Annotated in this window: 85 protein-coding genes, 2 tRNA genes and 3 rRNA genes (1 of these 90 running past the window's edge); 41 read left to right on the top strand and 49 right to left on the bottom strand. The window is 65.5% G+C overall.

The window, feature by feature from the left end; genetic code table 11:
- Window positions 1-226 precede the first annotated feature (226 nt).
- Together clpS and clpA are read left to right on the top strand one after the other, a co-directional pair.
- Window positions 227-529 carry an ATP-dependent Clp protease adapter ClpS gene (gene clpS, locus EYF70_RS20655; RefSeq protein ID WP_130185626.1) on the top strand — a complete coding sequence of 101 codons (303 nt, stop codon included), beginning with the start codon at window positions 227-229 and terminating at the stop codon, window positions 527-529.
- The gene (gene clpA / locus EYF70_RS20650) at window positions 526-2,826 is read left to right on the top strand and encodes an ATP-dependent Clp protease ATP-binding subunit ClpA (RefSeq protein WP_131147090.1); all 2,301 of its coding nucleotides are present in this window, start codon (window positions 526-528) and stop codon (window positions 2,824-2,826) included. The genes clpS and clpA overlap by 4 nt, the downstream gene beginning before the upstream one ends.
- Before the next feature lie 80 nt (window positions 2,827-2,906).
- Here the strand turns inward: clpA and EYF70_RS20645 are convergent, their stop codons facing one another.
- From EYF70_RS20645 to prpR, 6 genes are all read right to left on the bottom strand, one after another.
- Window positions 2,907-3,632 (bottom strand): PEP-CTERM sorting domain-containing protein, encoded by a 726-nt coding sequence (locus EYF70_RS20645; RefSeq protein WP_229420479.1) that lies wholly within the window; start codon window positions 3,630-3,632, stop codon window positions 2,907-2,909.
- Window positions 3,633-3,774: 142 nt separating this feature from the next.
- Window positions 3,775-4,587, bottom strand: a complete 813-nt coding sequence (locus EYF70_RS20640) for an NF038132 family protein (protein WP_218943704.1) — start codon at window positions 4,585-4,587, stop codon at window positions 3,775-3,777.
- A gap of 148 nt (window positions 4,588-4,735) precedes the next feature.
- Window positions 4,736-5,485: a LytR/AlgR family response regulator transcription factor gene (locus EYF70_RS20635; protein WP_229420478.1), complete on the bottom strand. Its 750-nt coding sequence runs from the start codon at window positions 5,483-5,485 to the stop codon at window positions 4,736-4,738.
- A complete protein-coding gene (locus EYF70_RS20630; RefSeq protein WP_131147089.1) occupies window positions 5,482-6,510 on the bottom strand; it encodes a sensor histidine kinase in 1,029 nt (342 codons plus the stop codon). The genes EYF70_RS20635 and EYF70_RS20630 overlap by 4 nt, the downstream gene beginning before the upstream one ends.
- Window positions 6,511-6,523: 13 nt before the next feature.
- Window positions 6,524-7,381, bottom strand: coding sequence for an alpha/beta fold hydrolase (locus tag EYF70_RS20625; protein ID WP_131147088.1), 858 nt, complete (start codon window positions 7,379-7,381; stop codon window positions 6,524-6,526).
- Window positions 7,382-7,498: 117 nt separating this feature from the next.
- Window positions 7,499-9,112, bottom strand: a complete 1,614-nt coding sequence (prpR, locus tag EYF70_RS20620; RefSeq protein ID WP_131147087.1) for a propionate catabolism operon regulatory protein PrpR — start codon at window positions 9,110-9,112, stop codon at window positions 7,499-7,501.
- A 165-nt stretch (window positions 9,113-9,277) separates the two neighbouring features.
- On the opposite strand from prpR, the gene prpB reads away from it, so the two are divergent.
- From prpB to EYF70_RS20595, 5 genes are all read left to right on the top strand, one after another.
- On the top strand, window positions 9,278-10,165 hold the full coding sequence (gene prpB, locus EYF70_RS20615) for a methylisocitrate lyase (RefSeq protein ID WP_131147086.1): 888 nt from the start codon (window positions 9,278-9,280) through the stop codon (window positions 10,163-10,165).
- A gap of 11 nt (window positions 10,166-10,176) precedes the next feature.
- On the top strand, window positions 10,177-11,322 hold the full coding sequence (gene prpC / locus EYF70_RS20610; protein ID WP_131147085.1) for a bifunctional 2-methylcitrate synthase/citrate synthase: 1,146 nt from the start codon (window positions 10,177-10,179) through the stop codon (window positions 11,320-11,322).
- Window positions 11,323-11,451: 129 nt separating this feature from the next.
- On the top strand, window positions 11,452-14,064 hold the full coding sequence (gene acnD, locus EYF70_RS20605) for a Fe/S-dependent 2-methylisocitrate dehydratase AcnD (RefSeq protein ID WP_131149228.1): 2,613 nt from the start codon (window positions 11,452-11,454) through the stop codon (window positions 14,062-14,064).
- Complete coding sequence (gene prpF / locus EYF70_RS20600) at window positions 14,064-15,251, top strand: 2-methylaconitate cis-trans isomerase PrpF (RefSeq protein ID WP_131149227.1); 1,188 nt, start codon at window positions 14,064-14,066, stop codon at window positions 15,249-15,251. Before acnD ends, prpF begins: the two co-directional genes overlap by 1 nt.
- Before the next feature lie 169 nt (window positions 15,252-15,420).
- Entirely contained in the window at window positions 15,421-18,354 is a 2,934-nt protein-coding gene (locus EYF70_RS20595) for a bifunctional diguanylate cyclase/phosphodiesterase (protein ID WP_131147084.1), read from the top strand.
- An 8-nt stretch (window positions 18,355-18,362) separates the two neighbouring features.
- Here EYF70_RS20595 and EYF70_RS20590 read toward each other — a convergent pair whose 3' ends face one another.
- The gene (locus EYF70_RS20590; RefSeq protein WP_131147083.1) at window positions 18,363-19,127 is read right to left on the bottom strand and encodes an exodeoxyribonuclease III; all 765 of its coding nucleotides are present in this window, start codon (window positions 19,125-19,127) and stop codon (window positions 18,363-18,365) included.
- A gap of 403 nt (window positions 19,128-19,530) precedes the next feature.
- Between EYF70_RS20590 and EYF70_RS20585 the strand changes: the two genes are divergently transcribed.
- Both EYF70_RS20585 and EYF70_RS31265 read left to right on the top strand, forming a co-directional pair.
- Window positions 19,531-19,920, top strand: a complete 390-nt coding sequence (locus tag EYF70_RS20585; RefSeq protein ID WP_131147082.1) for a phiTE_015 family protein — start codon at window positions 19,531-19,533, stop codon at window positions 19,918-19,920.
- 7 nt (window positions 19,921-19,927) lie between these two features.
- The gene (locus tag EYF70_RS31265; protein ID WP_174800419.1) at window positions 19,928-20,482 is read left to right on the top strand and encodes a hypothetical protein; all 555 of its coding nucleotides are present in this window, start codon (window positions 19,928-19,930) and stop codon (window positions 20,480-20,482) included.
- 289 nt (window positions 20,483-20,771) lie between these two features.
- Here the strand turns inward: EYF70_RS31265 and EYF70_RS20575 are convergent, their stop codons facing one another.
- Entirely contained in the window at window positions 20,772-22,265 is a 1,494-nt protein-coding gene (locus tag EYF70_RS20575) for a leucyl aminopeptidase (protein WP_131147081.1), read from the bottom strand.
- A gap of 209 nt (window positions 22,266-22,474) precedes the next feature.
- Here EYF70_RS20575 and lptF point away from each other — a divergent pair, with 209 nt between their 5' ends.
- From lptF to EYF70_RS20555, 4 genes are read left to right on the top strand one after another with little or no spacing between them, the layout of a single operon-like run.
- A complete protein-coding gene (lptF, locus tag EYF70_RS20570) occupies window positions 22,475-23,593 on the top strand; it encodes an LPS export ABC transporter permease LptF (protein ID WP_131147080.1) in 1,119 nt (372 codons plus the stop codon).
- Window positions 23,590-24,753, top strand: coding sequence for an LPS export ABC transporter permease LptG (gene lptG, locus EYF70_RS20565; RefSeq protein ID WP_131147079.1), 1,164 nt, complete (start codon window positions 23,590-23,592; stop codon window positions 24,751-24,753). Before lptF ends, lptG begins: the two co-directional genes overlap by 4 nt.
- Window positions 24,750-25,127, top strand: coding sequence for a sirohydrochlorin chelatase (locus tag EYF70_RS20560; RefSeq protein WP_229420477.1), 378 nt, complete (start codon window positions 24,750-24,752; stop codon window positions 25,125-25,127). The genes lptG and EYF70_RS20560 overlap by 4 nt, the downstream gene beginning before the upstream one ends.
- On the top strand, window positions 25,114-25,872 hold the full coding sequence (locus EYF70_RS20555) for a carbon-nitrogen hydrolase family protein (protein ID WP_229420476.1): 759 nt from the start codon (window positions 25,114-25,116) through the stop codon (window positions 25,870-25,872). The genes EYF70_RS20560 and EYF70_RS20555 overlap by 14 nt, the downstream gene beginning before the upstream one ends.
- A gap of 3 nt (window positions 25,873-25,875) precedes the next feature.
- Here the strand turns inward: EYF70_RS20555 and EYF70_RS20550 are convergent, their stop codons facing one another.
- From EYF70_RS20550 to EYF70_RS20510, 9 genes are all read right to left on the bottom strand, one after another.
- On the bottom strand, window positions 25,876-26,628 hold the full coding sequence (locus EYF70_RS20550) for a hypothetical protein (RefSeq protein WP_131147078.1): 753 nt from the start codon (window positions 26,626-26,628) through the stop codon (window positions 25,876-25,878).
- Entirely contained in the window at window positions 26,628-27,389 is a 762-nt protein-coding gene (locus EYF70_RS20545; RefSeq protein ID WP_131147077.1) for a hypothetical protein, read from the bottom strand. The genes EYF70_RS20550 and EYF70_RS20545 overlap by 1 nt, the downstream gene beginning before the upstream one ends.
- Window positions 27,390-27,439: 50 nt before the next feature.
- On the bottom strand, window positions 27,440-27,928 hold the full coding sequence (locus tag EYF70_RS20540) for a DUF6328 family protein (RefSeq protein WP_131147076.1): 489 nt from the start codon (window positions 27,926-27,928) through the stop codon (window positions 27,440-27,442).
- 218 nt (window positions 27,929-28,146) lie between these two features.
- Entirely contained in the window at window positions 28,147-28,866 is a 720-nt protein-coding gene (gene cobA / locus EYF70_RS20535; RefSeq protein ID WP_131147075.1) for a uroporphyrinogen-III C-methyltransferase, read from the bottom strand.
- An 83-nt stretch (window positions 28,867-28,949) separates the two neighbouring features.
- Window positions 28,950-30,251 carry a sulfate adenylyltransferase subunit 1 gene (locus EYF70_RS20530; RefSeq protein WP_131147074.1) on the bottom strand — a complete coding sequence of 434 codons (1,302 nt, stop codon included), beginning with the start codon at window positions 30,249-30,251 and terminating at the stop codon, window positions 28,950-28,952.
- Window positions 30,251-31,192, bottom strand: a complete 942-nt coding sequence (gene cysD / locus EYF70_RS20525) for a sulfate adenylyltransferase subunit CysD (RefSeq protein ID WP_131147073.1) — start codon at window positions 31,190-31,192, stop codon at window positions 30,251-30,253. Before cysD ends, EYF70_RS20530 begins: the two co-directional genes overlap by 1 nt.
- 36 nt (window positions 31,193-31,228) lie before the next feature.
- Window positions 31,229-31,945: a phosphoadenylyl-sulfate reductase gene (locus EYF70_RS20520; protein ID WP_131147072.1), complete on the bottom strand. Its 717-nt coding sequence runs from the start codon at window positions 31,943-31,945 to the stop codon at window positions 31,229-31,231.
- 16 nt (window positions 31,946-31,961) lie between these two features.
- Complete coding sequence (locus EYF70_RS20515) at window positions 31,962-32,528, bottom strand: DUF934 domain-containing protein (protein ID WP_174800418.1); 567 nt, start codon at window positions 32,526-32,528, stop codon at window positions 31,962-31,964.
- The gene (locus tag EYF70_RS20510; protein WP_131147071.1) at window positions 32,521-34,212 is read right to left on the bottom strand and encodes a nitrite/sulfite reductase; all 1,692 of its coding nucleotides are present in this window, start codon (window positions 34,210-34,212) and stop codon (window positions 32,521-32,523) included. The genes EYF70_RS20515 and EYF70_RS20510 overlap by 8 nt, the downstream gene beginning before the upstream one ends.
- Before the next feature lie 192 nt (window positions 34,213-34,404).
- Here EYF70_RS20510 and EYF70_RS20505 point away from each other — a divergent pair, with 192 nt between their 5' ends.
- The 3 genes from EYF70_RS20505 (at window position 34,405) to EYF70_RS20495 (ending at window position 37,207) form a co-directional block, all read left to right on the top strand.
- Window positions 34,405-35,346 (top strand): CysB family HTH-type transcriptional regulator, encoded by a 942-nt coding sequence (locus EYF70_RS20505; RefSeq protein ID WP_131147070.1) that lies wholly within the window; start codon window positions 34,405-34,407, stop codon window positions 35,344-35,346.
- On the top strand, window positions 35,343-35,990 hold the full coding sequence (locus EYF70_RS20500) for a class I SAM-dependent methyltransferase (protein ID WP_131147069.1): 648 nt from the start codon (window positions 35,343-35,345) through the stop codon (window positions 35,988-35,990). Before EYF70_RS20505 ends, EYF70_RS20500 begins: the two co-directional genes overlap by 4 nt.
- A gap of 131 nt (window positions 35,991-36,121) precedes the next feature.
- Window positions 36,122-37,207 (top strand): porin, encoded by a 1,086-nt coding sequence (locus tag EYF70_RS20495; RefSeq protein WP_229420475.1) that lies wholly within the window; start codon window positions 36,122-36,124, stop codon window positions 37,205-37,207.
- A 78-nt stretch (window positions 37,208-37,285) separates the two neighbouring features.
- On the opposite strand, the gene EYF70_RS20490 is transcribed toward EYF70_RS20495, so the two are convergent.
- From EYF70_RS20490 to EYF70_RS20480, 3 genes are all read right to left on the bottom strand, one after another.
- Window positions 37,286-38,098 carry a sensor histidine kinase gene (locus tag EYF70_RS20490; protein ID WP_131147067.1) on the bottom strand — a complete coding sequence of 271 codons (813 nt, stop codon included), beginning with the start codon at window positions 38,096-38,098 and terminating at the stop codon, window positions 37,286-37,288.
- A gap of 93 nt (window positions 38,099-38,191) precedes the next feature.
- Window positions 38,192-38,953, bottom strand: a complete 762-nt coding sequence (locus tag EYF70_RS20485; RefSeq protein WP_131147066.1) for a LytR/AlgR family response regulator transcription factor — start codon at window positions 38,951-38,953, stop codon at window positions 38,192-38,194.
- 89 nt (window positions 38,954-39,042) lie between these two features.
- Window positions 39,043-40,452, bottom strand: a complete 1,410-nt coding sequence (locus tag EYF70_RS20480; RefSeq protein ID WP_131147065.1) for a sensor histidine kinase — start codon at window positions 40,450-40,452, stop codon at window positions 39,043-39,045.
- A 555-nt stretch (window positions 40,453-41,007) separates the two neighbouring features.
- Between EYF70_RS20480 and EYF70_RS20475 the strand changes: the two genes are divergently transcribed.
- The 7 genes from EYF70_RS20475 to EYF70_RS20445 all read left to right on the top strand — a co-directional run bounded on the left by EYF70_RS20475 (window position 41,008) and on the right by EYF70_RS20445 (window position 49,742).
- A 16S ribosomal RNA gene (locus EYF70_RS20475) occupies window positions 41,008-42,538 on the top strand.
- Window positions 42,539-42,645: 107 nt separating this feature from the next.
- Window positions 42,646-42,722: transfer RNA gene (locus EYF70_RS20470), tRNA-Ile, on the top strand.
- 24 nt (window positions 42,723-42,746) lie between these two features.
- Window positions 42,747-42,822: transfer RNA gene (locus EYF70_RS20465), tRNA-Ala, on the top strand.
- A gap of 221 nt (window positions 42,823-43,043) precedes the next feature.
- Window positions 43,044-45,917: ribosomal RNA gene (locus EYF70_RS20460) — 23S ribosomal RNA — on the top strand.
- A gap of 142 nt (window positions 45,918-46,059) precedes the next feature.
- Window positions 46,060-46,172 (top strand): 5S ribosomal RNA (rrf, locus tag EYF70_RS20455).
- Together the 16S, 23S and 5S rRNA genes with 2 tRNA genes alongside form the textbook arrangement of a ribosomal RNA operon.
- Window positions 46,173-47,029: 857 nt before the next feature.
- Window positions 47,030-49,462: a DUF8189 domain-containing protein gene (locus EYF70_RS31940; protein ID WP_131147064.1), complete on the top strand. Its 2,433-nt coding sequence runs from the start codon at window positions 47,030-47,032 to the stop codon at window positions 49,460-49,462.
- A 10-nt stretch (window positions 49,463-49,472) separates the two neighbouring features.
- Complete coding sequence (locus EYF70_RS20445) at window positions 49,473-49,742, top strand: hypothetical protein (RefSeq protein ID WP_165497533.1); 270 nt, start codon at window positions 49,473-49,475, stop codon at window positions 49,740-49,742.
- A 42-nt stretch (window positions 49,743-49,784) separates the two neighbouring features.
- Here the strand turns inward: EYF70_RS20445 and EYF70_RS20440 are convergent, their stop codons facing one another.
- A complete protein-coding gene (locus EYF70_RS20440; RefSeq protein WP_131147062.1) occupies window positions 49,785-52,790 on the bottom strand; it encodes a TonB-dependent receptor in 3,006 nt (1,001 codons plus the stop codon).
- A gap of 483 nt (window positions 52,791-53,273) precedes the next feature.
- Between EYF70_RS20440 and EYF70_RS20435 the strand changes: the two genes are divergently transcribed.
- The 4 genes from EYF70_RS20435 (at window position 53,274) to EYF70_RS20420 (ending at window position 58,869) form a co-directional block, all read left to right on the top strand.
- A complete protein-coding gene (locus EYF70_RS20435; RefSeq protein ID WP_131147061.1) occupies window positions 53,274-54,905 on the top strand; it encodes a hypothetical protein in 1,632 nt (543 codons plus the stop codon).
- A 124-nt stretch (window positions 54,906-55,029) separates the two neighbouring features.
- Window positions 55,030-55,533 (top strand): hypothetical protein, encoded by a 504-nt coding sequence (locus EYF70_RS20430; protein WP_229420474.1) that lies wholly within the window; start codon window positions 55,030-55,032, stop codon window positions 55,531-55,533.
- 439 nt (window positions 55,534-55,972) lie between these two features.
- On the top strand, window positions 55,973-57,421 hold the full coding sequence (locus tag EYF70_RS20425; RefSeq protein WP_131147060.1) for a DUF2868 domain-containing protein: 1,449 nt from the start codon (window positions 55,973-55,975) through the stop codon (window positions 57,419-57,421).
- Window positions 57,418-58,869 carry a DUF3482 domain-containing protein gene (locus tag EYF70_RS20420; RefSeq protein WP_131147059.1) on the top strand — a complete coding sequence of 484 codons (1,452 nt, stop codon included), beginning with the start codon at window positions 57,418-57,420 and terminating at the stop codon, window positions 58,867-58,869. The genes EYF70_RS20425 and EYF70_RS20420 overlap by 4 nt, the downstream gene beginning before the upstream one ends.
- A gap of 21 nt (window positions 58,870-58,890) precedes the next feature.
- On the opposite strand, the gene EYF70_RS20415 is transcribed toward EYF70_RS20420, so the two are convergent.
- The gene (locus EYF70_RS20415; RefSeq protein ID WP_131147058.1) at window positions 58,891-60,300 is read right to left on the bottom strand and encodes a hypothetical protein; all 1,410 of its coding nucleotides are present in this window, start codon (window positions 60,298-60,300) and stop codon (window positions 58,891-58,893) included.
- A 200-nt stretch (window positions 60,301-60,500) separates the two neighbouring features.
- On the opposite strand from EYF70_RS20415, the gene EYF70_RS20410 reads away from it, so the two are divergent.
- Window positions 60,501-61,454, top strand: a complete 954-nt coding sequence (locus EYF70_RS20410; protein WP_229420473.1) for an IS1595 family transposase — start codon at window positions 60,501-60,503, stop codon at window positions 61,452-61,454.
- A 136-nt stretch (window positions 61,455-61,590) separates the two neighbouring features.
- On the opposite strand, the gene EYF70_RS20405 is transcribed toward EYF70_RS20410, so the two are convergent.
- Window positions 61,591-62,862, bottom strand: a complete 1,272-nt coding sequence (locus EYF70_RS20405) for a nitronate monooxygenase (protein WP_131147057.1) — start codon at window positions 62,860-62,862, stop codon at window positions 61,591-61,593.
- A gap of 33 nt (window positions 62,863-62,895) precedes the next feature.
- Window positions 62,896-63,381 carry a YajQ family cyclic di-GMP-binding protein gene (locus tag EYF70_RS20400; RefSeq protein WP_131147056.1) on the bottom strand — a complete coding sequence of 162 codons (486 nt, stop codon included), beginning with the start codon at window positions 63,379-63,381 and terminating at the stop codon, window positions 62,896-62,898.
- A gap of 145 nt (window positions 63,382-63,526) precedes the next feature.
- Here EYF70_RS20400 and murB point away from each other — a divergent pair, with 145 nt between their 5' ends.
- The gene (gene murB / locus EYF70_RS20395; protein WP_131147055.1) at window positions 63,527-64,651 is read left to right on the top strand and encodes a UDP-N-acetylmuramate dehydrogenase; all 1,125 of its coding nucleotides are present in this window, start codon (window positions 63,527-63,529) and stop codon (window positions 64,649-64,651) included.
- Here the strand turns inward: murB and EYF70_RS20390 are convergent.
- From EYF70_RS20390 to EYF70_RS20325, 14 genes are all read right to left on the bottom strand, one after another.
- A complete protein-coding gene (locus EYF70_RS20390; RefSeq protein ID WP_131147054.1) occupies window positions 64,612-65,673 on the bottom strand; it encodes a diguanylate cyclase domain-containing protein in 1,062 nt (353 codons plus the stop codon). The genes murB and EYF70_RS20390 overlap by 40 nt on opposite strands.
- Before the next feature lie 62 nt (window positions 65,674-65,735).
- A complete protein-coding gene (cheB, locus tag EYF70_RS20385) occupies window positions 65,736-66,764 on the bottom strand; it encodes a chemotaxis-specific protein-glutamate methyltransferase CheB (protein ID WP_131147053.1) in 1,029 nt (342 codons plus the stop codon).
- Window positions 66,761-69,118 carry a hybrid sensor histidine kinase/response regulator gene (locus EYF70_RS20380; protein ID WP_131147052.1) on the bottom strand — a complete coding sequence of 786 codons (2,358 nt, stop codon included), beginning with the start codon at window positions 69,116-69,118 and terminating at the stop codon, window positions 66,761-66,763. Before EYF70_RS20380 ends, cheB begins: the two co-directional genes overlap by 4 nt.
- Complete coding sequence (locus EYF70_RS20375) at window positions 69,115-69,690, bottom strand: chemotaxis protein CheW (protein ID WP_131147051.1); 576 nt, start codon at window positions 69,688-69,690, stop codon at window positions 69,115-69,117. The genes EYF70_RS20380 and EYF70_RS20375 overlap by 4 nt, the downstream gene beginning before the upstream one ends.
- Window positions 69,691-69,703: 13 nt before the next feature.
- A complete protein-coding gene (locus EYF70_RS20370) occupies window positions 69,704-71,047 on the bottom strand; it encodes a CheR family methyltransferase (RefSeq protein ID WP_131147050.1) in 1,344 nt (447 codons plus the stop codon).
- Window positions 71,044-71,496, bottom strand: coding sequence for a chemotaxis protein CheW (locus EYF70_RS20365; RefSeq protein WP_131147049.1), 453 nt, complete (start codon window positions 71,494-71,496; stop codon window positions 71,044-71,046). Before EYF70_RS20365 ends, EYF70_RS20370 begins: the two co-directional genes overlap by 4 nt.
- Window positions 71,497-71,504: 8 nt before the next feature.
- Window positions 71,505-73,307, bottom strand: coding sequence for a HAMP domain-containing methyl-accepting chemotaxis protein (locus tag EYF70_RS20360; RefSeq protein WP_307722061.1), 1,803 nt, complete (start codon window positions 73,305-73,307; stop codon window positions 71,505-71,507).
- Between the two features lie 147 nt (window positions 73,308-73,454).
- Window positions 73,455-74,687: an argininosuccinate synthase gene (locus tag EYF70_RS20355; RefSeq protein ID WP_131147047.1), complete on the bottom strand. Its 1,233-nt coding sequence runs from the start codon at window positions 74,685-74,687 to the stop codon at window positions 73,455-73,457.
- 18 nt (window positions 74,688-74,705) lie between these two features.
- Window positions 74,706-75,101 (bottom strand): VOC family protein, encoded by a 396-nt coding sequence (locus EYF70_RS20350; protein ID WP_131147046.1) that lies wholly within the window; start codon window positions 75,099-75,101, stop codon window positions 74,706-74,708.
- A 32-nt stretch (window positions 75,102-75,133) separates the two neighbouring features.
- Window positions 75,134-76,057 carry an ornithine carbamoyltransferase gene (gene argF, locus EYF70_RS20345; RefSeq protein ID WP_131147045.1) on the bottom strand — a complete coding sequence of 308 codons (924 nt, stop codon included), beginning with the start codon at window positions 76,055-76,057 and terminating at the stop codon, window positions 75,134-75,136.
- Between the two features lie 123 nt (window positions 76,058-76,180).
- Complete coding sequence (locus EYF70_RS20340; protein ID WP_131147044.1) at window positions 76,181-79,000, bottom strand: ATP-binding protein; 2,820 nt, start codon at window positions 78,998-79,000, stop codon at window positions 76,181-76,183.
- Window positions 79,001-79,002: 2 nt separating this feature from the next.
- Window positions 79,003-79,899, bottom strand: a complete 897-nt coding sequence (gene rsgA, locus EYF70_RS20335) for a ribosome small subunit-dependent GTPase A (protein ID WP_131147043.1) — start codon at window positions 79,897-79,899, stop codon at window positions 79,003-79,005.
- Window positions 79,896-80,237, bottom strand: coding sequence for a 4a-hydroxytetrahydrobiopterin dehydratase (locus EYF70_RS20330; protein WP_131147042.1), 342 nt, complete (start codon window positions 80,235-80,237; stop codon window positions 79,896-79,898). The genes rsgA and EYF70_RS20330 overlap by 4 nt, the downstream gene beginning before the upstream one ends.
- On the bottom strand, window positions 80,234-81,502 hold the full coding sequence (locus EYF70_RS20325; protein WP_131147041.1) for a M48 family metallopeptidase: 1,269 nt from the start codon (window positions 81,500-81,502) through the stop codon (window positions 80,234-80,236). Before EYF70_RS20325 ends, EYF70_RS20330 begins: the two co-directional genes overlap by 4 nt.
- Window positions 81,503-81,549: 47 nt before the next feature.
- Here EYF70_RS20325 and orn point away from each other — a divergent pair, with 47 nt between their 5' ends.
- Together orn and EYF70_RS20315 are read left to right on the top strand one after the other, a co-directional pair.
- Complete coding sequence (gene orn, locus EYF70_RS20320; RefSeq protein WP_131147040.1) at window positions 81,550-82,146, top strand: oligoribonuclease; 597 nt, start codon at window positions 81,550-81,552, stop codon at window positions 82,144-82,146.
- A 260-nt stretch (window positions 82,147-82,406) separates the two neighbouring features.
- Window positions 82,407-83,678 (top strand): phenylacetate--CoA ligase family protein, encoded by a 1,272-nt coding sequence (locus EYF70_RS20315; RefSeq protein WP_131147039.1) that lies wholly within the window; start codon window positions 82,407-82,409, stop codon window positions 83,676-83,678.
- Window positions 83,679-83,821: 143 nt separating this feature from the next.
- Here the strand turns inward: EYF70_RS20315 and EYF70_RS20310 are convergent, their stop codons facing one another.
- Entirely contained in the window at window positions 83,822-84,517 is a 696-nt protein-coding gene (locus tag EYF70_RS20310) for a UPF0149 family protein (RefSeq protein ID WP_131147038.1), read from the bottom strand.
- An 80-nt stretch (window positions 84,518-84,597) separates the two neighbouring features.
- Between EYF70_RS20310 and EYF70_RS20305 the strand changes: the two genes are divergently transcribed.
- Together EYF70_RS20305 and EYF70_RS20300 are read left to right on the top strand one after the other, a co-directional pair.
- A complete protein-coding gene (locus EYF70_RS20305; protein WP_131147037.1) occupies window positions 84,598-85,587 on the top strand; it encodes a serine/threonine protein kinase in 990 nt (329 codons plus the stop codon).
- 115 nt (window positions 85,588-85,702) lie between these two features.
- The gene (locus tag EYF70_RS20300; protein WP_131147036.1) at window positions 85,703-87,916 is read left to right on the top strand and encodes a coiled-coil domain-containing protein; all 2,214 of its coding nucleotides are present in this window, start codon (window positions 85,703-85,705) and stop codon (window positions 87,914-87,916) included.
- A 387-nt stretch (window positions 87,917-88,303) separates the two neighbouring features.
- On the opposite strand, the gene EYF70_RS20295 is transcribed toward EYF70_RS20300, so the two are convergent.
- Window positions 88,304-88,678 carry a DUF8785 domain-containing protein gene (locus tag EYF70_RS20295; RefSeq protein WP_131147035.1) on the bottom strand — a complete coding sequence of 125 codons (375 nt, stop codon included), beginning with the start codon at window positions 88,676-88,678 and terminating at the stop codon, window positions 88,304-88,306.
- 32 nt (window positions 88,679-88,710) lie between these two features.
- Complete coding sequence (locus tag EYF70_RS20290) at window positions 88,711-89,754, bottom strand: DUF475 domain-containing protein (RefSeq protein ID WP_131147034.1); 1,044 nt, start codon at window positions 89,752-89,754, stop codon at window positions 88,711-88,713.
- Window positions 89,755-89,960: 206 nt separating this feature from the next.
- Here EYF70_RS20290 and EYF70_RS20285 point away from each other — a divergent pair, with 206 nt between their 5' ends.
- The 4 genes from EYF70_RS20285 to EYF70_RS20270 all read left to right on the top strand — a co-directional run bounded on the left by EYF70_RS20285 (window position 89,961) and on the right by EYF70_RS20270 (window position 96,964).
- On the top strand, window positions 89,961-90,383 hold the full coding sequence (locus EYF70_RS20285; RefSeq protein ID WP_131147033.1) for a divergent PAP2 family protein: 423 nt from the start codon (window positions 89,961-89,963) through the stop codon (window positions 90,381-90,383).
- Window positions 90,384-90,759: 376 nt separating this feature from the next.
- Window positions 90,760-91,905, top strand: coding sequence for an efflux RND transporter periplasmic adaptor subunit (locus EYF70_RS20280; protein WP_131147032.1), 1,146 nt, complete (start codon window positions 90,760-90,762; stop codon window positions 91,903-91,905).
- A gap of 21 nt (window positions 91,906-91,926) precedes the next feature.
- On the top strand, window positions 91,927-95,148 hold the full coding sequence (locus EYF70_RS20275; protein WP_131147031.1) for an efflux RND transporter permease subunit: 3,222 nt from the start codon (window positions 91,927-91,929) through the stop codon (window positions 95,146-95,148).
- A gap of 400 nt (window positions 95,149-95,548) precedes the next feature.
- Window positions 95,549-96,964 (top strand): OmpP1/FadL family transporter, encoded by a 1,416-nt coding sequence (locus EYF70_RS20270; RefSeq protein ID WP_131147030.1) that lies wholly within the window; start codon window positions 95,549-95,551, stop codon window positions 96,962-96,964.
- Between the two features lie 99 nt (window positions 96,965-97,063).
- On the opposite strand, the gene EYF70_RS20265 is transcribed toward EYF70_RS20270, so the two are convergent.
- The 4 genes from EYF70_RS20265 to EYF70_RS20250 all read right to left on the bottom strand — a co-directional run bounded on the left by EYF70_RS20265 (window position 97,064) and on the right by EYF70_RS20250 (window position 100,754).
- Window positions 97,064-97,426 carry a hypothetical protein gene (locus EYF70_RS20265; RefSeq protein WP_131147029.1) on the bottom strand — a complete coding sequence of 121 codons (363 nt, stop codon included), beginning with the start codon at window positions 97,424-97,426 and terminating at the stop codon, window positions 97,064-97,066.
- A gap of 105 nt (window positions 97,427-97,531) precedes the next feature.
- Window positions 97,532-98,470 (bottom strand): NAD(P)H-hydrate dehydratase, encoded by a 939-nt coding sequence (locus EYF70_RS20260; protein WP_131147028.1) that lies wholly within the window; start codon window positions 98,468-98,470, stop codon window positions 97,532-97,534.
- Window positions 98,471-98,484: 14 nt separating this feature from the next.
- A complete protein-coding gene (locus EYF70_RS20255; protein WP_307722060.1) occupies window positions 98,485-99,216 on the bottom strand; it encodes a histidine phosphatase family protein in 732 nt (243 codons plus the stop codon).
- Between the two features lie 131 nt (window positions 99,217-99,347).
- Window positions 99,348-100,754 carry an L-cystine transporter gene (locus EYF70_RS20250; protein WP_131147026.1) on the bottom strand — a complete coding sequence of 469 codons (1,407 nt, stop codon included), beginning with the start codon at window positions 100,752-100,754 and terminating at the stop codon, window positions 99,348-99,350.
- Between the two features lie 228 nt (window positions 100,755-100,982).
- Between EYF70_RS20250 and EYF70_RS20245 the strand changes: the two genes are divergently transcribed.
- Together EYF70_RS20245 and EYF70_RS20240 are read left to right on the top strand one after the other, a co-directional pair.
- Complete coding sequence (locus EYF70_RS20245; protein ID WP_131147025.1) at window positions 100,983-101,498, top strand: hypothetical protein; 516 nt, start codon at window positions 100,983-100,985, stop codon at window positions 101,496-101,498.
- 184 nt (window positions 101,499-101,682) lie between these two features.
- Window positions 101,683-107,865, top strand: coding sequence for a calcium-binding protein (locus EYF70_RS20240; RefSeq protein ID WP_131147024.1), 6,183 nt, complete (start codon window positions 101,683-101,685; stop codon window positions 107,863-107,865).
- A gap of 75 nt (window positions 107,866-107,940) precedes the next feature.
- On the opposite strand, the gene EYF70_RS20235 is transcribed toward EYF70_RS20240, so the two are convergent.
- Entirely contained in the window at window positions 107,941-108,471 is a 531-nt protein-coding gene (locus EYF70_RS20235) for a DUF6622 family protein (protein WP_131147023.1), read from the bottom strand.
- Between the two features lie 147 nt (window positions 108,472-108,618).
- Window positions 108,619-110,406, bottom strand: a complete 1,788-nt coding sequence (locus EYF70_RS20230; RefSeq protein ID WP_131147022.1) for an amidase — start codon at window positions 110,404-110,406, stop codon at window positions 108,619-108,621.
- Window positions 110,407-110,523: 117 nt separating this feature from the next.
- On the opposite strand from EYF70_RS20230, the gene EYF70_RS20225 reads away from it, so the two are divergent.
- Entirely contained in the window at window positions 110,524-110,988 is a 465-nt protein-coding gene (locus EYF70_RS20225; RefSeq protein ID WP_131147021.1) for a (2Fe-2S)-binding protein, read from the top strand.
- 11 nt (window positions 110,989-110,999) lie between these two features.
- A complete protein-coding gene (locus tag EYF70_RS20220; RefSeq protein ID WP_229420472.1) occupies window positions 111,000-113,255 on the top strand; it encodes a xanthine dehydrogenase family protein molybdopterin-binding subunit in 2,256 nt (751 codons plus the stop codon).
- Between the two features lie 26 nt (window positions 113,256-113,281).
- Here EYF70_RS20220 and EYF70_RS20215 read toward each other — a convergent pair whose 3' ends face one another.
- Together EYF70_RS20215 and EYF70_RS20210 are read right to left on the bottom strand one after the other, a co-directional pair.
- Complete coding sequence (locus EYF70_RS20215; RefSeq protein ID WP_131149221.1) at window positions 113,282-114,565, bottom strand: hybrid sensor histidine kinase/response regulator; 1,284 nt, start codon at window positions 114,563-114,565, stop codon at window positions 113,282-113,284.
- A 4-nt stretch (window positions 114,566-114,569) separates the two neighbouring features.
- On the bottom strand, window positions 114,570-115,343 hold the 3' portion of the coding sequence (locus tag EYF70_RS20210) for an ATPase domain-containing protein (RefSeq protein WP_131147019.1). Its footprint extends 696 nt past the window's final position; the window shows 774 of its 1,470 coding nt (coding positions 697-1,470); its start codon lies beyond the right edge, outside the window; it ends in the stop codon at window positions 114,570-114,572.

Raw genomic sequence — 115,343 nt, 5'->3', positions numbered from 1 at the left:
CTGCACCAGTCGATATGGCATTGTTGGCGGAACAATTTTCTATGTCAAGCGCTTTGTCGTGGCAATAGTAAGTTTTTTGCAACACGAGAAATGATGAAAGGACTTGATTTTGCGCCGGGGGGCGCCATCTGCGCGCAGTTGGGAAAGCGCGTAAGATTGAGGACAAATGGAAACGTCCAGTTAAACGGGCGTTGCATCGACCACGAAAGCATTAGAATATAAGCGTATGGCAACCAAGCATGACACCGAGACCGTCCTGGAGCGGCAGACGCTGAAGCCGCCCCCCATGTACCAGGTGGCGTTGTTGAACGACGACTACACTCCGATGGAATTTGTGGTCGCGATCATTCAGGAATATTTCAACAAGGATCGCGAAACGGCTACGCAAATTATGCTGAGTGTGCATCGCTACGGCAAAGGCGTGTGCGGTGTGTTCTCAAAAGATATTGCATCAACCAAGGTGGAGTTCGTTTTAACGCATGCGCGCAAGGCGGGGCACCCCCTGCAGTGCGTGATGGAGGAAGTATGATTGCGCAGGAATTGGAAGTAAGTTTGCACATGGCGTTTGTCGAGGCTCGGCAGGCACGGCATGAATTCATCACGGTTGAGCATCTGTTGCTGGCGCTGCTGGACAATCCTTCGGCAGCCGAAGTGTTGCGTGCCTGCGCGGTCAATATCGAAGACCTGCGCAAGACACTCACCAACTTCATCGGCGACAACACCCCCACCGTGCCTGGAACGGGCGAAGTGGACACGCAGCCAACGCTGGGCTTCCAGCGCGTGATCCAGCGCGCCATCATGCATGTGCAGTCGGCCTCGAACGGCAAGAAGGAAGTGACGGGCGCGAACGTGCTGGTGGCCATCTTCGGCGAAAAGGATTCCCATGCCGTGTACTACCTGCACCAGCAGGGCGTAACGCGCCTGGACGTCGTCAACTTCATTTCGCACGGTGTCCGCAAGGACCAGTCCGGCGAAGCGGCCAAGGCATCGGAAGGCGTCGAGGAAGGCGCGCAGGCCGAAGGCCAGGCCAAGGAAAGCCCGCTGGACCAGTTCACGCAAAACCTCAACAAGTCGGCCGCGGAAGGCAAGATCGATCCGCTGATCGGCCGCGAAGAGGAAGTCGACCGCGTGATCCAGATCCTGTGCCGCCGCCGCAAGAACAACCCGCTGCTGGTGGGCGAGGCCGGCGTGGGCAAGACCGCCATCGCCGAAGGCCTGGCGTACCGCATCACGCAGGGCGACGTGCCGGAAATCCTGTCGAATGCCGTGGTGTATTCGCTGGACATGGGCGCGCTGCTGGCCGGCACCAAGTACCGCGGCGACTTCGAGCAGCGCCTGAAGGCGGTGCTCAAGCAGCTGAAGGATAATCCGAACGGCATCCTGTTCATCGACGAGATCCACACGATCATCGGCGCCGGTTCCGCATCGGGCGGCACGCTGGACGCGTCGAACCTGCTGAAGCCGGCACTGGCCAACGGCCAGCTGAAGTGCGTCGGCGCGACCACGTTCACGGAATTCCGCGGCGTGTTCGAGAAAGACCATGCGCTGTCGCGCCGCTTCCAGAAAGTGGACGTCAACGAACCGACCGTCGAGCAGACCGTGCAGATCCTGCGTGGCCTGAAGTCGCGCTTCGAAGAGCACCACGGCGTGAAGTATTCGTCGTCGGCGCTGTCGACGGCGGCCGAGCTGGCGGCCCGCTTCATCAACGACCGCCACCTGCCGGACAAGGCCATCGACGTGATCGACGAAGCCGGTGCCGCCCAGCGCATCCTGCCGAAATCGAAGCAGAAGAAGACCATCGGCAAGACGGAGATCGAAGAGATCATCTCGAAGATCGCGCGCATTCCACCGCAAACCGTCAACCAGGACGACCGCAGCAAGCTGCAGACCATCGACCGCGACCTGCGCAACGTCGTGTTCGGCCAGGATCCGGCGATCGAAGCGCTGGCCTCGGCGATCAAGATGTCGCGTGCCGGCCTCGGCAAGCAGGACAAGCCGATCGGCTCGTTCCTGTTCTCCGGCCCGACCGGCGTGGGCAAGACGGAAGTGGCGAAGCAGCTGGCCTTCATCCTCGGCATCGAACTGATCCGGTTCGACATGTCCGAATACATGGAGCGCCACGCGGTATCGCGGCTGATCGGCGCGCCGCCGGGCTATGTCGGGTTCGACCAGGGCGGCCTGCTGACCGAAGCGATCACGAAGAAGCCGCACGCCGTGCTGCTGCTCGACGAGATCGAGAAGGCGCATCCGGACATCTTCAACATCCTGCTGCAGGTGATGGACCATGGCACGCTGACGGACAACAACGGCCGCAAGGCAGACTTCCGCAACGTGATCATCGTCATGACCACCAACGCGGGTGCGGAAGCGCTGCAGAAGGCGCCGATCGGTTTCACGAACACCAAGGAAACCGGCGACGAAATGGCCGACCTGAAGCGCATGTTCACGCCGGAATTCCGCAACCGGATCGATGCGATCATCAGCTTCCGCGCGCTGGACGAGGAAATCATCCTGCGCGTCGTGGACAAGTTCCTGATGCAGCTGGAAGAGCAGCTGCACGAGAAGAAGGTGGAAGCGATCTTCACGGAAAACCTGCGCAAGTTCCTGTCGAAGAAAGGCTTCGATCCGCTGATGGGCGCGCGGCCGATGTCCCGCCTGATCCAGGACATGATCCGCAAGGCGCTGGCCGACGAACTGCTGTTCGGCCGCCTCGTCACCGGCGGCAGGGTGACGGTGGACCTGGACGAAAAGGACCAGATCAAGCTGGACTTCCCGGAACCGGATGCGGCACCGCTGCCGCCGCCGGAAACGGTCGAAGTGGAGTAATCCACGCCAGTAAAAACCCGCTCGCGAGAGCGGGTTTTTTTCGCCCTGAACCGTCGGGCGGGTTCTCCGGTTCGAGATCGTCAGCGGCGGCGCCGTGCCGCCACGCCCGCGACGGCCAGCCCGGCCAGCAGCATCGCATAGGTGCCCGGCTCGGGCACGGCAGGCACGGTCGACAGCGTCAATTCCAGGTACGGCTCGTTGCGGATGCCGCCCAGGTAAATGCCCTGGTCGCCGGCCTCGACCGGCACGGCGTTCAATGTCTGGTTGGTGAAGCCGATCACGAAGTACGCGCCGGCCAGCGCATTGATGTCGGCCAGTGCCGCACCGTTCAGCGAGATGTCGACGGGGCTGTCGTGCAGGGTGGCCGCGGCATACCGGGTTCCGCTGCCCAGGTCGGCAAAGACACCGGTGCCCGGTTCGAACGTGTTCAGCAGCGGCTGCAGGCCGCCTTCGACGTCGAACAGCCCGATCACGCTCGGCGGCGCGTTCCCATACACGGAAGGCGACAGCGACAGCGTGGCCGATGCCCATGTGGTGCCGGCCGGGATGAAGAATGCCGCCCAGCTGTTGAAGCGCATGCCGGTCTCGTTGCCGGTGAAGGTATTGCCGAGCGGAGTGGCTTCGTTACTGCCGCCGTTGCTGTTGACCCAGCCCTGCACCTGCGCGATGGCGGAAATGGACTCGGCGTGGGCAGGCAGGGCCGCGGCGAGGGCGAAGATGCCGGCGGCGAAGGTGCCAGCGGTAAACTTGCCGACAGTGCGGCGGGCAACCCGGCGGGCAAACGTGACAGGGGGCGTGCGCTTCATGGGCGATTCTCCTTGCGGTGGTGGGGATGGGAACCATCGTAGAAGTCGGCCGGACAGCCCAACAATGCTCGTTACATTTGTTGCAATCTCCCGTCGTCCTCTGCCAACGTCGCACGGATGTGGTAACCGCCCGCGCGCGCGGTCAGTCGCCTCGCCGGCGGCCGGCACGCCGGATCAATGCCAGCAGCAGCGCGCCAGTCATCAGCATGCCGAGCCGCCCCGGCTCCGGCACAGGCGCCAGCGGCACGCCGTCGAGCGTGATGGCGTCGAACGCCAGCCCGGTATCGGCGCCACGGTCGACCCAGTTGACCACGCCGAATTCCAGCGTGTACTCGCCCGCTGCCGCGATCGTGTACGCGGCACCGATCCAGCCGGTCTGGCCGCAATTGTCAGGGATATAGCAGGTGCCGGAATCGTCTCCCAGCGGGCTCCAGCTCGGGGCCAGGCCTTCGACATCCGAGAAGGGCGGGTCCAGCGTGGCCGCGCCCGCCGGCATGCCGAAGCCGGGCACCGCGCCCCCGCCCGGCGAAGTACGCGCCGTCGCCAGCAGCGCCGCCTGGCTGCCGTCTCCGTTCAGCAGGCGCACCCAGGCATAGTCGCTGAAGTCACCGCCGTCGGTCGTTATGTAGTTGAAGGCAAAGTGCAGGGCATCGCCGGCCTGCGCAGTGAACAGGTGCGAACGCAAGGCACTGCCGGCAATCGAATCGGCTGGCGCGCTCACGCCGGGCAACAGCACGCCGGCCGCGCCATTCACCGTCGATACCCAGCCATACTGCGTGCCGCCGCCGGGCGCCAGCGTGATGTTGCCATCCTCCGGCGCGGTGCCGCAGTCGCCGGCGCATTGCCATCCGGCGGGAATGCCGCCATCGAATACCTGGGCGTGGCTGGTGCCCGCAAGGCCTAACAGGATTGCCGCCGCCGCTGCAGCGGCGCGGGAACGCATCGGGATGTTCATGACCGGTCTCCATCGGGTTGAGATGCCTCAAAACGTCAGCATTTCCCGTGCCTGCGTCATCCACCGGATGAAGGGGACCGCAAGGCGCCCGCGCATGTAAAGGATTCCGACATCCTTGCCGCGTTCCAGGATCAGCGTAGCGGGGGCATCACAGCCCGAGGCTGCGCACCTGTGCCGCCCGCCGCCGCGATACTTCCACGGTCATGCCCCCCGGAAGCAGCAGGTCGAAGCCACCCGCGTCGTTGGCGCTCATCCGTTCAACGAAATCCAGGTTGACGATATGGCGCCGGCTGGCGCGCAGGAAGCGCTGCGGGTCCAGGCGTTCTTCCAGTTGCGTGAGCGAGCGCAATACCAGTGGCCGGACATCGTCGAAATACACGCGCGTGTAATTGCCTTCGGATTCGAACAGGCGAACGCTGTCCAGCGCCACGAACCAGCAGCGCTCGCCATCGCGGACGAACAGCTTGCGTGGCGCGGCCGGCGTGCCCGCCACCGGCAGGCCGAGCCGCAGCGCGGCGCGTTGCAGGGCGGCCGCCAGCCGGGTCGCCTGGATCGGCTTTTGCAGGTAGTCGAGCGCATTCACCTCGAACGCCTGCAAGGCGTACTGGTCGAATGCGGTCGTGAAGATCACTTCAGGCGTCGTGTCGAGCGCCTGCAGCAGGTCGAACCCGCTGGCGCCGGGCATCTGCACGTCGAGCAGCAGGAGGTCCGGCTGCAAGGCCGCCACCTGCGCGATGGCTTGTTCGGCATGCGCCGCCTCGCCCACGATCTCGATGCCGGGGTGGGCGGCCAGCAGGCGCCGCAACTCGGCACGGGCCAGGCGTTCGTCATCGACGATCAGGGCGCGCATCGGCACCTGCGCCGCGCTGCCGTTGCCAGGCGCCGCTACCTGGCTCATGCGGCCACCGGCAACTGCAGCGTGGCGCGCACCCAGCCGTCGCATTCCGCCAGGTCAAGGCTGGCGCCGCCGCCCACCGCCAGCGCGAGGCGCTTGCGGGCATTCGCCAGGCCCACCTGCGTGGAATCGCCAGGGAGACGGAGCGCGCCGGCGTTGGCGATCTCGATCAGCGTGCCGCCAACGCCGCGCCAGGCGCGAATGCGGATGTCGCTGCCGGTCGTGCTCAGTTCGACGCCGTACTTCACGGCATTTTCCACCAGGGTCTGCAGCGACATGGGCGGCACCATCACGTGTTCCAGTCCGGGCTCGATGTCCACCCGCACGCGCAAGCGCTCCTCGAAACGGATCTTCTCGATCGCCAGGTAGGCTTCCACCGCCTCCAGCTCGGCCGCCAGCGGCACCGTCTCCACGTGGCCCGATTGCAGCGCATAGCGCATCAGGCCGGCCAGCCGGTCGATCATCCGCGCCGCGCTCTCCGGGTCCTCGTAGATCAGCGCGCGCACGCTGTTCAGGCTGTTGAAGAAGAAGTGCGGGTTGACCTGCGCCTGCAGCGCGCGCAGCTCGATGTCCTTGGCGTGCAGTTCGAGCCGGAGCGCCTCGGCTTCGGCATGCCGGGCCCGGCGGATCGACAGCGCGGCGAGATACAGCACGGTCCACACCGCGTGGACACCGGACCAGAACAAGACTGCGTACGGCAGCCACGCATAGCCGCGCACCTCGCCGAACGGCTTGAAGACACGATAAGCCAGGTAGACCAGGAAGGTGTTCACGCAGCCCAGCACCAACACCGCAACGGCCATCCGCCCCATCCTGCGCCAGGCCGGGCGCCCCTTCAGCAGCCGGCGCCAGCCGTCGGACAGCAGCAGGCCCGCCGCGACACCGGTAACGGAGACCGCGATGACGGCGGGACTGCCGGCGCGATTCATCGCCTGCGCGAGGTCGAACAGGGCCAGCACGCTCCAGCCGCCCAGCTGCAGTGGCCAGTACCAGTTCAGGCGCGCCAGCCGCGGCGGAAGGGTGGTCATTGCGCTGTCACTTTCACTTCAGGAAATGGTCGATGCGATCATACAGCCAGGCCGGGTCGTCGTACATGATGAAGTGGCGCGCCGTCTCCGCCATTTCGATGCGCACGCCCGGCAGCTTGCCGTACTGGCTCGTGTACACCGCCTCGATCGCGGGGCGCGGCGCAAAGTCCTTGTAGGCGGCCCACGCGCCCAGCACCAGCGTCGGCGCCCTGATCTTCGCCACGTCGTCGCGCAGGTCCGTTTCGATCAGCTCTGCCATCGTGCCTGCCACCGTGTTGCGGTCCGAACCCCGGCCCATTTGCATGATGCGGTCCACGTCCTCCGAGCGCGTTACCATCATGGCCACGTTGCGGCGCTGGGCTTGGGCGTAGCTCGCGTCGTCGGCGGCGAGCATCTCCTGGCGGACGCCTGCCGCCATCTGCCGGAGCTGCTCGGGCGTGGCCTGGGGCGCCTGCATCGCACCGAGCGCCGGGAGCGAATCGACGATCACCAGGCGCTCTACCTGGTCGGGATGGTCGATCGCGAAGCGCAGCGCCACGAAACCGCCCAGGCTGTGGCCGATGATGACGGGCTTGCCCAGCTTGTTCGCGGCGATATAGTCGGACAATTGCTGTTCCACCTGCGGCAGCAGCGGGCCCTCGATCGCAGGTTGACCGGCAAAGCCGGCCAGGGTCAGCACATGGCACTGGCGCGGTCCGCACAGGTGCTGCGTGGTGCCTTGCCATACTTCGCTGGACGAAGCGAGGCCTGGAATCAGGATCACGGCGGGGCCGCTACCGGTGACCTCGGCCTTGAAGGCGGGAGCAGCGCAGGCGGGCATGGCGGCAAACAGGGCGGCTGCTGCGGCGGCGATGAGTCGATGACGTTTCATGGTGTTCCTCCTTGAAACGCATCCTCGCACCCTTGCCGTGCACTGCCAGCCGCTGTATGACGAGCGGCGCAAAACAAGGACGAACGGCGAACGCCGAACGGCGGGATGAGCGACGATTCAGCCGCCCCCTTCCTCGCGCAGCCGGCGCCACAGCGTGGTGCGGCTGATGCCGAGGTAGGCCGCGGCGGCATCGCGCCGGCCATCGAAACGGCGCAGCACGTCGGTGACGCGTTCCGCGGCGGGCGGCGCGGCGACGCCCGCGCCGGCCGCCAGCTCGGGCCCCACGGCGAGCACGAACGCGGGCGTCAGCGCCTGCAGCGGTTCGGCGGCCAGGAACAGCGCGAGCCGTTCGCACAGGTTGCGCAGCTCGCGCACATTGCCGGGCCAGGCATGTCCGGCCAGCAGCGGCGCGCAGGCCTGCAGCTCGGCCTGCAGGTTGGGCTGGGCGCGCGCACCCAGCGAGGCCAGCGCATTGCGCAGCAGCCATTCGGCCAGCGGCACGATGTCGGCGGTGCGCTCGCGCAGCGGCGGCAATGCCAGCCGCAGCACCGCGAGCCGGTAGAACAGGTCGGCACGGAAGCGTCCGTCGCGCACCCGCTGCGCCAGGTCGCAGTGCGTGGCACTGATGATCCGTACGTCCACGGGTACCGGCCGCGTGCCGCCCACCCGCACCACCTCCCGCTCTTCCAGCACTCGCAGCAACCGCGTTTGCAGCGCCAGCGGCATCTCGCCGATCTCGTCGAGGAACAGCGTGCCGCCGTTGGCCGCCTCGAACAGGCCGGCGCGGCCGCCGCGCCGCGCGCCGGTAAACGCGCCTTCCTCGTGGCCGAACAGTTCCGCTTCCAGCAGCGATTCGGCAATGGCGCCGCAATTCACCGCCAGGAACGGGCGGCGCGCCTCGTCGACCCTGCCGTGCGGCGCGGCGCGGTGGATCGCCTGCGCCGCCAGTTCCTTGCCGCTGCCGGTCTCGCCCTGGATCAGCACCGTGGCGGCCGAACGCGCATACAGCACCACCATCTGCCGCACCTGTTCCATTGCCGGCGATTCGCCGCGCAGGTCGGCCAGGCCGTGCCGGGCGCGCGGCGGGTCCTGCACGGCGCCACCGCGGCCGCGGCGCCGGCCCATCCATCCCGTTTCCAGCTGCGCCAGCCGGGCCATTTCCAGCGCATCGTCGAAGGCTTGCCGGATCGAGGCCGCCGAGTAGAGGAACACGCCGGTCATGCCGGCGTCCTCGGCCAGGTCGGTGATCAGGCCGGCGCCGACGATGGCGCGGATCCCGGCCGCCTTCAGTTCATGCACCTGGGCCAGCGCATCTTCCCGCGTGACATAGGTGCGCTGCACCACGTCGAAGCCGAACGTGGCCGCGAACTCGGCCAGTTCCGGCATTGGCTGCTGGTAGGTGACCACGGCGATCCGCTCCGATACCCGGCGCGCCCGCGCCAGCGCGCGCATCATGTCCGTGCCGCTGGCCTTGGCCACCACCAGCGGGACCGGCAGGCGTCCCTTCAGGTAAGCCGCGTTCGACCCGGCGGAGATGACGGCATCGCAACGCTCCGTGGCCAGCCGCTCGCGGATATGGCGCACCGCCTCGTCGAAGCCGAGGTGGATCGGTTCGATGGTGGCCAGCGCATCGTACTCGGGCGTGATGTCGCGGAACAGGTCGGACAGGCGCGACATGGACACCGTCCAGATGACGGGTTTGTCCGGGTCGCCGTGGAGGAGATCGGTCATGTTTCAATTATAGTTCAACGGCGTTTCATCTGTTTCAGCTGAAACGCCGCAGAGAGTGCTGCACTACTTGCAAGCCATTGATTTCACGCACTTCCCACCCTTCCAATGATGCTGGCATGCTCCTTGCGGAACTGCTGCCATCCATCGTCATTCCGAAAGGCCATCATGAGTATCCGTTCCGCCGGAGCCGCGTTCCGCCAGGCCGTCCGCGAAGAGTCGCCGCTGCAAGTCGTGGGCGCCATCAATGCCAACCATGCGCTGCTGGCGCAACGCGCCGGGTTCCGCGCCGTTTACCTGTCCGGCGGCGGTGTCGCGGCCGGTTCGCTGGGCTTGCCCGACCTGGGCATCTCGAACCTGGACGACGTGCTCACCGACGTGCGCCGCATTACCGACGTGTGCGACCTGCCGCTGCTGGTCGACATCGATACCGGGTTCGGCGCTTCGGCCTTCAACGTGGCCCGCACCGTGAAGTCGATGATCAAGTTCGGTGCCGCCGCCGTCCATATCGAGGACCAGGTGGGCGCCAAGCGCTGCGGCCACCGGCCCGGCAAGGAAATCGTCAGCCAGGGTGAGATGGTCGACCGCGTCAAGGCTGCCGTGGATGCCCGCACCGACCAGGACTTCGTCATCATGGCGCGCACCGATGCGCTGGCCGTGGAAGGCTTCGATGCCGCCATCGAGCGCGCCGTGGCCTGCGTCGAGGCGGGCGCCGACATGATCTTCGCCGAGGCATTGACGGAACTGTCGATGTACAAGCGCTTCGCCGAGGCGGTGAAGGTGCCGGTGCTGGCCAACATTACCGAATACGGTTCCACGCCGCTGTTCACGCTGGAAGAGCTGCGTTCGGTCGACGTGGACATCGTGCTGTATCCGCTGTCGGCGTTCCGCGCCATGAACCGCGCGGCCGAGAACGTGTACGGCGCGATCCGGCGCGACGGCACGCAGCAGAACGTGCTCGGCACGATGCAGACCCGCGAGGAACTTTACGAGAGCATCGGCTACCATGTCTTCGAACAGAAGCTCGATGCATTGTTCGCGGCACAGAAAAAATAAAGGAGACAGGCATGACCGAGACCACGTTCAAACCGAAGAAATCCGTTGCGCTGTCCGGCGTCACCGCCGGCAATACGGCGCTGTGCTCCGTCGGCAAGACCGGCAACGACCTGCATTACCGCGGCTACGATATCCTGGACGTCGCCGATACCTGCGAATTCGAGGAGATCGCCTACCTGCTGGTGCACGGCAAGCTGCCGACCGCCGGTGAACTGAAGGGCTACAAGGCCAAGCTGAAATCGCTGCGCGGCCTGCCGCAGGCCGTGAAGCTGGCGCTGGAAGCGCTGCCGGCCGGCGCGCACCCGATGGACGTGATGCGCACCGGCGCTTCCGTGCTGGGCTGCGTGCTGCCGGAAAAGGATGACCACAACCTGGCCGGCGCGCGCGACATCGCCGACCGCCTGATGGCGTCGTTCGGTTCGATCCTGCTGTACTGGTACCACTACAGCCATGCCGGCCGCCGCATCGACGTGGAGACCGACGACGATTCGATTGGCGGCCACTTCCTGCACCTGCTGCACGGCGCGCCGCCGCCGGAAAGCTGGGTGAAGGCGATGCACACGTCGCTGATCCTGTATGCCGAGCACGAGTTCAATGCCTCCACCTTCACGGCGCGCGTGGTCGCCGGCACCGGGTCCGACATCTACTCGGCCATCACCGGCGCGATCGGCGCGCTGCGCGGCCCCAAGCATGGCGGTGCCAACGAGGTGGCGCTGGATATCCAGAAGCGCTACGAGAATGCCGACGAAGCGGAAAGCGACATCCGCGCGCGCGTGGCCAACAAGGAAGTGGTGATCGGCTTCGGCCACCCGGTCTACACGGTATCGGACCCGCGCAACAAGGTGATCAAGGAAGTGGCGCGCCAGCTGTCGAAGGAAGCGGGTTCGATGAAGATGTTCGACATCGCCGAACGCCTCGAATCGGTGATGTGGGAAGTGAAGAACATGTTCCCGAACCTGGACTGGTTCTCGGCCGTGTCGTACCACATGATGGGCGTGCCCACCGCGATGTTCACGCCGCTGTTCGTGATCTCCCGGACCTCGGGCTGGGCGGCGCACATCATCGAGCAGCGCATCGACAACAAGATCATCCGCCCGAGCGCCAACTACGTGGGCCCGGAAGACCTGCGCTTCGTGCCGATCGCCGAGCGCAAGTAAGCCGGCAAACAAGTCGGCAAATGAGTCGGCAAACAAGTCGGCAAACAAGTCGGCAAACAAGTCGGCAAACAAGTCGGCAAACAAGCAGCAAGCAAGAACGAACGTGAAGGAAGCAAATTGAACACGCCCATGAACACCGCGTACCGGAAGAACCTGCCCGGTACCACGCTGGATTACTTCGACGCGCGCGCCGCCGTCGAAGCGATCGAAGCGGGTGCCTACGACAGATTGCCGTATACCTCCCGCGTGCTGGCGGAAAACCTGTGCCGCCGCTGCGACGCCACCCAGCTCACGGCATCGCTGCAGCAGCTGGTCTACCGCAAGCGCGACCTGGACTTCCCGTGGTTCCCGGCCCGCGTCGTGTGCCACGATATCCTGGGCCAGACCGCGCTGGTCGACCTGGCCGGCCTGCGCGATGCGATCGCCGAACAGGGCGGCGACCCGGCGCTCGTCAACCCCGTGGTGCCCACGCAGCTGGTGGTCGACCACTCGCTGGCGGTCGAATGCGGCGGCTTCGATCCCGATGCGTTCGCGAAGAACCGCGCCATCGAGGATCGCCGCAACGAAGACCGCTTCCACTTCATCGAATGGACCAGGCGGGCATTCCATAACGTCGACGTGATCCCGCCGGGGAACGGCATCCTGCACCAGATCAACCTGGAGCGCATGTCGCCGGTGATCCAGGTGAGCGGCGGCGTCGCCTATCCGGACACGCTGGTGGGCACCGATTCGCACACGCCGATGGTCGATGCGCTGGGCGTCATCGCGGTCGGCGTCGGCGGGCTGGAAGCGGAAACCGTGATGCTGGGCCGCGCCTCGTGGATGCGGCTGCCGGACATCGTCGGCGTCGAGCTGACGGGACGGCCGCAGGCGGGCATCACGGCCACCGACATCGTGCTGGCGCTGACCGAATTCCTGCGCAAGGAAAAGGTGGTGTCGGCCTACCTGGAGTTCCACGGCGCGGGCGCCGCCGCGCTGACGCTGGGCGACCGCGCCACCATCTCCAACATGGCGCCGGAATTCGGCGCCACCGCGGCCATGTTCGCCATCGACGAGCAGACCATCCAGTACCTCCGGCTGACCGGCCGCGAGGACGAGCAGGTGGCGCTGGTGGAGCTGTATGCGAAACAGGCCGGCCTGTGGGCGGCCAGCCTGGCCAGCGCCGAGTACGAACGCGTGCTGCGCTTCGACCTGTCGACGGTGGTGCGCAATATCGCCGGCCCGTCGAATCCGCACAAGCGCGTTCCCACGTCGGAACTGGCCGCACGCGGCATCGCGGGTATCGTCGAGAACGAGCCGGGCCGCATGCCGGACGGCGCCGTCATCATCGCGGCGATCACCAGCTGCACCAACACGAACAATCCGCGCAACATGATCGCCGCCGGCCTGCTGGCCCGCAATGCCAACCGGTTCGGCCTGTTGCGCAAGCCCTGGGTGAAAAGCTCGCTGGCGCCGGGTTCGAAGGCCGTCACCCTGTACCTGGAGGAAGCCGGCCTGCTGCCCGAGCTGGAACAGCTGGGCTTCGGCGTCGTCGCCTATGCCTGCACCTCGTGCAATGGCATGTCCGGCGCGCTCGATCCGGCAATCCAGCAGGAGATCGTCGAGCGGAACCTGTATGCGACGGCGGTCCTGTCCGGCAACCGCAATTTCGACGGGCGCATCCACCCGTATGCGCAGCAGGCCTTCCTGGCCTCGCCGCCGCTGGTGGTGGCGTATGCGATCGCCGGCACGATCCGCTTCGACATCGAGAAGGATGTGCTGGGCCACGATGCGCAGGGCAATCCGGTCCGGTTGCAGGACCTGTGGCCGGACGACGCGGAGATCGATGCGATCGTGGCGGCCAGCGTGAAGCCGGAACACTTCCGCAAGGTGTATATCCCGATGTTCGCGCGCCAGGAAGAGGCGGGCGGCAGCGTCAGCCCGCTGTATGACTGGCGGCCGCAGAGTACCTACATCCGCCGCCCGCCGTACTGGGAAGGCGCGCTGGCCGGCGAACGCACGCTGGCGGGCATGCGGCCGCTGGCGGTCCTGGGCGACAACATCACCACCGACCACCTGTCGCCGTCGAATGCGATCATGCTCGACAGCGCGGCCGGCGAGTACCTGGCGAGGATGGGCTTGCCGGAAGAAGACTTCAATTCCTACGCCACGCACCGGGGCGACCACCTGACCGCGCAGCGGGCGACGTTCGCCAACCCCACGCTGAAGAACGAGATGGTGGTGGTGGACGGGCAGGTCAGGGCGGGCTCGCTGGCACGGGTGGAGCCGGAAGGCACGATCACGCGCATGTGGGAAGCGATCGAAACCTACATGGCGCGCCGGCAGCCGCTGATCGTGATCGCCGGCGCCGACTATGGCCAGGGCTCGTCGCGCGACTGGGCCGCGAAAGGCGTACGGCTGGCGGGCGTGGAAGCCATCGTGGCCGAAGGTTTCGAGCGCATCCACCGCACCAACCTGGTCGGCATGGGCGTGCTGCCGCTGGAATTCATCGGTGGCGTCAACCGGCTCACGCTGGGGATCGACGGCACCGAGACGTTCGACGTGGTGGGCGAACGCCAGCCGCGCGCCATGCTGACGCTGGTGATCCATCGGAGCAATGGCGAAAACGTCACGGTTCCGGTGCAATGCCGGCTCGACACGGCCGAGGAGGTGGCGATCTACGAGGCGGGCGGCGTGCTGCAGCGCTTTGCGCAGGACTTCCTGGCATCCACCGGCCGGGTTGCCGCCAGCGAGGCCGCATGATGGCGCATCCTCCCCAAGTGAAAATCCGCGCCACCTACATGCGTGGCGGTACCAGCAAAGGCGTATTCTTCCTTCTCGACGACCTGCCCGAGGCGGCCAGGGTGCCGGGACCGGCGCGCGATGCGCTGCTGCTGCGGGTGATCGGCAGCCCCGATCCCTACGGCAAGCAGATCGATGGCATGGGCGGCGCCACGTCGAGCACCAGCAAGGCGGTGATCCTGTCGAAAAGCACGCGGCCCGGCCACGATGTCGATTACCTGTTCGGCCAGGTCTCGATCGACAGGCCGTTCGTCGACTGGAGCGGCAACTGCGGCAACCTGTCGGCCGCGGTGGGCCCGTTCGCGATCGCCAACGGCATGGTCGAGCCGGGTCGCGTGCCGCACAACGGCCTGGCCGTGGTGCGCATCTGGCAAGCCAACATCGGCAAGACCATCATCGCCCACGTGCCGGTGTCGGACAGCGCGGTCCAGGAAACCGGCGACTTCGAGCTCGACGGTGTCACCTTCCCGGCAGCCGAGGTGCAGCTTGAATTCATGGACCCGGCGGCCGACGAGGAGGGCGCCGGCGGTGCGATGTTCCCGACCGGCAGCGTGGTGGACGAGCTCGACGTCCCTGGCGTGGGCACGCTGCGCGTGACGATGATCAATGCCGGCATTCCAACCATCTTCGTCGATGCCGCCAGCATCGGCTACACGGGCAGCGAGCTGCAGGACGCCATCAACGGCGACACTAGGGCGCTGGCGATGTTCGAGACGATCCGTGCCCACGGTGCCGTGCGCATGGGCCTGATCGGCCATGTCGACGAGGCGGCGCGGCGCCAGCACACGCCCAAGGTGGCGTTCGTGGCGCCACCCGCCACGTACACTGCCTCCTCCGGCAAGCCGGTGCATGCCGAAGAGATCGACCTGCTGGTGCGCGCCCTGTCGATGGGCAAGCTGCATCACGCCATGATGGGCACCGCCGCCGTGGCGATCGGCACCGCCGCGGCGATCCCCGGCACGCTGGTCAACCTTGCCGCCGGCGGCGGCGTGCGCACCGCGGTGCGGTTCGGCCATCCGTCCGGCACGCTGCGCGTGGGCGCCGAAGCGCTGGAAGTGGACGGGCAATGGCAGGTCAGCAAGGCGGTCATGAGCCGCAGTGCCCGCGTGTTGATGGAAGGTTACGTGCGCGTTCCACCGCAGCAATAGGGTGAAAGCCGGCGCGCGGGTGGTTTTAAAACCATTCCTGTAACCATCTGTTGTATCGAAGCCCGGCGCCGCCGGGCTTCGTGCATTGTGCATGGCTATTGCAGGACGGCTGGTTTATGATTTGCCGTTGAGTTGCCTCGATGCAGCTATTATTGCGTGTAATAATGCCATGAACGATGCCCTCACCATTGTCGCTCCGATAGCCGACCCCATCGCCGATGCCTTGCAGCTGATCGGCATGCCTGCCTGCGCATGCGATGGCGACGGCGCCGTGGTGGCATCGAACACGGAATTCGATGTGCTGCTGGCGCATGATCCGCGCGGGCTGCCAATGGCGGACCTGTTCGCGCGGCATGTGCGCGCGGAGAGTGGCGCGGCGCTGGCAGCGGCGCTGGCCGGTGGCGACACCGCGGCGTGGGACAGCTGCCTGGCCGCCGCCGGCGGCCGGTACGTGGCCGTGCAAGTCACCGTCAAGCCTTTCCCTGCCGCGTCGGCGCGGCGCGGTGGCACGATCCTGTTCCATGACATCGGCGCGGTCCAGCGCGACCAGCGCGCATTGCGCAAGGCCCTGCTGGAACAGCGCGCGATCCTCGAGAACGCCGCCGTCGGCATCATCTTCAGCAAGCTCGATCACGTCCACGAATGCAATATGCGCGCGGCCGAGATGTTCGGCTATGCGCGCCACGACATGGAAGGCCTGGCGAGCCGCCAGCTGTACCCGGACATGGAGCACTTCGACCGCTTGCGCCGGCAGTGGATGCCGGTGCTGCACCAGGGGCGCTCGGTCACGCTGGAAACGCCGATGAAGCGGGGCGACGGCGCGCTGTTCTGGTGCCGCGCCCACGGCCGCGCGGTCGATCCGTCCGACGAGCAGGCCGGCATGGTGTGGATCGTCGAGGACATCAGCGAGCAGCGCGCCGCCAGCGAAGCCACCCGCAAGATCCTGCTGGAGCAGAAGGCGATCCTCGACAACGCATCGGTCGGCATCCTGTTTACGAAGAACCAGCGCATGTTGAGCTGCAACCCGCGCATTGCCGCCATGTTCGGCTATGCGCCGGACGAGATGATCGGCATGCATTCGGGCGACGTTTTTCCTTCGGAACAGGTGTACCGCGAGTTCGGTGGCGAGGCTGGCCCGGTGCTGGCCAGTGGCCTGCCGTTCGAGAAGAAGGAGTTCCAGTTCCAGCGCAAGGATGGCTCGCTGTTCTGGTGCCGCGTGCGCGCCAAGGCCGTGGACGAGGAACACAACGATGGCGGCACGATCTGGATCCTGGAGGACGTGACGCAGTCGCGGCAGAACCAGATGGAAACCGAGGCGCTGATGAACAACGCCTCGATCAGCATCCTCTTCACGCGCCAGCGCACCATCACCCGCCACAACCGCGGTTTTTCAGAGATGTTCCGCTATGGCGCCGACGAGGCGATCGGGATGGCCTGCGATGCGCTGTATCCGTCGCTGGCCGCCTATGAGGCGCTCAGTGCGCAGGCCGGCCCGCTGCTGGCGGCAGCCCGGCCGTTCCAGACCGAGATCGAGTTGCGGCGCAAGGACGGCACCACGTTCTGGGCCCAGCTGATCGCCTATGTGGTGAACGCCGAGTCGCCGGCGCAGGGCACCATCTGGATCGCCGAGGACCGCACCGAACACAAGGCCGCCGAGGAATCGCTGCGCCAGGCGGCGGACTCGGTGCGCCGCGCGCGCGACGACCTGGAAATCCGCGTGCTGGAGCGTACCGCCGAGCTGGCGGGCGCCAACGCGATGCTGCAGGGCGAGATCGTCGAGCGCCGCCAGGCCGAAGCGCGGGTCCACCACATGGCTTACCATGACAGCCTGACCGGCTTGCCGAACCGGGCGCTGCTGACCGACCGCATCGAGCGGGCCGTGCTCAATGCCCAGCGCACCGAACGGCTGCTGGCGGTGATGTTCCTCGACCTGGACCGCTTCAAGACGATCAACGATTCGCTGGGCCACGTGACCGGCGATGCGCTGCTCAAGGAAGTGGCGGGGCGCCTGTGCCGGGCGGTGCGGGCCAGCGACACGGTGGCGCGGCTGGGCGGCGACGAATTCGTGGTGCTGGCGCCGCACATCCGCGACAGCGAGGAAGCGGCCAACGTGGCCGAGAAGATCATCGACGCGCTGGCGCTGCCATTCCCGATCGACGGGCACACGCTTCATGTCACGCCGTCGATCGGCATCTGCGTCTGCCCGGACGACGGGCAGGACGTGGAAACGCTGATGCGCCATGCCGATGCGGCGATGTACCACGCCAAGGCGGCCGGCCGCAACACGTACCAGTTCTTCACGCAGAAGATGAATGCCTCCGCCGCGCATTTCGAGCTGGAGAGCAGCCTGCGCGTGGCGCTGGCGCAGAGCCAGTTCGAGCTGCACTTCCAGCCGATCATCGACACCGGCACGCGGCGCCTGCATTCGCTCGAAGTGCTGCTGCGCTGGCAGCGGCCGGGCACCGGCCTGGTGGGGCCGGACAAGTTCATCCCGATCCTGGAAGAGAACGGCCTGATCGTCCCCGTCGGCGAATGGGTGATCCGCCGCGCCTGCGAGCAAAGCATGGAGTGGAAGCGGCAGGGCCTGCAGCCGGTGCCGCTGGCCGTGAACCTGTCGCCACGCCAGTTCATGCACCGCGGGCTGGTGCCGGCGATCCGGCGCATCCTCGACGACACCGGCATCGACCCGGCATTGCTGGAATTCGAGATCACCGAAACCGCGCTGATGCAGCACGGCGAGCAGACGCTGGATATTCTCGGCCAGATCAACGCGATGGGCATCCGCCTGTCGATCGATGATTTCGGCACGGGCTACTCGAGCCTGGCCTACCTGAAGCGCTTCCCCGTCAAGAAGATCAAGATCGACCGGGCCTTCATCAAGGACCTGGAAAAGAGCGCGGAAGACCGGGCCATCGTGGCCGCGATCGTCGCGCTGTCGGACAGCCTGCAGCTGTCGGTGGTGGCCGAAGGCGTCGAGACGGAAGGGCATTATTCCCTGCTGCAGGAGCAGGGCTGCCAGTTCGCCCAAGGTTACCTGTTCTCGCCGCCGGTGCCGCGCGCCAATGCCGCGAACATGCTGGAGCGGCTCGGGCCGGACGCCTGAGCCCGAACCTAAGCCAGCGTGGCGATCACCGGCGTGTGATCGGACGGCTGTTTCCACTTGCGCGGCGTGCGGTCGATCGTGCAGCCGGTACAGCGCGCCGCCAGCGGGGCGGACAGCAGGATATGGTCGATCCGCAAGCCTTGGTTCTTCTGGAAACGCAGCATCCGGTAATCCCACCAGCTGTACGTCTTTTCCGGTTGCGCGAAGAGGCGGTAGGAATCCACCAGGCCGACGTCGAGCAAGGCCTGGAAGGCGGCGCGTTCCCGCGGCGACACGTGCACTTCGCCTTCCCATACGGCCGGATCGTGCACGTCGCGGTCTTCCGGCGCCACGTTGTAGTCGCCCAGCACCGCCAGGTTCGGGTGGCGCGCCAGTTCATCGGCCAGCCAGTCGCGCATGGCCGCCATCCAGCCCAGCTTGTAGACATACTTGTCCGAATCCACCGCCTGGCCGTTCGGTACATAGGCACAGACGACGCGGATGCCATCGATCGTCGCCGCGAGGATGCGCTGCTGTTCGTCGGGGTACAGGGGATTGTTGCGGACGATATCGGTCATCGGCAGGCGCGACAGGATCGCCACGCCGTTATACGTCTTTTGTCCCGAAAACTGCACCTGGTAGCCGGCCGCTTCGATGGCCGCCACTGGAAATTTATCGTCCGTAAGTTTCGTTTCCTGAATGCAGAGGATGTCGACGGGATTGGTTTCCAGCCACTGCAAAAGGTGTGGCAGGCGGACATTCAGGGAATTGACGTTCCAGGTGACCAGTTGCATAGTATTCCTCGTGGGTGTTTCATTTCGGGCCGCATATTACCGCAATGAGTACTCCACGAGTTGCAAAAACCTAATACAATGTACGGAAGTTCAATTGCGCTGCGTCAGCAATTGGAAATAATAAGACTACTCTCAGACGCAACTTCGTTGCAAAATGCGACCATTTTGAAAATTTATTGCATTTTTTGCCTCACAGTTATCAAAATAGTACTAAAATTCGTTCGCGTCGCCTGAAAAGGGCAATATACTGAGTCTGTTCACCATGAACTGCTTGCGCCCCGGCTACCGGACCATCGTCAGCGGCAACACAAAATTGCTTCATCTCTAGTGTTGTCGTGCGTCAATAGATGGTACTATTGAGAACTATTTGGTTTAACGTGCAAAGCATTTGTAAAGGAAGAAAATGCGATCTGCATTCGAAGCATGGGCTCAGAAGGACGGTCACATCGTCCGTCGCCGCGAAGACAAGCCAGAAGAATATCTGGTGTATGAAACGCAGCGCCGCTGGCTGATCTGGCAGGCAGCGCTGGAACACGGCAAGACCCCTGGCGGCCGCAAGACCGCGAAGGACGCCGTGGACAAGGGTAGTGCCCGTAGCGCAACCGCGACCGCCACCGCAACACGTCCGCAAGTGATTGCTTCGGACGAGGCCGCCGTGCGCAACCAGGTGCTGAACGAAGTGCTGGATGCTTTCTCGGCACTGAAGAGCAGGGACAACACGGCGATGGATGACATCATGCATGTCATCCAGGGCTTGAAGCAGAAGCAGCAGGCCGCCAAGAACGGCGACTGACCGCTCGATGCCAACCCGGCAGACGATTACGGCCGGCATGGCGCTTGCGCGCCATGCCGGATCGGTCCCGGCCGGGCTGCTCGGATTGTCGGGAGCCACGCTGGCGATCTTGCTGGCGGGTTGCGCCACGCTGACCGAATCGACCGAGCAGTATGTGATGGTACAAACCGTGCTCGACCACCAACAGGTGGCCGGGATCGGTTGCGTCCTCACCAACGATGCCGGTCGCTGGTTCGTCACGTCGCCCGGCCGTGTGCGCATCCGCAAAAGCACCAGGCCCCTGGAAGTCGACTGCCGGCTCAATGACGTGTATGCGGTCGACCAGATCGGTCCGAAGCAGAACAGTTCACGCTGGGGCAATATCCTGCTCACGGCGGGCACCGGCCAGTTCGTCGATCGCCAGACCGGTGCCGGGTTCGATTATCCGGCCACCCTGACCGTCTTGCTGAAACGGGTTGCGCCGCCCCCGGCGCCTGCCCCGGCCGCGCCTGCCCCGGCTCCAGCTCCGCCACCCCCGCCTCCGCCAATCCCGCAACCGCCGGGCGGCTCCGCCATTTACTGAGGATCGAGGGCCCCGTCTGTGCTCGCCATGCACGAGCCTGGACAAGGCCGCGCGCCGCGCGCCGCGTGGCGCGGGCTCATTCCGCAGTAAGTCCTTGAGCAAGTTCTGTATCCGGATGCGATCCCTCTCTGATGCGCACCGGGACGAATCGCCACGCACTGCGCCAATGAAAAACGCCGCCCTGCGCAAGCGGGGCGGCGTTTTTCGCGGGGCGCTACTCCCTGGCTGGCGCCGGGTGCAGGTCCTGTCGTTATGCCCTGTCGTTATGCCCTGTCCTTATGCCCAGTCGTCATACCCGGTTGATCAGGAAATTCGTCAGCAGCGGCACCGGCCGGCCGGTAGCACCCTTGGCGGCGCCCGATTTCCAGGCGGTGCCGGCGATGTCCACGTGGGCCCATGGATACTTGCGGGTGAAGTTTTCCAGGAACGCGGCGGCTGTGCACGAGGCGCCGCCCGGCGTGCCGATATTGGCCAGGTCGGCGAAGTTCGATTTCAGCTGGTCGTTGTACTGTTCGCCGATCGGCAGGCGCCACACGGTATCGCCGGTGGCGCGGCCGGCGGCGGCGATTTCCTCGGCCAGCGCGTTGTGCTGGTCGTCGTCGCGCGTGAACAGGCCGCTGTGGTGGTGGCCCAGCGCCACGATGCAGGCACCGGTCAGCGTGGCCACGTCGATCACGGCGGCCGGGTTGAAGCGCTCGGCGTAGGTCAGCGCGTCGCACAGGATCAGGCGGCCTTCGGCGTCCGTGTTCAGCACCTCGATGGTCAGGCCGTTCATCGACGTGACGATGTCGCCCGGCTTGGTGGCGCGGCCCGACGGCATGTTCTCGCAGGCCGGCACGATGCCGATCACGTTCAGCTTCAGGCCCATTTCGCCGATCGCGCGGAAGGTGCCCAGTACCGACGCGGCGCCGCCCATGTCGTATTTCATCTCATCCATGCCGGGGCCCGGCTTGATCGAAATGCCGCCCGTATCGAACGTGATGCCCTTGCCGACCAGCACCACCGGCGCATCCTTCGGCTTGCCGCCCATGTGCTTCATGACGATGAACTTCGGCGGCTGCTCGCTGCCGTTGGTCACCGACAGGAAGCTGCCCATCTTCAGTGCCTCGAGCTGCTTGCGCTCCAGTACTTCGACGTTGAACTTGTATTCCTTGCCCAGGCTCTTGGCGGTCTCGGCGAGGTAGGTCGGCGTGCACACGTTGGCCGACAGGTTGGCCAGGTCCTTGGTGAGCTGCATGCCGTTGGCCACGGCGATCGCCTGCGCCAGCGCCAGCTTGGTGGCGGCGCTGTTCGGCACGGCCAGCGCCAGCTTCTTCACGCCCGCCGGCGCCGGATCCTTCTTGGATTTCTGCGCGTCGGTGCGATAGATGCTGTCGCGCGCGGCCACCACCACGGTGCGGATCGCCCAGTTCACGTCGCGGTCCTTCAGTTCGGCCAGCGGCAGTGCGATAATGGCGTCCGCCGCGCCCAGCGTGGCAAACGCCTTCAGGGTGGCCTGCACGCCGCCCGTGAAGGCTTTCTCGGTCACGCCGTCGGCATTGCCCAGTCCCACCAGCAGCACGCGCTCGGCCGCCACGCCATCCACGCCGCGCAGCAGGAGGGTGGTGCCGGGCTTGCCGGTGATGTCGCCGGACTTCAGCGCCGCCGTGATCTGGCCGGCGCCATCGAGCGCCTGGGCCGCCTGTGACAGCTTCCTGTTTTCGAATACGCCCACTGCGACACAGCCGGTCTTGGCCGACGCGATGGTGTTCTTGGTGTCGAATGCTTTTATGCTAAAGTCCATTTTTGTTCTCCGTTGGTGCGCGTTTGTTCGTCTGTCCGTTTGTTCGTCAGTCCGTCTATTCGGCTATTCGCCATTCGGCTATTCGTCTCGTGGACAAACACCAAAGCGCGGTAGCTTAACCCAGTTACGCGAATCGGCCGAATCGGCCGGCAAGGACGCCGGCTTCATGCGCCGCCCGCATGACTCACTTATCGAATTATAAGCTTCGAATGATTTTTCAACGCGCCCTCCGGCGTGAGCTGCTCGGCTCCGCCGGGGCTACCTTCACGGTGCTGTTCACCATCATCCTCACGTGGACCCTGATCAGGATCCTTGGCCAGGCCGCCGGCGGCAAGGTCGCATCGGGCGATGTCATCGCGCTGATCGCCTTCACGTCGCTGAATTACCTGCCCCTGATCCTTGCGCTGACCAGCTTCATCGCCGTGCTGCTGGTAGTCACCCGCACCTACCGGGAATCCGAAATGGTGGTCTGGTTCGCTTCCGGCCAGAGCCTGACGGCGTGGATCCGGCCCGTGCTCACGTTCGGCTTTCCCATCATCGTGGTCACCGCGGTGCTGTCGTTCTACGCCGGGCCATGGGCCAAGCTGCAGTATGCCGAGTACGTCGAGCGCTTCACCAAGCGCGAAGACCTGCAGAAGGTGTCGCCCGGCCAGTTCAAGGAATCGGGTTCCAGGAACGCGATCTTCTTCGCCGAAGGCGCGTCGGGCCAGACCGCTTCGGTGCAGAACGTGTTCGTCAACCAGGTCGATGCGCGCGGCACTTCCGTCATCGTGGCAAAGGACGCCGTGGTCGAAACGGCCGATAACGGCCAGCGCTACCTGGTGATGAAGAACGGCCGCCGCTACCAGGGCCAGCCGGGCCAGGCCGATTTCCAGACGATGGAGTTCGACACCTACAGGATGCAGGTGGCGCAGCAGGCCACCCGGCTCGATCCGATCCAGGACGTGAAGGCGATCCCGACGGCAACCCTGGTCAAGATTCCCACCAACCAGGCGCGCTCCGAACTGCTGTGGCGCATTTCCGCGCCGATCACCTGCTTCGTGCTGCTGTTGCTGGCGATTCCACTCGGCTTCGTCAATCCCCGCGCCGGCAGTTCCACCAACCTGATCATCGCGATCCTCATTTTCTTCACGTACTACAACATGAACGAACTGTTCAGGAAAGGTGTCGAGCAGGGCCGGTTCAGCTTCACTCTGGGCTGGTGGCCGCTGCACCTGGTGGCGCTGCTGACGGTGCTGGCCCTGTTCCTGTGGCGCCTGAACGTGAACAGCCGCTGGCATCCGCGCGCACTGTTCGCGTCGCGCAAGCGCGGCCAGGGGGCGGCATGACGGTCCTGCAGCGCTACTTCACCGTTTCCATCACCAAGGCCGTGGGCCTGGTATTGCTGGCATTCCTGGGCCTGACGGCTTTCATGGACCTCACCAACGAGCTGTCCTCCGTGGGCCGCAACGGCTACCGCTTCCAGGATGCGCTCCTGTATGTGCTGGTGATGGTGCCGCAGCACGTCTACGAGGTGATGCCCGTCGCCGCGCTGATCGGCACCATCTACACGATGGCGCAGTTCGCGTCGTCGTCCGAGTTCACCATCATGCGCGCCGCCGGCATGTCGACGCGCATGGCGGGCTGGATGCTGTTCAAGACCGGCATCGCCTTCGTCGTCGTCACCTTCATCTTCGGCGAGCTGATCGCGCCGCGCACGGCGCTGATGGCCGAGCGCCTGCACCTGACCGGACGCGGCGCCACGGTCTCTTCCGATTTCCGTTCCGGCCTGTGGACCAAGGATATCGTCAAGAGCGGCGGCCTGTCCGGCACCGTGCAGGGCTCGCGCTTCTTCAACGTGCGCCAGGTGCGCCCGGACGGCACGCTGGTGGACGTCAAGCTCTACGAATTCGACAACAGCTACCGGCTGCGCACGCTCACGGTCGCCAAGAGCGGCACCTACCAGGGCGACAACGTGTGGCGCCTGCAGGAGGTGACGGAGAACCACTTCACCAATCCTGCGCTGCTGACGGGCGAGGCCACGCCGCAAAACAATTTCGCCCAGGAGACCAGCGCGATCGAGACCCGGCAGCACGCCACCAAGGATCTGGTGTCGGAAATCACGCCGAAGATCCTGTCGGTCGCCTCGTCCGACCCGGAACGCATGTCGGCCAACGAACTGGCCGTGTACACCCGCCACCTGCAGGAAAACCGGCAGGGCACCGAGCGCTTCAAGATCGCCTTCTGGAAGAAGCTGTTCGACCCCCTGGCCGTGTTCGTGCTGATGGCGCTGGCGCTGCCGTTCGCCTACCTGCACACGCGCAGCGGCGGCGTGAGCCTGAAGATCTTCATCGGCATCATGATCGGCGTGAGCTTCCTGCTGGTGAACACGCTGTTCGCGCACGTGGGCGCATTGTCCTCGCTCCCCGCCTATCTGGTGGCGGTGATGCCGAGCGTGATTTTCCTTGCCCTCGCCATGGGGGCACTCTACTGGGTGGAACGACATTGAAACAAGCATTGATCCTGTTTGCCCATGGCGCCCGCGCCGCCAGCTGGGCCGCGCCATTCGAGCGCCTGCGCGACCTGGTGGCCGCGCGCGAGCCCGGCGTCGATGTCTCGCTGGCCTTCCTGGAGCTGATGTCGCCGCGCCTGCCCGAGCGCGCCGCCGAACTGCTGGCGCAAGGCGTCACGGACCTCACCGTGGTGCCGGTGTTCCTGGGGCAGGGCGGCCACGTGCTGCGCGACCTGCCTGAGATGATCGACCAGCTGCGCGCCGATCATCCGCAACTGGCCATCCGCGTTGCCGAAGCGGCCGGGGAAAACGCCGCCGTACTGCAGGCGATCGCCGATTACTGCGTGGGATCGCTGCTTGAGCCTCGCTGAGATCGCGCCGTTCGCGATCGCCCAGCCGGTCGTCGTCAAGGGCGACATCGCCGCCAATGTCGCGCGCCACGTCGCGCTGGCGGAAGCGGCGGCCGGCGAAGGCGCGCGCCTGGTCTTGTTCCCCGAACTGTCGTTGACGGGCTACGAGCCGGCGCTGGCCGCCGCGCTTGCCGTGGCCGCCGACGATGTGCAACTGGCGCCGCTGCGGGAAGCCGCCATGCGGCTTGGCGTCGTGCTCGTCACGGGTGCTCCCTTGAGAACGGCCGGCCTGCCACGCATCGCCGCGCTGTCGTTCCTGCCCGATGGCACGGTGCAGGTCTACACGAAACAATACCTGCATCCGGGCGAGGAAGCCGCCTTCGCGGTAGGTGACGGCGGTTCCGCCCTGGCCATGCAGGGCGTGCGGATTGCACTGGCGGTGTGCGCCGAGATCGCGCATCCGGAACATGCGGCTGCCGCCGCGCGGGGCGGTGCGGGTCTCTACGCGGCCAGCGTCCTGATCTCGGAAAACGGTTACGCGCACGATGCGGCGCTGCTGCGCGGCCATGCGCGCGAACACCGGATGCCGGTGGCGATGGCAAATCACGGCGGCCCGACCGGTGGCTGGCAGATCGCCGGGCGCAGCGCGCTGTGGGATGAAAACGGCGACCTCGTGATCGCGGCCGGCGGCGGCGGCGAATGCCTGCTGCTGGCCCGGCGCGATCGCGATGGATGGCAGGCTCGCGCCATCGCGCCAGGCGCGTGACCTTTATGCCGGCGATGGCGGCAACGATGCCTGGTGCGTGGCCACCAGTTGGCTGATCGCGCCGGGGGCGACCAGCTCTTTTTCCGCCAGCGCGCGCAGTTCCTCCGATTCGATGCCTGCCAGCCCGGCCATGCGCAATGCGCCAGCTTCGGCATGGCGGCCGAGTCCGTGGAGGATCGCGCCACGCAACCGCAATGCCTGGACGTAACCCGACAGCAGTGCTGAAAGATGGGGTGGCCTGAAATCGGCCGGCAGCAACGGCGCCCAGCGGGCGGTCGCATTCAGTTCGCCCAGCTGCGACAGCGGCTCCGGCAGGTAACGTTCACCCAGCGCATAGTCGCCCTGCTCGACGATCGCGGGCAGGGCGCGGGACGAATAACGTGCCGCCACCTCGGGCGTCGTGCGCAGCAGGTGCAGGAAGACTTCGTATGTCGACCGGGAGTCGCCGAGCGTGTCGTTGAACCAGGCAATATCCCAGAATCGCGAATGCGTTCTTCCGCCGAATGCTTCCTCCGCGCTGTCGGTATCGCCATCCAGCAGCCGCCGCACGTGCTCGTCCCGCAAGGCCGCCAGGGCATCGCGCGCAGGCGAATGGACTTCGATCAGCTGGCCCCACTCGAACAGCACGATGAATGGCAAGGGCGGCAGCGTCGGATCATCGCGGCGCAGGTCATCGGCGATGCCGGCCAGCACGCGCAACGCCCCGTCGTAATCGCCGGCCTGGCGGGCCATGATCGCCTGCCGCACCGGCTCCATCAGTGTTCCGTCACGTTGGCGCGCGCATGCGCCACCATTGCCTGGATCGTCGCGCCCGGGCTGTCGAATTCGCGCTCGACGGCATCGCGCAGTGCATCCGATTTCAGCTCATCCAGGGCGGCGCGCGATACCTGCTCGGCCAGCGCCTCGTCATCCTGGCGACGCAGCACTTCCACCACCAGGCGCACTTCCTTGGTGTAGTTCAGCACGAACGACAGCAGGGCAGGGGCGGACGACGTGCCGGCCGTCTTCACCAGCTCTTCCGTGTAGGCGTTCAGGCTGGCCGCCAGCCCGCGCACACGCTCGGCCGGATCGCCCAGGTAGCGGCGCGCCAGCGTGAAGTCCTCGGCCGCCACCAGGGCCGGCAGCGCGAAGTCGGCGCATTGCCGGGCAAGCAGCGGCATCTGGATATCCATCCGCACGAACAGGTCGTGGGTCGCCCGTTCCTCGCCCAGGGCGCTGTTGATGGCGACAATGTCGCGGAACAGTTCGCGCAGTCCCGGACCAGTGCCTTCGCCGCCGTTGAGCATGCGCTCCGTGTCGCGGTCGCGCAGTCCCTGCAGGGCGCGGCGCGCCAGCGGGAATTGCTCGGCCAGATAGATCCAGTCGCGCAGTGCGAACGACAGGCGAACACCCGCCAGGCCCGGCTCCACCGCCAGCGCGTTTTCGTGGAACCACAGGTGGTCGCGCAGCGCATCCTCGTACCGGCCTTCCAGCCGCGCGGTGCGCGCCCGTTCCAGTACGTCGTGTGCTTGTCCCATGCTGCCTCCCAGTCTGTGCAAAAGGCGGTATTTTAGCAGCGGCGGCGGTCCTAGATCCGCTTGTTGCGCTTGAGCCAGAGCGGCATCAGCCACCACACCGAAGCGACGATCACGCCGATCGCGACGGCGACGATCAGGCCGACCTGGTTGCCGAAGACTTCGGAAACGACGAGATTGGTACCCAGCACGAGGGCGATACCCAGTGCCACCGAACCAGCCACGATCTGCCGCGTCGCGACGCGCTTGAAGCGCTCGCGGTCCATCAGCGGGCGCATCACGCGATGCTGCACCGCGGGCCCGGACAGCAGGATCAGGCTGGAAAGGGCGAAGAACAGCGTGGCCAGGAACACGTATTTTTCCGATTGCACGATGTGCCGGAAGCCGCCATTGAAGGGCAGGATGATCAGGAAGGCCGCCAGTGTCTGTGCGCCGGGCAGAACGATGCGCATCTCGCTGAGCATGTCGGAGAAGTCGCCGTCTTCGGGCAGGTCGGCGTCGTCGGGGACGCCTTTGTTTGGTTGTTGTGGGTCGACTTTCATATCGTGGGATTTTTCCCCATTATAGGGAGAACCCCACGGAAGGGGCGCCCGCTACCCAGCCGTAACCAGCGGCACGGCGCGATGGAGGAGAGGGGCGGTGGAGGATCGGCACGACACAGGGCCAGAGCGATACGGGATCAGAGCAATACAGGCTCAGAGCAATACAGGCTCAGAGCGATGCAGGATCAGAGCGATAGCGGTACAGCGCGATAGCGGTATCAGCGTGGCTGCAGCGGCCGGGCTTCCATCGCTTCGCCCACCATCACCAGCACGGGTCCGTGCGGCGAACCGAGGCCGTGGGCCAGCTTGTCCAGCGTGATGCGCTCGATACGCTGGTCGTGCCGGCTGACGTTTTCCAGTACCAGTACCGGCGTATCGGGCCGGCGGCCCTGCTGCAGCAGGCGCTGGGCGGTGGCGATGGCTTCGCGGCCACCCATGTACTGCACCAGCGTATCGGTCGACGGGATGCCGGACAGGTCGTCCTCGTCCGGCGCCGTGCTCGACGTGAAGAAGGCCACGCTGCGGGCCACGCCCCGTTTCGTCAGCGGCTGCTTGGCCGCCGCCGCAGCCGCAACGGCCGTGGTAATCCCGGGCACCACCTCGACCTCGATGCCTTCCGCTTCCAGCGCCGTCAACTCCTCGTCGGCGCGGCCGAACAGCATCGGGTCGCCGCCTTTCAGGCGCACCACGCGCGCATACTTGCGCGCGCAGTCGATGAGCTGCTGGTTGATGGATTCCTGCGCCGCCGAGCGCTGGCCGGCGCGCTTGCCGACCGACACCAGGTCGGCTTGCGGGCACAGCGCCAGCATTTCTGGCGTGACCAGCGCGTCGTAGAGCACGACGTCCGCATCGGCCAGCAGGCGGGCGCCGCGTACCGTGATCAGGTCAGCGGCGCCGGGACCGGCGCCCACGAGATAAACTTTTCCGACTGCTGGCAAACCGGGCTCCCTGCTGGCGTTGATGGTGACGTTATTCGCCGTGGCGCAACTGCGAGTCGACTCGGAGCCGACTCAAGGCCGACTCAGAGCCGGATCATGCCGGCTGCCACGGTCTGGTGCGTGACTTCATCGATCAGGATGAAGGCGCCGGTGGCGCGGATGTCGGCATAGGCATCGGCGGCCAGCGGCTGCTGCACGGTCAGGCCGATACGGGCCACGTCGTTCAGCTTCAGCGCCTCGGCATCGTGACGCTGCTGCGTGTTGATGTCAAGGATCGAGTCGATCTTCGTGATCTTCGCGGCGGTCTGCTTGGTGCCGTGCTTCAGCCAGTACTTGCGGCGCAGGTCCAGTGGTTCCTCGGACAGCCAGCACACATCGGCGCTCACCTGCTTGAGCAGCGTGGCCGGCTGTTCGGCGGAGGCCAGCACGTCGCCGCGCGACACGTCCACGTATTCGTTCAGCACGATCGTCACCGACTGGCCGGCCGTCGCCGACTGCAGCGCGCCGTCGAACGTGACGATTTCCTTCACGGTGGCGCTGTGGCCGGAAGGCTGCACCACCAGCTTGTCGCCCACGGATACCTTGCCGGCTTCGATGCGGCCCATGTAGCCGCGGAAGTCGTTGGCTTCGTGGCCGTTGTGGCGCGCCACCAGCTGCACCGGGAAGCGGAACGGCGAAGCGTGCGACTCGTCATACACGGACAGCGATTCGAGCAGCTCGATCAGGGTAGGACCCTGGTACCACGCCATGTTGGCGCTCTTCTCGACCACGTTGTCGCCGGTCAGGGCGGACAGCGGGATCGGCGTGATGTCCTTCAGGCCCAGCGTCTGCGCGAATTCGCCGTAGGCCTTGACGATGCGGTCGTAGACGTCCTGGTCGTAGTTCACCAGGTCCATCTTGTTGACGGCCACCACCACGTGCTCGATCTGCAGCAGGTGGGCGATGGTCGAGTGGCGCTTGGTCTGGATCAGCAAGTCAACGCCGCCATCCTCGCGCAGTTTCACCTTCGACACGTCGATCAGGATGATCACCGCGTCGGCCGTGGACGCGCCGGTGACCATGTTGCGGGTGTACTGCTCGTGGCCGGGCGTGTCGGCGATGATGAACTTGCGCTTGGGCGTGGCGAAGTAGCGGTAGGCCACGTCGATCGTAATGCCTTGCTCGCGTTCCGCTTCCAGGCCATCGGTCAGCAGCGACAGGTCGATGGTGTCGCCCACCGTGCGCTTGTGCTTGGCGCGGGACACGGCGGCCAGCTGGTCGGCGAAGATGCCCTTGCTGTCGAACAGCAGGCGGCCGATCAGCGTGCTCTTGCCATCGTCGACGGAGCCGGCGGTAATGAAGCGCAGCAAAGATGATTGGGACAGGTTTTCGTTCATGGCGTTCATCAGAAGTATCCGGCTTTCTTGCGTTTTTCCATCGAGGCTTCGGAGGTCTGGTCGTCCATCCGCGTGGCGCCCCGTTCAGTCACTTGCGTCACGGCCGTTTCGGCGATGATCGCATCGACATCGGCGGCATCGGACGATACCGGGCAGGTGCACGAGATGTCGCCCACGGTCCGGAAGCGCACCACCTGCGTCTCGACGGTTTCGCCTTCGCGCGGCGGCGTGAGGTCGGTCAGCGGCACCAGCAGGCCGTTGCGCGGAATGACCTGGCGCTCGTGCGCGAAATAGATCGACGGCAGCGCCAGTTTCTCGCGGGCGATGTACTGCCACACGTCCAGTTCCGTCCAGTTCGAGATCGGGAACACGCGCATGTTCTCGCCCGGGTGCACGCGGGTGTTATACAGGTCCCACAGTTCCGGGCGCTGCGCCTTCGGATCCCACTGGCCGAATTCGTCGCGGAACGAGAAGATGCGTTCTTTCGCGCGGGCCTTTTCTTCGTCGCGGCGGGCGCCGCCGATGCAGGCGTCGAAGTCGTGTTCGGCGATCGTTTCCAGCAGCGTCACGGCTTGCGCGGCATTGCGCGAATCCGTTGCCGGATTACGCAGCCGCACCGTGCCCTTGCGGATCGATTCCTCGACGGAGCCCACGATCAGGCGCTCGCCCAGTTCGGCCACGCGGCGGTCGCGGAACTCGATCACTTCCGGGAAGTTGTGGCCGGTATCGACGTGCACCAGCGGGAACGGGAATTTACCGGGCCGGAAAGCCTTTTCGGCCAGGCGCAGCAGGACAACCGAATCTTTGCCGCCCGAGAACAGCAGCGCGGGGTTGGAGCACTCCGCCGCGACTTCGCGCAGGATGTGGATCGCTTCCGATTCGAGGGCGTCCAGGTGACGCGCATTGACGTCCTCCAGCCCGGTAATCTTGTTTTCTGCCAGTGCGTTCATGTGTTTTCTCTTGTTGTGGCCTGCGTAAATAATGAATTAAGCCGCCACGGATTTGATTCGAATGAGCTTGCCGTCGACGACGTGCAGCCCGCATTCCTTCGATTCGGGGTTTTCCCACCACCAGCGGCCGGCGCGCACATCCTCGCCCGGCTGGACCGCGCGGGTGCACGGTTCGCAGCCGATCGACGGGAAGCCCTGGTCGTGCAGCGCGTTGGTCGGCACATTGTTGGCGCGCAGGTAGTCCCACACGTCTTCCTCGGACCAGTCGGCCAGCGGGTTGAACTTGTCCATCAGGTGCCCGGGATCGTCCTCGTGTACCTGCAGCGTGGTGCGGGTATTCGACTGCGCGCGGCGCTGGCCCGTGATCCAGGCCTTGTTGCCGGCCAGCGCACGGCCCAGCGGCTCCACCTTGCGGATGCGGCAGCATTCCTTGCGCATGTCCACGCTGTCGTAGAAAGCGTTCAGGCCATTCTGCGCCACGTACTGGTCCACCGCATCCTGCTGCGGGCGGTACAGGGTGATCTCGTAGCCGTAGTGCTCCTTCACGCGGTCCAGCATGGCCAGCGTTTCCTTGTGCAGGCGGCCCGTTTCCAGCGAGAAGATGCCGATCGGCAGCTTCGCTTTCAGGATCAGGTCCGTCAGCACCATGTCTTCGGCCGCCAGGCTGGAGGCGAACACGGCTGGCGTGTACTCGCGTGCAATCAGTTCCAGGGTCTGCCTGGTGGATGCAACGAGAGAATCGAGCTTGCTCATGTTGTTCCCCAGCCTTTCAGATGCCGGAGCCGATGTCGTTGTGCTCGCGCGCCCCGGCCGTACGGGCATGGCGGCGGAACAGCGGCAACTTGTCGTCGACCGACGCCTGGTAGGTTTCGGAGAACACGGTCAGGCCTTTCAGCGCATCCTCGATGCTGCGGTCCGGGCGCGGCGCATACGCGTCGAAGCCGGTGCGCTTCATCTGGAACAGCTGGTCGCGCAGCACGTCGCCGATGGCGCGCAGCTCACCGGTATAGCCGAGGCGCATGCGCAGGTTGTAGGCGATCGAGTAGCCGCGGCCGTCGGTGAACTTCGGGAAGTTCACGGCCACGACCGAGAACTTGTCCAGTTCGCCCTTCAGCTCTTCGGGGCGCTCGTCGGACTGCAGCCACACGCCGATTTCCGGGCGGGCGGCCAGCGCTTCCTTCTGCGCCTGCCACACTTTCAGCGGCACGATGACCTTGCCGGCGGCGACTTCCACCGTGGCCGGTTCCTGCCCTTCTTCGAGGCGCAGCACGGTCCAGTCGTCGGCGACGATCTGGTTACCCTTGATGATGCGTTGGATGGTATTTTGGTCAGGCATATTCGTCTTCTCCTACCAGGCGACCCGGTTCGTTGATCGGCGTGGCATAAACATGTTCCTTGAACGGGGCGATCCCGATGCGCTGCACCGTATCGACGAATTTCTCGTCCGGCGTGCGTTCGCGCAGGTACACCCGCAGCAGGCGGTCGATCACTTCCGGCATCTGGTGCGCGGAGAACGACGGGCCGATGATCTTGCCGATCGCGGTGGCGTTACCCTGCGCGCCGCCGATCGACACCTGATACCATTCGCTGCCATCCTTGTCGACGCCCAGCACGCCGATATTGCCGACGTGGTGGTGGCCGCAGGCGTTGATGCAGCCGCTGATGTTCAGTTCGATATCGCCGATGTCGTGCAGGAAGTCGAGGTGGTCGAAGCGTTCCGCGATGGCGGCCGAGATCGGGATCGATTTCGCGTTGGCCAGCGAGCAGAAGTCGCCGCCCGGGCAGCAGATGATGTCGGTCAGCAGGCCGATGTTCGGCGTGGCCAGGCCATGCGCCTTGATCTCTTTCCACAGGTCGAACAGCTGCGACTGCTTTACGTCCGCCAGCACGATGTTCTGCTCGTGGGTCACGCGCAGTTCGCCGAAGCTGTAGCGGTCCGCCAGGTCGGCCATGAAGTCCATCTGTTCCGCGGTGGCGTCGCCCGGCGGCACGCCGGTTTTCTTCAGCGACAGGATCACGGCGGCGTAGCCAGCCTGCTTGTGCGGCTTGACGTTGCGGCCCAGCCAGTTGGCGAAAGCCTTGTTGTCCTCATGGCCGGCACGCGGGTCGATCGCTTCGAGCGTTTCGTACGGGTGCGGCTGGAAGTAGGCGATCACGCGCTCCATTTCTTCCAGCGTCAGCGTTTCCTCGGTACCTTTCAGGTCGGCCCATTCCTCTTCGACCTGGCGGGCGAATTCCTCGGCGCCGATGGCCTTCAGCAGGATCTTGATGCGCGCCTTGTACTTGTTGTCGCGGCGGCCGTACTGGTTGTACACGCGCATGATCGCTTCCGTGTACGTCAGCAGGTGTTCGCGCGGCAGGAATTCGCGGATCGTGGTGCCGATGATCGGGGTGCGGCCCATGCCGCCGCCGACCATGACCTTGAAGCCGATCTCGCCGGCTTCGTTCTTCACGACCGTCAGGCCGATGTCGTGGATGGCGATCGCGGCGCGGTCTTCCAGGGCGCCGTTGATCGCCACCTTGAACTTGCGGGGCAGGGCGATGAACTCGGGGTGGAAGGTGGACCACTGGCGCAGCACTTCGGCATACGGGCGCGGATCGATGATCTCGTCGGCGGCCACGCCGGCGAATTCGTCCGACGTCACGTTGCGGATGCAGTTGCCGGAAGTCTGGATCGCGTGCATCTCGACGGAGGCCAGGTCGGCCAGGATGTCCGGCGTCTGTTCCAGCTCGATCCAGTTGAACTGGATGTTCTGGCGCGTGGTGAAGTGGCCATAGCCGCGGTCGTACTTGCGGGCGATATGGGCGAACATGCGCATCTGCTTCGAGGACAGCAGGCCATAGGGCACGGCGATCCGCAGCATGTAGGCATGACGCTGCATGTACAGGCCGTTCTGCAGGCGCAGCGGCAGGAATTCTTCTTCGGTCAACTCACCGGACAGGCGGCGCTGCACCTGGTCGCGGTACTGCGCGATGCGCTCCCGCACGATGAGATGGTCGTATTGATCGTATTGGTACATAGCGTTCCTATAATCGCAAAGCATGGAGCTTACCGGCGGCTTGCCGACGGGCTCTCCCGGCAGGTTGTCCCCAAGATAGGCGTTATCGTAATAAACTCACGCTTTATTCCAAACGACTTAGTCTTTATTTGCTTATATGCGTGGGCGGTATAAGCTTCAGCGTAAAATAGCGGACTTACCGCCAGGAACTACATGAATCTTCATCAACTTCGTTTCGTACGGGAAGCCGTCCGCCAGAATTACAACCTGACCGATGCCGCCAAGGCGCTGTTCACGTCGCAGCCGGGCGTGTCCAAGGCCATCATCGAGCTGGAAGAAGAGCTGGGTGTGGATATCTTCACCCGCCATGGCAAACGCATCCGCGGCTTGACCGAGCCGGGCCGGCTGGTCCTGGAGTCGGTCGAGCTGATCATGCAGGAGATCGACAGCCTGAAGCGGATCGGCAAGGAATACGCGGCGCAGGACAGTGGCAGTTTCACGATCGCCACCACGCATACGCAGGCCCGCTACACGCTGCCGAAGGTGGTGCAGGCCTTCATGCTGAAGTTTCCCAAGGTGAGGTTGTCACTTTTGCAAGGTAATCCACGGCAGATCGCCGAGATGGTGCAGCGCGACCAGGCCGACCTGGCCATCGCCACCGAGTCCATCGCCGGTGTCGACAACCTAATCACGCTGCCGTGCTACCAGTGGGAACACGTGGTGGTGGTCCCGCCCGAGCATCCGTTGCTGAAAGGTAAGTCCGTCACCCTGGAAGATATCGCCGCCTACCCGGTCATCACGTATGACAGCGCGTTTGCCGGCCGCAGCAAGATCGACCATGCTTTCTCGCTGCGCGGCCTGAAGCCGGACGTGCTGCTGGAAGCGATCGATGCGGACGTGATCAAGACCTATGTGGAACTGGGCATGGGCATCGGCATCATTGCCGGCATGGCCTTCGATGCCGAGCGGGACCGCAACCTGCGGGCGATTTCGGTCGGCCACCTGTTCGGCATGAATGTCTCGCGCGTGGCGGTGAAGCAGGGCGCTTATCTGCGCTCCTATATTTATACGTTCATCGAGCTGCTCGCTCCCACCCTGAACCGCAAGCTGGTGGAGCAGGCCATGCGCGGTGAGCACGAAAACTACGAATTATGAATCATGAAACATTGCAGCGGTATTACGCGCTGAACGCGGCCGCCATCGAAGACACGTACGACAAGCCGGAACGGCAGGCCGACCTGGCCTTGTTGCGCCAGAGACTGCCCGAGCTGCTGCGCGGCCACAAGGTGCTGGAAATCGCCTGCGGCACCGGTTACTGGACCCGGCTGATCGGGGCGAGCGCCGCCTCGATCCACGCCATCGACGTCAATGAGGAAGCGCTGGCGCTGGCGCGCGCGCGCCAGCCGGAAGGCAACGTCACCTTTGCGCAGGCCGATGCGTTCGACCTGCCGCCGGCGCCCGGCGAATACACGGCCGTGTTCGCCGGATTCTGGTGGTCGCACGTGAAGCGCGAAGAGCAGGAGCGGTTCGTGGCGCAATTGCGCGCGAAGCTGGGCAAGGATGTGCTGCTGGTGTTGCTGGATAACGTGTACGTGGATGGCAGCAGCACCGTCATCGCCCGGACGGACCAGGAAGGCAACACCTACCAGTTCCGTACGCTGCCATCCGGCGAGCGCCTTGAAATCGTCAAGAATTTCCCGACCGACAGCTACCTGCGCAAGAAACTGGCGGCATCCACGAAGGAAATCCGCATCGAACGGTGGCAATATTATTGGCTGCTGACAGCGCGACTGAAGTAAACGCAATACCTGTTGTGTTTTGGTAACAAGTTATTGATGTCATATTGTTGAAGTATTTGGAAGGCATGATACGCCGCGTCAGACCCAGAGCGGTCTCACAGTCCGACCAACTTCAACAAGAGAACATCAAAGTGAAAAAACTTACCCTGGCCGTACTCATCGCCGGCAGCTTCGCAGCCACCGCTTCCGCCCAGTCGAACGTCACCATCTACGGTATCGTGGATGCGGGTATCGTCCGTGAGACCGGTGGCGCGGCCGGTGACGTCACCAAGGTGACGAGCGGCATCGGCAGCCAGTCGCGGATTGGTTTCCGCGGCACCGAAGACCTGGGCAATGGCCTGTCCGCGATCTTCACGCTGGAATCGGGCTACAAGATCGACGACGGCGCCATCGACAGCTCGGGCGCGCTGTTCAACCGCCAGGCATTCGTGGGCCTGTCCAGCAAGACGCTGGGTACGCTGACGCTGGGCCGCCAGTACAACCCGCTGTACAACGCGCTGTCGAAGATTGCCGACCCGTTCGGCGCCGGCTACGCTGGCAGCGCCAAGAACCTGTTCCCGACCGGCGGCGTCAACACCCGCGTATCGAACGCGATCGTGTACACCACGCCGAAGTGGGCGGGCTTCTCGGTGGAAGGCCTGTATGCGCTGGGCGAGCAGGCTGGCGACAGCGAAGCCGGCCGCGTCTTCTCGATCGGCTTCAACTACACGTCGGGCGGCCTGAACGCGGCCCTGGTGTACAACAACCGTAACAACGACACCGTTGCTTCCGGCACCACCCCGGCCGCCGAGCGCGAAGACGGCAAGAACACGCTGCTGGCCGTCAACTACGACTTCAAGGTCGTCAAGGTGTTCGCCGCCTTCGAGCGCGACAAGGGCCTGAACAGCTCGCCGATCCCGGTCGCCAACGCGTTCGGCTACGCCGTCGCGCCGCGCGCCTCGCTGGAAGCGGACGACGCGCTGGTGGGTGTGCAGGTGCCGGTCGGCTCCGGCAAGATCATCGCTTCGTGGATGAACAAGAACGACAAGACCGTCAACAACCAGGATGCGCGCCAGTGGGCCGTGGGCTACTCGCACGACCTGTCGAAGCGCACCAGCGCCTACGTTGCCTACGCAAAGATCGACAACAAGAACGGCGCCGGCTACACCGTGGGTAACAACAACGAAACCGGCAGCGGCGACACCGGCTTCAACCTGGGCATTCGCCACACGTTCTGATGCCTGACCGCGGTACCCGATGAAAACGCCCGGCACGCGCCGGGCGTTTTTTCATGCGCAGGTCATTCCGGCAGCGGTTCAGTTGGCTCGGTGGGCATTGGGCAGTTTGCCGATGTCGAGGGCGTCACCCGGCAGCGGCAGGTGTATCTCGATCCGCGTGCCGCGGTGGCTGCCGGTGATCGCGATATCGCCGCGGATCGCCCACACCCGTTCGCGCATGCCGAGCAGGCCGAACGACGTGGGTTTTTCCATGTCCGCCTGGGCAATGCCGCGGCCATCGTCCTCGATCGTCAGGTACAGCGTGGCCCGGTGCCGGCGCAGCGCGATGCGCACATGGCGGGCCTGCGCGTGGCGGGCGATGTTGGTCAGGGATTCCTGCACGATGCGGAAGAGCGCCGTGCTGTAGCGGTCGTTCAAGACCAGCTCGTCTTCGCGTGCGGCGAGTTCGCACACGATGCCATGGCGCTCCGCGAATTCATGGCGCAGCGATTGCAGCGCGAAGTACAGGCCGCCTTCATCGAGCGCATGCGGGCGCAGGTTGCTGGCGATGCGCCGCAGCGACGTGATCGCCGACAGCAGCCGCCCGTCCATGCCCGCCAGCAGGTCGCGCGTGGCATCGTCGGCAACCGGTTGCCGCATCAGCAGGCTCATGTCCACGCGCAGCGTGGCCAGCAGCTGGCCCAGGTCGTCATGCAGTTCGCGCGCGATATGGGCGCGTTCTTCCTCGCGGATATTCTCCAGCGCGGAGTCGGTCGCGCGGCGCCCGGCCATGCGGGCGCGGGCGTCGGCCTCGCGCTGTTCGGCAAGGGTGGTCGGCCGCGCGTCGAGCCGCCAGGCAAAATGCGCTGCGAGGATCAGTGCAGCCACCAGCAATGGTCGTGACATGGACATCGGTGCTCCCTTCGGCTGATGCGGGCAGCCGCTCGAAAACCCTAATACAGATGGGTTCGGAAGGATTGATGTGGCACAACTGCGCCGGCAGACTTACATCTGCTTGAACAGGTGCAGGAAGCTGCGGCTCACTTCCAGCTTCTCGGGCCGGCCCTTGACCATCACCAGGTGCCGGCCCCGGATATCGCGCGTCACCCCTTCGATCGCGTTCACATTGACCAGCGTGGCGCGGTGGATCTGCCAGAACAGCGAAGGATCGAGTTCGTCGGCCAGGTCGCGCACCGGTTTGCGGATCAGGGCTTCGAACTTGTCGGTCTGCACGCAGGTGTATTTTTCGTCCGAGCGGAAGAACAGGATTTCCTCGACGGGAATCATGCGCAGGTCCTGGCCGATGCTGGCCTGGATCCATTGCAGGAACTTCGGCTTCGGCGCGGCGATCTTTTCCGCCAGTTGCGACAGCATGGCGGTCACGCTGGCATTGACGTCGCCGGCCGGCTTGTTCAGCCGTTCCTTCAGGCGCTCCGCGGTGATCTTCAGCCGTTCCTGCTCCGGCGGCTTGAGCACGTAATCGACGGCCCCGCGCTCGAAGGCTTCCACGGCATACGCGTCGTAGGCCGTGACGAACACGACATGGCTCTTGTTGCCGATGATGGCCGCGGCTTCCATGCCGGTCTTGCCGGGCATGCGGATGTCGAGGAAGGTGAAGTCGGGCTTCAGCTGGTCGACCAGCTCGATCGCCTCGTCGCCGTTCTTGGCTTCGCCCACGATCTCCAGTTCAGGCCATACCTGGCCCAGGCGCATGCGCAGCTGGTCGCGCATCAAACGTTCATCGTCGGCTAAAATCGCGGTAGGCATGGCTGGCAGGAATAAGAGGCAATGGGTGCCAATTATTCAATGAATCGGGGCACCGCGCAATGGCCGTGGCGCCGCCGCCGGGTTTTGTGTTATTTGCGCGCCCCTTCGGACAACTGATAGGGCACTTCGATCGTGGCGATCACGCCGCTCGGCTGGTTCGGTTCGATGCGCAACTGGCCGGCATCGCCATGCAGCAGCTTCAGGCGCTCGCGGATCGTCATCAAGCCCAGGCCGGTGCCGTCGCTGGGCTTGGCGCCGAAGCCGAGGCCATTGTCGGCGACGATCACGCGCAGCTTGCTGTGCGCCACATCCGCGCGCACCTTCAGCGTTCCACCTTCGGGCTTGCCTTCCAGGCCGTGCTTGATGGCGTTCTCCACCATCGACTGCAGCATCATCGGCGGGAATGCCGCGCTGCGCAGGCCATCGGGAATGTCGAAGTCGATCGTCAGCCGTTCCTCCATCCGCATCTTCAGCAGCGCCAGGTAGGCCAGCACCATGTCCGCTTCGCGGCCCAGGTTGGTGATCAGCGTGTTGTCGCGCATCTGCGGCAGCACGGCCCGCAAGTACTTGATCAGGCTGCGCTGCATGGCCGACGCCCGCGGTGGATCGGTCTCGATCAGGTGTTCCACGGAGGCCAGCGTGTTGAACAGGAAGTGCGGCTCGACCTGGGCCTGCATCATCTGCATCTTTGCTTCCGACAGCTGGCGCTGCATGGCGGCGCGCTCGGCGGCCGCATTGGCGGTCTGGGTTTCCGCTTCCGCCTTCTTCTTCCCGCCCATCAGGGCCTTCATGCCGAACAGCGTCAGCACCAGCAGGAAGACAAAACTCTGGAACCAGGTGGACGCCTGCTCGTGGTACCGGGACACCTTTTCCTCGGCCGCGTTGTCGACCGCTTCTTCCAGCGCATTGGACAGCTCTTCGCCGATCTGCGGCGGCAGTTCGATGTGCACTTCTTCGCCAGGGAGGGCGGTGACGACCGGGGTCGAGCGGCCCTTGACGAGCGGAGGGGCAGGGGCGGCAGGCGCTGCGGCGGCGGCAGGGGGGGCAGGAGCAGCGGGAGCAGCAGGAGCAGCAGGAGCAGCAGGAGCAGCAGGAGCGGCATCGCCTGCTTCGGCGGCGCCGGATGCTTCCGGAGCTTCGGGTGCGGCCGCCGCTTCGGCAGCTTCAGGTGCGTCGGCGGCATCACCCGCCTCTGACGGTGCCGGGTTGCGCAGCTTGCCGCCGCGCGGATTGAAATGGATGCCGCTGTCGTCGATGACGATACTGGTGTCGCTGCCCGTGCTGGGGCGCTTGTGCGAGCGGATAACGACGTCTTCATCGATATTCGGCGAAAACAGCTCATCCTGCAGGATCGACGCCGCGATCAGCGCCAATGCGGCAAATAGGAAGAACTTCCACCACGACAATTGCGTGACCCAGGTGGCAGTCCGGTCGAAGCCCGTATGCAGCGAAGCCAGGAGGGTCTTCAGGGTTTCTTGTAGTTTCGGCGTGGGGAACATCGACGGCGTCCGTTCTCTATATAGGGCAGCAAGTGTAGATAACGTAACGCAAAACTGTCCACCGGGCGAGAGCCGTGCGACAGTCTGCGCAATCGCAGGACTGGAACGGGAAAGTGCGCGATGGCCGGATGGCGCAAAAAAGCGCTTGCGCGGCAGCGGATGGGTTGGTATAGTTCTGTCCCTCGCAGCAACGCAGCTGTCACGAAAGTGAAACAAGCAAGTTGAGGCGGGGCAAAAAGAAGCTTGACGAATCGCACGAAGCACCCGATAATCTTGCCTCTCTGCTGCTGACAAACACAACGATTTGTCGCCGGGTCGAACGAAAGTTCACCGGATCCGCAGCAAGCCCGAAGTTGAAATACTTGGGCAGAATTCTTTAACAATCAACAGTCGATAAGTGTGGGCGTTTGATGTGGTGTGCCCAGGACTTCAGTCCTGAAGCTCAAAATATATAGCATCAAACGCTTACACAAGTAATAAAACGTGATCATCTTCGGATGATTCGTCAGTTATTTGAGTGAGTGACCATGTCGGAAACGACATAAAACAGAGATTAAACTGAAGAGTTTGATCCTGGCTCAGATTGAACGCTGGCGGCATGCTTTACACATGCAAGTCGAACGGCAGCGCGGGCTTCGGCCTGGCGGCGAGTGGCGAACGGGTGAGTAATATATCGGAACGTGCCCAAGAGTGGGGGATAACGTAGCGAAAGTTACGCTAATACCGCATACGATCTATGGATGAAAGCAGGGGACCGCAAGGCCTTGTGCTCCTGGAGCGGCCGATATCTGATTAGCTAGTTGGTGAGGTAAAGGCTCACCAAGGCGACGATCAGTAGCTGGTCTGAGAGGACGACCAGCCACACTGGAACTGAGACACGGTCCAGACTCCTACGGGAGGCAGCAGTGGGGAATTTTGGACAATGGGGGCAACCCTGATCCAGCAATGCCGCGTGAGTGAAGAAGGCCTTCGGGTTGTAAAGCTCTTTTGTCAGGGAAGAAAAGGGTACGGCTAATATCCGTGCCTCATGACGGTACCTGAAGAATAAGCACCGGCTAACTACGTGCCAGCAGCCGCGGTAATACGTAGGGTGCAAGCGTTAATCGGAATTACTGGGCGTAAAGCGTGCGCAGGCGGTTTTGTAAGTCTGTCGTGAAATCCCCGGGCTTAACCTGGGAATGGCGATGGAGACTGCAAGGCTAGAGTTTGGCAGAGGGGGGTAGAATTCCACGTGTAGCAGTGAAATGCGTAGAGATGTGGAGGAACACCGATGGCGAAGGCAGCCCCCTGGGTCAAGACTGACGCTCATGCACGAAAGCGTGGGGAGCAAACAGGATTAGATACCCTGGTAGTCCACGCCCTAAACGATGTCTACTAGTTGTTGGGTCTTAATTGACTTAGTAACGCAGCTAACGCGTGAAGTAGACCGCCTGGGGAGTACGGTCGCAAGATTAAAACTCAAAGGAATTGACGGGGACCCGCACAAGCGGTGGATGATGTGGATTAATTCGATGCAACGCGAAAAACCTTACCTACCCTTGACATGTCAGGAATCCTGGAGAGATCCGGGAGTGCCCGAAAGGGAACCTGAACACAGGTGCTGCATGGCTGTCGTCAGCTCGTGTCGTGAGATGTTGGGTTAAGTCCCGCAACGAGCGCAACCCTTGTCATTAGTTGCTACGAAAGGGCACTCTAATGAGACTGCCGGTGACAAACCGGAGGAAGGTGGGGATGACGTCAAGTCCTCATGGCCCTTATGGGTAGGGCTTCACACGTCATACAATGGTACATACAGAGGGCCGCCAACCCGCGAGGGGGAGCTAATCCCAGAAAGTGTATCGTAGTCCGGATTGTAGTCTGCAACTCGACTGCATGAAGTTGGAATCGCTAGTAATCGCGGATCAGCATGTCGCGGTGAATACGTTCCCGGGTCTTGTACACACCGCCCGTCACACCATGGGAGCGGGTTTTACCAGAAGTAGGTAGCTTAACCGCAAGGAGGGCGCTTACCACGGTAGGATTCGTGACTGGGGTGAAGTCGTAACAAGGTAGCCGTATCGGAAGGTGCGGCTGGATCACCTCCTTTCTAGAGTCGGCACTGATCGCAAGATCGTGCATCAAACGCTCACACTTATCGACTGTCGAATGAAGAAGAAACAGTAGCACCGCTAGGTACGCAGGTATCAACGACGCGGGTCTGTAGCTCAGCTGGTTAGAGCACCGTGTTGATAACGCGGGGGTCGTTGGTTCGAGCCCAACCAGACCCACCATGTATCAAGCGCACGTAATTCCCTGGGGGATTAGCTCAGCTGGGAGAGCACCTGCTTTGCAAGCAGGGGGTCGTCGGTTCGATCCCGTCATCCTCCACCACGCATTACTCGAGATATTAAACATAAGCGTGACGAGTTCACTTTTATGTTTAGTCTTTTAGAGGCTACTGCTGTTTCGTTCTTTAACAATCTGGAAGAAGTAAAGTTTTATTAAGCGTATTCAGCAATGAATACACTTAGGGTAGTGTTCCGAAAGGAACGCATACAAAAACTCATCAAACACAGTAGTAAATGCTTGTGCTATAGCCGTCAAGGTTATAGGGACAAGTGAATAAGTGCACATGGTGGATGCCTTGGCGATTACAGGCGATGAAGGACGTAGAAGTCTGCGATAAGCTTCGGGGAGCTGACAAACGAGCATTGATCCGAAGATTTCCGAATGGGGAAACCCGGCCTTATAGGTCATCACTCACTGAATACATAGGTGTGTGAAGCGAACGCGGCGAACTGAAACATCTAAGTAGCTGCAGGAAAAGAAATCAACCGAGATTCCCAAAGTAGTGGCGAGCGAAATGGGAAGAGCCTGCATATGATAGTCGGACTGGTAGTGGAAGCCTCTGGAAATAGGCGCCATAGTGGGTGATAGCCCCGTACGCGAAATCAGACCGGTGGTACTAAGTATGCGACAAGTAGGGCGGGACACGAGAAATCCTGTCTGAATATGGGGGGACCATCCTCCAAGGCTAAATACTCGTAATCGACCGATAGTGAACCAGTACCGTGAGGGAAAGGCGAAAAGAACCCCGGGAGGGGAGTGAAATAGATCCTGAAACCGTGTGCATACAAACAGTCGGAGCGGACTTGTTCCGTGACGGCGTACCTTTTGTATAATGGGTCAGCGACTTACATTCAGTAGCGAGGTTAACCGAATAGGGGAGCCGCAGAGAAATCGAGTCCGAACAGGGCGCTAGTTGCTGGGTGTAGACCCGAAACCAAGTGATCTATCCATGGCCAGGTTGAAGGTGCGGTAACACGCACTGGAGGACCGAACCCACTAATGTTGAAAAATTAGGGGATGAGCTGTGGATAGGGGTGAAAGGCTAAACAAACTTGGAAATAGCTGGTTCTCTCCGAAAACTATTTAGGTAGTGCCTCAAGTATCACCATCGGGGGTAGAGCACTGTTATGGCTAGGGGGTCATCGCGACTTACCAAACCATTGCAAACTCCGAATACCGATGAGTGCGAGCTTGGGAGACAGACATCGGGTGCTAACGTCCGGTGTCAAGAGGGAAACAACCCAGACCGCCAGCTAAGGTCCCAAAGATTGGCTAAGTGGAAAACGAAGTGGGAAGGCTAAAACAGTCAGGATGTTGGCTTAGAAGCAGCCATCATTTAAAGAAAGCGTAATAGCTCACTGATCGAGTCGTCCTGCGCGGAAGATGTAACGGGGCTAAGCCAGTCACCGAAGCTGCGGATATCCGCAAGGATATGGTAGGAGAGCGTTCTGTAAGCCTGCGAAGGTGTCTTGTAAAGGATGCTGGAGGTATCAGAAGTGCGAATGCTGACATGAGTAGCGATAATGCGGGTGAAAAGCCCGCACGCCGTAAGCCCAAGGTTTCCTGTTCAACGTTCATCGGAGCAGGGTGAGTCGGCCCCTAAGGCGAGGCAGAGATGCGTAGCTGATGGGAAGCAGGTTAATATTCCTGCACCGTCGTATGATGCGATGGGGGGACGGATCGCGGAAGGTTGTCTGACTGTTGGAATAGTCAGTTTCTGGTTCATAGAAGGTGCTTAGGCAAATCCGGGCACATAATTCAAGGGACTGGGACGAGCGCCCATGTGGCGCGAAGCAATCGGAAGTGGTTCCAAGAAAAGCCTCTAAGCTTCAGTCATACGAGACCGTACCGCAAACCGACACAGGTGGGCGAGATGAGTATTCTAAGGCGCTTGAGAGAACTCGGGAGAAGGAACTCGGCAAATTGGTACCGTAACTTCGGGAAAAGGTACGCCCCAGTAGCTTGACTGCTTTACTGCAGAAGGGTGACAGGGTTGCAATAAAATGGTGGCTGCGACTGTTTAATAAAAACACAGCACTCTGCAAACACGAAAGTGGACGTATAGGGTGTGACGCCTGCCCGGTGCTGGAAGATTAAATGATGGGGTGCAAGCTCTTGATTGAAGTCCCAGTAAACGGCGGCCGTAACTATAACGGTCCTAAGGTAGCGAAATTCCTTGTCGGGTAAGTTCCGACCTGCACGAATGGCGTAACGATGGCCACACTGTCTCCTCCCGAGACTCAGCGAAGTTGAAGTGTTTGTGATGATGCAATCTACCCGCGGCTAGACGGAAAGACCCCATGAACCTTTACTGTAGCTTTGCATTGGACTTTGAACCAATCTGTGTAGGATAGGTGGGAGGCTTTGAAGCGGGGACGCCAGTTCTCGTGGAGCCAACCTTGAAATACCACCCTGGTTTGTTTGAGGTTCTAACCTTGGTCCGTTATCCGGATCGGGGACAGTGCATGGTAGGCAGTTTGACTGGGGCGGTCTCCTCCTAAAGTGTAACGGAGGAGTTCGAAGGTACGCTAGGTACGGTCGGACATCGTGCTAATAGTGCAATGGCATAAGCGTGCTTAACTGCGAGACCGACAAGTCGAGCAGGTACGAAAGTAGGACATAGTGATCCGGTGGTTCTGTATGGAAGGGCCATCGCTCAACGGATAAAAGGTACTCTGGGGATAACAGGCTGATTCCTCCCAAGAGTTCATATCGACGGGGGAGTTTGGCACCTCGATGTCGGCTCATCACATCCTGGGGCTGTAGCCGGTCCCAAGGGTATGGCTGTTCGCCATTTAAAGTGGTACGTGAGCTGGGTTTAAAACGTCGTGAGACAGTTTGGTCCCTATCTGCCGTGGGCGTTGGAAATTTGAAGGGGGCTGCTCCTAGTACGAGAGGACCGGAGTGGACGAACCTCTGGTGTACCGGTTGTCACGCCAGTGGCATTGCCGGGTAGCTAAGTTCGGAAGAGATAACCGCTGAAAGCATCTAAGCGGGAAACTTGCCTTGAGATGAGATTTCCCGGAGCCTTGAGCTCCTTGAAGGGTCGTTCGAGACCAGGACGTTGATAGGTCAGGTGTGGAAGTGCAGTAATGCATTAAGCTAACTGATACTAATTGCCCGTACGGCTTGTCCCTATAACCTTGACGGTTATGAATCATGATGATTCCTCGCATTTACTCTTTGATGAGACGTAGTTAATAACTACAACCCAACTTACTTCTTCCAGATTGAGCAGTGACGTTGCCCCATAGGGAACGGCACTGCGTACAAGTCATGCCTGATGACCATAGCAAGTCGGTCCCACCCCTTCCCATCCCGAACAGGACCGTGAAACGACTTTGCGCCGATGATAGTGCTGCAACCAGTGTGAAAGTAGGTTATCGTCAGGCTGTTATACCGAGAAAAGCCCACCAGTGATCTGGTGGGCTTTTTTCATTTGTGCTTATGGATTGCAGCATGCTGTCGGGCTCCGCTTCAAGCTGTCGAATGCGCCGATTGCTCCGCCGGGCACTGCCCGACGTCGCTACTGCAACCAGTGTGAAAGTAGGTTATCGTCAGGCTGTTATATAGAAAAACCCCGCTAGCGTGTGCTGGCGGGGTTTTTTGCTTTTGGCCACCCCAATTGTTACCAAAAAACCGGGGACAGGCTCCGATTTCGCCGCGAAACCTGTAGCGAAACCAGTGACAGGCTCCGATTTCGTCGCGAAAGTCGCAACGAAACGGTGACGGGCTACATCTGCGAAGATCCTTTCGAAAACAATCGGAGCCTGTCACCGGTTTTCGGAAACCTTTCGAAAACCATTGGAGCCTGTCACTGCTTTTGTGTACTGCCATGTCGCACGAGAGGGAAACTGGTGACACCTCCGATGTCGAGAACCTTTCGAAAACAATGCGAGCCTGTCACCGCTTTTCAGAAACCTTTTGAAAGAAATCGGAGCCTGTCACCGGTTTTGGCCGGAGCCTGGAAGGAGAGGGGCGTTAGCGTCCGCTTACACGATGACGCGGCACACGCGCTCGCAAACGAACTACGCAAGCTGCATGGCAGACCCGGCAATTTCAGTTTATTCAGGCTATCGCGGGCCGCTCTACGGATCAATATTAATGTGAACCGACGGGGATGATAGCCGGCGCCCTGCCGGATATATGGCCTAGTATGAAACGAGACGTATCACTCACGATGGGAGGTGGCGCGCATGGGCGCTCGAAGTGTGCACGACGGTGCGGGACTCAACACTAGGGAGGCGACATGAAAGCGAAACAGCAAAAAGGGGCGGCCGCGGCAATGGCCGATGATTGCGGCTGCAGCGAACCGAACGCCGCGAAAGGCGACGGGGCGGCCAGCGGCAATGGCATCGCGCATTTCCACATGGCTGGCGAACAACCGCTCGGCCTGGCCGATGGCGACGATCGCGGCATGCCCGGCGTATCGCAGCGGGGCAGCCTGGATGGCATGCCCGCGGGAAGCATGACGGAGCGGGCCGACAGCCGCAACAATGCCATGCCTGGCGGGCCAATGAACGGCGGCGGCGCTGGCCAGGGCGGCATTGGCGGCTCGGGAGGCATGGGCGGTTCGGGCGGCAACGGCGGCGGCAACAGCCAGCCGCGAGTCAGGCGTTGCGCCACGATGGATGTGCATCGCCGCCTGTTGTCGACCAATCCCGCCTACGCACGGGCGCGCGACCAGATCGAAATCCGCGCGCAGCGTTATGAAACGGGCAGTGCAAGCGCGCAGCGTACCGGCATCACGCGCATACCGGTCGTTGTCCACGTCGTGTGGAACACCACCGCGCAGAACATTTCCGATGCACAGGTCGCCAGCCAGATCGAGGTGCTGAACCGCGACTTCCGCCGCACCAATCCGGATGTCGCCACCACGCCGCCGCCATTCCTGCCGCTGGCCGCCGATGCCCGCATCGAATTCGTGCTCGCGACCGTCGATCCGAACGGCGCGCCCACCACGGGCATCGAGCGCCGGCAAACCACGGTCGCGGCATTCAGCGACAACGACGCCGTGAAGTCGACCGCCAGCGGCGGGCTGGACGCCTGGCCGGCGGAGCGCTACCTCAATATCTGGGTGTGCCAGCTGGGTGGCGGCCTGCTGGGCTACGCGCAGTTCCCCGGCGGCCCGGCCGAGACCGATGGCGTGGTCTGCCTGCAATCGGCGTTCGGTACCAACGGTACCGCGGCGGCCCCATTCGACCTGGGCCGCACCACGACGCACGAGATCGGCCACTGGCTGGATCTCTTCCACATCTGGGGCGATGACGGCACCGGCTGCTCCGGCTCCGACAACGTGGCCGATACGCCGAACCAGGGCGGCGGCAACGTCGGCGTCCCCACCTTCCCCCATATCTCGTGCAACAACGGTCCGGATGGCGACATGTTCATGAACTACATGGACTATGTCGACGACCGCGCGATGGTGATGTTCTCCGCCGGCCAGGTGGCCCGCATGCAGGCCTGCCTCGACGGCGTGCGCGCCAGCATCGGCATCGACGCCACGGCCACGCGGCCCAGCTCGGAGCCCGTGGTGGCATGGGGACCGAACCGGCTCGACACCTTCGTGCTCGGCACGGACCGCGCGCTGTACCACAAATGGTGGGACGGCTCGGGCTGGGGGCCATCGGTCACCGGCTACGAACAGATGGGCGGCACCTGCACCAGCGTGCCGCAGGCCGTCGCATGGGGACCGAACCGCCTCGACGTGTTCGTCACCGGCACCGACAGCGCGCTGTATCACAAGTGGTGGGATGGCGCCGCCTGGGGGCCGTCCGTCACGGATTACGAGTACATGGGCGGCATCTGCTCCGGCGACCCGCGCATCGTGTCATGGGGTCCGAACCGGCTCGATGTCTTCGTGCTGGGCACCAACCGGGCACTGTTCCACAAGTGGTGGGATGGCGCCGCGTGGGGGCCGTCCGTCACCGGCTATGAAGACATGGGCGGCACCTGCATCGGCCAGCCGGAAATCGTCTCGTGGGGCCCGAACCGGCTCGACGTGTTCGTCATCGGCACCGACCGTGCGCTGTACCACAAGTGGTTCGACGGCGCCGGCTGGGGCCCGTCGCTGACCGGTTATGAACGGCTGGGGGGCATCTGCACTTCCGCTCCGCGCGCCGTGGCCTGGGGCCCGGACCGGCTCGATGTCTTCGTCACCGGCACCGATGGCGCGCTGTACCACAAGTGGTGGGATGGCTCGGCCTGGGGACCGTCCGCCGATGGCTTCGAACGGATGGGCGGAATCTGCGTGGGTGCGCCGCAAGCGGTCGCGTGGGGACCGAACCGCCTCGACCTGTTCGTGCTCGGCACCGACAGCGCGCTGTACCACAAGTGGTGGGATGGCGCCGCCTGGGGGCCGTCGCTCACCGGCTATGAATACATGGGCGGCACCTGCACCTCCACGCCCCGGGTCGCGTCGTGGGGTCCGAATCGGCTCGATGTCTTCGTCACCGGCACCGATAGCGCGCTATACCACAAGTGGTGGGATGGCGCCGCGTGGGGGCCGTCGGTCACGGACTACGAGTTCATGGGCGGCGTGATCTCGGCATTCCGCACGGGCTCGCAGGAGCCGGGCGGGCTTGCGCTACCTGCAACGGCACCGGCACAGGCACCCCAGGCGCCGGCGATCGCCACCACCGCCAGGGACCTGTTGCACCGGTCGCTGACGATGCATGCCTGACGGAGCAGCGATGGCACCGCAACCGTCCGGTCCACAGGCGGCCATCACCTGGGCCCACTCGTTCGAGGAGGACGAGGGGGAGATTCAGGTGTACCGCCCGCGCGATACGTTTCCTTTCCCGCCCAGCCGGCGGGGGAGGGAAACCCTGGTCTTCGATCCGGCCGGGCGCGCCAGTGCCGGCATGCCCGGCCCGGATGACCGCATGAAAGCGCCACAACCGGCGGCGCCGTTCGACATCGTCGATGCCGGCACCGATCGGCTGGCAATCAGGAAGCGCTGATCCGGGGAGCCGGCCACCTGCGGGTGGCCGGTACCGGAATCGCTAGAAGCTGTACCGCATCTGGGCCGTGTATCGCGGACCCGTGACGAACCACGCGTGCCGCTGCTGGCCCACATGCTGCGTGACTTCCTGCTTGAAGATCGTATTGGTCAGGTTCTGCGCCTCGATCCCCAGAGAGAGGTTGTCGGTCAGCTTGTAGAAGAACGAGCCGTCGAGCTGGCCATACCCTGCCGACCACAGCGGCAGGCCCCAGCCCAGATTGGTGGCACCGAAGGTGCTGCTGGCCGGATTGGTGTCTTTCGCATCGAAGCCTCGTGCGCCATACACCGACAGCCCTTGCAGGCTGCGCGAGCGCCAGTTGTAGGCCAGCCGGGCCGATACCGGACCCTGGTCGAACATCAGGGCCAGGTTGACGGTCCGGCGCGACAGCCCGGTCAACGGCAGGTTGCCGAACGAGCGGGCATCCGTATCGCAGCCGTTGATGTACATGTTCAGGTTCGAGACGCTGTCGCTGCCCTGGCACCATGCGCTGAAGACGGGGTTGTACAGCTTGCGCTTGCTGTCGACGAACGTGAAGCTGCTCTGCACGCCGAGCCCCCTGGCCCAGGCCGGCAGGAAATCGAAATACTGCTGATAGGCGATCTCGAATCCGCGTGCCGTTCCCTTGGCGCCGTTGACCGGTGACGTGACCCCGAAGGCATGCATCTTCCCGCTGGCGTCCGGCAGGTTGTAGGTCGACATCTGGTCGACCACGATATCCTTGAGCCGCTTGTTGAAGACCGCGAGGGTGATGGAATTGCCGGGCGCGAAATAATACTCGGCCGTCACGTCGATCTGGTTGGCGGTGGTGGGGCGCAGCATCGGGTTGCCGCTGGCCGTACCGGACAGGTCGACATTGGTCACCCGCACCACGCCCGTCTCCGCATCGGTCGTACTCGTGATGTTCTGCGTCAGCGTGGTCCGGCCCTGCATCTTGCTGAAGTCCGGGCGCGCCATGGCCCTGCCCAGCGCCAGGCGGAACTGCAGCTTGTCGCTGGCTTTCAGGCGCAGGTTCAGCGTCGGCAATAACTTGCTGTAGGAATTTTCATAGTTCTGGTGCGCGGCGTAAGCGGGGATATCCGGAATCGGTACGCCGGTCACCGGACCGCCATCCGATCCGGACGGCACCGACGGCGTGAAGACCGTATAGCCGCTGGCCTTGAGATCGGTTTTCACATAGCGCACGCCGAGACTGCCATCGACCGGGAAGCGCCATTGATCGAAACCGAAGCGCAGCTGCGTGTAGAAGCTCTTGGTCTTTTCGGTGACGAGGTTGGTATCTTCGGGCTTGTCGGTGAGCGACTTGCCCTGCCATGGCGCACATCCGCCCCAGCCCTGCGCGATCCGCTGTTCCTCGCACAGGATCTGGTGGAAATCATGCAGTTTCTGGTAGGTGCCGGGAAAGCCGCGCGCCAGGCTGGTATCCGGGAAGATGACGCCGGGGACCGTGGCATCGCCAAGGAAGAAGTTCGGATAGCTGTTCACGCTGTAAGGCGCGGCGAAGCGTGGATCGTTGAGGCGCGCCACATGCGGGATCTGCCAGCCCACCATCCACGGCTGTGTAACGCCTTCCCAGTGATATCCGGTGTCCTGGGTGCGCGACTCGCGCTCGGCGGCACGCACGCCGAAGCGCACGTCGCGCAGTACAGGGTGGTCGAAGGTGTGCACCGCGTCGAGCTTGAGCGCATCGTTCTCGCCATGTGAGCGGTCGAGGTGCTCCATCGTGTAGGCCCAGTAGTAATTGGCCGGATTCGCCAGGTACTTGCGGTCGTCATCGGTAAAGTGGATGACCGGCAGCTTGCCGCTGAGGTCGAGATGCTGCGATGGCAGCTGCACGCCGGTGGCGACATCGGAGGCGAATCCGGCGGTATTGGCGCGCACGCGCTGGACGTCCGCCTCGATGGTCCACGCCGGGCTGACGCGCCATTGCGCATTGAAGGCGATATCGGTGGTGTCGGAGTTGCGGTCGTACACCTGGCGGTCGGGGTTGACGTTGATGCCGCCGGCCTTCGGGTCGGACAGGATGCCGCTGACGAATGCGCCGGCCGCGTCGTACACGCCGTTGGCCACCTTGATATCGAAGGGCGTGGTGTGCTGCATCAGCATCGCCGCTTCCGACCACGTCATCTCGTAATCCGAGCGGAAGTAGGTCAGCGAAGTGCTCAGCTGTCGATTCGGACGCCACTGGAAGGCCGCGTACTTGCCCTTGCGTTCGCGCTGGTATTCCATCGAGCGCCACATCGCCGCCTTCGGTACCCAGACCGTGCGGCCAGGCTCGATCTCGTCATGCGGATACAGCGGATCGATGACGAAATTGTCGGTGCGCGTATTGCTCTTCGAGTGGGCCAGGTCGACCAGTGCGCCGAATTCGCCCAGCCCGGTCTTCCAGCGGTTCGACAGCAGGAGCGAGTAGGAAGGCTGCGCCTTGCCGCCATACAGCCGCGAATGCGTGGCCTGTACCGACACCGCGCCCCGGAAGCCCGCCTGGTCGAACGGCATCGCGGTGCGCAGGTTGACCAGGCCGCTGATGCCGCCTTCGATCTGCTCGGCCGAGGGATTCTTGTAGACATCGACACCGGCCATCAGCTCGGGCGGCACATCCTCGAAATTGAGCGAGCGGCCGCCATTGGCCGAGAACGACTCGCGTCCGTTCAGCTCGGAACGCACATAGGTCAGGCCCCGGATGGCGATGGCCGAACCTTCGATGGCGAAGCGCTGCGGATCGCCCTGCATGGCCCGGTCCATCGTCACTCCGACCACCCGCTGCAGCACTTCGGTCACCGAGCGGTCCGGCAGCTTGCCGATATCGTCGGCGACAATCGAGTCGACGATCTCGTCGGCATCCTGCTTGATTTTCTGTGCCGATTGCAGGGCGGCGCGCTGCCCGGTGACGACGACCGTGGCCGTTTCAGTGCCGGCCGCGGCTTCCTGGCCCGCGGCAGGGGCGCAGCAAAGCATGGCGAATTGCGCCGCAGCCACGGCGATCGCGGTTTTCTCGATGGTTTTCATTATTGTCTCCAGTTGGGGTACGGGGCGCTGTCCACGCGCCTTGACAGTCCGGATGTGGATCAGCCGTTTTTCCGGTACATCCCTTTTCAAGCCGGCAGTGCGATGACCGCCAATATCGCGCCGCCTGCCGAAAGGTGATGTCCAAAATTTATTAGGTACAATCGAGTCTTATCAAAACCGCGGCGGGCGTCAACACCGGTGCCAGCGGACCCCGCGTGTTTAGCGAAATTCACTAAATAGAAAAACACGGACACGTCCAACTGTTGTATTCCAGTCAAATATTGGAAAGCCGGCGGGAAAGAAGCGGGAAAGAAGGCGGAAAGAAGCGGGAAAGAAGCGGGAAACAATGCACAATATCAATTTTTCGGGAAAATGCTCTTGGTAAGCTCGCCTCTTTACCAGAGCGAGACCAGCATGCCCAAAATTCTTTTTGCTGCGATCGCAGCTGCGTTTGCCATGTTTGCCACTGCCGCGGAAACTTCCGTGAATACATCGCCCGCCGGCTTGAAAGGCGCACTGGAACGGGAATCCATCGGCTTGCTATCGGCCGACGGGCTGCGTCTCGATACCGGGAAGTGCGGCGATTGCACGGTGCCGAAACAAGGCCTGTGGTACTTCGAAAATGAATGGATTGCCGTACCCCGACCGGGCATGGCGGTATCGGGTTTTACCGCGGGAGCCGACAGGCGCAGCGATGTCGCCGCATGGGCCGCCGGCGCACAGGCGGGGAAGCTGGCCCATCCCTCCCTCGTGTGGATCGGTGCCCCGAGCATCCTGGAGGGCGCGGTCATGCAGCCTGGCGCCCGGCGTGTCCGCACCGCCGCCGGCAGCGAACTCGACATCGAGCTGGTGCCGAAACTCGCCACCAATCTCTCGTATGCCGACGACAAGACCGCCGCCTGGTTTGCCGGGCGTGAAGTGCGGATGCGCGGCACGTTCCGCAACGTAGGCACGCAACAGGTGTTTGTCGCCCGTACCATCTGGCCCGGCGATTTCGCTTTCCAGCCGGCCCGGCTGCAAAGCGCGCCGCTGCAAAAGCCATCCGACCTGGAGGCATTCGTACGGGCGCCAGTGAAGGAGGGCGGCGGGATCGAAACACGCCTGTTGTGGGAGCGGCATCCCGGCCAGCAGCGCGACTGGCGGCAAAAGCCGGTATTGGGATTCGTGCTGAATGGCGCCCAGGGCGACGACGATGAATCGCTGGGCGGGCATTTCGCCATTGCCACCGGCCGCATTGGCGACAAGGGGCAATGGGCCGACTGGGCCGTCAATAACTTCTACAACCTGGATTCGGTCAGCGAAAAAGGCATCGTGGCGGCGACCGTCCCGATGGATAACTACCTGATGGACTTGAATAGCGGCCAGCAATACTATCGCCCGTCTTATATGCTGGTCGCGGTATTGAATAACGAGCGCACCGCGGTGGCATTCCAGGGGGGCGTGCAACGCGTGTTCAACCAGCTTTACCGGCACGATTTCCAGTATCGCCACGCCAGCGCGAATTGCGCCGGCATCAGTGTCGACGTATTCGATTCGCTCGGCTGGCATATTCCCGGGCGCGGCCCGACCGCGCCATTGAAATCGCTGGCCGCGTATGCCTTCATTGCCGCCAAGGATCGCAGCCTGCAGGGCGGCCGCAAGATCTACGACTACCTGAATGAAGAGCAGACCCGGCTGCTACCGGCGGTGACGTTCGAAGCCGCCGGGCTGGACCTGCTGGAAATCGTCGGCGCCAAGGGGAGCAGCCGCACCTTGACCGCCTATGAACAGAAGCTTCGCGACGATGTGGAAGCCATCTTCCTGGTGCGCATTCCGCAGGTGCCGTCGAGCCGCGTGACAGGTTCGGCACCGGTGTTCTCGTTCGATGAATTCCGCGCGCGGGTGCCGGAAAACCAGGCCGACTGGAAGATCGTGCCGGTGGCGGCGCGGCCTTTCCCGGCGGCGCTGCGCGATCCTTCCACCGTGCTGGAGCGCGAGCCGGCGCCTGTTCCGCTGCCGGTGGCCGGCATCGGCGGCGCCCTCCTGGGGGCGTTGGCCTTCTACCTCTGGCGGCGCAGGAAAGCCAGGGCCGCCGGCAAGCGATCCGTTTCACGGCCGGAAGAGCTGGTGCACTGAGTCTTCTCCCAGGTAAGGCATGTCCTACAAGCCCGCACAGGCTGCGCCGATACAGCCATGCATGCCGCGGGCGCATGATCGCCCTGTTGACGCCCCGCTGGCGTCGCCACAGGAGGAGGACATCATGTCGAAAAAAGGCAGTCCGGACGATAAACGCGTCCGCTCGCAAACCACCAAGGACCAGAACACCGTTGCCGAAGGCAGCATGCAGGGCGTGGCCCCCGGCGCGGTCGCGCAGGGCGGCGCAAACGTGCAGTCCGCATCGGAAGAGCAGCAGGGCACGTCGCTTCGCAGTCGTGGGGAAATGCGCGGTTCGATGCAGGGCATGCCCGACGAGGAAGTTGGCAGCAGCCGGGGCGGCGAGGGCGCCCAGCAGGCCGGCTGGAGTGCCCGCCAGAAAGCCATGCGCGAGGAAGCCCGGGCCGATGAAGACCGCGCAGCGGCACCGCGCCAGTCCGGCCATGGCGGCCTGGAACAGAAACAGCGGGCCGGTTCGCAGGAATCGCCGACCGGCCCTTCCGGCAACCGGCAAGCCGGCGATGCCAACAACCAGCAGCGCCAGGGCAATCCGGGCGAGGCGCCATCCGACGCCGGCAGCCGCCCGACCGACAAGATCCAGCAGCGCTGACCAGGGCCCCGTGCGCGGTGTGCGCTGGCACCGGCCCATCGGCCGAACCTGTGCCAGTGAATCTGTGCCAGTACTACGCCGCGCATGGTCCGCTCCAGCCCGGCCCCGGTCGGCAGACCTGGCCGGGCCCCGCCACGCCCGGCGCATGCGGCGCAAAGCAGTAACGATGACGCCCAATAACGATGGCGGCCAATAACGATGGCGGCCAATAACGATGACGGCCAGTAACGATGGCGGCCGCCTGACGCGCGCACCATCGCCACCGTCCTCGCAGACCGGCGCCAGCGTCCTGCCCATGGCGCCGCCATCCAGAGCAGACAGGATCCCATCGCCGCGTCAAAGCGGCTAAGATTTCTTCGCGTTCAAGCGCCTGCGGGTACCTGAACGGTTGCCGCGCGCCCGGAGCGTTACAATCCGGATTCAACAATAGAGGAAGCCCATGAACGAAGAGCTGGCTCGCAGCGTGGTCCTGGTGCGCGCGATCGAGACCACCGACCAGAAGCGCGAAATCCTCAGCGACGACGATCGCCGCTATGCCAACCGCACCGCCCGCGAACTGGCCCAGTGGCAGGCGTCGGAAACCAAAGGACCGGCCACCTCCGAGCATTTCCTGCAGCAGCGTTCCGAACAGGTCATCAAGAAGCTGTCCCAGCGCCATCCGGCGTTCGCCGCGTTCGCGAAGCGCGCGCCCGGCCTGCACGCCACCGCCTGGCTGCTGCCCTTGCTGGCCCTGGTGCTCGGCGGAGCGCTGGACCGGATCACCGATCCGCACCGGGTCGACCTGCTGTCCGCACCGCTGCTGGCGATCGTCGGCTGGAACCTGCTCGTGTACCTGGTGATGCTGGTGTGGCTGTGCATACCAAAGGCCGGTACCACGCGCGTGCGTGCCGCATGGATTCGCCACCTGTCGGTGGGCAAGGGCGCGATGCCGCGCAAGATGCCCCACGCGCTGTCGTCCGGCCTGTACGCGTTCATGGCCGACTGGGCGCTGCTGAGCGCGCGCCTGAACGGAGCGCGCCTGTCGCGCACGATGCACCTCTCCGCCGCGCTGTTCGCCGTGGGGGCGCTGGCATCGCTGTATGCGCGCGGCATGCTGTCGCAATACGGCGCCGGCTGGGAAAGCACGTTCCTGAACGCCGCACAGGTCCATGACGTGCTGGCGATCCTGTTCTGGCCGGCGATCACCGTGTTCGGCCTGCAGGGTTTCACGCTGGCCGATGTGCAGGCGCTGCATTTCGCGGCGGGCAGGCCTGCCGCGGCGGTGGATGGCGCCCGCTGGGTGCACCTGTATGCCGCGACCTTGCTGCTGCTGGTCGTCCTGCCCCGTCTCGTGTTTGCCGGGTTCGCGGCCGCCAGGGCGGCGATGCTGAAGCGCCGCTTCCCGCTCGATCTCGACCAGCCCTATTTCCGCCAGTTGAACGATGCCGCCGGCGGCGAGGCGGGCATGCTGCGCGTGCTGCCTTACAGCTTCACGGTGGACGAAGCGCGCAGCCGCGGCCTGGAAGCGGTGGCGGCGCAGCTGCTGGGCGAGCGCGCCCGCGTGCGCCTGCTGCCACCGGTTGCCTACGGTGCCGACCCCGCGGCCATCCTGCGCACTATCGATCACCCCCGCGATCCCGGCGTCACGTCGACGGCCCTGCTGTTCAGCCTGGCCGCCACGCCCGAGAAGGAAGCCCATGGGGCGTTCATCGCCCAGGCCGCGGGGACGCTGGCGCAGCGGGTCGTCGTGCTGCTCGACGAATCCGCCTTCAGCAGCCGCACGCCCGATCCGCAACGCGTGCGCGACCGGGTGGAACTGTGGCGCGAGTTCTGCGTGTTCCACGGCGCCGAGCCCACCATCGTCAACCTGCTTGCGCCGCCGGCGCCGGCCAAGGGGGAGGGCGCATGAGCACGACGATCCAGCTGGCCCTGATCTCGCATACGAACAATGGCAAGACCACGCTGGCCCGTACGCTGCTGGGCATGGACGTGGGCGAAGTGCGCGATGCGGCGCATGTGACGGTGCTGAACGAAGCGCACACCCTGCAGGCCACCGAAGGAGGCGATCGCCTGGTGCTGTGGGATACGCCCGGCTTCGGCGACTCGGTGCGGCTGATGAAGCGCCTGGCGATGGCCGGCAACCCGATCGGCTGGTTCCTGCGCGAAGTGATCGACCGCTACCGGGACCGGCCGTTCTGGCTCAGCCAGCAGGCGCTGCGCGCCGCGCGCGACGACGCCGACATCGTGCTGTACCTGGTCAACTCCGCCGAGCGGCCCGAGGATGCCGGCTACCTGCCATCGGAAATGCGCATCCTCGAGTGGCTGGACAAGCCGGTGCTGGTCTTGCTCAACCAGATGGGGCCACCGCGGCCGGCACCGGAAGAGGCGGCCGAACAGCTGCGCTGGCGCGAGCACATGCGCCAGTACGGCGCGGTGCGCGATGTGCTGGCGCTCGATGCGTTTGCCCGCTGCTGGGTGCACGAGCACGTGTTCTACGAAGCGCTGGGCCGGCTCGTGCCGGAGGAGAAGCGGCCCGCGCACGGCCGCCTGCTGGCCGCCTGGGAAGCGCAGAATGCGCAGCGCTTCCACCAGTCGATGGCCGTGCTCGCGCAGCAGCTGCACGATGCGGCGCGCGACCGCCAGCTGGTCGAAACGGCCGACAAGAGCATGCTCGGTTCCGCCCTCAAGCTGGTCGGCATCGGCAAGGGCGATGACCGCAAGCGGCAGGAACGGGCCATGAACACGCTGGTGGCGCGCCTCAACCTGGGCATCGGCCAGGCCACCGTGGGCCTGCTGTCGCTGCACCGGCTCGATGCCAGCGCGGCCACCACGATCAATGCCCGCGTCAGCAACAACTTCGTCGTCAAGGCGCCCGTCGAAAAGGGCCAGGCCGCGCTGCTGGGGGCGATCGTGTCCGGCGCCGCGACCGGCCTGTCCGCCGACCTGGCCGCCGGCGGCCTCACGCTGGGCACGGGCGCGCTGCTGGGCGGCGTGATCGGCGCGCTCACGTTCGCCGGCGCCGCCTGGGGCTTCAATGCCGGCACCGACCGCAACACGCCATCGATCGCGCTGTCCGACGACTTCCTGCGCACGCTGCTGGTCACCAACGTGCTGCGCTACCTGGCCGTGGCGCACTTCGGGCGCGGGCGCGGCAACTTCGTCGAAAGCGAGGCGCCGGCGTTCTGGCAGGACGAGGTGGAACAGGCCGTGGCGCTGCGCGAGAGCGAGGTGGCCGGCCTGTGGCGTGCCCTGCGCGAACAGGAGGAGCCGGACATCACCGCTGCCACGGCATTGCTGGTCGCGATCGCCCGGCAGGTGCTGGCGCGCCTGTATCCCGGCGCGCCGGTTTCGGGCTGAACCGCCCGGCCTCCCGCGCCGCTACAGCTTCCCTTCGCGCACGTAGCCATCGGCGAAGATCAGCGCCGGATCGCCATCGCCCGAGTGGGTGCCGGGGCCGTTGACCAGGCCGCCGGCCAGCCAGCCGCCGTTCCACGCCGCCAGCGAGCGCACCTGGTTCTGGCGGGCGCCCGCGGTGAAGGGCAGGCGCTGCTGCACGGCGCCATTCGCATCGAGCACGGCCAGCAGCGGCTGCGACGTTTCCGAAATGCTCGCGCCGCCCGGATTCTGCGTATAACCCGTGGTGCCTGCCGCCAGCATGCGTCCGTCCGCCAGCGGCAGCAGGTCGAACACGATGTCGCAGCGGTCCACGTCGACCAGTTGTACGCGCGGTGCCTGGCCGGGCTCGAGCAAGGCGACATATGCATCCCAGCCGGCATGGTCGGCCGGCGTCGACGTGCGCTGCCGGCCGGTCACCGCCACCGTGTCGCCGACCCAGCGCACGCCGTGCACTTCCGGGCGCACCGCCATCGGCACCACGCGCGTGCCGAGGCGCGTGCCCGCCGCATCGAGTTCGGTGACGAACAGGCCATACGCCATCCCGGCCGGCAGCGTTTCATGGAAGTGGCGCGCGTGGCCGTCGATCAGGTTGCTCCGGTCGCTCTGTACCGCGATGGCGATGCGCCCGGTCGCGCTCACGTCCAGCCGGACATGGGCCGGATTGGACAGCGACTGGAACGGATCGAAGCCGCCGCCAATGATCGCGCTCAGGCCGAGCTGCACGCCCGGTTCCACCAGCGTGCGCCAGCGCTGGGTGAAGCCGGCCGGGCCGTAGCCGAACCGGTAGGCCACTACCGCGTCCTTGCCGGTGCGCAGCGCGAGCACGGCCTCTTCGCCGAGCGATGCCAGGCGTGCCGCGTCGCGTGTCACGTAAGGCAGCATCGCGTCCGGATCGCGCACGTAGATCGGGTCGTCCATGTACGCATCGTGCCGCACCGCGGGGTCGGCGAACGCCTGCTCGCGCAGCAGGGTGCCGCGGCTGTCGAAGCGCAGCAGGCGCGCTTCGGTATCGGTGCCCAGGATCGCCGACACCTCCAGCGAAGGGTGCTGGGTGAAGTCGAGCAGCGACCAGCCGGCCGGCGGCGTATAGGTGGCCGGCGTGCCCGAGCCCTGGGCGAACAGCAGGCGGCGTTCAGGCCGGGTCTGCGTTTCCACCTTCTGGGTTTCGGCCAGCGCCGCCCACGCGCCACCGGCCGCACGGACCTTGACGATGGCAGCGCCGGAGAGTGCGTACTGCACCGGCACGGGTGGCGGTGGGGGCGGTGGTGGAGGCGGCGGCGGTTGATCGCCCTGGCGCGGCCCGGGTTCGGAAGAACCGCCGCCGCACGCGGCCAGCAGCGCCACGGCGAACATGGACAACATGGCGCGCCGGCGCGGGAGGGGAGGGAGCATGGAGTGTTCCTGTCGTGATGGAACAGCCCATTCTAGGCAGCGAGTGTCGTGAAAATTACCGCGAAGTGTCGCGATTTGTCCGCCAGCTTGTTACAGGACGTAAGAACTGAAAGGCGCTGTTCGCGCTAGTTGGGGGAACTTCCCGTCGGAATCATTGTCTTATCTCATGTTGAGATACTTCATGTATATCAGGAGGCGACATGGGCGCAGCGGATGTTCAGGTATTGATCGAAGCGTTGATCCAGCGACAGCTTTCAGAAGACCAGGTCGCGTTGCTGCAGCGCTTCGTGGCCAGCGTCGAGCAACCAGGGCAGTGCCTTCGCCTGATCGAGGAAGCCGCCGGAAAACCGCAATGTCCCCATTGCGGCTGCGAGAAGTCTCACCGTTGCGGACAGGCCAGTGGCTTGCAGCGCTATCGCTGCGTAACATGCCGGCGCAGCTTCAATGCCCTGACCGGCACACCGCTTGCCCGTCTGCGCCTGCGCGACAAGTGGCTGCAATACCTGCAATGCCTGATCGAGTCGACTCCCGTGCGGTCTGCAGCCATGCGCGTCGCGGTGGCCAAGTCGACCAGCTTTCGATGGCGTCACCGGTTTATCGCCGCGTTGCTCCGGGCGCCCCGTCCGCAGTTGTCTGGCATCGTTGAGGCCGACGAGACCTACCTTCTGGAATCACAAAAAGGCTCGCGCCACCTGGACCGTCCGCCCCGCAAACGCGGCGGCAAAGCCAGCCGGCGCGGCATCAGCAACGAGCTGGACTGCATCCTCGTTGCCCGCGACCGCAACCGGCAAACCTGTGACTTCGTCACGGGTCGCGGCCCGGTGAGCGCCAGCCAGCTGGTGAAACACCTGAAGCCTGTGCTGGCGCCCGACGTGCTGCTCGTGACCGATGCCGCCAAGGCGTACCAGGCATTTGCGAAGCAGGCCGGCATCACGCACGAAGCGATCAACGTGCGTGCCGGCATCCGTGCACGCGGCGCACTCCATATCCAGGGTGTCAATGGATGGCATGGCCGCTTCAAGACCTGGCTGCGGCGATTCAATGGTGTTGCCAGCCGCTACCTGGAAAATTACACCGGCTGGCGATGTGTGCTCGATGCCGACGTGCTGACGACACCGCGGCAATGGTTGCACATTGCTGTGGCGCCAACCTAGGATCGTTGGCTCTTTGTCGCGCTCGGCATGCAAGAAAGTTCCGTGCTCAACGGCAATGCCATCCAACGCGAACAGCGCCAACTGAAACGGCGCGGACCTCGCGGACCGCGCCGTCTCGACCAGCGGGAAAAACAGCTTACGCCGCCTGGGCTTCCTCGCGTTCCGGCAGCGCGATGGCGTTGTCGGTGCTGAACTGGTAGTCGCGGAACACGTGTTCGGCGGTGAGCAGCTGGTAGTCGCCATTGGCCAGCTTGTGCGTGGTGTCCTTCAGCCGGTACGTGTAGTGGCCGCAAGTCCAGCAATTGAAGTTGCGCATGTGCGTGCACAGGCAGGTCTTGTCCATCACCTTCACGCCCTTGTCGCTGCCGCCGTTGGCCATCACTTCGCGGTTGTACGAATTGATGTACGAGCAGTTGCCGTTGGCGTCCAGCAGATAGCCGTAGGATTCGCAGCCCGGGCGCGTGTTGGCGCCGATCGCCGGCGTGTTGCGCAGCATGCGCATCGGGTAGCCGGTAGGGGAGACGCCGTTGACGATCACGTCTTCCTCGGAAGCCTTGGCGTATTCCTGCTTCACCTTGTCCGGCAGGCCGCATTCCTTGGTGATGGTGAAGCGCGTGGCCACCTGCACGCCGGCCGCGCCCATCTCGAGGAACGACACGGCGTCGCTGCCGGTGAAGATGCCGCCGGCGGCGATCACGGGGATCTCCAGGTTCTCGCCCTTCAGGTACGCCAGCACCTCGGCGGTGATGGTGTGCAGGTCGTAGTCCTGCCAGTCTTCCAGGCCGAAGCCGAGGTGGCCGCCGGCCAGCGGGCCTTCGACGATGACGAAATCGGGCAGGCGGTCCAGTTTGGCGTTCTTGCGCAGGAAGATCTGCAGCGCGCGCACCGACGATACGATGATGCCCAGCTTGGCTTCGCGGAAGCGCGGGTGATCCGCCATCAGGCCGAACGAATTGAAGTGCAGGCCGGCGGACAGCGTGATGCCATCGATGCCGGCGTCCAGCGCCGCGTTCAGGCGCACGCGCAGCGTTTCGCGCGGCCCGTTCATCGTCAGCTTTTCCATGCAGTTCACAAAGATCAGGCCGGGACCCTTCTTCGCTTCCATGGTCCTGCCGATGTGCAGGCGCTGCGCTTCGGCCAGGCGTTCCAGGTCGAACTGCACCACCGCCTTGTCCATGTTATTGATGTTGAACTTGTACAGCTTGGTCTTTTCCTTGACGAAGCTGGTATCGAAGCGGCGGTCGGAAACGTCTTCGACCATCGCATCGGAAATATGACCGATGCCGCCCAGGCGGGCAGCCTCCAGCGCCAGCCCGGCCGTGGAAATGTCCACGCCCATGCCGCCGATCATGATGGGTACATACTCTTTGTCGCCGAACCGCAGGCGAAAATCATCGACACGTTTCATTGCTTTCCTCAGGGACTGCCGGCAGGCGCCGCGTCAATCGCGGAAGTTGTTGAACTCGAGCGGCGTATCGGCCACTTCCTTGCGCAGCAGCGCCATCGCGGCCTGCAGGTCGTCGCGCTTGGCGCCCGTGACGCGCACCGATTCGCCCTGGATACTGGCCTGTACCTTCATCTTGGCTTCCTTGATCACCTTGGTGATCTTCTTGGCCGTTTCGGTATCGAGGCCGTTCTTCACCTTGATCACCTGCTTGACCTTGTCGCCGCCGATCTTCTCGACCTTGCCTTCGTCCAGGAAGCGCACGTCGACCTTGCGCTTGGCCAGCTTGTTGGTCAGCACGTCCTTCACCTGGTTCAGCTGGAAATCGGAATCGGCGAACGCGGTCAGGTCGTTTTCCTTCTGTTCCACGCGTGCGTCGCTGCCCTTGAAGTCGAAGCGGGTGGTGATCTCCTTGTTGGACTGGTCGACGGCATTGCGTACCTCGATCATGTCCGCTTCGGAGACGACGTCAAACGATGGCATGATGTTTCCTTTCGAATTTTTGTTGCTCGCGACTACGTCGCGCGAAGATTGCGACATTTTAACGGACGCGCGCAGCGAACGGTCGATCGTTTTTATCGTGCCCCTCTATAATCGCGCAAGATTTGAGAAACCGAGCCAGCCACCCATGCATTCCGAACCCACCCTGCAGCACGATTTTTCCCTGCGCCACCTGAACACTTTCGGCATCGATGCGCGCGCCCGGCATTATGTGCGCATCACGGCGGCGGACCAGCTGGCGGCGCTGCTCGGCGAGCCGCGCCTGGCCGCGCTGCCCCGGCTGGTGCTGGGCGGCGGCAGCAACCTGCTGCTGACGGGCGACTTCGATGGCCTGGTACTGCACATGGCCAGCAGCGGGCGCGAGGTCGTCGGCGAAACCGCGGACCACGTGCTGGTGCGCGCGCAGGCTGGCGAAAACTGGCACGCGTTCGTGGAATGGACGCTGGCGCAGGGCTTCGGCGGCCTGGAAAACCTGGCGCTGATTCCCGGTACCGTGGGCGCCGCGCCGATCCAGAACATCGGCGCCTACGGCCTGGAAACAAAAGACGTGTTCCACAGCCTCACGGCCTTCGATCCCGCCACCGGCGCGCTGGCCACGCTGGATGGCCCGGCCTGCCGCTTCGCCTACCGCGACAGCATCTTCAAGCACGAGGCCGGCCGCGGCCTGATCATCGTCGATGTCACGTTCGCGCTGCCGCGCGCGTGGCGGCCGAATTTGCGCTATGCCGAGCTGGCCAATGAGCTGGCCAATGAGCTGGCCAATGAGCTGGCCGATGCGGGGGGCAAGGAAGCGGCCAATGCGGTGGCCAATGCGGTGGCCAATGAGCAGGCGAACGCGGCGGCGGGGCAGGGCGGCGCGCAACCCACCCCGCGCCAGGTGGCCGATGCGGTCATTGCGATCCGGCGCCGCAAGCTGCCGGACCCGGCCGTGATCGGCAATGCCGGCAGTTTCTTCAAGAATCCCGTGGTCGGCGCGGAACAGTGCGCCGCCCTGCTGGAGCGCCACCCCGCGCTGGTACACCACCGGCAAGAGGATGGCACCGTGAAGCTGGCCGCGGGCTGGCTGATCGACCAGTGCGGCTGGAAGGGAAAACAGCTGGGTGCGGCCGGCGTGTACCCGAAGCAGGCGCTGGTACTGGTCAACCATGGCGGTGCCAGCGGGGCCGACGTGCAGCGCCTGGCCCGGGCCATCCAGGCCGACGTGCAGGCGCGCTACGGCGTGTTGCTGGAACCGGAACCCGTGTTCGTCTGAACCGCCTGCGCGACGGCGCTGGTGGCACGGTTGCGCCCGCCATCCTTGGCGGCGTACAGCGCGCGGTCGGCGCCCTCCACCAGTTCGGCCGGCGACTTGCCGGCGGCCGGCACCAGCGTGGCCACGCCGATCGACATCGTCACGATGCGGTGCGACGCCTGGGGATTCTCGATGTTCAGTTCGGCCAGCGCGCGCAGGCATTCTTCCGCCACGGTGCGTGCCCCCGCTGCATCCGTATCGGGCAGCACCAGCGCGAATTCCTCGCCGCCGTAGCGGGCCGCCAGGTCGGCCGGGCGTTTCAGGCAGGCCGTCATCACGGCGGCCGCCTTCTTCAGGCACAGGTCGCCCGCCAGGTGGCCGAAGGTGTCGTTGTACATCTTGAAGCAGTCGATATCGCACAGCAGCAGCGACAGCGGGCGCCGTTCGCGCTGGCCGCGCTGCCATTCGCTGTGCAGCATTTCATCGAAACGGCGGCGGTTGGCGATGCCGGTCAGGCTGTCCAGCGCGGCCAGCTTCTGCAACTCGATATTGGCCTCGGCCAGGTGTTTCTGGCTCTCGCGCAGGAAGCGGAATGCTTCGTCGCGCTGCAGGCGGCTGATATGGGCGCTCGAGTGATAGCGCACGCGGGCCAGCAGTTCCAGCCGGTCCGGCAGCTTCACCAGGTAGTCGTTGGCGCCGACCGCGAAGCCATGCGCCTTCGAGGCGGCCTCTTCGCGGGAGGACAGCACGATCACCGGCACGTGCTCGAGCTGCAGGCAGGCGCGGTAGCGCTGGATCAGGTCGAAGCCATCCCAGCCCGGCATCACCAGGTCTTGCAGGATCACGGTCGGTTGCAGGCGCTTGGCGCAGTCCACGGCGGTCGCCGGGTCGGTCACGAAATGAAATTCGATGTCGGCCTGGTCGGCCAGCATGCGGCGCACCGCTTCCACGACCAGCAACTGGTCATCGACGAGCAGCACGCGCACCCTGAAATTGGTGAGGGCAAATTCCGGTTCCGCGCCAGCGGTGGAGGCCTGGGACATCGGGCATTCCTAAATAAGTAAAGACAACGGTTGAACGCTGGCGGCGTTCAGGGCTTGCTTCCCTAGGGTTTGCCTCCAGTGGTATTGCGTAAAAACGGGCCGATTTTATCCAGCGGCAGCACCAGCTGCGCCGCATCGAGTTCGGCGGCCGCGCGCGGCATGCCGTACACGGCGCTGGTCGCCTGGTCCTGCGCGACCGTGGTCTTGCCGGCGCGGCGCATGGCCAGCAAGCCTTCGCCACCGTCGCGGCCCATGCCGGTCAGCAGGATGCCTACCGCATCCTCGCGCCAGTGTTGCGCCACGCAACGGAAGAATACGTCGACCGAGGGCCGGTAGGCATAATCTTTCGGCACAGCATCGTAACCTAGTTGGTGATTTTCATCCAGCACCAGATGGTCATTGCTTTTAGCTATCATCACCGTGCCGCCCATCAGGGCATCGCCGTCTTCGATCGGGCGCACCGGCATCGTCAGCTGGTCGCCCAGCCATTTGGCGAAGTGGTCGGCGAAGTTTTCATCGATATGCTGCACCACCACGATCGAGCATTCCGGCGGGGCTTGCCAGCCGGCCAGGATGCGCGCCACGGCCACCGGCCCGCCGGTGGAGGCGCCGATCGCCACCAGCGAGCGCACGCCCGGCGCCACCCGCTCGCCATTGCCGTTGGCCGGGCGCGGCTGCAGGCCGTGCATGCCGCCGCTGTGCCGGATCAGCTTTTCCATCGTACGCAGCTTGGCCAGCAACTGGGCCGCGCCCTGGTCGTGGCCGGGGATCAGGATCGGCGTGGCCGTCACGTCCAGCGCGCCGGCGCCGAGCGCGCGGAAGACCTGGTTGACACTGTCTTGCGGGCGGCCGGTGACCACCAGGATCGCGCACGGCGATTCGGCCATGATGCGCCGGGTGGCTTCCACGCCATCGAGTTCCGGCATGTTCAAGTCCATCAGCACCAGGTCGGGCCGGTTCTCGGCGCACATGCGCACCGCTTCCAGGCCGGTGCGGGCGATCCACAGCACCTGGTGCAGCTTGGTGCCGGCAATCACGCGGCGCAGCGCTTCCGCCGCCATCGCGACATCGTTGGCGATGCCGATCTTCATCGGAACGCATCCCCGATCAGGTCGGCCACCGCGTCCAGCAGGGTCTCGTCGTGGAAACTGCCTTTCGTGAGGTAGTAGTCGGCGCCGGCGGCCAGGCCGCGCGCCCGGTCTTCCGGGCGGTCCTTGTAGGACACGATCATCACGGGCAGTGTGTGCAAGTGCAGGTCCTTCTTGATCAGGTTGACGAGTTCGATGCCGTCCATGCGCGGCATGTCGACGTCGGTGATGACCAGGTCGTAGTCGCCGGAGCGGGCCGCGTTCCAGCCATCCATGCCGTCGACGGCGATGTCGACTTCGAAGCCGCGGCCGGTCAACAGCTTGCGCTCCATTTCGCGCACGGTCAGCGAATCGTCGACGACGAGGATGCGTTTCATTCTACGCCTTGCCGTGCTGCCTGCGCGCGCCAATTGATGCAGGCCGCCTTCGGCCAGCAATTTGTCGATCGACATCAGCAGGTCGGGAACATCCAGGATCAGTACCGGTTCGCCATCATTGAGCAGGGCCGCCGCGGCGATGTCGCGCAGCTTGCCGAACACCGGATCGATGCTGTGCACCGCCAGGCTATGCTCGCCGCGGATCGCGTCGACCACCAGCCCGTAACGGTGGGCGCCGCTGCCAAGCACGATCACGGGCAGCAGTTCCTGGTGCGTCATCTCGCCCAGGTCGAGCGCCTGCGCGGCCGAGACCAGTCCCACGTGCTCGCCCTCGTATTCAAAGAACTGCTTGCTCTCCAGCGTGTGGATATCCGTGCGCGGCACCTGCAGCACCCGCTCCACCTTCACGATCGGCAGCGCGTAGGCCTCGCCGCCCACGTCGACCACCAGCGAGCGCACGATCGACTGCGTCAGCGGCAGCGTGATGTGGGTGTGGAAGCCCCGGCCCGGCACCGAGTCCAGCCGCACCGTGCCGTTCTGCTCGCGGATCGTGTCGTGCACGATATCGAGGCCCACGCCGCGGCCGGAAATCTCCGTCACTTCGGTCTTCAGGCTGAACGCCGGCAGGAACAGGAACTGCATCAGTTCCGCGTGCGACATCGTGTCGGCCATGGCCTGCGTGGCCATGCGGCGCGCCACCACGGCGCTGCGGATGCGTTCCGGGTCGACGCCGCCGCCGTCGTCATGGATCTCGACGTTCAGCATGCCGGCCCGGTGGCGCGCCTCGAGCACGATGGTGCCGTGCGGCGGCTTGCCGGCGCGGGCCCGCGCGTCGGCGCTCTCGATGCCGTGGTCCACGGCATTGCGCAGCATGTGGTTCAGCGGGCTTTCGATGCGCGCCAGGATATCGCGGTCGACCAGCGTTTCCTCGCCGCGGATCTCCAGGCGGACATCCTTGCCGAGGCTGCGGGCCAGGTCGCGCACCATGCGCGGGAAGTGATGCACCCCATCGCGGAACGGGCGCATGCGCAGCGCCAGCACTTCGTCGACCATGCCTTGCGCCACGGTGAGCAGGCGCCTTTCATACTGCTCCATATCGCCCATGTGGCCCAGGATGAACTGCCGCAGCGGCTGGCCGCGGTGCAGCACCTGCGCCGCCTTCTCGCGCAGTACCGGGTCGCCGGTCCGGCCGATCGCTTCGTTCAGGTCGTCGAGCGCCGCGAACAGCGCTGCCTGGTGGCGCTTGTGGCGCTGCATCGCCTGGATCAGCGGCTGCATCTGGTGCGCGGCGATGCGCGCCTCGCCGGCCAGCGACAGCAGCCGGTCCGACTGCACCGCGGGCCTGGCGCCGCGCGGTACCGGCGTTTCGGCAGGAACGGCAGGAACGGCCGGAAGGGCCGGAAGGGCCGGTTCAGGCACGGGATCGGGCGCCGCTGCAAAATGTGCCGCGGGCGGCGGCGGCGCGGCAGGTGGAGGAGGCTGGGCGGGCGCAAGCGGTGCGGGACTGGCAACCGGCGCGGGCGCCGGCGCTGCGGATGGCACCGGCGCCACCGGCTCCGGCAGGAATGCGATGCCGCGGATCGCCTCCATGGTGCGCCGGATCGTGTCGCCCTGCGTGGCCAGCCAGCCCTGCAAGCCGCTTTCCTGCAGGTGCGAGCATTGCACGATCAGGTCCACGCCGGCCAGCAGCACGTCGACGCGGTTCGGGCTCAGTTTCAGCAGGCCGTGCTGGGCCGCGATGAACGCGTCCTCCATGCCGTGCGCCAGCTGCACGATCACGTCCAGCCCCACGATCGCGGCGGCGCCCTTGATCGAATGGGCCGCCCGCATCATCGCTTCCAGCGTGGCCGGCTCGGCATGGCGTTCCACCGACAGCAGGCAATCGGTCAGCGCCTGCGTCTGGCTCTCCGCCTCCATGCGGAACAGTTCCAGCATTGAAAACTGCGACAGGTCGCCGTCGGGCGTGCGCGGTCCGCTCATCGCAGGGCCCCCGCCAGCTGTGGCCCCAGCAGCGCCGCATCGAGCAGGCCGATGCGCAGCTCGCCCTCGGCGATCACGCCGGACAGGTAGCGCTGCACGCCCTTGTTGATGGTGGCCGCCGGCGCTTGCACGCGCTTGCCGGCATAGCGCACGATGCCGTGCAGGTCGGCCACCGGCAGCGCGTAGGCGCGCTCTTCCCACCGCACCAGCAGCAGCCGCGCGAAGGTGTGGCGTCCGGCGCGGGCACTGCCGCCATCGGCATCGATGCCGAGCAGGTCGGCCAGCGCGATGCACGGGTACAGCTGGCCGCCCACGTTGACGATGCCGCGCAAGCCGCGCCCATGGCGGTGCGGTACCCGGTGCGGCAGCACGTGGGGCGCAACGCGCAGCAGCATCGGCGTGGGCAGCGCCAGCCATTCGGCGCCGATGCGAAATGCCACCGCCGAGGCGTCGGCGGCTTCGCCGCTGGCCAGCGGCGCGCGGAAGTGTTCGGCCCACTCCTGCAGATAGGCATCATCGACCGCGACGTCCGTGCCGCGCTGGCGTTGTTCCGGTGTTTGCGTTGTATTCATGGTTTGCCGCTATTCATGGTTCGGCCTTTTCTCCGCTCTTGCCGGTCTTGCCGCCCTGGCCCGGGCCGCGCCGCCAGACGCGCGCCGCTCGCTGGCGCAAGGTATCCTGGGCCGCCGTGTCGCCGCGCTGACCCGCCAGCAGCGCCAGGTGGCACAGCGCGTCGTAGTGATCGGGCGCCAGGTAGATGCAGCGCCGCAGGTGCGCCTGCGCCTCGTCCGGTGCCGCATCCTCGGTAAGCAGGCCGAGCAGGAACCAGGCGCCGGCATTATCCGGCTCGCGCGCCGCCAGGGCGCGGCAAAGCGCCTCCGCTTCGCGGGGCCGGCCCAGGTCCGCCAGGCGCCGTGCTTCCTCCAGCGTGCCGGCCGGGGCGGGCGCAACCGGGGCTGGCGCTTCCGCGGGTGGCCGGGGCGCGGGGCGCGGCGCGGCACGCACCGGCGCCGCAGGAGCGGCGGGCGGCGGGCGCGGCACGGCGGCGCGGGGTGTTGCCCGCCGCTCGCGCGGCTGGACAGCCGGCTGCGGGCGCGTGCGCCGCTCGGCGGTCACTTCGTTGACCGGCAGCGGCAAGCCGGCGTAAGGGCCATCGTCCGGCGCGGCATCCTTGCGCAGCGCGAAGGCCTGGCGGTAGGGCAGCGGCGTGAAACCGTTCTGCACGAACGACGGCACCTCGGCATAACCGGCCAGCAGGATGCCGTCGTCGGCCAGCAGGGCGGCCAGCCGTGCGATCGCGGCGGCCGTGGTGGGGACATCGAAATAGATCAGCAGGTTGCGGCAGAAGATCACGTCGTAGCTGCGCGCCGGCGCCAGCTCGGTCGTCAGCAGGTTCCCCTGGCGGAAGCGCACGCGCCGCCGCAGGCCCGCGTCGATCCGGTACAGGTCGTCGCCTTCGTGGGTGAAGTGCCGGTCGCGAAAGGACACGTCCTTGCCGCGGAACGCATTGCGGCCATACAGGCCTTCCTGCGCGCGGGCGATGCACGCGGTGGACAGGTCGACGGCATCGATCGCGAACGCCTCGGGCGGCACGCCGGCATCGGCCAGCGCCATCGCCAGCGTGTAGGGTTCCTCGCCGCCGGCGCAGGGGATCGACAGCATGCGCACCAGGCGCCGCTCGCCGGCCGCCAGGCGCCGCTGGGTGTACGCCGCCGCCAGCACGAAGGCCTGCGGGTCGCGGAACAGCCACGATTCCGGCACCACCACCAGTTCCACCAGCGCCGCCAGTTCGGTATCGCCGATGCCGGCGTCGTACTGCTGGCGGTCGGCGATGCCGGTGGCGGCCATGCGGCCCAGCACCGCCCGCTCCACGGTCTCCTCGCTCAGGTTCAATCCCGTGGCCGCGCGCAGCCGCTGCAGCGTATTCATCGCGGCTCGCCCTGGAACAGCAGGGCGCGCAGCGCGTCGGGCAGCATGCGGTCCGGCTCCACCAGTTGCACGATGCCTTGCGCGTCGCCGGCCACGCGGTCGAGGAAGGGCGCGGCCAGCACGCCGGCCGGCGCCAGCGCGCCGTCGTCGACCTGCTGCACGCCCTGCACGCGTTCGGCCACCAGGCCCAGCGCGTGCGCCACGCCGTCCGGCCCGGTATAGTCGACCAGCACGATGCGCGTGTCGACGCGGCGCGCCGCGGCGGCATGGCCGGCCAGCGCGCTGAGATCGATGACCGGCACGCCGGCCCCGTGCAGGTTCATCAGCCCGGACACCACGGGCGGCGCGCCGGGCAGGGCCTTCAGCGCCATCAGCGGCAGCACGCGCCGGATCGCCGCCAGGGGCAGCCCGTAGCGGTCGGCGCCGATGTGGAAGACCAGTACCTTCATGCCTGGAATCAGACGTTGACCGCGAACGTGGCCACCGATGTCTGCAGGTCGCTGGCCGCGTACTGCAACTGGTGCACGGCTTCGCTGGTGGCCTTCAGCGACTCGACGGTCTGCTGGGTGGCATCGTTCAGCTGCATCATCGTTTCCGAGATCTGCTGCGCGCCCACGGCCTGCGCCTGCATGCCCTGCAGCACGGCGTCGAACTGGGGCGCCAGCTTGCGCACCTGGTCCATCATGCCGGACAGGTGGTCGGTCACGGCGCGTACCTCGCCCACGTTGCGGCGGATCTCTTCGGAGAACTTGTCCATGCCCATCACGCTGGCCGACACGGCGGACTGCATTTCCTTGAGCATCTGCTCGATGTCCCAGGTGGAGACCGACGTCTGGTCGGCCAGCCGGCGGATCTCGGTGGCCACCACTGCGAAGCCGCGGCCCGCCTCGCCGGCCTTCTCGGCCTCGATCGCGGCGTTCAGCGACAGGATGTTGGTCTGGTCCGCCACCTTCGTGATCGTCGTCAGCACGCTGTTGATGTTCGAGGCCTTTTCCGACAGCGCGGCCAGCTTGGCGTTGATCGAGTCGGTGGCCGAGACCATGTTCTGCATCGTCGCATCCATGCGGCGCAGGTTTTCCTGGGCCTCGGCGGTGGCCGTCGTCGTGTAGTCGGCCACGGCGGTGGCGTCTTCCATCGTCTTCAGCAGCTGCGACGTGTTCGATGAAATTTCCTTGGTGGTCGACAGCACCTCGACGCTGGTCTGCGCCTGCTCGACGCCGGTGGCTTCCTGCTGCTTGGCCGAGGCGGCGATCTCGGTGGCCGAGGTGGTGACCTGGATGCCGGCCTTCTGCACGTTGTTGAGCAGCAGGCGCAGGTTGTCGAACATGCGCGCCAGGCCATGGCCGAGCTGGCCGATGGCGTCGTTGCCGGTGACTTCCACCTTGCCGGTCAGGTCGCCGGATGCCGCGCGCGATACCACGGCCAGCAGCGAATCGACCTTGGCACGCAGCTCGTCGGTGGAAGCCCGTTCGCGCTGCTGGTTGTCCTGGATCGATTGCGCCATGCGGTTCAGTTCCTGGCCGACCTGGCCCAGTTCGTCACGCGTGACCACTTCGACGCGGGCGCCCTGGTCGCCGCCGGCGATGCGGCCCACCACGCTGGTCAGGTTGGTCAGCGGGCCCATGATGGCACGCGTCAGTATCCAGACGATCAGCATGCCCAGCAGGACCGAGGCCGCGCCGCCCGCCAGCAGCACGAGGTTCATGTCGCGCCGCAGTTCGGCGGCCGCCTCGGAGCGCTGCGCCAGCAATGCGTTCTCTTCCTTGCGCGCTTCGTCCAGCAGTGCGTGCACGCCCGCAACGGCCGGACTGGCTTGCTGGAACTGGGGCAGGCGGCCGATCGTGTCGGCGGCGCCCAGTGTGTTGCCCAGCTGCTGGCGCTGTGCTGTCTGCGGCTCGATCACATCGCGCACCCAGCCGAGCGTCAGGCTTTCCAGCCGGGCCGCGCGGCTCGCCTGCGTCGGGTTGTCCACCACCAGTTTCTGCAGCGTGGTGATGGTCGCGGGCAGATGCGTGACCCCTTCGCGCACCTTGGCCAGGCGCGCCGGCGTGCCCGTCAGGTAGTAGCCGCGCGCTTCGACCTGGACTTCCATCACCGCCAGGCTGACCCTGTCGATGGCGGTCACCACCTTCATGGTGTGCCGGTCCCATTCGTTGGCTTCGCGCAGTTCCGCGAAGTTGTTGTAGGCGATCGCCAGCAGGATCAGGATGATGGCGAGGATGGCGCCGAATCCGGCGTACAGCTTGTTCTTGATGCTCATGTTCTGGATCATCTCGGTCGCATCCGAAGAGTTCGTGTCGTGGGCAATGTATCACTTTCCGCGCGCGGCGGAAATGAAAAGGGCTGCCGTGCGGCAGCCCTTGTTTCCCAAAGGGACCTTTTTAGCGGTCGTGCTTACTGGCCGCGCTTATTGACCACGCTTGAGGCGGGCGTTCGCCGCGATGCGCATGCGCAGCGCGTTCAGCTTGATGAAGCCGCCGGCGTCGGCCTGGTTGTACGCGCCGCCATCCTCGTCGAACGTGGCGATGGTCTGGTCGAACAGCGAGTCGGTCTTCGAATCGCGGGCGACGACGATGACATTGCCCTTGTACAGCTTGACGCGTACCCAGCCGTTCACGGTCTGCTGCGTGTGGTCGATCAGCGTCTGCAGCGCCACGCGCTCCGGTGCCCACCAGTAGCCGTTGTAGATCAGCGAGGCATAGCGCGGCATCAGGTCGTCCTTCAGGTGCGCCACTTCGCGGTCCAGCGTGATCGATTCGATGGCGCGGTGCGCCTTCAGCATGATCGTGCCGCCCGGCGTTTCATAGCAGCCGCGCGACTTCATGCCCACGTAGCGGTTCTCGACCAGGTCGAGGCGGCCGATGCCGTGCTTGCCGCCCACGCGGTTCAGTTCCGTCAGCACCTCGGCGGCGCTCATGCGCTTGCCGTTCAGGGCCACGATGTCGCCCCGTTCGTATTCGATGTCGAGGTACTCGGCCTGGTCCGGTGCCGCTTCCGGCGACACGGTCCAGCGCCACATCGATTCCTCGGCTTCGGCGCTCGGGTTTTCAAGGTGGCGGCCTTCGAACGAGATGTGCAGCAGGTTGGCATCCATCGAGTAGGGCGCGCCGCCGTTCTTGTGCTTCATGTCGACGGCGATGCCGGCATCTTCCGCGTATTTCAGCAGCTTCTCGCGCGACAGCAGGTCCCATTCGCGCCATGGCGCGATCACCTTCACGCCCGGCTTGAGCGCATAGGCGCCCAGCTCGAAACGCACCTGGTCGTTACCCTTGCCGGTGGCGCCGTGCGAGATCGCGTCGGCGCTGGTTTCGTTGGCGATCTCGATCAGGCGCTTGGCGATCAGCGGACGGGCGATGGAGGTACCCAGCAGGTACTCGCCTTCGTACACGGTATTGGCGCGGAACATGGGGAACACGAAATCGCGCACGAATTCCTCGCGCACGTCGTCGATGTAGATGTTTTCCGGCTTGATGCCGAACTTGAGCGCCTTGGCGCGCGCCGGTTCCAGCTCCTCGCCCTGGCCCAGGTCGGCCGTGAAGGTGACGATTTCGCAGTGGTAGTTATCCTGCAGCCACTTCAGGATCACGGAGGTGTCCAGGCCGCCGGAATAGGCGAGGACTACTTTTTTAATGTCGCTCATTGCAGTTCCAATCTACATTCAAACAGGATCGTGGCAGACCGCTTCGATGTTGTGCCCGTCCGGGTCCAGCACGAAGGCGCCATAATAATTGGGGTGGTAGTGGGCGCGGATGCCCGGTGCGCCGTTGTCGCGCCCGCCGGCTTGCAGTGCCGCCGCGTGGAACGCGTCGACCTGTGCACGGCTGGTCACGCGCAGCGCGACATGGACCGTATTGCCGGCGGTCTTGCCCGGCGCTGCTTCGGAAATCCAGAAGTCGGGCTTCTGGGCTTCGCCGAAACCCGCCACGCGGACGGTACCCGTGATCTCCGGGCCCAGTTCCATCAGCATGGCGTAGCCGACCGGTGCCAGTGCCTTCTCGTAGAAGGCGCGGCTGGCGGGAAAATCGGTGACGATGATTCCGATGTGGTCGATCATGGCAGTCTTTCGCGGTGTCTTCGTGTGCTTTCTTACTGGCCGTCGAGGCGGCCCAGCAGCAGGTATTCGATCAGCGCCTTCTGGATGTGCAGGCGGTTTTCCGCCTCGTCCCACACCACCGATTGCGGGCCGTCGATGACCTCGGCCGCGACTTCCTCGCCGCGGTGCGCCGGCAGGCAGTGCATGAACAGCGCGTCCGGCGCGGCGCGTGCCATCTTGGCGCTGTCGACGATCCAGCCATCGAAGGCTTTCAGGCGCGCGGCGTTTTCTTCTTCGTAGCCCATGCTGGTCCACACGTCGGTGTTGACCAGGTGGGCGCCCTGGCACGCGTCCGACGGGTTGTCGAACAGCGTGAAGCGGTTGGTGGAGACCAGCGACATGTCCATGTCGTAGCCCTTCGGCGTGGACACGTTCACGTGGAAGCCGAAGATCTCGGCCGCCTGCAGCCAGGAATACAGCATGTTGTTGGCGTCGCCCACCCAGGCCACGGTCTTGCCGGCGATCGGGCCGCGGTGCTCGTAGTAGGTGAAGATGTCGGCAAACACCTGGCACGGGTGGTGCTCGTTGGTCAGGCCGTTGATCACCGGCACGCGCGAATTGGCGGCGAAGCGCTCGATGATGTCCTGGCCGAAGGTACGCACCATGATGATGTCGCACATGCGGGACATGACCTGGCCGGCGTCTTCCACCGGCTCGCCGCGGCCCAGCTGCGAATCGCGCGTGTTCAGGTAGATCGCGGCGCCGCCCAGCTGGTGCATGCCGGCCTCGAACGACAGGCGCGTGCGGGTGGAATTCTTTTCGAACACCATCACCAGCGTGCGGTCGATCAGCGGGTGGTAGATCTCGTAGTTCTTGAACTTGCGCTTGATGATGTGCGCGCGTTCAATCACGTATTCGTATTCTTCGAGGGTGAAGTCGGAAAACTGGAGATAATGCTTGATCGGTTTTGTAGACATATTCACAACGGATTGGGCGGCGCGATAATGCTGCACACTTGAATCGGCTCGCCGGATGGCCGGGCCTTCGCGGCAAGTTGGCAAATCATTATAAGGGGTTTTGCCAGTGACTAATAGCCACGACTAATAGGCCGCCGGCCCGGGCTCGCTGGCGGGGGCCGGCGCCACCAGCGGCAGTTCCACGGTAAACGCCGTGCCGGCACTGCTGCTGGTGACGCTGATCTGCCCGCCCAGCAGCCCGGTCACGATGTTGTAGCTGATCGACAACCCCAGGCCGCTGCCGCCCCGGCCCAGCTTGGTGGTGAAGAAGGGATCGAAGATGCGCGACAGGTGCTCCGGGGCGATGCCGCCGCCGTCGTCCTCGAACACGACGGTGACCTTGCCGTCCGCTCCGGTGCTGGCCGTCAGCCGCATGGTGCCGCCGGCGCGGCCGTCGAACGCATGCAGCAGCGCGTTGTTGATGAAGTTCGTGATCACCTGGCCGAACGGGCCTGGGTAGCTGTCCAGCTCGATCCCTTCCGGTACCTCGAAGCCGATCCGGTGGTTCGACGAGCGGATGCGGTTCATCATCGTGGCCACGATTTCGTGGGTGACCTGGTGCAGCTTGAAGCGGCGGCGCTGTTCGGTGGTGCGGTCCACCGCCACCTGCTTGAAACTGGCGACGAGGTCGGCGGCGCTGTGCAGGCCGCGCATCACCAGCTCGGTGGCCTTGCGCGCATCGTCGATGTAGGCGGCCAGTTCGGAACGGCGCAGCCCCGGCCCGTTCAGCGCATTGTCCAGGTCCTGGGTCTTCTGTTCCAGCGTGCTGGCGATCAGCAGGCTGTTGCCGATCGGCGTATTCAGTTCGTGCGCCACGCCGGCCATCAGCGCGCCCAATGCCGCCAGCTTTTCCTGCGCGGCCAGCTGCGACTGCGCTTCCTGCAGCTGGCGGTAGGCCTGCGCATTGTCGAGCGCAATGGCGCCGTAGGCGCACAGCGTACGGAAGATCAGCCGCTCCCGTTCGCCGTAAGCGGCGCGCTGGCGTGCCTGCACGGTCATCGCCCCCAGCACGCGCTCGCCCAGCAGCAGCGGCGCGAACAGCGCGCTGGCGCAGTGCGCGCACCCGTCCACGGCCGGCGCATGCCGCGCCAGGTCGTCCACCGCGATCTCGTGCCGCTCGCGCACGCAGCGCAGGCTCCACGCGGTGCCGTCATCGGGCGCGATGGTAAACGCTGCCAGCGGCGCGCCCGCTTCGCTGCCGAACGCCAGTGCCAGCGAGCCGCCATGTGGCGCCTGCAGCACGATGGCGAAGGCATAGGCGGGCAGCAGCGCATGCACGTAGCGGTTCAGCACCTCGTAGATGGCCTCGGCTTCCAGGTGCATGGTGATTTCCTGGCCGATCGCGGACAGGCGCTGCAGGATGGCGCTGGTCTGCTGCTGGAGCTCGGCGCGCTCCGCCTCGGACACCGCCAGCGCGCGGTGGTGCCGTTCCTCGGCGCGTGCTTTCTCGGTCTGCCGGTGCAGCTGCATGGCGATCGCGCGCCGCGTGGCATCCTGGCTGTGGGTTGTTTCGCGCGCCGCGCTGGCCGCGCGCGCCGTCATGTAGGCCTCGCAGTAGTCGCCCACGCGGGCATACTGTTCGGCCAGGGCGTCGTACAGGTCGCCGGGCACGATATAGCCTTCGATCGTGGCGGCCACCTGGAGGGCCTGGCGCAGGTAATGCAGCGCGGGGCTGGCTTCGCGCATGTCGGCCGGGCCGGGCAGCGCATGTGTGCCGTGGATCAGCGCCAGCACGCGCAGCCCGGCCACCTGGTTATAGACGTTGTGGTGGCCGGCGGCCAGCCCGATCGCTTCCTGCGCCAGCACCAGCGCGTCGGCCGGCCGGTCGAGGAAGCACAGCGCATGGGCGCAGCCGCGCCGCGCCACCATGCGGAAGTCGGCCTGGTCCAGCGCATCGGCGCGCAGCGACAGTTGCTCGAACGCCGCCAGCGCGCCCTGGTAGTCGCGCTGCGCCAGGCACAGGTCGCCCGTGTACTGCAGCGCGATCGCATACAGGCGGCTGTTCGCATACGGTTGCAGCAGGTCCAGCGCCTCGCGCAGCAGTTCGCCGGCGGCATCCACGCGGCCCAGCCGGCGCAGCGTGTCGCCGGTGTGCAGCAGCGCCGCCGCGGTGCTGCGCGGCCAGCCTTTCGGCCGCGCCATGTCCAGCGCGCGCTGCATCCATTCGAGCGCCGCGTGGTGGTCGTTCAGGTTGGAGAATTTTTCGCCGATGTTGGTGGCGGCGATGATGGCCGTGCGCACCTGGCCCGTCGCCAGCGCCGCCTCGTAGGTGCGCAGGTAGTGCCGCGCGGCGGCGCCGAAATCGCTGGACTGGCTGGCCGCCATGCCGAGGAAGTCGTGGATCCAGCAGTCCAGTGCCACCGGCCGCGCCGGGTCGGGCGCGAAATGCTCGCCCCAGCGCTCGCGCGCCGTTTCCAGGTCGCGCAGCACGGCCCAGCGGGCACTGGCCGCCTCCGCGATCGCCGCCCGCTCGGTACTGCCCGCGCCATGCGCGGCCGCGGCGCAGCGTTCCAGTTCACGGTCCCGGCAGGCATGGTCGCCGCGGTCCACGGCGATCCAGGCGCACAGCCAGTGCGCATCGGCGCAGCCGGCCATGTCGCCGATGGCGCCGAACGCGTCGCGCGCCGCATCGGCCAGCGATTGCGCCCGATCCAGTTCGCCCATCAGCCAGCGCACTTCGGCGCGCAGCAGTTGCAGCCGGGCGGCGTGCGTGCCGCGCATGGTGGGCGGCAGCGCCGGCAGCAGGGCTTGCGCTTCGTCGGCCAGCGCTTCGGCGCGGCCCGTGTCGCGCTGGCGCAGGTGCCAGGCCAGCGGCACCAGCACCGGCAGGCGCGCCACGCCGGACAGCCCGGGCAAGGCCAGCTCCCACTGCGCAATCGCGTCGTCGCCGGCGAACAGGTCCATGGTCAGTAGAGTGTCTGCGCCGATTCGTGGAGCAGTTGCCCGTACAGCTCGTGCCGCATCTTGGCGATCTTGCCGGCCCGCACCGCATCCAGCACGCCGCACTGCGGTTCGATCAGGTGCCGGCAGTTGTAGAACTTGCAGCCGCCCAGGTAAGGCTGGAAGTCGCGGAAGGCCCGCTCCAGCATCCCTTCGGAAAGGTGGTACAGGCCGAATTCCTGGAAGCCGGGGGAATCGATCACCGTCGCATGGCTGTCCAGGTGGTACAGGCGCGTGAACGTGGTGGTGTGCTTGCCGGTATCGAGCGCCGCCGAGATTTCGCGGGTGGCGATGTCGGCGCCCGGCACCAGCAGGTTGATCAGGGAAGACTTGCCCATGCCGGACTGGCCGATCAGGATCGTCGACTGGTTGCCCAGCAGCGGCGCCAGTTCGTCGATGGTTTCCTGCGGCCAGCCCTTGGCCGAGACCTCGTGGACCGGATAGCCCATGGCGGTGTACATCTCGAGCCGGGCGCGGGTGCGTTCCAGGTTTTCCGTGACATCCACCTTGTTCAGGATCAGCCGCGCGGCGATGCCGGCCGCTTCCGACGCGACCAGGGCGCGCGACACCAGGTCGTCGGTGTAGCCCGGTTCGGTGGCGACCACGATGAACAGCTGCGTCACGTTGGCCGCCAGCAGCTTCGACTTGTACTGGTCGGAGCGGTACAGCAGCGTCTTGCGCTCCTGGATCCTGTCGATGACGGCCTGGTCGGGGGAGGTGAGCGTGAGGTCGACGATGTCGCCCACCGCCACGTTGGTCTTCTTGCCGCGCGTGACGCATTGCAGCCGCGTGCCTTCCGATTCGGCCAGGTAGTGGCGGCCATGCGCCGCGATGACGATGCCGGTGCGCTGTGCCTTCTTCATGGGCCGGCCACCTGTACCAGCAGGTCCGCCTTGGCGGCGCAGATGAAATCGTTCAGGGAAAGTCCTTTCACGGAATGGGTATCGAAGCGCACCACGCAATTCTTGTAGCCCACCACCAGTTCCGGGTGATGGTCTTCGCAGTGGGCGATGTAGGCGATGGCATTCACGAACGCCATCGTCTGGTAGTAATCCTTGAAGCCGTAGGCCCGCGTCAGGCGGCCGGCATCGATGGCCCAGCCGTCGAGCAGGGACAGCAGGCGTGCCGCCTCGGCCCCGTCCAGCTGGTCGGTGGCGTGGGCGCAGCGCAGCGTGCGCAACTGGTCGGCGTGCGTGATCATGCGGCGGCCGAATTCAGGTGCTGGATGCGCACCGATGCCGGCGGGTGCGAATCGTAGAAGGCCGAATGCAGCGGGTCCGGCGTCAGGGTCGATGCGTTGTCTTCATACATCTTGACCAGTGCCGACACGAGGTCGCGCGCATCGGTGTGCTGCGCGGCGAACGCATCGGCCTCGAACTCGTGCTTGCGCGAGCTGAGCGAAGCCAGGGGGCCGAACAGGAAGGTAAACACCGGCAAGGCCAGCATGAACAGGATCAGGGCCAGCGCATCGTTACCCTGGCCGGGAGCGATCAGCGGCGACACGCCCAGGCCCGTGTAGAACCATACCTGGTTCTTCAGCCATCCCAGCAGCGCCAGGAACGCCAGCGACAGCGCGAACATCAGCCCGATGCGCTTGACGATGTGCTTCAGCTTGAAGTGGCCCAGTTCATGGGCCAGCACCGCCTCGATTTCCTGCGGCGCCAGGCGCGCCAGCAGCGTATCGAAGAACACGATGCGCTTGGCCGCGCCGAAGCCGGAAAAGTAGGCGTTGCCGTGCGCGCTGCGCTTCGAGCCATCCATCACGAACAGGCCCTTGGAGGCGAAGCCCACGCGCCGCATCAGCCCTTCGATGCGCGCCTTGAGCGTCTCGTCGGCCAGCGGCGTGAACTTGTTGAACAGCGGCGCGATCACCGTGGGGAACAGCACCATCATCAGCAGCTGGAAACCGCTCCAGACCAGCCAGGTGTACAGCCACCACAGGTCGCCGGCGCTGGCCATCAGTTCGAGCACGATCCACGCCAGCGGCAGGCCGAGCACGGCGGCCAGTCCCAGGCCCTTGAGCATGTCCGCCAGGAACAGGCCGGGCGTCATCTTGTTGAAGCCGAAGCGTTCCTCGAGGCGGAACTGGCGGTACCAGTCGATCGGCACGTCGATCAGCCCGGAGATCGCGGCAAACGCCACCAGCAGGCCGATCTGGTAAGCCATGCCGCCGCCGGTCAGGCCGAACACCTGCACCGACAGCCATTGCAGGCCGCCCAGCAGGGTGAACCCCACCAGCACGGCGGCATTGATGAACATGGTCACGATGCCGAACTTGGTGCGCGCCACCGTGTAGTCGGCCGCTTTCTGGTGCGCGGCGAGCGGAATCGTGGCGGCGAATTCGGCGGGCACGGCGCCGCGATTGGCCAGCACGTGCCGCAGCTGGCGCGACGCCAGCCAGAAGCGGACGGCCAGCGTGAGCACCAAAAAGGCGACAAACAACATTGAAAACGCGTGTGAATACATTCTGTGCCTGTGAGAAAATGGCGGTTTAGTCTGGCCAAGAGAGAATTATGTCACAAGCGAACGATACTTCCGTTACCACTCCGGTCGCCCCCCAGCAGCAGCGTCCCAACGAGATGAACCTGGTCTGGGTCGACATGGAAATGACGGGCCTGGAGCCCGATACCGACCGCATCATCGAAGTGGCGATGGTGGTCACCGACATGCACCTGAACGTGCTGGCCGAAGGCCCCGTGCTGGCGATCCACCAGTCCGACGCCACGCTCGATGCCATGGATTCCTGGAACAAGGGCACGCATGGCCGCTCCGGGCTGATCGACCGCGTCAAGGCTTCCACGATCTCGGAAGAACAGGCCGAGGCGGAATTCATCGCCTTCATGAAGCAGTGGGTGCCGAACGGCAAATCGCCGATGTGCGGCAACACCATCGGCCAGGACCGCCGCTTCATGGTGCGCTACATGCCGAAGCTGGAAGCCTTCTTCCATTACCGGAACGTGGACGTGTCGACCCTGAAGGAACTGTGCCGCCGCTGGAAGCCGGAAGTGGTGTCCGGCTTCAAGAAAGCGCAAAAGCATACCGCGCTGGCCGACATCCTGGAGTCGATCGAGGAATTGAAGTACTACCGCGAGCACTTCATTAAGCTGTGATGCGTAAGCTGTGATGCGTAAGCTGTGATGCGTAAGCTGTAATGCGCAAGCTGTAGTGCGCAAGTTGCAGGGCGCCGGCCGTGAAGGCGGAGCGGCGCGTTCCCGGCCCACCGCACCGGATGCCGGATCACCGCCGTGGTGGCGCGCGACGATTGCCGTGCGCCACGTTGCGTTGAGTCAGCTCAAGCATGCCGGCGAACGGCCGGAGTGCCCGCCAGCGCGGCACTACCATGTCCTGATGACCACGACATGGAGCTGCGATGAACCGTCCGTTCCGCTATCGCCTGATCGATGCGCTGCGCGGCACTGCCGCGCTGGACCTGCTGGACGATTTGCGCGAGCAGCAATACTGGCCGGCCAGCCGGCTGCAGGCCGGTGCCGAAGCGCGCCGCGCCGAATACTTCGCCGCGCTGCGCCGCGACATTCCCCTGTTCCGCGACGTCGGGCACTTCGATGACTTGCCGGTCATCGACAAGCGCTTCATCAACACCCACCACGAAGCCTTGCGCAACCGGCAATACCGGGGCCGCGTACTGCGCAAGAAAACCAGTGGCTCCACCGGCGAGCCGACGGTCTACTACACCGGCACGCCATCGCAGTCCTACCTGTGGGCCGGTCTGTTCCTCGCCTGGGAAACGGCGGGGTTCCGGCTGGGCGAGAAGGTGGTGTACCTGGCCGGTTCCGCGCTGTTCCGCCAGGGCTGGCAACTGAGCGCGTTCTACCGGTTGATGCGGGTGGAGATCATGTCGGCCTTCGACATGTCCAGCGAACGCATGGACGACTACGCGCTGGCGTTGCGGCAGCGCGGATACCGTTTGCTGTATGGCTATTCCTCGGCGATCCACCGGCTGGCGATCCACGTGCTGCAACGAAGGGGCGGGGCGCGCACGTCGCTGCGCGGCATCGTCTGCACGGCCGAAACGCTGACCGAAAGGATGCGGAACGACATCGAACGGGCGTTCGGCGTGCCGTGCTTCGGCCAGTATGGCTGCAACGATGCCGGCGTTTCGGCGTTCGAGTGCGAAGCGCGGCAGGGTTACCACCTGATTTCGCCGCGCTGCCACGCCGAAGTGCTGGGCGACGGGCGCCTGGTGTCCACCGACCTGTCCAACCAGGCCATGTACCTGCCGCGGCACGACACCGGCGACCTGGTCCGCATGTCCGGCCGGGCATGCCGTTGCGGCCGCGGTTTTCCACTGATCGAGGAAGTGCTGGGGCGGCAGTACGATTTCCTGGTCGACGCGGCCGGCAATCCGATGCACTACCAGTTCTTCATGTTCCTGCTGCGCGAGGATCGCCGCGTCCATTCCTTCCAGGTCGTGTACGACGACGAGACGCTGGTGCTGAACCTGCACACGGTTCCCCTGAGCGGGGCCGAGCAGGCGGCGATGGCCAGGCCTTACCGGGACCGCATCGCCGCGTCGCTGGTGTTCGGCGACATCCGCTGCGTGTTCAACCAGCCGTATATCGTGCAGGCCAACGGCAAGCACCGCTTCCTGCTGCGCCGCAGTGCCAGCGCCATGACGGGTTGACCACGCACCGGGTTGACCACGCACCGGGATTGACCACGCACCGGGATTGACCACGCAACAGGTTGATCACGCACCGGATTGACCGCACGCTACCGCGGCGCAATCGCCGCGCGCGGGCAGTACCGACCGGGCGTTCGCTGTTGTCAGGCGTCCGGCGTGGCGCCGCAGCACTTCTTGTATTTCTTGCCGCTGCCGCAAGGGCAGTCGTCGTTGCGGCCCACCTTCGGGTCTTCGCGCTTGACGGTGGTCACCGGCGCCTTGCGGCGCGGGATCCAGAACTTGTGGATCGCCGGCAGGTTCGCCTCGATCTCCAGCGCCAGCTTGTGCGCCTTCAGCGGATCTTCCACCTCGGGCAATTCCTCTTCCTCGATCTCGTCGGCGCCCAGCAGGTAAATCGGGCGCATCAGGTCACCGATCTCGGAATCCCAGATCTCGTCCCACGAACCGGGGCGCAGCTCCATGCCTTCCCAGAAGCCCCAGCACCACGCTTCGGCATTCATCAGCGGCTTGCCGTCTTCCTCGTATTCGACGAACAGGGGCTCGAATTCCTTCGGCGCCACCTCGAACGTGATCGTCACTTCGTTATAGAAGCGCATGATCAGGTTGAAGATGCGGTCCGCTTCCTTCTCGTTCTTGTATTTCGGCGCCTGCTTGCCGTCGTCGCCCCAGATACGCGGGATCCACTCGGACGGCATGATCGTTTCCGGGCCGATCGCGATGGCGGTCATGTAGCCGTGCAGGTGGTCGAGCGTCATCGCATCTTCCGGAGTGCGCTCGCCCAGCAGGAACTGGTCCAGGTCGTCGAGTTCTTTTTCGGAGAGGGGCTGGTCGAGTTGCATGGTGGTTTCTTTCAAAGGTAATCCGACAGTATACGCTGGTCGCCGCGCCGTGGCGAGGCGCGCCACCGTACAATGGCGGCATGACCACCGCACCCACACATCCATTTGCCGCCCTGGGGCCCGACTGCGTGCTCGATGCATTGGCCGCCGTCGGCCTGTACGGCGACGGCCGCCTGCTGGCGCTGAACAGCTACGAAAACCGGGTTTACCAGGTCGGCATCGAGGATGGCAAGCCCGTCGTCGTCAAATTCTATCGGCCTGGGCGCTGGAGCGACGCCGCGATCCTCGAGGAGCATGCTTTCCTGGCCGAGCTGCACGGGCAGGAAATTCCCGTGGTGCCGCCGCTGGCGATCGATGGCCGCACGCTGCACGGCTTCGGCGGCTTCCGCTTCGCCGTCTTCGAGCGGCATGGGGGCAGGGCGCCCGAGCTGTCCGATCCCGGCGTGCTGGAATGGACCGGCCGCTTCATTGGCCGTATCCATGCCGTGGGCGCGGTACGGCCGTTCGCCGAGCGGCCGGCGCTGGATATCGACACGTTCGGCATCGCCTCGCGCGATTTCCTGCTGGCCAACGATTTCCTGCCCGCGGAACTTGTGGACGCTTACCGCAGCGTCGCCGCCCAGGCGCTGGACGGCATCCATCGCTGTTACGAGCGGGCCGGCAGCGTACCGCAGCTGCGCCTGCACGGCGATTGCCATGGCGGCAACGTGCTGTGGACGGACGCCGGGCCGCACTTCGTCGATTTCGACGATGCCCGCATGGGGCCGGCGGTGCAGGACCTGTGGATGATGCTGTCCGGCGAGCGGCCGGAAATGGTGCGGCAATTGTCCGATATCCTGGCCGGCTACGAGGATTTCGCCGAGTTCGACCCGCGCCAGCTGTACCTGGTCGAAGCCCTGCGCACGCTGCGGCTGATGCATTACGCCGCCTGGCTGGCGCGCCGCTGGGACGACCCGGCATTTCCCGCGGCATTCCCCTGGTTCAACACGCAACGCTACTGGCAAGACCGGATCCTGGAATTGCGCGAGCAGGTGGCGCTGATGGACGAACCGCCGCTGTGGCCGGTCTGAGCCGCGGCAAGCGGCGAATTGGCGGGGAAAACCCGCTCTGATCCAGCCCTGGCCGTGGCTGAACGGCCGGGATAATGACAGCTCGGAAATCCCGTAACCCTCGAGCGAGACTGTCATGCAAGCACAATTGGCCCACACCCTGCACGTCGCCTACTCCGCCGATGACGCCGACCACGACCACGATCACGATCACGATCACGACCTGGCCGAACCGGCCGAAACGGCTGGCGCGGTCAAGCCGGACCGTGCAGACGCGGAAATGCGCGCCATCCAGCAGGCGATCGCGCGGGTGGAAGCGGAAGCCAAGGCCGCGTGCGCCGCGGAGAGCCGGGCCCATGCCGAGGCCCGAGCCCGCTCACTGGCCGAGGACCGGGCCGCGATGGATACCGCCGCGGCCGCCGTCGCGCTGCAGAATGCCCAGGCTGCCGAGGATGTGATCGCCGCCAACCGCGAGCGGCTGGAAAGCCTGCGTGCCGCGGCCCAGGCCAGCGTGGCCAAGCTGGAAGCCGTCAAGCAGGAAACAGCCGAACTGCGTGCCCGCGTGGAAGCGGACAACCAGATCCGCCAGGCCGCCGAGGTGCGCGCCCGTGCCGAAGAGGAATCGCGCCGCCGCGCCGCCGAGCAGATGGAGGCGGAGGCGCACCTGGCCGAACAGGCCAACCTGGCCGCCGAGGAATTGCAAAAACACACGCAGCACGCGCGCCTGCAAGCCGCCGAGCGGGTCGCCGCCGTGCAGGCCGCGAAAGAAGAAGTGATCGGCATCGCCACCGCCGATGCGCGCATGGCCACGCTGGCACGTGAACGCGAGCGCCACGCGTTCTCCGCCCGCCAGACCGCGCAGCAGCTGGCCGAGGCGGAAGCCGAGGCGCTGGACGCGACCCGCCAGCGCGAGCGTGCCGATCACGTGGCGCTTGAATCGGCGTTCGCCCGCGCCGCGGCCGAAGTCCATGCCGCAGAAGAGGCCCGGGCCCTGGCCCACCTGGAACAGGAACGCGAAGCGATCGCGCTGGCGAAGGCCGAGTCGGACCGCAGCGCCGCCATGTCGCTGCACCTGCGCCTGCAGACCGAAAAGGAAATCCGCGACGCCGCCCAGCACCGCGAGCGCCTGGAAGCGATGGCCGCCACCACGGCGCAAGCCCGCCGCGATGCCGATGCCCGCATCATCGCCGCCACCGAAGCGCGCATCGCTGCCGACCGCGAACTGCATGCCGTGGCGCTGGGCCGCGCGGAAGCGGAACAGCAGGCCGAATTCGATGCGCGCGGCAAGCTCGAGGCCGAGCGCCACGCCACGGACCAGGCAAGGCTGCGCCAGCAGGCCGAACAGGACGCCGCCGAGGCCGCCCGCGCCGAAGCGGAAGAGCAGGCGCGTGCCGCCCGGCTCGCCGAGGAGCGCGCCGAACTGTCGCGCGCCGCCGCCGCGCTGGCGCAGGCAAGGAACGATGCCGAAAGCGCCGAGGTGGCCACGCTGGCCGAGCACGCGGCCGCGCTGGATGCCGCCAACGAACTGGCGCGCCAGAAGGCCGATGACGCGGCCCGCCTGCTGGCGGCGGAGCAGGCCCGCGCCGCTGCCGAGCAGGAAGCGATTGCCGCGCTGAAGGCGCGGCTGGTCGAGGAAGAGCGCGCCACTGCCGCCGCCGAGGCACGCGCCGCGGCCGAACGCGAGCAGGCCGAAGCCGCCGCCCGCCATGCCGCCGCGGAAGCGCGCCGCGCCGAGGCGGCCCGCGAAGAGGCGGCCGCGCTGGCGATGATGGCCGAACAGTGCGAAGTGGAAGTGCAGCAGAAGGAAGAAGCGGCCCGCGCCGCCGCGGCGCAAGCCCGCCTCGGCGCCGAGCTGTCCGAGGTGCACCGCGAGCGGGCCCGTACCGAACTGGCCAAGGCGGCCGCCGTGCAGGCGCAGATCGAGGCGGAACGGGCATTCATCGCCCGCGAGGAAGCCGCGCTGGCGCTGCTGGAGCAGCAGACGGCGCAACAGCGCGCCGCCGCCGCGGCCGAGGAAGAAACCGCGCGTGCGATCGAAAACCGGATGGGTTCGGAAATCGCGATCGCCGCCACCGCCCGGGAACGCGCCGATGCCGAGCTGGCCGCCGCGGCCATGCTGCGCGAACGGGAAATGCTGGAATCGGCCGCCGTGGCCGCCGCCCGCGACAAGGCGGCACACCAGCAATCGCTGCTGGAAGCGGCCCGGGCCCACGCCGCGATGCAGCGCAAGGCCGCCGACACGACCGCCGCGCTGGCCGCCGCGAAACAGGCGCTGCTGGAACAGGAAACCGCCCGCTACGAAGCCGCCCAGCGCTCGCTGAACGCCGTGCAGCGCAAGCTGCAAGCCTGAAACAGGGGCGCGAAAGCAGAGTGAAAAACAGGGTCGGACCTGAAGACAGGGTCGGACCCTGTTTTCCGGGCAACATGCGTCTGAAAACAGGACGGACCCTGTTTTCAAGGAAACGTGGCAATGGTCGAGTGCACGACGGTTCCAGGAACAGCCTGTCCGGTTCGTGCCTTCCCCAGCCGGCACCATTATTCCCTGGAAAACAGGGTCTGTCCCTAATGCCGCTAAGTTAAGCGTTACCCGATACGTTGGAAGCGCATGCATTCTCCCCAACAGCGAAGGGCTGGGGTCAGACCCGCCGGGTCTGACCCCGGAATTTGCACTTGGGGTGGACTTATCTAAGCGGCATTAGGGTCTGTCCCTGCTTGTTGGCCCTGTTGGTTGACTTCCTTACTGCACCTGCACCTTCTCGATAAAGTATTCGGTATTGCCGAAGCAGCTGGTCGGCACGCCCTTGTGCTGGGCATAGCTCAGCGTCACGCGCTTGCCCATCGCCGCGGACAGCTGGGCGGCCACGGCATCGTCGCGCACGCTGAAGTGGAATTTTTCCGGGATCGCGCCCGGCATCGAGGTCAGCAGCATCTCGCCTTCCCACGTCTTGCAGAACCAGCCCACCTTCGAGAATTTCTGCAGGAAGCCGTTGCGCTCGCCCTCGGAGTACGAGAAATTGAGCGTGGCCATGGCCCAGCCCCAGAACAGCAGGGCTGCCACGACAAGGATGCCGATGAGGATCAGAAGGGGAGAGCGTCGGGTGCGTTGGATCATGGTGGGCTGGTCAAGGTTGAAATGCTGCGATCTTACTGCATGCGCATCTGTTTACGGTACTTCACCGACGAGTACAGCGACACCACGATGAAGGCGACGCCGGACAACCCGGTGAACCACTCCGGCACGTGGTACCGCACGCTGGCCAGCATGATCACCGCCAGGATGCCGATCGCGTAGTGGGCGCCATGCTCCAGGTAGATGAATTCGTCCAGCGTGCCCTTGTGCACCAGGTAGACGGTCAGCGACCGCACGTACATCGCCCCGATCGCCAGCCCCAGCATGATGATGACGACGTCGCTGGTGATCGCGAAGGCGCCGATCACGCCATCGAAGCTGAACGAGGCATCCAGTACTTCCAGGTACAGGAAGCCGCCGATGCTGCCGCGCTGCACCACCTTGGCCAGATCGCCGTTGCCTTCGCCTTCATGCTCTTTCTCTTCCAGCAGACCCGACAGCCAGCTGACGCCCAGGTAGATGGCGATGCCCGTGATGCCCGCGTACAGCACGGCGAAGCGGTGGGTTTCCTCGACCAGCTCGACACAGACCAGGATCGCCAGCAGCGCCAGCAGTACCGACAGGCTGCCCGTGCCGATCTTCACCGCCGCTTTCTCGATCCAGTCCAGCCAGTGCACTTCCTTTTCCTCGTCGAAGATGAAGTTCAGGAAAACCAGCAGCAGGAACGCGCCGCCGAACGCCGCCACTTCGGCATGCACGCTCATCAGGTGGCGCGAGTACTCGGCCGGCTCGGTGGTGGCCATGGTCCAGACCTGGACCAGGTCCAGCCCGGTGGCCACGGCCACGATGGCCAGTGGAAAGACCAGCCGCATGCCGAACACGGCGATCAGGATGCCGACCGTGAGGAACAGCTTTTGCCAGAACGCGTTCCAGTCCTTCAGCACGGAGGCGTTGACCACCGCGTTATCGAACGACAGGGAAACTTCCATGATGCCGAGCACGCCGGTGATCCACAGCGCCGTGAACAGGCCGGCCATGCCGCGCTGGCTGTAGCCCCACCAGCCGGCCAATATCATTAATGCCACGGTGACGATGATTGAAATCCTGAAATGCTTCATGCCCCATCCTTCATCAAGAGTTATTAGTTATGAAGAAACTGCGTGAACCAGAACTGCGTGAACGAAAACTGCGTGGAAGAAAACAGCGCGGAAGAAAGCAGCGGAAATAAACCAGCATGCCGGGCGATTCTACTTGAGCCGCTTCCTTCGGGGAGCCAGCTTCTGCGATAATGAAGAATTGCCAAAAAGGAATTCGAAAGTTACTCATGGATATCGCCTATCTCGTTACACCGCTGCTCACCTGGATTACCGTTGGTCCCATCAAATTCCTGATCAACAGTATCCGCGCCCGCAAATGGGCGTTCAATCTGGTGGGTAACGGTGGTTTCCCCAGCAATCACAGTGCCGTGGTGTCCAGCATGGCCACGCTGATCGCGCTGCGCGAGGGGATCGGCCATCCGGCATTCGGCGTGGCGGTCACGCTGTGCTTCATCGTGATCATCGATGCCAACAGCCTGCGCCAGCACGTGGGCCGGCAAGCCGCCGCGATCAACCGGCTGGCAGACGGCCGCCCGGATCACAAGTGGCTGCGCGAACGGATGGGCCACACGGTGGTGGAGATCTGCGGCGGCCTGGCAACCGGCATCGCCATCGGGCACCTGGTACACGCCCTGTTCGGCCGGGGCTGACCGGGCAGGCGGATTCGGCAGGCGTCCTGCCCGTCCCGCCTCATGTCCGATTCCGTGGTCATCCTGAAGCCTGCATCTTCCAATCCCTGCCGGTCCGGACATGGCCAATCACCGGGTGAAATGACGTGGCGGACAATGCCGGACGTCCGCCGCAATATCGTCCAGCTTCCCGGTCGTCCGGCCGTCCGGCAAGGTCTCTGCAGTCTGTCCATGCTTTTCAGCAGTCCAGCCACATTTTCCCGCAGTCTGGCCCCGGGTGAATTGACACTGCCTGCCGCACTGGACATACTCGGCGCTCCCGGTCATACAAAAAACATAACGCAGTCCATCAGCTGTACTTAATAAGCTCAGCAGTCCAAAACTCTCGGAGATCTTCATGTTGCGAAATACCTTGATCGCTCTCGCCGTCGCCACGAGCCTCGTCGCCTGCGGAAAACCACCCGGTGCCGATGGGGCCGCGAAAGGGGAGGAAAAGAAGACAGCCAGGCTGCTGGTCGCACCGGAAGATCTGCTGACCGTGCACAGCAACGCGCTGGCTTCCGGCCCCGTGATTACCGGCTCGATCCAGCCGGAACGCCGCGCCGACCTGCGCGCCGAAGTGTCGGCCATCGTGCTCCAGGTCCTCAAGGAAAATGGCGAACCCGTGAAGAAGGGCGACCTGCTGGTCAGGCTGGACGATACGTCGATCCGCGACAGCCTGTCGTCCAGCGAAGAGGGCGTTCGCAACGCCAAGCAGGTGGTCGACCAGGCCCAGCGCATGCTGGAGCGTAACAAGACGCTGCGGGCCTCCGGCATGACGTCGCTGCAGGCGCTGGAAGATGCCGAGGTGCGCCTGAATACCGCGCAAAGCGAACTGGCCGCTGCCAAAGCGCGGGCCGTGCAGGCCCGCCAGCAGCTGGACCGCACGCTGGTGCGCGCGCCGTTCGATGGCATCGTCAGCGAGCGCAAGGTGTCGAGCGGCGATACCGCGCAGATCGGCAAGGAACTGATCAAGGTGATCGACCCGAACAGCATGCGCTTCGAAGGCCTGGTGTCGGCCGACAAGATCGGCGTCGTCAAGGTGGGCCAGCCGGTGCTGTTCCGTGTCAATGGCTATCCGGGCCAGAATTTCCAGGGCAAGATCCGGCGCGTGGATCCCGCTGCAAACGCTGTCACGCGCCAGGTCGAGGTGCTGGTCGACTTCGCCGGCGCGTCGCAGCCGCGCGTGGCCGGCCTGTATGCGGAGGGCCGCGTCGAGAGTGAAACGTCGGATACGCTGATGGTGCCGGAATCGGCAATGGTGCAGGCCGGCGACGACCGCTACGTGTGGCGGGTGAAGGACAACAAGCTGGCCAAGGTGATCCTGGCGATCGGCTCGCGCGACGAGCGCACCGGGCAGTGGCAAGTCACCAAGGGCCTGGCGGCCGGCGACACGGTGCTGCGCGCACCCGGCTCGACCGTGCAGGATGGCCAGCCGGTGCAGCTGACCGCGCCGAAGAACGTCGCCTCCGCCAGCGGCAATGCCGCCAACAAAGGCAACTGAGCCTGACCAGGATACGTCACCATGTTCCTTTCCAATTTCAGTATCAAGCGCCCCGTCGCGACGGTCGTGCTGATCGTCACGCTGATGTGCGTCGGCCTGCTGGCCCTGAGCAAGTTGCGCGTCAACCAAGATCCGGACGTCGAGATCCCGTTCATCGTCGTCGCCATTCCCTACCCGGGCGCCTCGCCCGAGACGGTCGAGCGGGAAGTGCTGAACCGCATCGAGAAATCGCTGCAGAGCATCACCGGCGTTACCGAGATCAACGGTACCGCCGCCGAAGGCTCGGCAACCATCCTGATCAAGTTCACCTTCGAGCGCAACCTGATCGAAGCGTCGGACGATATCCGCAACGCGATCGCTTCGGTGCGCTACAAGCTGCCGAAGGAGATGCGCGAGCCGATATTGCAGCGCATCGACACGTCGGCCCAGCCGATCATGCAGCTGTCGCTGTCGTCCACGGCGCAGAGCCACGCCGAGATCTCGCGCCTGGCCGAGGACGTGCTGGCCGAGAAGTTCCGCGGCATCGATGGCGTGGCCACGGTCAATGTGGATGGCGCACTGCGGCGCGAGCTGTCGGTGTTGCTGAAGGCCGAGAAGCTGCGTGAATACAATGTGTCGATCACCGACGTGGTCAATGCGCTGGACAGGCAGAACACCAATGCGCCGGTCGGCAAGCTGCGCGGCGCGCTGGACGAAAAGAGTATCCGCCTGGTCGGCCGCATCGAACGGCCGGAAGAGTTCCAGCAGGTCGTGGTCCGGCGCAACGGCGACGAAGTGGTGCGGCTCGGGCAGGTCGCGACGATCGAAGATGCGTTCGCCGAGGTCAACGGCCTGTCGATGCGTTCCAACCAGCCCAACGTGGGGATCTCGATCATCCGCTCGCGCGACGCTTCCACCGTCTCGGTTTCCAAGCTGATCCATGCGATGGTCAAGGAAATCGAACCCACGCTGCCCAAGGGCACCACGCTGGAGATCACCAACGACGGTGGCGAGGATGCCCAGAGCAGCCTCAACAACGTGATCGAGGCACTCGTGCTGGGCGCCGGGCTGACCATCTTCGTGGTCTACGCTTTCCTCAATTCCTGGCGCTCCACGCTGATCACGGCGCTGTCGCTGCCCACCTCGGTGATCGCCGCCTTCATCGGCGTCTGGCTGTGCGGCTTCACGCTGAACTTCATGACGCTGCTGGGCCTGTCGCTGGCCATCGGCGTGCTGATCGACGACGCGATCGTGGTGCGGGAAAACATCGTGCGCCACATGCAGATGGGCTCCGACCGCCGCACCGCCGCCATCAACGGCACCAACGAGATCGGGCTGGCGGTGGCCGCCACCACGTTCTCGATCATGGCCGTGTTCATTCCGGTGGCGTTCATGCCGGGCATCACGGGCGAATGGTTCCGGCCGTTCGCGCTGACCGTCACCGCGTCCGTCGCCGTGTCGCTGCTCATCTCGTTCACGCTGGACCCGATGCTGTCGGCCTACTGGGGCGATCCTCCCGGCCACCACGATGCGCCGCGCAAGGGCATCGAGAAGGTGCTGCAGCGCTTCAACCACTGGTTCGACCACCAGGCCGACCGCTACGGCAACGTGATCGCGTGGGCGCTGCATCACAGGCGCTGGATGGCCGCCATCGCGGTGGCCAGCTTCGTCGCCGCCATCGGGCTGCAGATGAAATTCGGCGGCGGCTCGTTCCTGCCGACCACCGACTTCGGCACCATCATGATCGACGTGCGCACGCCGTCGTCGTCGAGCCTGGAGTACTCGAAGCTGAAGATGGTCAAGGCGGCCGAGATGGCGCATTCGATCAAGGAAACCAAGGCGACCAGCACCTACGTGAACCTGACGGGCGGCCGCATCTACGTGGACATCGGCAAGAAGAAGGAGCGCGACCGTTCCGCCACCGAAGTGGCAACGGAGCTGCGCGAAAAGCTGGCGCAACTGGTCGGCGCCGAATACACGGTGCTGGAAGACTTGAACAACGGTGCCCGCAAGCCGGTGCAGATCGAGTTCATGGGCGAGGATTCGCGCAAGCTGATGGAAATCACCAGCCGCTTCATGGATGAGCTGAAGAAGGTGCCGGGCGCGGTCGACGTCAGCCTGTCCGAGCAGGATCCGAAGGATGAGCTGCAGATCGAACTGAACCGTGGCCTGGCGAACTCGATGGGCATCGGTGCCGGCGACGCCGCCACCGCGCTGCGCGTGGCCTTTGCCGGCATCGAAGTGGGCGACTGGGTCGATCCGACGGGCGAAACCCGCGACGTGGCCGTGCGCCTGGCGCCGGAAGACCGCACCAACGCGGAAAACATCGAGCGGCTGCCGATCGCCGTGTCCGGCACGAACCAGATGGTGCCGCTGGACCAGATCGCCACCGTCACGATGGGCAAGGGTCCGGCCAAGATCCAGCACAAGGATGGCAAGCGGGTGATTTCCGTGTCCGCCAATGTGCAGGGCCGCTCGCCGGGCGAGGTGACGGCCGATGCGATGAAGCTGGCGAAGTCGATGGACTTCCCGCCGGGTTACGGCCTGGCCGTGGCCGGTTCGGGCAAGGACATGCAGGAAGTGTTCACGCAGATGGGGATCGCGCTGGTCGCCGGCATCGGCCTGATGTACCTGATCCTGGTCATCCAGTTCGGTTCGTTCACGGCGCCGGTGGCGGTGATGCTGTCGCTGCCGCTGTCGCTGATCGGCGTGGTCGTCGCGCTGCTGCTGACGAAGGGCACGATCAACCTGATGAGCCTGATTGGCGTGATCATGCTGATGGGGCTGGTGGCGAAGAACGCGATCCTGCTGCTGGACGCGGCGCGCAAGCGTGAGGAAGAGGGCTATGGCCGCGAGGATGCGCTGATGTACGCGGGCCGCATGCGCCTGCGTCCGATCCTGATGACGACGTTCGCGCTGATCGCCGGCATGCTGCCGGTGGCGATCGGCCACGGCGAGGGCGGCGAGTTCTACCGTCCGCTGGCCGTGTCGATCATCGGCGGCACGATCACGTCGACCGTGCTGACCTTGCTGATGGTGCCCACGTTCTACGACAGCATCGAGATCACCCGCGACCGCATGTTCGCCAAGTTCAACCGCCGCACCGAGCGCTGGAACGTGGCCGTCGCTGGCGTGATGACCTTCATCGAAGCCATCCTGGCGCTGACGTTCGTGCGCCTCATCTATCGCCTGATCATGAAGGGCGTGCACAAGATCACCGGCCGCGGCACCAAGACGCCGCCGCCGATGGCCGAAGCCGCCTGATCACCACTGTCTTTCTCCGTTGGGGCCGCCACTAGCGGCCCCTTTTTTTAGCAATGAAGGCCGCAGGAAAGAAAACGCCGCGCGTGTTGTAAAACTTCTGGGGACTGTCCCTGCAGGAGAGTCTGTCGCCATGTTGTCTACCCATGTGGTCCATATTGTTTTGCAACAAGCCGAGCAGTGAAATAACCTGCAGGTTGGCGATGCAATTAAAACCAAAAAGTGCGCATTGTCTAGCGGATTGATCAAGCAAATTGTTACGAGAGCTGTTTTGACACATGTTGCAGCGCGAAAAACGTACGCTCGTATCAAAATTTCTGATGGTGTAGTATGCTCGCCCCGCAGCCCCAGCCGTTAGAGGGGAGCAATTATTCGAATGGCAAGAATAGACAGCGAGACTACCTTGGATAAAAAATACCTGACCCTGATCATCACGGCCGCGCTGGCGACCGTGTCCGTAACTGCCGGCGCATCCGGCTACCGCTTCGGCTCGCAGAGCGTGTCGTCGCAAGGCACGGCCGAGGCCAACGGTGCCGAGGCGGCTGACGCTTCCACCATCTTCGCCAACCCGGCCGGCCTGTCCCGCCTGGAAGGCCGCCAGCTGATGACCGGCGTGACCGGCCTGGTGCCGCACTCCACGTACTCCGACAGCGGCTCGACCCGCTTCACCGGGACTTCGACCGGCGGCCAGAAGCTGCAGGACGAATACGCGCCGACCGCGGTGGCGGCGCCCTCGCTGTACTACAGCCAGAAACTCAACAACCAGTGGACCGCCGGCTTCGGCATGTTCGTGCCGTACGGCGCCAACCTGTCGTATGACTGGGACTGGTCCGGCCGCTACGCGCTGACGAACATGAAGCTGACCGCGATCGCGCTGAATCCGTCCATGGCATTCAAGATCAACGAGCGCCATTCGCTCGGCTTCGGCATCACGGCCGAGTTCATGAAGGCCAGCCTGGGCCAGATGGTCGACGTGCCGGGTTCCGTGGCCGCCGCGCAGGCAGCTGGTACGGGCGCGGCGCTGATCCGCCAGATCGTCGCGATGGGCGGCAACCCCGCCGCGCTGGCCTCGATCAGCGACGGCCGCGCCGAAGTCGAAGGCAAGGACTGGGGCTACGGCTTCAATGTCGGCTACCTGTATCAGCCGGCGCCAGGCACCCGCTTCGGCATCGCCTACCGGTCGCACATCGACCACAAGCTGGGCGGTGGTGCCGACTGGGACTTCTCCACCGTGACGAGCGACCGCGTGATCAACGCCATCATCGAGGAGCGTTCGCACCACGAGGACTCCGCTGCGCGCGTGAAGCTGCGCACGCCGGAAACCCTGTCGGTGAACGGCTACCATGAGTTCAACGATCGCCTGGCCGGCGTGTTCGACGTGACCTGGACGCGCCACTCGCGCATGCAGAACATCAACATCGAATTCCTCGGCACCGACAATGGCGACGAGGTGATCCGCCAGCAGTGGAAGAACACCGTGCGTGTCGCCCTGGGCGCAAACTACAAGCTGAACGATCGCGTGCTGCTGCGTGCCGGTATCGCCCACGACGAGGCGCCGGTGCGCAGCGACCAGCTGCGCCATTCCGCATTGCCGGATTCGGACCGCAACCAGCTGTCCTTCGGCGCCAACTGGAAGCTGTCGGCCAATTCGTCGATCGACGTGGCCTACACGTACCTGGACTTCAAGGAAGCGAACAGCAACTACAAGAACGACTGCCGTCCTGGCCTGCTGACCTGCACGGGCAATGGCGAAACCACGAAAGGCAGCTGGAACACGCACATGAACCTGCTGGGCGTGGCGTACAACTACAAGTTCTGATCGCGCCGCCTCGGCGGCTTGCGCACGAAGTGCCGCCACGGCGGCACGAAAAAAAGCCGGCACCTCGCGAGAGGTGCCGGCTTTTTACCTGGGTGCTGATCAGCGGTTCGGCGTGGTGCCGGTGCCCGAAGTACCGGTATCGCCGGTGGTGCCCGACGTGCCGGACGTGCCGGTGCCGGTCGTGCCGGTCGCCGGCGTGGTGGCGCCGTCGGTCGGCGGCGTCGTCGTGGTGGCGTCGGCCGGTGGCGTGGTGGTGCCGCCGGTAGTGCCCATGTCGCCGCTGGTGCCGCTGGCCGGCGGGGTGGCCGGTGCGGCCGGGGTGGTGCTCGTATCCGGCGTTACCGCCGGTGCCGTATCGGTTGCCGCCGGCTGGTCCGCATCGCGGTTCTTGCAGCCGGTCAGTGCTGCGGTGCCCAGCACTGCTGCCAGGATCAGGGCGGACGATTTACTCAGCTTAATCATGTCGACTCCTCATAAAGTGGGTGGGGTGCAACCACCGCCGGCGGTGGGACCGCCGGAATGGTTGCAGGTTCGAGATGTGCCTGATGTTAATAGCCGCTATCCCCCTCAGGCTGGGGCAAGCGTACGCAACAGGGCCGGTATTTCGGCCGAAATCTCCCGTGCCAGGTAACCCAGCACGCCGTACCGGATCGACAGCTGTTCGCCGGCGGACGCATGCAGCGCGATCCCCCATGCGGCAGCCTGCTCCAGCGTGGCGCCACGCGCCACGAGGCCGGCGATGATGCCTGCCAGCGTGTCGCCCGAGCCGGAAATGGCCAGGCCGACATTGCCGCCCTGGTGTTGCCACTGCTGGCCGTCGGGCGTGGCGATCACGGTGGTGGCGCCCTTCAGCGCCACGATCGCGTTCCAGCGCCGCGCGGCCTCCTGCGCCGCCTCGAGCGGGGCGTCGCAGATCCGTTCCTTGTCGCGCCGCGTCAGGTGCGCCAGTTCGCCGGCGTGCGGCGTCATCAGCACCGCTTCGCGGAAGCGGAAATGTTCCATGTCCTTCGGCTCTTCCAGCAGGTGCGGCTCGCCCTGCGCCCGCACCGCGCCCATCGCCGCCGCATCCAGGATCAGCGGCGTGCCGGCGAAGCGCGGCAGCAGGGCATGCACCAGTTCCGCCGTGGCGGCGTCGTCCTGCATGCCCGGGCCGACCAGCATGGCGCCGGGCTTGCTGCCGGCCTTGCCACTGGTGCTGCCGAACAGGTCGCCGAGGCGGCGCGCCGCTTCCACGGTGAAACCGCCGCTGTTCGTTTCGGCCAGGCCGATCACCCGGGCCTCGGGGATCGCCGTCGCCACCAGCGGCGCCACGCTGGCGGCCGTCGCCATCGTCAGCTTGCCGGCGCCGGCCCGCAGCGCGGCCGTCGCCGCCAGCATCACGGCACCCGGCATTTCGCGCGAACCGCCCACGATCAGCACATGGCCGCGGCCTTCCTTGTCGTCGTCGAACGAGGGTTCGGGCAGTGCCCATTCCCGTAACGTGGCGGCGGTGATCTCGGTTGTCATCGATGCTCCTGTCGTCATGCTTTCGGCGCGGCCGGCTGGTCCTTGCTTTTCGTGACCGGGGTACCGGTGGACGTCAGCGGGGCAACGAAGTTTTCCAGGTCGAGCACGAGCTTGCCGCGCTTGCCGGCGGCCGGGTCGAACCGGTAAGAGGTGACGCTGCAGTTCGGCACATCGGCGGCGCGGTCGATGGCCAGGATCGCATCCTCGTCCATCCGTTCCAGCAGGTAACGGAAGCAGTTGACGATCACCTGGTGCCCCACGATCAGCACGCGCTCGCCGCGGTATTCGCGGGTGATGGTATCGAGCACGCTGCGCAGGCGCAGGATCACGTCGCACCAGCTTTCGCCGCCCGGTGGCCGGAAGTAGAACTTGCCCACGTGGCGGCGCTGTTCATGCAGTTCGGGGAACTTGTCGGCAATGCCCAGCGGCGTCAGGCGGTCGACGATGCCGAATTCCTTCTCGCGCAGCCGCTCGTCGGTCGCCACTGTCAGCAGCTCGTCGCGATCGAGGCGGTCGACCACCGCCAGCGCCGTTTCGCGCGCCCGCACGTAAGGCGAGAACAGCACCACGTTGGGCCGCTGCTCCGGCGGCAGCGCACCGAACCATTGCCCCAGCGCGGCTGCCTGGCGCTCGCCCAGTTGCGACAGCGGCACGTCCATGTCCCGTTCGGCGATGTCGATCAGAAACTGCGAGGCGGCTTCCGCCGCTTCACGCGCGACGTTGCCGGCACTTTGTCCGTGCCGCACGATCCAGATCTGTTGAGGCCACTTTTGTTCCATCGCCGTCCGTCCCGGTAATTCGGTTTGCGAATACTAGACGAAACTGCAAAACGGTGGCGCGAGATGGCGGCCCAACCGCGCGCGGCGGCGCGGCTTCCTCAGGCGGGGGTGGTTTCCGATTCGATATCCGCATCGGCATCGTCATCGCGCTCGAACACGGCGACATCCGTCTCGCCCATCACGCGCGAGGTCAGCGTGCCGGCCGTGATCGCGCCGGAAACGTTCAGCGCCGTGCGGCCCATGTCGATCAGCGGTTCGATCGAGATCAGCAGGCCGGCCAGCGCCACCGGCAGGTTCATCGAGGAAAGCACGATCAGCGCGGCGAAGGTGGCGCCGCCGCCCACGCCGGCCACGCCGACCGAGCCGATCGTGACCACGGCCAGCAGCGGCAGCAGGAACGACACGGTAAACGGATCGATGCCGACAGTGGGGGCGATCATCACGGCCAGCATGGCCGGATAAATGCCCGCGCAGCCGTTCTGGCCGATGGTAGCGCCGAACGATGCCGAGAAATTGGCGATGCCTTCCGGCGTGCCGAGCCGCTGCACCTGCGTCTGCACGTTCATCGGGATCGCGCCGGCACTGCTGCGCGACGTGAACGCGAATGTCAGCACGGGCAGGATCTTTTTCGCGAAGCGCAGCGGGTTCAGCCCGGTGCCCGCGACGATGGCGAGATGCACGCCGAACATCAGCAGCAGCGCGCAGTAGGAAGCGGCCACGAAGCCGATCAGGTCCAGGATGTCGGCATAGCTGGAGGTGGCGACCACCTGGGCCATCAGCGCGAAGATGCCATAGGGCGTTAGCCGCAGCACCAGCGTCACGATGCGCATCACGATCGCGTGCGCCACCTTCACCGCATGCTCGAACGACACGAACAGCTCCGGCTTCTTGTCGGCAATGCCGATCGCGGCAATGCCGACGAACACGGAAAAGATGACGACGGCGATGGTCGATGTCTTGCGCCCGCCCGTCATGTCGAGGAACGGATTGGCCGGGATGAACGACAGGATCATGTTCGGCAGCGAGATCGCCTGCGCGTCGGCCAGGCGGCCCTCGAGGTAGGCGCCGCGGGCCACTTCGGCCGCGCTGGAGGTCAGCCCCGCCGCCGACAGTCCGAACAGCTTGGCCATCAGGATGCCGATCGCCGCGGCCACCGCCGTGGTGGCCATCAGCGTGCCGATCGTCAGCGCGCTGATCTTGCCCAGCGACTTCGCATCGCGCAGCTTCAGGATCGCCGCCACGATCGAGACCATGATCAGCGGCATCACGATCATCTGCAGCAGCTTCACATAGCCGGTGCCGACGATATCGAGGTATTCGCCGGTGGTCTTGATGGTGGCGCTGTCGGCGCCGTACAGCGCCTGCAGCGCCGCGCCGAGCACCACGCCGAGGCCGAGCGCCGTGAAGACCCGCACCGTGAAGGTGGCATGCCGGCGCTGCTGGTGGTAGAGGAACCCCAGCAGGAGCAGGGCGGCGGCGAGGTTGAGCAGAACGGAGAACGTCATCGTGATCCTGACCGGTTGAGGAGTCAATAAAGGAGTCGAAAAGATACTGGCCGCACTGGTGTGTGCGGGGAAATCGGGTAATAAAGTTTGGCAGCCATCGAAAACTGGCTGGCGAAATCAATGGATTGGCGTGGCTTCAACGAATTTTACCGCTGTAGCGCCGCTCGCGTGCGACTGCCCTGCCGTGCCCATGCGAATATTGCCTCATATCCTTATAAGTGAAATAACATGAAAGTCCTGCAAAAACTGTTTGGTGCCGGTTATATCGCCGTCGCGATGTTCTTCCTCGTCTGCGGCATCGCGCTGGTCGGCATGGCGGCGTGGGAAATCTGGGAGGCACTGACGGCCGCGGTCGACGCCGAAACGCCGCCCCGCTTCGTCCGCATCCTCGAGTGCATCGGCCTGTTGACGATCGCGGTCGCCTCGTTCGAACTGGGGCAGACCGTGCTGGAAGAGGAAGTGCAGCGCGAAGCCAGCATCAGCACGCCGACCCGGGTGCGGCGCTTCCTGTCGCGCTTCCTGGTCGTGGTGGTCGTTTCGCTATCGATCGAGTGCCTGGTGTCCGCCTTCCAGTCCCTGCACGGCCATCCGGAACTGTTGCCGCACGCCGGCGTGATCGGACTGTGCGCCGCCGGACTGCTGGTGGCATGGGGCATCTTTGTCCGGCTCAACATCCCCGCCGAACACCTCGAGCCGCAAGCCATGCAGGAGGCCCAGGAAGAGGACAAGCACATCTCCACCTGAGTCCGTTGCGCGCTGCGCCGCACGGCGTTGCCGATTGGTCTTGCCTTCTCCGCTACAAACGGTCGCTGTAAGGTGACTGCAACAAAAAAAGCCGCGTATCCCGTAAAGGTCTGCCGCATCGCGCCGTAATCCAACCTTGTATGTTACATTTCCGTGTGGAAATTAATTTTTCGGGTGGAGAGCCATGACGGTCAAGATTCAGGGTCCTGTTGTTTTCGGCAGCATGATGGACGATGTGCAAGAAGGAACGGATTGGGGCGATGTCTTCACCGGCGGCTTCGGCTGGACCGGCGATTACGGCGACGATGCCGTGTTCGGCCATGGCGGAAACGACACGATCAATGGTTCCGATGGCTACGACACGCTGAATGGCGGCGCGGGCAGCGACCTGGTCGACTACAGCGGGGCGTCCGGCGCCGTCACGGTGCACCTGGGCGACGGCACCGCCGGGCTCCAGCTGGAAAACTACAACTGGCGCAACGAACTGCTTGAAATGGACACGCTCGTATCGATCGAGCGCGTGCAGGGTTCCGCCTTCGACGACCATCTCGTCGGCGATGGCGCCGACAACGTGCTGGCCGGCGGCGCGGGCAACAACACGCTCGACGGTGGCCTGGGAATCGACACGGCCAGCTATGCCGGCATGGCGGGCCCCGTGACGGCCAACCTGTACACCCGCCAGTCGAGCACCGGCGAGGGTACCGACACGCTGCGCAGTATCGAAAACCTCACCGGCAGCGATTTCGCCGACATGCTGATCGGCGATACCGCGGCCAACCGGCTCGATGGCGGTGCCGGCAACGACGTGCTGCACGCCGGCGCCGGCAACGATGACCTGGTCGGTGGCCTGGGCGACGACACGGCCGTGTTCACCGGCCAGCGCTCCGAGTACGCGATCGTCACGCTGCCCGATGGCCGGGTCACCGTGAGCGACCTGCAGGCCGGGCGCGACGGCAGCGATACGCTGGCCGGCATCCGCCACCTGAAATTCAGCGATGGCACGTTCGACCTGGCTGGCGTCGATCGCCTGGTGGCCACGGGCGGGCAGGCAACGTCCGTGACGACCCTCGCCGATGGCACCTATGTGATCGCCTGGCAGGCGACCGATGGCAGCGGCAGCGGCGTGTTCTTCCGCCACTTCGACGCGAACGGCTTGCCGATCGGCGACGTCACCCGGATCAACGACGCGGCCGATGGCGACCAGGCCGCCCCGGCGATCGCCGCGCTGTACGACGGCGGCTGGGTTGCCACCTACGCCAGCGGTTCGGACATCGCGCTGCAGCGTTTCAGCGCCGATGGCAGCAAGAACGGTGCGGAAATCGTGCTGGGCGGCGCCACCGGCAAGCTGGCGCCGAAAGTCACCGCGACCATCGACGGCGGCTTCGCCGTGACCGGCCATGCCGCGGCGGCCGGCGGGGGCAGCGATGTGCGGATCAGCCGCTTCGACGCCGATGGCGGCTCGCGCAGCGACCTCGTCGCCGGCACGTCGGTGGCCGCCGCCCACAGTGCGGTCGCGGAGCAGGACAATGGCTACATGGTGGCCTGGCAGGCGGCCGATGGCATCCTGGTGCAGCAGTACCGCTGGGACAACGAAGCGACCGCGGCCGAAGTCAAGCTGGCCACCAGCGGCGTCGTCGGCAGCATCGGCATTGCCACGCTGTACGGCAACGGCGGGCTGGAAGTGGCCGGCACGGTCGTCAGCTGGATCCAGGATGACGGCAATCCCGCCACGGCGGACGATGCGGTGATGGTGCAGCGCTTCGACGCGGCCGGCGCACGGATGGGCGGACCGGTCACGGTAGCGGTGGCCGAATTCCAGCAAGACGCGGCCGCCACCGGCTTGCGCGACGGCGGCTTCATCGTCGTCTGGAGCAACGTGGCCGCCGATGGTACCGCGTCCGTGATGGGGCGCCATTACCACCCCAACGGCACCGCCGCCGGCGCCGCATGGCAAGTCAACCAGGTGAAGCTGACCGGGCAGGTCGGCGCGCCCGCCGTGGCCGAAACGGCCGACGGCAGCGTGATCGTCAGCTGGACCACGACCACGGCCGATGGCGGCAGTCTGGTCTGGCAGCAGATGGTCGACCATGACGGCGCCGCCGAATTTGCCGCGTCGAGCAGTTCCGGCCAACCGCCGGCCGCGCCCCAATTCACGGTGCAGGAGGCCAATGCGCCGGGTACCACCCAGGCATCCGCCCTGGCCGGCCCGGTGGCGAACGACCTGCAGATCATCGACGAAGGCAGTTTCAACACCGGCAACCTGCTGGCCACCGGCACCGGTGCCGCCGGCGCGACGATCACGCTGTTCGATGCGGGCGCGCAGGTGGCCCGTGTGACGGCGGACGCGGCGGGCCGCTGGCGCGTCGAACTGAGCAACCTGAAGGCCGGCGCGCACAGCTTCAGCGCCGTCGCCATCGACGCCCTCGGCCAGACCAGCCAGGCCAGCAAGACGGTCGTGCTGGTCGTGCTGGGCACGCTGGAAGGCACCGCCGGGAACGATGGCGCCGAGTACTTCACCGCGCTGGGCGCGAACGACACCGCCCAGGCACTGGACGGGAAGGAAGGCAACGATACGATCCATGGCGGCGGTGGCGCCGATACGCTGGCCGGCGGCGCGGGCGACGACACATTCCTCGTCGATAACAGCGGCGTGACCATCGTGGAGCTGGCTGCCGGCGGTACCGATACCGTGCGCGCCAGCGTGGACGCGACCCTGGCGGCCAACGTCGAGAACCTGGTCTTTACCGGTACCGGCGGGCGCGTGGGTACGGGCAATGCGGGCAATAATGCACTGGCCGGCAGCAGCGGCAATGACAAGCTGGACGGCGGTGCGGGCAATGACACCCTGGACGGTGGCGCCGGCAACGACACGCTCGATGGCGGCAGCGGCGCCGACGCGCTCGCGGGCGGCGATGGCAATGACCAGTATGTGGTCGACGATGCCGGCGATGTCGTTACCGAGAATACCGCGGCGGCGGGCGGCACCGATACCGTTGCCACCACGCTGGCCAGCTACACGCTCGGCGCCGGCGTCGAGAAACTGGTGCGCACCGGCACGGCGGCGTTCACCGGCATCGGCAACGCGCTGGACAACGACATGACCGGCAGCGCCGGCAACGACCGGCTCGAAGGCGGCGCAGGCAATGACACGCTGCGCGGCAATGGCGGCAGCGACGTGCTGGCCGGTGGCATCGGCAACGATGCGCTGTACCTCGGCACCGGCAGCGCCACCGTCGATGGTGGCGAGGGCACCGACACCCTGTACCTGGCGCGCGCGATCGGCGAGTACAGCCGTGCCAGCAGCGGCAGCGGACTGACGCTGACGGGCCCGGATGGCGAAGTGGTAAGGGCCAGCAACGTGGAACGCTTTTCCTTTGCCGGCGGCACGCCGGTCGACCTGGCAACGCTCACGGTCAGTGCGTCCCCGGTCAGCCAGCAGCTGACGGGCACGGCCCAGGCCGACCAGGTCAATGGCGGCACGGGCAATGACACGCTCGACGGCGGCGCCGGCATCGACACGCTGGCCGGCGGTACCGGCAACGATACCTACGTGATCGACGTGGCGGGTGACCGGATCAACGAACTGGCCGACCAGGGCGTCGACACGGTGCATGCCAACCTCACGGTACGCGGCGCGACATACGTCCTGGCGGACAACGTCGAGCATGCGATCGTCACGTCCACTGCTGCCGTAAACCTCACGGGCAACGGGCTGGCCAACCAGCTGACCGGCAACGCCGCGGCCAATACGCTGATCGGCGGCGCGGGCGACGATACGCTCGATGGTGCCGCCGGTGCCGACCGGCTCGATGGCGGCGCAGGCGACGACACCTACACGGTCGACACCTCGGGTGACAAGGTCATCGAACTGGTGGACGGCGGGCGCGATACCGTGCTGTCCAAGTCCGCCGTGCTGACGCTGGCGGTGAACGTGGAAGACCTGCGGTACACCGGTACCCAGAAGGCAACGCTCACCGGCAATGCCAGCGACAACGAGATCGTCAACGGCAATGGCGGCGGCCGGCTTTCCGGGATGGCCGGCGACGATACGCTGGTCGGCGGTACCGGTGCCGACAGCCTGGTCGGCGCCGACGGCGACGACGTGCTGCAGGCCGGCGGTGGCGCCGACACGCTCGATGGCGGAGCTGGCGACGATACCGCCGTGCTGGATGGCGCGCGCGGCGCGTGGACGATCACGCGCACCGCCGACCGGACCCTGGAGTTGAGCAGCGGCGGGGTCAAGGTGCTGGCGCGCGACGTCGAGAACCTCACGTTCGCCGATGGCACGCTGGCCTTCGGGGCACTGATCGTCTCTGGCACCGCGACCAGCTGGAGCGACGCACTGGCAGGTACGGACGGCGCCGACGTGATGAACGGCCTGGCGGGCGCGGACACGATGACCGGCCTGGCCGGCGACGATACCTACCTGGTCGACAACGTAGACGACAAGGTCGTCGAAGCAGCCAGCGGCGGCGTCGACACCGTGGAAATCGCGATTGCCGCCGCGAATGTCACGTACGTGCTGGCAGAGAACGTCGAGCACGCCACGGTGACGTCGAAGTCGGCCGTGAGCGTGACCGGCAACGGCGCAGCGAACAAGCTGACCGGCAATGCCGGGATCAATACCCTGTCGGGCCAGGACGGCAACGACACGCTGGACGGTGCCGCCGGTAACGACGTGCTGAACGGTGGTGAAGGCAACGACAGCCTGCTGGGCGGCGCCGGCAACGACAAGCTCGATGGCGGCGCGGGCAATGACATGATCGATGGCGGTGCCGGCACCGATGTGATGAGCGGCGGCGCGGGCGACGATGTGTACATCGTCGATATCGCCGGCGACCGCGTGACGGAGCTGGCCGGCCAGGGCAATGACACGGTGCGCACGGCGCTCGCCACGTATGTGCTGGGAGCCGAGCTCGAACAGCTGGTCTACACCGGCAATACCGTGTTCACCGGCACCGGCAACGCGCTGGCCAACCGGATCGAAGGCGGCATCCGCAACGACAAGCTGGCGGGCGGCGCGGGCAATGACACGCTGGTCGGCAATGGCGGCAACGACACCCTCGATGGTGGCGACGGCAACGATACCGTGGTACTGGACGGCCTGCGTTCCACCTACACCATCGAAGCCACCGCCAGTGAAACGCTGCTGTCGTCCGGCACTGTGAAGATCGTGCTGAAAGGCGTGGAAACGGTGGTGTTCTCCGACCGCACGCTGACGGTGGCCGACCTGCTGGTGGGCGCCGCCACGGCCGGCGGCGACTCGATCACCGGCACCAGCGGCGACGACACGCTCGATGGCAAGGTGGGCGCCGATACCATGGCCGGCCTGAGCGGCGACGATACTTACCTGGTCGATGCCGTGGGCGACAACGTGGTGGAAAACGCCGAGCAGGGCACCGACACGGTGCGCATCGCCTTTGTGCAGGCCAGCCAGACCTACGTGCTGGCGGCCAACGTGGAGAACGCGATCGTCGCCAATACGGTGGTCACCCATGTCACCGGCAATGACGGCGACAATGCGCTGACGGGCAACGCCGGCATCAACACGCTGTCCGGCGGCGAGGGCGACGACAGCCTGTACGGCATGGCCGGCAACGACAAGCTCGATGGCGACGCCGGCAACGACCTGCTCGACGGCGGCGCCGGCAGCGATGTGCTGGCCGGCGGGATCGGCGACGATATCTATGTCGTCGACAGCAAGGGCGACAAGGTGATCGAACTGGACGGCGAAGGGTACGACATCGTCCAGACAGCGTACTCGTCGCACACGCTGGCGGACAACGTGGAAGACCTGGTCTATACCGGGACCAGCACCGCGGCCTTCTCGGGCACCGGCAACGACCTGGACAACCTGATCTCGGGCGGCCGCGGCAAGGACCGCCTGTCCGGCGGTGCCGGCAGCGATACGCTGTCCGGCGGCGAGGGCGACGACGCGCTGACCGGCGGTGCCGGCGACGACGTGTTCCGCCTGGACCTGGGCTCGAACGACACGGTGGCCGACTACAAGGCCGGCGAAGATACCGTATGGTTCGATGTGACGGGCCTGAAGCTGGGCGCCGTCGGCGCCGTGCAATCGGCATCGACGGGCGGCTTCTCCGCCGAGGCCAGCCTGGTGGTGTTCGATGTAAACGCCAAGAAGCTCGACGTGGCCAGCGCCGCGGCGGCGATCGGCAGCGCCGACGGGTCCTATGCGAACGGCGACGTGGCCTTCTTCGCGATCGACAACGGCACGACGACCGGCCTGTATAAATTCATGTCGAATGGCGCCGACGCTGTCGTATCGGCCGGCGAACTGACCCAGGTCGCCACGCTGACCGGCGTGAAGGATGCGTCGCTGGTGGAGTTCGACCTGTTCTTCGGCTGATCGCATAGCCTGCGTTAAAGATCGCACAGCCTTCGTTAAAAAAAGCCGCCCGGCACGAGCCGGGCGGCTTTTTGTTTATCGGCCAGTGGCGCAGGACAGCGCGGTGGCGTGGCGCCGGTACGGCCATGGCAGGCAGCGCAGCGCGCGGCCGGCGAACAGGCCGTTGAACATGCCGTACAGGGCGCAGGCGGTGGTGGCGAACACGGTATTTCCGGCCAGTGCAGGGGCGACCGCGCAACTGGCCGCCACCGCGTATTTCGTCGCGAACGTGGCCAGCATCAGTGCCAGCGGCAGCCAGCTGCCGCGCTGCAGGACGGTAGCGGCCGTGGCGCCCGGTGCGATTACCCGCGGTGCCTGCGCCGTGAAGCGCCACGCCAGCATGGCCGCGGCCAGCGTGCCGGCCAGCCAGCTGGCCGCCGGCAGGCCGTCGAAGCCGAAGCGGTTGGCCATGTCCTGTACCGACAGCGCCAGCAGCACGACAGGCAGGACCAGCGCCTGGCGCAGCGTCACCGCGCGGTCGCGGCTGGCGGCGAGGCCGCGCCAGACCAGCACGCCCAGCAGCAGCCAGATATGGAACGGGGTGTGGGTGACGATCTGCTGCAGCATGGCTTGCTCCTCGTGTGGTGACCGGTGGTCGATGAGGAGAGCATGCCCGGCCGCGCCGGCCGAGGCGAGACGCTTGCGACGGAAGCCCGCCGGCAGGCCGCGAAACGGGCCTGCAACGGCGCGAAAAATCCTGGCGAGCGCCGGGACCTAGAAACCCGGCGGGCGCTCGCCGGCCACGCCGGAAAGCCGTTCGAGGGCCATGCCGGCACGGGCCAGCGTGCCTTCGTCGAACAGCCGGCCGATCAGCGTCACGCCATGCGGCACGCGCCGCGGCGGCGCGAACTTCGGTACCGGGCGCGAAGGGTGGGGCGCCCAGTCGCTGCGCGCCTCGCTCACCTGCACGAAGCCGGTGCGCAGGGTCAGCGACGGATGGCCGGTGTGGTTCGAGATCGTCAGCATTTCATCGCGCAGCGACGGCACCAGCAGCACGTCGATCTGCGCGAACACCTTGGCCATATGCTCCGCGACCATGCGGCGCATGCGGTCGGCCTGCACGAAATCGACGGCCGACACGAAACGCGCCTCGCGCAGCAGGTTCGGCCAGGCGTCAGGCGTCTGCTGGGACAGCAGCTCCATCTTGCCGGAGAAGGTCCATTCCTCGAACGCGGCGGCCGCTTCCGCGAACAGGATGGTGTTCAGCGAACCGTAGGGCCAGTCCGGCAGGGCCACCGGCACCGGCTTCATGCCGGCCTTCTTCGCCAGTTCCAGCGCGGCCCGGTCGATCTCGGTGCCTTCCTTCATCCATTCGGGCAGGTAGCCCACGCGCAGGCCACGCACCGGTGCGGCGGGATCGAAATCGAGCCTGGCCGGCACGCTGGCAATGTCGCCGGCATCCGGGCCGCTGATCGCCTGCAGCACCAGCATCGCATCTTCCACCGAGCGTGTCATCGGGCCCAGCTTGTCGAGCGACCAGCACAGCGTCATCGCGCCCGTGCGCGGCACGCGGCCGAACGTGGGGCGCAAGCCGGTCACGCCGCAGCGCGTGCTGGGGCTGACGATCGAGCCGCCCGTTTCGCTGCCGATGGTGAAGGCCACCAGCGCCGCCGCCATGGCCGCGCCGGGGCCGGCGCTGGAGCCGGAAGCGCCTTCCTCGGGCAGCCACGGATTCATGGTCTGGCCGCCGAACCAGATGTCGTTCATCGCCAGCGCGCCCAGCGACAGCTTGGCCAGCAGCACCGCGCCCGCTTCGCGCAGGCGCGTGATGACGGTGGCGTCGGTCACCGGCGTGCGTTCCCTGAGCGGTTCGGCACCCCAGGTGGTGGCGATGCCGGCCGTGTCCAGCAAGTCCTTCACGCCATAGGGAATGCCGTGCAGCGGCCCGCGGTAGCGCCCGGCGGCGATCTCGCGGTCGGCCGCGCGCGCCTGTTCCAGCGCCTGCTCCGGCAGCAGCGTGATGATCGAGCGCAGCCGCGGATCGAACTGGCGGCAGCGCGCCAGGTAGATCTGCGTGAGCCGCTCGGACGTCAGCTTGCCGGCTTCGATCCAGCGCGACAGCTGGGCCACGCTGGCGTAGGCGATGTCGGCATCGCTGGCCGGCAGCGCGCCGGCATCGGCGTAGCCGCGCACGAAGCGGGCGCGTGCCGGACCCGCCTTCATGCCGGGCAGCAGCGGATCGAACCGTGACATCGGTGCCACGCTGTCGTCGATGGCGAGCTTCTTCGGGCCGGCGCGGCGCGCCGTCAGGCCGGCCAGCGTGGTGGGCCAGGCCTGCGCGGCCATCTGGCGCTGGGCCGGCGTGAGTGTCACCTGGAGCAGCTTTTCCGCTTCCGCGAAGGTGGCAGGGGTCACTTGCGGCCCGGCCGGCGGCAGTGCGCCGAACGTGGGCGGCGCTCCGGGGGTGGCGGCCGGCGGCTCGGCCGCGGCGGCCGTGGCGGTGGTGGTGGCGGCCAGCAGGCCGAGCGGGGCATTGATCAGGAAGCGGCGGCGGTCGGTCATCTCATACGGAAGTTTAATTGGCGGAGCGAGCAGTCAAGTCTATCATCGGGGCGACATGGCAGCGCCCGTTGCCCTATAGTTTCACGTTTGTACCATTAACATCAAGAAGGAGCCCGCATGCCCACCCTCAACATCAACGGCACCGACACAGCGCTCGACGTGCCGGACGACATGCCCATCCTGTGGGCCTTGCGCGACGTGGCCGGCCTGACCGGCACCAAGTTCGGTTGCGGCGTGGCGCTGTGCGGCGCCTGCACCGTGCACCTGGACGGGCAGGCGATCCGTTCGTGCGTCACGCCCGTCTCGGCGGCCGCGGGCAAGAAGATCGTCACGATCGAGGCGATCGGCAACGACCCGGTCGGTGCCAAGGTCCAGGACGCCTGGCGCAAGATCGATGTCGTGCAGTGCGGCTACTGCCAGTCCGGCCAGGTGATGGCCGCCACCGCGCTGCTGGCGGCGACGCCGAAGCCGAGCGATGCCGACATCGACAACGCCATGTCCGGCAATATCTGCCGCTGCGGCACCTATGGCCGCATCCGCGCCGCGATCAAGATCGCGGCCGGCACGGTCACCGTCAAATGAAGGGGCGCGCCATGGGAAACATGCTTGAAACAGTCAACCAACAGCTGGACGAGCGCGCCCGGGGCCGCCGCCGCTTCCTGCGCGTGGGCGCCGCCGCCGGCGGCGGCTTGCTGGTCGGCTTCGTGCTGCCCGGTTGCAATCGCAAGGAGAGCGACCGCCAGGAAGCACCGCCGGAAAAAGCGGTAGGCCATGCCGCCACCAAGGTGTCGGAAGCAGCGGGGCTGGCGCCGAACGCCTTCATCCGCATCGACCGCGAGGGCCTCGTCACGCTGATCATGCACAAGGTGGAAATGGGGCAGGGTACCTATACGTCGATCCCCATGCTGATCGCCGAGGAACTGGGCGTGGACCTGGCGAAGGTGAAGCTCGAACATGCGCCCGCCGACAACAACCTGTACAGCGATCCGCTGCTGGGCGGACAGGTGACGGGCGGCTCGACGTCGATCCGCGGCGCGTGGAAGCCGCTGCGCGAAGCGGGCGCCGCCGCCCGCGCGGTGCTGGTGCAGGCCGCCGCGCAGACGTGGAACGTGGCACCGGATACGCTGCGGGTGGCCAATGGCGCCGTCACGAACGGGGCCGGCAAGACGCTGCATTACGGCGAACTGGTCGATGCCGCCGCGAAGCTGGAGCCGCCCAAGACGGTGACGCTGAAGGATCCGGGCGCCTACACGCTGATCGGCAAGAAGCATGCGCGGCTCGATTCGCCGCCGAAGGTCGATGGCAGCGCGCAGTTCGGCATCGACGTGAAGCTGCCGAACATGGGCATCGCCGCCGTGTCCGCCTGCCCGGTGATCGGCGGCAAGCTGATCGCGTCGAACGACCCGAAGGCGCTGGCCGTGCCGGGCGTGCGCGAAGTGCTCAAGATCGGCAATGCGGTGGCGGTCGTGGCCACCAATATGTGGGCCGCGAAGCAGGGCCTGGCCGCGCTCGCGCCGCAATGGGATTTCGGTGGCAACGCCGGCGTGACCACGGCGGGCATCGTGGCCGACATGATGGAAAAATCCAAGGCCGGCGGCGCCGTGGCGACCGACGAAGGCAACGCGCTGAAGGAACTGGACGGCGATGCCAAGGACGGCCGCAAGATCGAGGCGATCTACGAAGCGCCGTTCCTCGCCCATGCGACGATGGAACCGATGAACTGCGCGGTCGACCTGCGCGCCGATGGCTGCGACCTGTACTGCGGCACCCAGGTGCCCAGCCTGGCGCAGGGCGCCGCCGCCAAGCTGACCGGCCTGCCGCTGGAAAAAGTGAAGGTGCATAACTTCTACCTGGGCGGCGGCTTCGGCCGCCGGCTCGAGGTCGACTACGTGACGCAGGCGGTGGCGTTCGCCAGGGCGCAGGCCAGGCCGGGGCCCGTGAAGTTCGTCTGGACCCGCGAGGAGGATATCCAGCACGACATGTACCGGCCGTACTACGTCGACCGCCTGGCCGCGAAACTGGACGACAAGGGCATGCCGCAAGCGTGGTTCCATCGCGTCACGGGTTCGTCGATCATGGCGCGCTTCGCGCCGCCGGCGGTGAAGAACGGCATCGACCCGGACGCCGTCGAGGGCGCGGCCGACCTGCAGTACACGATCCCGGCGCTGCGCGTGGAATACCTGCGCCATGAGCCGCCGATCCCGACCGCGTTCTGGCGCGGCGTGGGGCCGACCCACAACGTGTTCGTCGTCGAGAGCTTCATCGACGAACTGGCGCACGCCGCGAAGCAGGATCCGGTGGCGTACCGCCGCGCGCTGCTCGACAAGTCGCCGCGCCTGCTGGGCGTGCTGAACCTGGCGGCGCTGAAGGCGGGCTGGGGCAAGCCGATGAAGGCCGTGGCGGGCCGCAAGGTGGGCCGCGGCATCTCGGTGCAGTTCGCGTTCGGCAGCTACATGGCGCAGATCGCCGAGGTATCGGTGGGACCGGAAGGCGACGTGATCGTGCATCGCGTGGTCTGCGCGCTCGATTGCGGCCAGCCGGTCAACCCGGACGGCATCGTGGCGCAGATGGAAGGCGGCATCGTGTTCGGGCTGACCGCCGCGCTGTGGGGCGAGATCACGCTGGAGGCCGGCCGCGTGGTGCAGACCAATTTCGGCGATTACCGGATGATGCGGATGAACGAGGCGCCGAAGGTGGAAGTGCACATCGTCGCCAGCAAGGATGAACCGGGCGGCATCGGCGAACCGGGGACCTCGGGGATCGCGCCGGCGCTGTGCAACGCGATCTTCGCCGCCACGGGTCAGCGCATCCGGAAACTGCCGGTGGCCACGGCGCTGAAGAAAGCCTAGCCGCCTTCGACCGCCACCAGCCGGGCTTACCCGCGCTGGTTGCGCCGCTGCCGGCAAGGCAGGGAGTCGATCAGTTCCAGCAGGCTGTCCGGCCGCACCGGCTTGACGAGGTACTCGTCGAAGCCGGCGGCCAGCGCGTTGGCGCGGTCCTGGGCCTGGCCGTAGCCGGACAGCGCCACCGCGAACACACGGTCGCCGCCGGCGCGCAGCCGGCGGATCACTTCCAGGCCATCGAGCCCCGGCAGGCCGATATCGCAGATCAGCACGTCGAAGCCGCCGCCCTGCGCCAGCGCCAGGCCGGCGCTGCCGTCGTAGGCGGCCGTGACGTCGTGCGCGTCGAGCATCAGGAAGCCCTTCAGCGTATCGCAGACATCCACGTTATCCTCGACCAGCAGCACGCGGCATGCCTCGTGCGAGACGGCCGGTGCCGCCGGATGTTCCGGCGTGGCCGGCATCGGCTCGCCGGCCGGCAGGTCCACCGTGAAGACGCTGCCCCGGCCAGGGCCGGCACTGTCGCCCTGCACGGTGCCGCCGTGCATGTGCACCAGGTTGCGCACCACATTCAATCCGACGCCGAGGCCACCCTCGGAGCGGGCCAGCGAACGGGGGCCCTGCGTGAACAGGTCGAAGATGTGGGGCAGCACGTCGGCGGCGATACCGGTGCCGTTGTCGCTCACCGTCACCCGCACGCCCGCCGCGCCGGCGCCCGCTTCCAGTACCAGCTGGCCGCCATCCTGGGTGTACTTCGAGGCATTGCCGAGCAGGTTGGAAAATACCTGCGTGAGGCGCACGCGGTCACCGTTCAGCGTGAGTTCCGGCGCCGTCACCCGCACTTCCAGCCGCTGGGCCCGCTCGACGATGCGCGGCTGCACGGTTTCCACGGCGCGTTCGATCACGTCCGCCAGCGTGACCGGGGCCACGTCCAGCGTGATGCGGCCGCTGCTGATGCGCGCCGCGTCGAGCAGGTCGTCCAGCAGGCGGGCCATGTGCTCGGTCTGGCGGCTGATCACATTGCGCAGCGTGGCCAGTTCCGGCGTCATGTCCGGCATGCGCTCCAGCATCGCGGCCGCCATGCTGATCGGGGCCAGGGGATTGCGCAACTCGTGGGCCAGCATCGCCAGGAACTCGTTCTGGCGGCGGTTGGTTGCTTCCGCCTCGTCCTGCAGCGTTTGCGCCGTGACGGTGGCCTGCACCAGGTGGCTGTTGGCCTCGCGCAGCAGGTCGTTTTCAAAGCGGGCCTGGCGCAGCGCGAGCCGCAGCTCGGCCACGTGCTGCGAATCGTTGTGCTGCGGCTGGTCCAGGTCCGCCATCACGTCAGCCGCCGTCGCGTTGCGCGGAAGGGTGGCCGGACAGCATGCCGTCGAAGCGCACCTTGTGCTCCTCGATCTCGATGCCGGCGTCGGTGATGCGGAAGGAGCGCAGCGCGCTGCTGTGCGAGCAGCCACGCAGCTTGACGACCGAAATCACTTTCGTCAGCTCGCCCTGCATTTCCACGTAGCGGGTGGCGATGATGCCGTCCGTCAGGAACGACACCTCGGCATCGGAGAAGCGCAGCTCGGTGAAGCGGTCTTCCAGGCCCATGGTGACCATCACTGTCACGCCCCGCTTGGCCAGGTGCGACAGGATGCGGAACACGGTCACGCGGAATTCGCGGCGGAACTCGGGCGCCAGGTACAGCAGGAACTCGGACAGCGAATCGATGACGACGCGCTGCGCGCCGGTCTCGTCGATCGCAGCCAGCAGGTCCTGCAGCAGTTCGTCGGCGGTCAGGTCGAGCGCCTGGGTCTCGACGATGCGCACGTGGCCACCCTGCACCATCTCCGCCAGCGCGGCATTGCGCAGGCGCGACGTACCCTTCTCGAAATAGCAGGCCACGCCTTTCTCGCCCTGCCGGGCGCCTTCGGCGAGGAATTGCGTGCCGAGGATGGTCTTGCCGGAACCCGAGGGGCCGGCCACGAGGATCGAGTGGCCTTGCGGGATGCCGCCGTGCAGCAGCACGTCCAGCGTCGGCACGCCGCTGGAAACGCGGCGCGGATCGCGGTCCACCGGCACGCCGGGCAGCCGGTCGGAGGCCAGCGGCGGCAACAG

The sequence above is a fragment of the Pseudoduganella albidiflava genome (genome assembly GCF_004322755.1).
GTDB lineage: Bacteria > Pseudomonadota > Gammaproteobacteria > Burkholderiales > Burkholderiaceae_D > Rugamonas > Rugamonas albidiflava.
The sequence above is the reverse complement of the archived record's forward strand: the minus strand, read 5'-3'. Positions and strand labels throughout refer to the sequence as shown.

Coding starts and splice junctions, on each gene's coding strand:
- EYF70_RS20490 (WP_131147067.1), bottom strand. CDS start 38,098: ATGTCCATGTCACGACCATTGCTGGTGGCTGCACTGATCCTCGCAGCG.
- lptF (WP_131147080.1), top strand. CDS start 22,475: ATGATTTTTCAACGCGCCCTCCGGCGTGAGCTGCTCGGCTCCGCCGGG.
- EYF70_RS20540 (WP_131147076.1), bottom strand. CDS start 27,928: ATGAAAGTCGACCCACAACAACCAAACAAAGGCGTCCCCGACGACGCC.
- EYF70_RS20550 (WP_131147078.1), bottom strand. CDS start 26,628: ATGGAGCCGGTGCGGCAGGCGATCATGGCCCGCCAGGCCGGCGATTAC.
- EYF70_RS20510 (WP_131147071.1), bottom strand. CDS start 34,212: ATGTACCAATACGATCAATACGACCATCTCATCGTGCGGGAGCGCATC.
- EYF70_RS20245 (WP_131147025.1), top strand. CDS start 100,983: ATGAAAGTCCTGCAAAAACTGTTTGGTGCCGGTTATATCGCCGTCGCG.
- murB (WP_131147055.1), top strand. CDS start 63,527: ATGCATTCCGAACCCACCCTGCAGCACGATTTTTCCCTGCGCCACCTG.
- EYF70_RS20215 (WP_131149221.1), bottom strand. CDS start 114,565: ATGGCGGACCTGGACCAGCCGCAGCACAACGATTCGCAGCACGTGGCC.
- EYF70_RS20485 (WP_131147066.1), bottom strand. CDS start 38,953: ATGCCTACCGCGATTTTAGCCGACGATGAACGTTTGATGCGCGACCAG.
- EYF70_RS20275 (WP_131147031.1), top strand. CDS start 91,927: ATGTTCCTTTCCAATTTCAGTATCAAGCGCCCCGTCGCGACGGTCGTG.
- EYF70_RS20370 (WP_131147050.1), bottom strand. CDS start 71,047: ATGAATACGCTGCAGCGGCTGCGCGCGGCCACGGGATTGAACCTGAGC.
- clpS (WP_130185626.1), top strand. CDS start 227: ATGGCAACCAAGCATGACACCGAGACCGTCCTGGAGCGGCAGACGCTG.
- EYF70_RS20265 (WP_131147029.1), bottom strand. CDS start 97,426: ATGATTAAGCTGAGTAAATCGTCCGCCCTGATCCTGGCAGCAGTGCTG.
- EYF70_RS20355 (WP_131147047.1), bottom strand. CDS start 74,687: ATGAGCGACATTAAAAAAGTAGTCCTCGCCTATTCCGGCGGCCTGGAC.
- EYF70_RS20420 (WP_131147059.1), top strand. CDS start 57,418: ATGAGCACGACGATCCAGCTGGCCCTGATCTCGCATACGAACAATGGC.
- EYF70_RS20380 (WP_131147052.1), bottom strand. CDS start 69,118: ATGAGCGGACCGCGCACGCCCGACGGCGACCTGTCGCAGTTTTCAATG.
- EYF70_RS20430 (WP_229420474.1), top strand. CDS start 55,030: ATGTCGAAAAAAGGCAGTCCGGACGATAAACGCGTCCGCTCGCAAACC.
- EYF70_RS20365 (WP_131147049.1), bottom strand. CDS start 71,496: ATGAAGGTACTGGTCTTCCACATCGGCGCCGACCGCTACGGGCTGCCC.
- rsgA (WP_131147043.1), bottom strand. CDS start 79,899: ATGAAGAAGGCACAGCGCACCGGCATCGTCATCGCGGCGCATGGCCGC.
- EYF70_RS20505 (WP_131147070.1), top strand. CDS start 34,405: ATGAATCTTCATCAACTTCGTTTCGTACGGGAAGCCGTCCGCCAGAAT.
- EYF70_RS20425 (WP_131147060.1), top strand. CDS start 55,973: ATGAACGAAGAGCTGGCTCGCAGCGTGGTCCTGGTGCGCGCGATCGAG.
- EYF70_RS20305 (WP_131147037.1), top strand. CDS start 84,598: ATGACCACCGCACCCACACATCCATTTGCCGCCCTGGGGCCCGACTGC.
- lptG (WP_131147079.1), top strand. CDS start 23,590: ATGACGGTCCTGCAGCGCTACTTCACCGTTTCCATCACCAAGGCCGTG.
- EYF70_RS20445 (WP_165497533.1), top strand. CDS start 49,473: ATGGCACCGCAACCGTCCGGTCCACAGGCGGCCATCACCTGGGCCCAC.
- EYF70_RS20235 (WP_131147023.1), bottom strand. CDS start 108,471: ATGCTGCAGCAGATCGTCACCCACACCCCGTTCCATATCTGGCTGCTG.
- cysD (WP_131147073.1), bottom strand. CDS start 31,192: ATGAACGCACTGGCAGAAAACAAGATTACCGGGCTGGAGGACGTCAAT.
- EYF70_RS20415 (WP_131147058.1), bottom strand. CDS start 60,300: ATGCTCCCTCCCCTCCCGCGCCGGCGCGCCATGTTGTCCATGTTCGCC.
- EYF70_RS20590 (WP_131147083.1), bottom strand. CDS start 19,127: ATGCAACTGGTCACCTGGAACGTCAATTCCCTGAATGTCCGCCTGCCA.
- EYF70_RS20440 (WP_131147062.1), bottom strand. CDS start 52,790: ATGAAAACCATCGAGAAAACCGCGATCGCCGTGGCTGCGGCGCAATTC.
- EYF70_RS20350 (WP_131147046.1), bottom strand. CDS start 75,101: ATGATCGACCACATCGGAATCATCGTCACCGATTTTCCCGCCAGCCGC.
- prpC (WP_131147085.1), top strand. CDS start 10,177: ATGACCGAGACCACGTTCAAACCGAAGAAATCCGTTGCGCTGTCCGGC.
- EYF70_RS20240 (WP_131147024.1), top strand. CDS start 101,683: ATGACGGTCAAGATTCAGGGTCCTGTTGTTTTCGGCAGCATGATGGAC.
- EYF70_RS20630 (WP_131147089.1), bottom strand. CDS start 6,510: ATGACCACCCTTCCGCCGCGGCTGGCGCGCCTGAACTGGTACTGGCCA.
- EYF70_RS20225 (WP_131147021.1), top strand. CDS start 110,524: ATGCCCACCCTCAACATCAACGGCACCGACACAGCGCTCGACGTGCCG.
- EYF70_RS20645 (WP_229420479.1), bottom strand. CDS start 3,632: ATGAAGCGCACGCCCCCTGTCACGTTTGCCCGCCGGGTTGCCCGCCGC.
- EYF70_RS20260 (WP_131147028.1), bottom strand. CDS start 98,470: ATGACAACCGAGATCACCGCCGCCACGTTACGGGAATGGGCACTGCCC.
- EYF70_RS20500 (WP_131147069.1), top strand. CDS start 35,343: ATGAATCATGAAACATTGCAGCGGTATTACGCGCTGAACGCGGCCGCC.
- EYF70_RS31940 (WP_131147064.1), top strand. CDS start 47,030: ATGAAAGCGAAACAGCAAAAAGGGGCGGCCGCGGCAATGGCCGATGAT.
- EYF70_RS20325 (WP_131147041.1), bottom strand. CDS start 81,502: ATGTATTCACACGCGTTTTCAATGTTGTTTGTCGCCTTTTTGGTGCTC.
- prpF (WP_131149227.1), top strand. CDS start 14,064: ATGGCGCATCCTCCCCAAGTGAAAATCCGCGCCACCTACATGCGTGGC.
- EYF70_RS20310 (WP_131147038.1), bottom strand. CDS start 84,517: ATGCAACTCGACCAGCCCCTCTCCGAAAAAGAACTCGACGACCTGGAC.
- EYF70_RS20295 (WP_131147035.1), bottom strand. CDS start 88,678: ATGATCCAACGCACCCGACGCTCTCCCCTTCTGATCCTCATCGGCATC.
- orn (WP_131147040.1), top strand. CDS start 81,550: ATGTCACAAGCGAACGATACTTCCGTTACCACTCCGGTCGCCCCCCAG.
- EYF70_RS20315 (WP_131147039.1), top strand. CDS start 82,407: ATGAACCGTCCGTTCCGCTATCGCCTGATCGATGCGCTGCGCGGCACT.
- EYF70_RS20375 (WP_131147051.1), bottom strand. CDS start 69,690: ATGAATACAACGCAAACACCGGAACAACGCCAGCGCGGCACGGACGTC.
- EYF70_RS20635 (WP_229420478.1), bottom strand. CDS start 5,485: ATGAGCCAGGTAGCGGCGCCTGGCAACGGCAGCGCGGCGCAGGTGCCG.
- cheB (WP_131147053.1), bottom strand. CDS start 66,764: ATGAAGATCGGCATCGCCAACGATGTCGCGATGGCGGCGGAAGCGCTG.
- EYF70_RS20390 (WP_131147054.1), bottom strand. CDS start 65,673: ATGTCCCAGGCCTCCACCGCTGGCGCGGAACCGGAATTTGCCCTCACC.
- EYF70_RS20585 (WP_131147082.1), top strand. CDS start 19,531: ATGCGATCTGCATTCGAAGCATGGGCTCAGAAGGACGGTCACATCGTC.
- EYF70_RS20625 (WP_131147088.1), bottom strand. CDS start 7,381: ATGAAACGTCATCGACTCATCGCCGCCGCAGCAGCCGCCCTGTTTGCC.
- EYF70_RS20250 (WP_131147026.1), bottom strand. CDS start 100,754: ATGACGTTCTCCGTTCTGCTCAACCTCGCCGCCGCCCTGCTCCTGCTG.
- EYF70_RS20220 (WP_229420472.1), top strand. CDS start 111,000: ATGGGAAACATGCTTGAAACAGTCAACCAACAGCTGGACGAGCGCGCC.
- EYF70_RS20530 (WP_131147074.1), bottom strand. CDS start 30,251: ATGAACGCCATGAACGAAAACCTGTCCCAATCATCTTTGCTGCGCTTC.
- EYF70_RS20230 (WP_131147022.1), bottom strand. CDS start 110,406: ATGACCGACCGCCGCCGCTTCCTGATCAATGCCCCGCTCGGCCTGCTG.
- prpR (WP_131147087.1), bottom strand. CDS start 9,112: ATGACCGATCTCCTCCACGGCGACCCGGACAAACCCGTCATCTGGACG.
- EYF70_RS20515 (WP_174800418.1), bottom strand. CDS start 32,528: ATGCCTGACCAAAATACCATCCAACGCATCATCAAGGGTAACCAGATC.
- EYF70_RS20520 (WP_131147072.1), bottom strand. CDS start 31,945: ATGAGCAAGCTCGATTCTCTCGTTGCATCCACCAGGCAGACCCTGGAA.
- EYF70_RS20405 (WP_131147057.1), bottom strand. CDS start 62,862: ATGAAACGTGTCGATGATTTTCGCCTGCGGTTCGGCGACAAAGAGTAT.
- EYF70_RS20480 (WP_131147065.1), bottom strand. CDS start 40,452: ATGTTCCCCACGCCGAAACTACAAGAAACCCTGAAGACCCTCCTGGCT.
- argF (WP_131147045.1), bottom strand. CDS start 76,057: ATGTCTACAAAACCGATCAAGCATTATCTCCAGTTTTCCGACTTCACC.
- EYF70_RS20400 (WP_131147056.1), bottom strand. CDS start 63,381: ATGCCATCGTTTGACGTCGTCTCCGAAGCGGACATGATCGAGGTACGC.
- EYF70_RS20575 (WP_131147081.1), bottom strand. CDS start 22,265: ATGGACTTTAGCATAAAAGCATTCGACACCAAGAACACCATCGCGTCG.
- EYF70_RS20300 (WP_131147036.1), top strand. CDS start 85,703: ATGCAAGCACAATTGGCCCACACCCTGCACGTCGCCTACTCCGCCGAT.
- EYF70_RS20285 (WP_131147033.1), top strand. CDS start 89,961: ATGGATATCGCCTATCTCGTTACACCGCTGCTCACCTGGATTACCGTT.
- EYF70_RS20360 (WP_307722061.1), bottom strand. CDS start 73,307: ATGAGCATCAAGAACAAGCTGTACGCCGGATTCGGCGCCATCCTCGCC.
- EYF70_RS20545 (WP_131147077.1), bottom strand. CDS start 27,389: ATGGGACAAGCACACGACGTACTGGAACGGGCGCGCACCGCGCGGCTG.
- EYF70_RS20330 (WP_131147042.1), bottom strand. CDS start 80,237: ATGATCACGCACGCCGACCAGTTGCGCACGCTGCGCTGCGCCCACGCC.
- EYF70_RS20340 (WP_131147044.1), bottom strand. CDS start 79,000: ATGGACCTGTTCGCCGGCGACGACGCGATTGCGCAGTGGGAGCTGGCC.
- clpA (WP_131147090.1), top strand. CDS start 526: ATGATTGCGCAGGAATTGGAAGTAAGTTTGCACATGGCGTTTGTCGAG.
- EYF70_RS20410 (WP_229420473.1), top strand. CDS start 60,501: ATGGGCGCAGCGGATGTTCAGGTATTGATCGAAGCGTTGATCCAGCGA.
- EYF70_RS20640 (WP_218943704.1), bottom strand. CDS start 4,587: ATGAACATCCCGATGCGTTCCCGCGCCGCTGCAGCGGCGGCGGCAATC.
- acnD (WP_131149228.1), top strand. CDS start 11,452: ATGAACACCGCGTACCGGAAGAACCTGCCCGGTACCACGCTGGATTAC.
- EYF70_RS20595 (WP_131147084.1), top strand. CDS start 15,421: ATGAACGATGCCCTCACCATTGTCGCTCCGATAGCCGACCCCATCGCC.
- EYF70_RS20280 (WP_131147032.1), top strand. CDS start 90,760: ATGTTGCGAAATACCTTGATCGCTCTCGCCGTCGCCACGAGCCTCGTC.
- EYF70_RS20290 (WP_131147034.1), bottom strand. CDS start 89,754: ATGAAGCATTTCAGGATTTCAATCATCGTCACCGTGGCATTAATGATA.
- EYF70_RS31265 (WP_174800419.1), top strand. CDS start 19,928: ATGCCAACCCGGCAGACGATTACGGCCGGCATGGCGCTTGCGCGCCAT.
- prpB (WP_131147086.1), top strand. CDS start 9,278: ATGAGTATCCGTTCCGCCGGAGCCGCGTTCCGCCAGGCCGTCCGCGAA.